Below are 114,172 nucleotides of genomic sequence, written 5' to 3' on the forward strand. Positions count from 1 at the left end.
CGTGCCTGGGTGCCAAAGATGTTCTTGGCCAGCTGTTGCAGCGCGATGGAAATGCCGAAGGTGGCCAGCAGAGTCTCCAGCGGACGGTGATAAAGATGGCGGATCACCAGCCGCTCCATCGCCACGCCGGCCCCGAATGTCAGGGCAAAGGCCAGTGGCAGCGCAATGATGATCGAGAGGGTGTAGTCGGGGACAAACTGCTGCACGACAAAGCCGGTATAGGCCCCCATCATGATGAATTCCCCATGCGCCATGTTGATCACGCCCATGACGCCAAAGGTGATGGCCAGCCCGATGGCGGCCAGAAAGTAGATCGAGGCCAGCGAAAGCGCATCAAGGCCCAGATCGGCGGCCTGACTGAAAGACACCCGCGTTTCGATGCCGTTCAGCACGGAACGCGCGGCATCGGTAACGGCGGGGTCGGCTTCGGCATAGCGTTGGAAGAAGACGTGGCTTTCAATCGCCTCCGCCTCGGCCTCGGCGCTCACACGGGGCGGCACCACGCCATCGGCGGCCAGCGCATCATAGGCGGCGGCGCGATCAGCGTCGTTGTCCAGCGCTGCAACGGGCATTCCGCCCACCATGCCACCGTCAATATGGGCGATCAGGGCGGCGCGGATGTCGCTCTGGGTCACAAGGGCAGGGGCAAGCCCGGCGGCCGAGAGCCGCGCATAGGCTTGCTGCGGGGTCAGATCGGTGCCGGGTTTGAGGATGCGCGCGATATTGGCCCCTTCCGGCAGCTCCTTTGCCACGTCATCCTGCGTGGAAAGGATGGTGTTGAGCACGGCACGCACGTCGACGGACAGATCCCCCGACAACGCGTTGATGGCGGCGACGCGCCCGTCAGGGGTGCTGGCAAAAAGCGCGCCCAGCATCCCGGCCAGCCGCGATTTCACGCGTTTCAGTTCGGGGTCGGTCTCCGTCTCGATGGCGGCGGTCAGCGGGCCAAGCTGACTGGCGTCCATGCTGCGGGCAATCGCGTCGACAGCCGCGCGGCGCTTGCCGATATCGGGGTCGGACAATTGGAATTGCACCAGTGCCTCGCTGATCGCACGGCGCACACCGCCGTTGGGGCGGGCTTCGCTCAGCTTTGTCCCGGCGGCGGGGCCTGCAACCGCAGCGGTATCCAGATCGATAAGATCACCGCCCTTGCGGCGAAAGAACTGCCCGTCTTCATCGCGCTGCACGATCTCGCGGTCGCGCCAGGCCTCCAGAAAGGGAACCACCTGCGGCAGGCCGCTGGCCACCAGATCCACCAGCACCACATCGACACTGCGCCGACCGGGCTTGAGCACTTCATCGGCATGGGTTTGCAGGATGGGTTGCAGGCTTTGTGCCTGTGCGCCAGCGGGAAGGGACAGGCAAAGCGCCAGGGCCAGGAGAAACAGACGAAGCATCAGGGAAAGCCAATCATTCTTCAGGACAGTCGGCGCGGGGGGATCCCCGCGCCGCACCCGGTTCAGTAGTTGGATGTCAGCTGCACGCAGGACTTGGTTTCGGTGTTGTACATGCCGCAGCCAAGGTCCTTCCAATCCGATGTCAGGACAGCCGATTCCGGCAGGAAGTCTGTCCAGGCGTCGCCCGGCACTTCGTCGGTCTGGCTGACGATATCGAACTGGCCATCGGCGGTGATTTCACCGATCAGCACCGGTTTGGCCAGGTGATGGTTCGGCAGCATCACCGCCGTGCCCCCGGTCAGGTTCGGAAATTCCTGCCCGTACATCGCGCTGCGCACCGCATCCACATCGGTGGTGCCTGCCGCTTCAACCGCGTTTACCCACATGTTGAAGCCGATGTAATGCGCCTCCATCGGGTCATTGGTCACGCGGTCGTCGCCCATCTTGGCTTTCCAGGCGGCAACCCAGGCGTCGTTGGCCTCGGATTCTGCCGATTGGAAATAATTCCAGGCCGCCAGATGCCCGACAAGGTTGGAGGTATCGAGGCCGGACAGTTCTTCCTCACCCACCGAGAAAGCCACCACGGGGATGTCATCGGCAGAGATGCCCGCCGCTGCCAGTTCCTTGTAGAACCCGATGTTGGCGTCACCGTTGATGGTGGAAATCACGCCGACCTGCTTGCCGTCCGCGCCCAGTGCCACCACATCGGCCACGATGGTGGCCCAATCGGAATGGCCAAAGGGCGTGTAGTTCACAAAGATGTCTTCCTGCGCGATCCCCTTGGACTTCAGATAGCTTTCAAGGATGTTGTTCGTGGTGCGCGGATAGACGTAGTCGGTTCCCAACAGCGCGAATTTCTCGACGCCCAGTTCCTCAAGGAAATAATCGGTCGCGGGGATCGCCTGCTGGTTCGGCGCGGCACCGGTGTAGAACACGTTCCTGGAGCTTTCCTCGCCTTCGTATTGCACCGGATAGAACAGCAGGCCGTTCAGTTCTTCGATTACTGGCAGCACCGATTTGCGGCTGACGCTGGTCCAGTTGCCAAAGATCACGTCGACATCGTGCACCGTCAGCAGTTCGCGCGCCTTTTCGGCAAAGAGCGGCCAGTCGGAGGCCGGATCGACCACAACCGCCTCGATCTGGCATCCCAGAACACCGCCCTTGGCGTTCTGTTCCTCGATCAGCAGCAGCATGGTGTCTTTCAAGGTGGTTTCGGAAATCGCCATTGTCCCGGAAAGGGAGTGCAGCACGCCGACCTTCACGGGGTCGGCGCATTCGGCGGCAGCCATGACGGCGGAGCCCAGCAAGGCGCCCGTCACAAGAGCAGAGGTTTTAAGTTTCATTTATCAAACATCCCGGTTGTCGCTGCGGACGATCGGAATACCGCGAACGGTCCTTCCCAACCGGTGGCCGACCCGTGTAGTCAGACCCCGCAACTGTTGTTGTAGTCGCGTGGGGGAAGTATCTGCCAAGATGGCCCCCGCGCGGCGCTTTTGCCCGGATTGGGCAGCGTTACTAGGCGGGATGCGCTTGGCGATTCACTAGAATTTGCAGTCGATTTCGGGCGGCAGCAGGGCGATCTGCATAATTGTTGCCCACAAGTCCGGCGCTTTGCACAACTTTTGGCCGGTTGTTGAACCCGGATTGCCGGTCAGGTGCTGCAACAGCGCAGTGGCAGAGCTGAAGGGGCCGGCAGGGCCGCGCCCCGGGGTTCCGCGGATCGGGATAATCAGGGGGTGAAATCTGCCCTGTGCGGCAGGGCGCCGGGGCAGAAACGAAAAAGACCGCCAAATGGCGGTCTGTTTCAAAAGGACCCATTGGAGCGGGCGAGGCGATTCGAACGCCCGACCCTAACCTTGGCAAGGTTATGCTCTACCCCTGAGCTACGCCCGCTTCCTTGGGTGAGGGGGAGATACCCATCCCAGCCGCGCGCCGCAAGAGGGAAAAGGCGGTTTGAGGCGAAATTTTTTCAAACTTCCCCCGCGCCGTTCAGAACAGCGCATGTCCGATCAGGCCCAGAGCGCTGAACAGGATCATGGCCAGTGTCATCGCCATGCCGAGTTGCCGCAGGATCATCTTTTGCGGGGTGGCGGAAAAGCCCACCGCATGCAGGAATCGCCCTGCCAGCAGGGTCATGCCCATCAGGTGAAGCGCGAGGGCGGGGGCGCCGCTCAATTCGCTGACCAGCAGGAGCATCAGACCGATGGGGGCATATTCGCCGCAATTGGCCTGGGCGCGCATGCGCTTGATCAGGGCCTTGTCGCCGACATCCCCCAGCGAGATCCTGTTGGCGCGCCGGTACAGGATGACCCGCGCGCTCAGGATCAGGAACAACAGCGCCACACATGCGGTATAAAGCGCGGTGACAGCGACGCTCATGGATATTTGCGTGCCGCTCGGGCAGTGGCCAGCGCGCCGCCGTTCTTCTTGGTCTGGGCGGTGGCGGTCCATTCATAGGTATGGCGGCCGCTGGGCGGGCAGGGGCTTTTGTATTTGAAGGCACCGGGCGCGATGACCTTCTGCCCGTTATAGGCCACCACCCCGCCGCCGTGGTTGTAATTGGGCACGTCGCGGTCGGTCAGCTTGAAGCGGATGAATTTCGTGCCTGCGGGAACGCCACTGACCTGAAATGCGGGGTTGGCGACAGTGTTGGGCTTTCCGTTGGTGCAGGATTTCAGGCCTGACCAGTCAAAGCCGATGTCGAATGCAAGGGCGGGGCCTGCGGCAAGGATGCAGGTCGCGGCCAGAAGTATCTTTTTCATAATGGAACCTCAAATGTTGTCCGGTCAGGTTCCACGCGCGTGGCGCTGCTGTCAATCACGCCAAATGCAAAAGGCCCCGACGCTTGTCGGGGCCTTTTGACGATTTGAGATGCCTTAACGCGTCCGACCTTTAACCTGAAGCATCCAGCGACATGAATGTCCCGAGAGCGCCGCAGGCGCGGCAGGGTATTCATGTCTCGGGATTAAGGTCAGGCGCTCTAGTGGCCGTGCTTGATGTCCCAGTCTTCCTGCTTCGGAAGCTGCTCGAACGTATGTTCGGGCGGCGGGCTGGGCAGGGTCCATTCCAGCGTATCGGCGAATTCGTTCCAGGGGTTGTTCGCCGTCACCTTCGCACCGCGGGTCAGCGAATAGGCGATGATCCCGAAGAAGAAGAGGAAGGAGGCAAAGCTCAGGAATGCGCCCATCGAGGACCAGTGGTTCCAGTAGGCAAAGGCCTCAGGATAGTCGATGTAGCGGCGCGGCATGCCCTGACGGCCCAGGAAGTGCTGCGGGAAGAACGTCAGGTTGGCCCCGATGAACATCGCCCAGAAGTGCAGCTTGCCGGCCCATTCGGGGTACATGCGGCCCGTCATCTTGGGGAAGTAGAAGTAGATCCCCGCAAAGATCGCGAACACGGCACCAAGGCTCATCACATAGTGGAAGTGCGCGACCACGTAATAGGTGTCGTGGTAGTAGCGGTCCACGGCGGCCTGGGACAGAACGATGCCGGTCACACCGCCAACGGTGAACAGGAACAGGAAGCCGAAGGCCCAGAGCATCGGTGTCTTGAACTCGATGGAGCCGCCCCACATCGTGGCGATCCAGCTGAACACCTTCACCCCTGTCGGCACCGCGATGACCATCGTGGCCAGCATGAAATAGGCCTGCTGGTTCAGCGACATGCCGACGGTGTACATGTGGTGCGCCCAGACGACAAAGCCCAATGCGCCGATCGCGATGATCGCCCAGACCATCGGCAGGTAACCGAAGACCGGCTTGCGCGAGAAGGTCGCGATGACGTGGCTGATGATGCCGAAGCCGGGCAGGATGATGATGTAGACTTCCGGGTGGCCAAAGAACCACAGGATGTGCTGGTACAGGATCGGGTCGCCGCCGCCAGCCGGGTCAAAGAAGGCAAAGCCGAAGTTGCGGTCCATCAGCAGCATGGTGATGGCACCGGCCAGAACCGGCAGCGCCAGCAGGATCAGCCAGGCGGTGACAAAGATCGACCAGGAGAACAGCGGCACCTTGAACAGGGTCATGCCGGGGGCACGCATGTTCAGGAAGGTGGTGATCATGTTGATCGCACCCAGGATCGAGGAGGCGCCGGAGACGTGAACCGCGAAGATCGCAAGGTCCATCGACATGCCGCCTTCTTTGACCGAAAGCGGTGGATACAGCACCCAGCCAACGCCGGAACCGGCCTGGCCGTTGCCACCCGGTGCCAGCACGGAGCAGACCGCAAGGGTTGTACCGGCAACGTAAAGCCAGAAGGAAAGGTTGTTCAGCCGCGGGAACGCCATGTCAGGCGCGCCGATCTGCAAGGGCATGAAATAGTTACCAAATCCGCCGAACAGCGCCGGAATCACCACAAAGAACATCATCAGGATGCCGTGGCCGGTGATCAGCACGTTCCACAAATGCCCGTTTGGCGTACAGGTGGCCGCAGAATCGGCGAACATCCGTGCGCCTTCCATGCACATGTACTGAACCCCGGGGTTCATCAGCTCAAGGCGCATGTAGACGGTGAAGCCCACCGACACGAAACCCGCAAGCGCGGAGACGACGAGGTACAGAATACCGATGTCTTTGTGGTTGGTGGACATGAACCAGCGGGTGAAGAAACCGCGCTCGTCGTGGTGGTCATGGCCTTGAATGGCTGCGTCTGCCATGCGGTGCCTCCTGAAACTTGAACTCATGGGTCACACCACGCCTGTCGGCTGTCATGCGGTGCGGATTGAGAGCCGTTCTAAAGCGGCTTGGCGCAGGGGGCAATGGGCGAGGTGTCGCAGGGCGGGGTTATTTTGCGGCTGCGGCGCGGTTTTTTCGAAGCCGGCGGGGAAGGTCGGAGGGTTCCGGGCTTTCGCTCAGGCGGTCACGGCGGGCAGGGGGCCGAACACCTGATCGAAGGCCGCATGCAGGGCCACGTCGACATCGGCCATGCTGACCGGCAGCCCGAGGTCCACCAGCGAGGTGACCCCGTGGTCGCTGATCCCGCAGGGGACGATACCGGAAAAATGCTCCAGATCCGGTTCCACATTGATGCTGATGCCGTGAAAGCTGATCCATTTCCGCAGGCGGATGCCGATGGCGGCAATCTTGTCCTCTGCCGGGGTGCCGTCGGGCTGTGGCGTCTTTTCCGGGCGCTGCACCCAGACGCCAACGCGGCCTGCGCGGATTTCGCCGGTGACATTGAACTGCTCCAGCGTGGTGATCACCCAATCCTCAAGCTGGCGGACAAAGCAGCGCACGTCGCGGCCGCGCGCGGCAACGTCCAGCATCACATAGGCGACGCGCTGGCCCGGCCCGTGATAGGTATATTGCCCGCCCCGTTTGGAATCATAAACGGGAAAGCGACCCGGATCGGTCAAATCCTCCGCCCGGGCAGAGGTGCCGGCGGTGTAAAGCGGCGGATGTTCGACCAGCCAGATGCATTCCTCGGCCTCACCGGCGCTGATCGCGGCCACGCGCGCTTCCATCCACGCCTCCGCGGCGCGGTAGTCGGTCAACCCGTCCGTGACAATCCATTCCACCATGGCGGATGTTTAGGCGCGATCGGCAGGCGCGACAAGATCACACGTGGCCGGGGCTGCCCGCCTCAGAACTGTTGAAACCCGGCATGGGAAAACATATAATGACTTTTGAATGTTTATCCTGCCTGCGCGTCGATCTTTCCCAGACGGCACCGGGCTATGGGAAAGGACCCCGCGCATGTCGTTGAACAAAGGCCATCTTGATCCAGCTGGCATTGGTCCGGCGCGGAGGGGGTGGTGATGGAAACCGCTTTCACACCTATTCAATCCCTTGCGGGGGGCGCGCTGATCGGTCTGGCTGCCGTATTGCTGATGGGGCTGATGGGCCGGATCATGGGGGCAACCGGCGTTCTGGCCGGTCTGTTGACGCCTGCGGGCTTTGCCGATTGGTCCTGGCGGGCGGCGGTCGTGGCGGGGATGGTCAGCGGTCCCGCTCTCGTGATGCTGGTCACGGGTGAATTTCCGCAGGTGCAGGTGCCGGTCTCCCGCATGATGCTGGTCATCGGCGGGCTGATTGTCGGGGTGGGCGTGACCTTTGGGGCGGGATGCACCTCGGGCCATGGGGTCTGTGGCCTGGCGCGGCTGTCACCCCGCTCCATCCTGGCGACGCTGACCTTCATGCTGGCCACCGGCATCACGGTCTATCTGCTGCGCCATGTGATGGGGGGCTGAGCCATGCGCATTGTCATCTGCTATCTGATCGGCCTGATTTTCGGGGGCGGCATCTCGATCTCCGGCATGGCCAACCCGGCCAAGGTCCTGAACTTTTTCGACGTCGCGGGCAGTTGGGACCCGAGCCTGGCCTTTGTCATGGGCGGCGCGCTGATTGTCACCTTCATCGGCTACCGCGTGGTGCTGAAACGCCCCGGGCCGCTGTTTGACAGCCGCTTTCACCTGCCCGCAAGCCGCGACTTCGATCTGCCGCTGATCGCGGGCTCCGCAACCTTCGGGGTCGGCTGGGGCATTGCCGGTTTCTGCCCCGGCGGCGCACTGCCCGCATTGGGAACAGGGCAGACCGAAGTTGTGATCTTTGTTGCCGCGCTGATTGGCGGTATCGTGATTGCAAAGCTCATGCAGGTGGCCCTGTCGCGCAGGTCCGATGTCACAGCGTAATGGAGGAAATCCAATGACCTATCCCGTGGACATGTCCGTCAAACCCGAGGTCTCGGCGCATTTTGACGAGGCGACAAACACCATCAGCTATATCGTGCGCGATCCGGCAAGCGTGCATTGCGCCATCATCGACAGCGTGATGGACATCGACTATGCCGCAGGCCGCATCACCTATGACCACGCCGATGCCCTGATCGCCGAGATCGAGAGCAAGGGCCTGAAACTGGACTGGATCATCGAAACCCATGTCCACGCCGATCACCTCAGCGCGGCGCCCTATATCCAGCAAAGACTGGGGGGCAGGATCGGTGTCGGTGAAAAGATCATGGTGGTGCAGGAAACCTTCGGCAAGATCTTCAACGAAGGCACCGAATTCCAGCGTGACGGCTCGCAGTTCGATGCGCTGTTCAAGGACGGTGACACCTACAAGGTGGGCGAGATGACCTGCTTTGCCATCTATACGCCGGGCCATACGCCGGCCTGCATGGTGCATGTGATGGGCGATGTGGCCTTTGCAGGGGATACGCTGTTCATGCCCGATGGCGGATCGGCGCGGGCGGATTTCCCCGGTGGCGATGCGGGCCAGCTTTATGACAGCATCCAGAAGGTGCTGTCCCTACCCGACGAGATGCGCCTGTTCATGTGCCACGATTACGGCCCCAATGGCCGCGCGATCCAGTGGGAAACCACGGTTGCCGCGCAAAAGGCGGACAACATCCATGTCGGCGGGGGCAAGACCCGCGAGGAATTCATCAAGTTCAGAACCGAACGGGACGCGCAGCTGGCGGTGCCAAAGCTGATCATCCCGTCGCTTCAGGTGAACATGCGCGCCGGCGAACTGCCCCGGGACAAGGACGGCAACCTGATGCTCAAGGTGCCCGTGAACGGCATCTGAGGCAGCACCGCGTTTCCGGACCGGCCGGGGCCGGTCAGGCCGCGTGCTTTTCGCTCAGCACCTTGGTCAGCATCCGCGCATAGGTTTCGGCACCCTGCGCGCCGGTCAGCAGATAGCGTTCGTCGAATACCATCGAAGGCATGCCCGATATGCCGCGCGATGTCCAGAATTCCTGGCGCTTGCGGGTTTCTGCGGCGTGGCTGCCGCTCTCCAGCACGGCGCGGGCCGCGTCGCGGTCAAGACCGACCGAACCCGCAACCTCTGCCAAGACCTCATGATCCGACACGTCGCGCCCCAGCGTGAAATGCGCATCGAATAGCGCAAGTTTCAGCGGGTGCTGCAGGTGTGCTTCCTGCGCCCAGTCCAGCAGCTGATGCGCGGCAAAGGTATTCACGATGCGGCTGTCCGCGTCGAAATTGAAGGTGAACCCCAGATCATGGCCCAGATCCACCAGCCGCCTGCGGTTTTCGGCAGACTGGGCGGCACTGGCACCGTATTTCTCTGCGATATGTTCGGTCAGGTTCTGCCCTTCGGCGGGCATGGCGGGGTTCAGCTCAAACGGATGCCAGCGGATAAAGGCGCCGGCCCCGGTCATCGCGAGGGCCTGCTCAAGCTGTTTGTAGCCGACGATGCACCAGGGGCACATGACATCAGACACGATATCGACCTGCACGACTTTGTCCTGCGGGGGAGGGGCGGTATCGGTCATTGGCGTATCCTTTCGGCTGGCATCATCTTTGTACTTCGGTGCCCCTGCGCAAATTTTCAATATTCGCAGTGGCAAATCGGGCCAAAAAGGTTCCCGGGCCGGATTATGTTGTGTTAGCCTTTTCGCAATACCCATAAAACGATTCATTTTCGGAGCGGACATATGATTTACAAATTGATGACAGGGGCCGTTCTGGCCCTTTCGGTGGCGGTTATTCCGGCAGAGCGGGTTGAAGCGGATGCAGGCGATTTCATTGCAGGCGCCATCATCGGCGGCATCGTGGGGGCCAATGCGAACAAGCAGCGGCGCACGACAACCAAGCGGCGCACCTATCGCAAGAAATCCACCCGCTCATCGCTGCCCTCCACCCAGGAAGGCAAGAACATCCAGGCCTCGCTGAACTATTTCGGCTTTGATGCGGGGACCGTGGATGGCCAGCTGGGGCGCAAGACCCGCAATGCGGTGTCGCAGTACCAGGCCTACCTCGGATATCCCGTTACCGGACAGCTTTCCGCCTTTGAGCAGAACCTGCTGATTTCCAGCTACAACCGCGCGCAGGCCGGGGGCTATGCGGTTCAGCAGCAGGTCGCGGCGACGCCGGATGGCACCCGTGGTCTGCTCAAGACCTACCGCGCGGAAATGGCGGGCCAGTCACCGGCGGGCAACGGGGCTGCGCCCACGACAACCATCGTCGTTGCACCGCAGCAGGTGCCGCAGGTCGGCGCCACGATGGCGGCCACGGCACCGGCGGCACCGCTCTCCGGGATGAGCTCTCTTGCCGCCGCGGTTGCACCGGCACCTGATGCCGGCACCGGTGGCCTGCCGAACTTCCTCGGGGCGGGAACCCAGGCCTCGCTTGCCTCGCATTGCAACACCGTGTCGCTGATCACCAACACCAACGGCGGCTTTACCACGCTGGCCAGCATGACAGACCCGAATGTGGCGCTGAACGAGCAATTCTGCCTGGCGCGGACCTATGCCATTGCCGAATCGGAAGAGCTGGTCAGCCAGATCCAGGGGTTCACCCCCGATCAGATCGCCCAGCAATGCGCCGGTTTCGGCCCCGCGATGAAGGACAAGGTCGCGGCCCTGTCGCTGAAACCGCGCGAGGCGGTGGTGCAGGACGTTTCGGCATTTGTGCTGACCACTGGCATGTCGCCTGCACAGCTTCAGGGCACGGCCAAGATCTGTCTCGGCGTCGGCTATCGCACCGACAACATGGATGTGGCCGTGGGCTCTGCCCTGCTGCTCTTTACATTGGGTGAAGGGGTCTATGGCGAGCTGATGGGCCACCACCTGAGCCAGGGCTTCGGCCCCGCCAAACGTGTGGACATGGCGCAAAGCTGGTATCAGGCAGGCCTTGCCGCTGCCGATTCCGGTGCCGCGGCGGTCTTTGTCCCCGGCCAGCCCGAGCGGACGGAACTGATCCGCGCCGCGGCAAGCCGTTCGGGCGGGGTTCAGGGCTCTGCCCTGCCGACACCGCAACCGGCTTCCGGCAGTGCTTTGCCCACATTCTCGATCAGCGAATAACCCCGGCACGGCCGGGCGTGACGGCCCCCCGCAGCGGATGCGCTGCGGGGGGCCTTTTTGTTTTCTTTTCCTCTTCACAAGCTGCACGGCTTTGTCTAAACCGCCTTAACCATCCATGGCGTGCGGTCGTGGCGGAATGGTAGACGCGCAGCGTTGAGGTCGCTGTGGGGTAACACCCGTGAGAGTTCGAGTCTCTCCGACCGCACCAATTTCCCAAAATCAAACCATGCAACCGGTTGATCGAGCCTATTTTAATCCTGTTCGAACGGGCGCATTGTCCTTACCCTGTCCCTGCCACAAACTGGCCGCTGGTCAGCGCAGCAAAACCGCGCCGGACCGGGGCCTTGTATCGGAGGTGGGCTGATGGATCTCGACCTGCAGGATAAGCATGTTCTCGTAACCGGCGCGTCAAAAGGCATCGGGCTGGCGATTGCGCGTTCATTCGCGCAGGAGGGCGCGCGGATCACACTTGTCTCTCGCCGGGAGGATGCGTTGCGCAGCGCCGCCGAGGAGCTGAGACAACACAGCGACGGGATCATTGGCCACATCACGGCGGATCTGTCGAAGGAGGAGGCGCGCGCGGCCCTGTTTGACCAGGCGCCGGACATCGACATTCTGGTGAACAACGCCGGTGCCATCAAGTCCGGCCCGCTGTCCGCGCGCAGCATGGAAGACTGGCGCAAAGGGTTCGAGCTGAAGGTCTGGGGGTATATCCACCTTTGCATGCTCTATGCCCCCCGTATGCGCGCAAGGAAATCCGGCACGATCATCAATGTCATCGGGATGGGCGGACGGGCTGTGCGGCCCTCCTATATCATCGGTGCGGCCGGGAATGCGGCCCTGATCGGCTTTACCAATGCGCTGGGGGCGGAAACCCCGCAGGACAACCTGCGTGTCTTTGGCATCAATCCTGCTGCCACGCGGACCGACCGCATGACAGACAGGCTTCGCAGCGAGGCGCGTCAACAGTTCGGCGACGAAAACCGCTGGGCGGAGTTGCTGAACCCGGACCAATACCCCTTTGGCCGGCCTGCCCACCCGCAGGAGGTGGCGGACCTTGCCGTCATGCTGGCCAGCCCCAGGGTGCATTACCTGTCCGGCACGGTGATTGATATGGATGGCGGCAGGCAATGGGCGGGCTGAGAGGCCGGGGCAGTGTCAGGCCAGTATTTCCAGCCACAGCCAGACCGTCAGCAGCGACGCGCCGGTTGCAATCAGCACGGATGACGCGGCGACGCGGCGGCCCTTGCCGTACATATTGGCAAAGATATAGGCGTTGAACCCCGGTGCCATGGCCGCTGTCAGCACGCCGGAGCGGAAGCCATCCTGCGGCAGCGACAGGGCCGTGCCAAAGCTCCAGACCAGCGCGGGATGCACCAGCAGGGCGATCATGCAGACCATGGCGATGGCAATCTTGTCACCTTCGGGCCTGTATTGGATCAGCACACCCCCCAGCGCAAAAAGTGCGGCGGGCAGGGCGGCGCGGGCGATCAGCGACAGGGCGTCATCGACAACGCCGGGGATCGGCTGACCGGTCAGGTTGAAGGCAAAACCGCCCAGGATGGCCAGCACCAGCGCATTGCTGAACATCGCCCGCCCGACAGCGCCTGCCAGTTTCACCGTGGACTGGCCCCGGTTGCGCACAACCTCCATCACGGTGATGCCCAGACCGTAGCAAAACGGCGAATGCAGGGCGATGATCGCATAGTTGCCGGTCAGGGCATCCGGCCCATAGGCGCGTTCCGCGATGGGCAGGCCCAGCAGGACCGAATTGGAGAACAGGCAGCAAAACCCGATTGCCACGCAATCCTCCCAGGGGCGTTGCAACAGGATCCGCGCGCCAAAAATCCCCAGCGCAAAGCAGATCGCGGCCCCGGCATAAAAGCTGATCAGCAGGTCGGGGTCGAAATCACTGCCAAGGTCCAGTTTCGCAATCGCCTGGAACAGCAGGCAAGGGATGGCGAAGTTCTGGGTGAACTTCATGACCCCATCAATGCCGGAGATCGGGAACAGCCCGCGCCAGACGGCAAAATAGCCAAAGCCGATGACCAGGAAGACAGGCAGGATGACGTCGAGAAGGTTCTGCACGATCTGGGCTTTCGCTTTGCCGGGAGCGCCGGGGGTTTCACACCCCCGGACCCCCGTGGGAATATTTGGAGCCAAAAAGAGGTCAGGTCAGGGGAAAACGCAAAACCATGCCGTCATAGGCGGGTTCGATGTGGTCAGGGGTTTCGGCGGCAAGGGTACGGTAATCGAGATCGTTGTGCATGTTGGTCAGCACCGCGTGGTCCGGCGTCAGCGCTGCGATCCAGTCCAGGGTCTGGGCCAGATGGCTGTGGGTCGGATGCGGTGCCCGGCGCAGGGCGTCGACGATCCAGCAGGTCAGCCCCTGCAACTGGGACCAGGCATCTTCGGGAATGCTCACCACATCAGGCAGATAGGCGACATTGTTCATCTTGAATCCCAGCGCGTCCATGCCGCCGTGATTGACCAGAAAGGGCGAAAAGGTTAGCGCGCCGCCGGGCCCGTCGATGGTCACATCGCCGTCGATGTCGTTCATTTCCAGGATCGGGGGATACATCGACCCTTCGGGCCGGATGAAGGCATAGCCGAACCGCTCCAGCAGGGCGGCGCGGGTGGGGGCGTCGGCCCAGACCGGCAGCCGCGCGCGCATGTTGATGACGATCATCCGCAGATCGTCCAGCCCGTGCACGTGATCGGCATGGGCATGAGTATAAAGCACCCCGTCCAGCCGCCCCACACCTGCGTCAAGCAACTGGCTGCGCATGTCGGGGGAGGTGTCGATCAGCACCGTGGTGGTGCCTGCATCGGTGATCCGTTCCACCAGCGCGGAACAGCGACGGCGGTGATTGCGCGGCTCCCCGGGGTCGCAATCGCCCCAGTGCCCGCCAAGGCGGGGCACACCGCCCGAGGATCCACAGCCCAGTATCGTGACCCGCATCTCGGCCATCAGGCGGCCTTTTCGAACTGGGCGGCCTTGCGGAACAGGCGGTCGAAGTTTTCCTGCGTGCGCGCGGCGAAATCGGCGTAATCGAGACCGAAGGTCTCGGCCGCGCGGCGCGCGGTATGGGCGGTAAAGGCGGGCTCGTTGGTCTTGCCCCGGTGCGGCGGCGGGGCGAGATAGGGGGCATCGGTTTCGACCAGGATACGGTCCAGCGGCGCATTGGCAAAGATATCGCGCAGTTCCTGCGATTTGGGAAAGGCGGTGATGCCCGACATGCTGAGGTAGAACCCCAGGTCCAGCGCGGTGCGGGCCAGCCCAGCCGATGAGGAAAAGCAATGCATGACGCAGGGATATGCGCCATTTGCATATTCCTCGGTCAGGATCGCGGCCATGTCGTCATCGGCCTCGCGGGCATGGATGATCAGCGGCAGCCCGGAGTCGCGCGCAGCGGCAATATGGATGCGCAGAGAGGTCTTCTGCACCTCCGCGCTTTCGGCGGTGTAATGGTAATCCAGCCCGGTTTCGCCGATCCCGATCATCTTGGGGTGGCGGGTCAGCGCCATCAGCGTATCGTGGTTGACCAGCGGTTCGGCGGCGGCGGACATCGGGTGGGTGCCTGCGGCGTAAAAGACCGGCGCATGTGCCTCGGCAATGGCGCGCACGGCGGGTTCATTGCGCAGCCTGGTGCAGATGGTGACCATACGTGTCACGCCCGCCTCTGCCGCGCGGGCGATGACCTGCGGCAACTGGCCTTCGAAATCGGGGAAATCGAGGTGGCAGTGGCTGTCGGTGATCTGCGGGGTCATGCCTGTAATCCTAGCGCGGCGCGTTTTCTGCGATCTTGAGCAGGGTATCTAGGACCAGCGCGGCAGGGTCAAGGTTGACCGCCAGCCCATGTTGCGCGCGGTCGGAGACCTGTTGCGCCAGATCGGCCCAGATCCGGCCCTGATGTGGCGTGGGGGCCAGCCGCGCCAGGGTCTGTGCCTCGCCCCTTGCCGCCTCGATTGCGGGCGGCGCACCTGTGGCCCCGGTCCGTGCCAGCCGGGCCAGCATCAGGTCGACCAGGGTGAACAGCAGGTTCAGCTTTTCTTCCGCCCCGCGCTGGGCGGCGGCTTCGGCCAGTTTGATGGCGCGGGCGCGGTCCATGCGCGGCATCGAGGACAGCAGGGCGATCAGTTCCGCATAGATCTGCAACCCGCCCATCAGCGACAGCCGCAGGGCCCCGCCGACCGAGCCGCCGGAAAGTTCGGCCAGGGCCGCCGGATCGCCATCGACCGCGACACCGGAGGCGGCAAGGGCCGCCGCCATCTGATCGGGGTCAAGCCTGCCCAGCCGCAGCGTGCGGCAGCGCGACCGGATCGTGGGCAGCAACCCGGAGGGCTGGTGGCTGATCAGCAGCAAAATGGCCCGCGCGGGCGGTTCTTCCAGCATTTTCAGCAGGGCATTCGCGGCGTTGACGTTCATCACATCCGCATCGTCGATGATCACCACGCGGCGCCCGCCGTCGGCGGCGGACATCTGGAAAAAACCGTTCAGCGCGCGGATGTCATCGACCACGATCTGCTTGCGCATCCGTTTGGTGTCCGGGTTCACGCTGCGGGTGACGGATTTCAGCGCGCCTTCACCGCCCGAGGCCACGCGCCGTGCAACGGGATGACCGGCATCTATGTCCAGGGTCCGGGGCGCAGGCGTGTCAAACATGCCGCCCGCGTCGGGATCGGGCGTGGCCAGCACAAAACGTGCAATGCGCCAGGCCAGGGTTGCCTTGCCCACACCGCGCGGACCGCTCAGCAGCCAGGCGTGATGCAGTTTGCCGCTGTTCCAGGCCTCCAGGAATCCCGCTTCGGCCTCCGCCTGTCCGATCAGGGCGGGGGTATCGCGCGGATGCAGGGCTCCGTCGAGCTGATCGGGATGTGGGACCTCGTCGTTCATGGGTTTCGTTTACCACGGATCGCGGCGGTTGAAAGGGGGCGGTGGCGGGATGGCACCGTCAAGCCGCAGGCAACAACCTGTGGTCGCAACTTGTGCGCCAAAGGTCACATAAAAGCCAGAATTGCCCCTGCATCCCCCGATTGGGGGAGTGACCAAACGCCGTTTCACAAGGCTATTGAACGCATGGTTCTGCCTGTGCCCTGCGAATTCCGTGCCGGGCCGGAGGGCATCCATCTGAATGTGTTTTGAGCCACGAAGGGGAAATTCTTGTGAACGATCAAAGTATTTTACGTACCGGTCTGCTGGGGGCAGCATGCCTCGCGATGGCGGCCTGCACCAGCAATGCGGTTGGCGGCGGACCGGGTGGCGGACCCGGCGGCGGACCGGCTGCAACCCGCGCCGAATATGACGCCAAATTCGACGAATTGTCGAACACCACAAGCCTGGCGCCGACCAGCGTCGAACTGGTGGGGCAGGGCACGTTCCGCGGCTCCACGCTGCTGAACATCACTGCCAACGACAACACCAATACCACCGGTTTTGCGCTTGGCGATCTGGAAGTTCAGGCGGATTTCGACAATGAGACCATTGCCGGGACCGCCACCAATTTCCGTGGCGAACTGGGCGGCGAGGCCTTTACACTCGACGGTACGCTGGACAGTGCGGACGGTATCGCGCCGTCGGTCCTCTCTGAGGAGACCCAGCCGATCATCCTGCCCCCCGGCGTGCCGCCAATCCCCGGCGCACCCACCGAAGTCGTGACCAACGTCTTTACCCTGAACATGGGTGGCGAACTAGTTGATCCGGTCAGCGGCAGCATCGGTCAGGTCAACCTTGGCCTTGGCGGTTCCTTCCTTGGCCCGGTTGGCGGCGGTCAGGCGCAGGCGGCTGTCGGACCGGCCACGGTTGTCGTGACGGACCGGCCCGGCGGCGCGCCGATCCTCATCGGCGGCGGCGGGACATTCGTGCTGGAACGCGAATAACACCTCCCCGACCTCGTACCTCCGGAAAAGGCCCCCTTTGCGGGGCCTTTTGAGGCTGCTGAAAAAGCACGTTCCTGCACCCGCTCCCCCCGAAACAACGAAATCGTTCTTCCACGACGCCAGCCACAACCCTTGGCGCGGGCTGAAAGCCCGGGCCGCGCCCGACCCTCCCCCCGGGAGGGCGCTTTTGGTGACTTCTCGTATCACACTGACAACATTGATATTTGTAAGGGAGGCGCTCCGAATGCGCGTCTCAATGCGCCCTCCCAGGCTCGGGCGCGGCCCTTCGTTCGAAAACGTAACGCTGAGCGCAGAAGAACGATTTACCTCCGGCAGCAGCCGCTTCCGGGTTTGTCAGCAATCTGAAAAGGCCCCCTTGCGGGGCCTTTTGCCGTTTTCGGGGGCAGGTATTGGTCGAAAGCTGAATGATCCTCCATCCACAAGGAACACCGGGGGGAAGTATCAAACACGACCAACATCCGCGTGCAGGCGAACTGACGATGCGGACATTGGTGCAGCGTGCGGCGAATGGCGGGAAGGGAGCCCTTGCCGCATTCCACCCGCGCGGAATCAAGGCCGCAGGCCGCCGCGCATCATGCCAGAGGCATGTCTGCGACATGACGGGCCGTCCGCCGGCACGGCGATTTGGCTTCTGTAGTGTCTGACAGATAGTTAGGAGGTGCTTGGCTGCCATAAACTGCCAATCACTGAGGTCGGATCGCCGCGCCACGGCCCAACGATGCGCGGCTTTGCGAACGGCAGCAATGTCCGCATAATGACCGTCGGCAAGTCGGCGGATGTATGGCGGCATTGCTCAAGACCATCCTTATTCGATGCTTGGGCAGGATCAACGCTGACGATCACGGGGGGCGGTTTTCCGGCCTGTCAGCCGTCAGGCGCGCCGCTTCGGTAAAAAACCGTCCGCAACCGCGCGGACATCTGAGGCCACGTCATCAACAGCCCTTGCGCCGTCGAGAACCCGGAACCGGTCCGCAAATTCATCGGCCAGCGCCAGGAACCCCGCGCGCATGGCCTTTTGCAGATCCTCGCCGAAATCCTCAAACCGTTCCTCGGCCCCCTTGCGGGACAGGGCGCGGCTCAACCCTTCGGTGGGGTCCATGTCGATCAGGATGGTCAGATCCGGCTCGACCCCGATCATGAGGTCATGCAACCGGTCCACGACGCCGCGCAGATCGCCGCGCGACAGGCCTTGATACATCCGGGTCGAATCCGCAAAACGGTCGCAGATCACCACCTTGCCCGCCGCAAGCGCGGGCCGGATGGTGCGTTCCAGATGATCGCGGCGCGCGGCAGTGAAGAGCAGAATCTCGGTTTCCGCCGACCAGCGGTCGGGATCGCCCTGCAGGACCAATGCGCGGATCTCCTCCGCCCCGGGAGAGCCGCCTGGCTCCCGCGTCAGGATCACGTCACGGCCTGCGTCGCGCAGATGATCGGCCAGCAGCCTGGCCTGGGTGGATTTTCCCGAACCGTCGATGCCCTCAAAGCTGATGAACAGCCCCTTGTCGCTCACGAGGCTTCCTGCGGACCTGCATTGATCCGCGTCAGCAGATGCTGCGCCGCTGCGGCCAGTTTGATCATGAAGCCGCCGGGGGCCACATCATCGGAGGCAACCAGCGGTACGCGCACTTCCGGCAGGCCTTCGCGGGTGATCACCAGCTCGCCCATCTCGGCGCCCTTTTCGATCGGAGCCTTGAAAGGCATCTGATAGATCGCCTCTGCCGTGACATCATTGCTGCCGGTAAAGGGGGTCAGCATCGTCAGCTTGTCTTTCAGCTCCAGCCCCACGGTCTGCACGGCACCCAGCGCAACAGGCACTTCGGTAATCTGCGTGCCGGCCTCGCCCAGGGTACGTTCAGAGAACTGGCGGAAGGCCCAGTTCACGATGGCTTCGGATTCCTGCGCGCGTGCTTCGGCGGTATCCAGCCCCGAGATCACGAAAACCACGCGCCGGTTCCCCTGTTTGGCCGATCCGACCAGCCCGTAGCCCGCCTCGGATGTGTGGCCGGTCTTCAGACCGTCCGCGCCAATCCCCAGCTTGAGCAGCGGGTTGCGGTTGTAGCGGTTCGCCGACTCGTTCGCATCAAACAGGAACTCCTCTTCGGCGAACATCGGGTAGAACTGCGGGAATTCCGTGATCAGTTTGGTGGCCACCAACCCGAGGTCGCGCATCGACATGCGGTGGCCCGGCTTGGGCCAGCCGTTGGAGTTCATGAAGGTCGAATTGGTCATGCCCAGCTGCTGTGCGCGGGTGGTCATGTCGCGGGCGAAACGCGCTTCGGTCCCCGACAGCGCCTCTGCCAGGACCACACAGGCGTCATTGCCCGACAGCACGATGATGCCGCGCAACAGATCTTCGACCGACACGCGTTCGCCCTGTTGCAGGAACATGGTGGAACCGCCGTAGGACGCCGCATCGGCAGAGACGAGCAATTCGTCATCCAGTTCCAGCCGCCCGTTCTCCAGTGCCTCGAAGGCCATGTAAAGCGTCATCAGCTTGGACATGGAGGCGGGCGGCAGCGGCTGGTCCGCATTCTTGGCCAGAAGCACCGTGCCGGTGGTCAGGTCATAGACATAGGCGGCACTTGCCTTGGTCTCGAAGGCTTGGGCGGGAAGGCTGAACAGGATCAGCGCCAGGCAGGCAGCGAAGTGGCGGATCATGGTCTGGGAAAGCTCCTGTGATTAGCTCGACACGGCATAGGCGTCCGAGAACCCTTCGCCCTTGATCTTCTTGACCAGGCTGTTGAGTTCGGACTGGCTGGTGACCGGGCCGACAACGACGCGCCAGAAGGGCTTGCCATTGATTTCTGATTTCTTGACCGTCGGGACCAGCCCGGCGCCGCGCATCTGTTTGGCCGCGCGTTCGGCATTGGCTTCGACACTGAAAATGCCGATCTGAACATAGGGTTTGGACAGGCTGGATGCCGGTTTCGGGGCAGGTGCCGCAGGTTTTGCTGCCGCCGGGGCCGCAGGGGCGGCCGCCGCGGGTGCTGGTGCTGCCGCATCAATGGCCTGTTCGGCCGATGCGATGGGGTCCAGCGTTGTTTCCGTCACATCCGATGGGGCCTGCACGCTCGCGGCGGCGGCCTCGGCTTCGGCGGTTTCCTCGGCCTCTTCACGGCGCAGGGCGATCACGTTCAGCGGCGCGGGCGCGCCGGCCAGAACATTCAGCGCCGCAGCGGCGTCCGATGACATCTGCAGGTTCGGGCCGGGCAGTTCACGCTCGCGCCGGAACAGCGCGCCAATCACGAACTTCCCGTTCGCCTCGTTGCGGATGATCACCCGCTCGGGTTCGGTCACATCGGGATGCGCCACCCAGACGCCCCCCAGCGAGGGGCGGCCATCCCACAATCCCTGGTCTGTCACGTTGAAGACCTCGGGTGCCTCCACATCGCGTTCCACCAGCTTGGTGGAGCGGGTGGCACCTGCCGTGCTGGCCTGTGCCTTGGGCTTGAGGAAGCCAAGCTGCCCGGTGTCTTCGCAGCCTGCCAACAGGCCCACCGACAGGACCAGACCTGCCATCACGGTCAAACGGCCTGCGCGGCTGTCGGGGCGGGAAATAAGCCTGCTCATCAATTTGTCGTCCTTGCCTGCTGGCCTGATGGGCCATTTCACACCGCATCTTGCGGCAACGCTCAACACCCCCTTGGACGAGGGTTTTGCCGCACTCTAACCTGCAAGGGACAGCCTGAAAAGGCTGGGCTGCCCTGATCGGCAAATTTCCCCGTGTGACGGCCGGTAAATTCGGCACATCGGAGCATTTGCCGAATCGATTGCGGCACTCTAGGAGGGGGGCGTTGCGGAGGTTTGGCAGAGTGGTCGAATGCACCGGTCTTGAAAACCGGCGGGCGTGAGAGCGTCCCCAGGGTTCGAATCCCTGAGCCTCCGCCATTCACCGCCGATTGCCACCAAAAACAGCCTATTTCCCGCCTATCACCGGAGGGCGGTGGCCATTGCTGTTCGGTTTCGCAGTGCCCGCGGAGAAGCGGACAAAGGTAGCTTCCAGTTTCGATGTCAGTAGAGCGGACGAAGCTGCCGTCCACCAAAGCCCGGAGTCAAGGTGCGCAGCACCGCCGGGCAGCGCCCGACCGCCCCATGGGCGGGCGCTTTCTCACCGTATTGCGGTTCATCATCCCCACGCCAAAGATTAGAAATAAAGTGGCACCCACGGACGTTCCGCTGCCCACCCGCGGCCAGGCGCTGCCCTGTGTGGTTAAGTAACTTTGGACTCGAAGCTGACTTACGCTGCGCGGTGCATGAAGGTCCACTCTGATATTTTTGATGGTCGTCAGTTGCGACGCCATCGAGTTTGTGAATCAGTTTGTAGAGCTATAGCGTAGGTGTAGTTCCCGGTTTCGCCGTCTTCGGCCCGCCTATTCAACCCATTTCACAGCAGCGGCACCGCCCGGTTTGGCCCTTTGGCTGCCGAAGGATGCGCGCGTTTCCGACCTCAGTGCCTTTTCCATAGCTATGACAAAGCGTCGTTCAGCAGGCGTTTCAGGGTGCCGTCCGCCACCGCGGGCAAGGCGACGTGATGGGTGTCGATACCGTCGAGGACAATGGCCTTTGCGTTCTTTATGTCGTCGAGCGCGCGCAGGCGGGTCATGTCGGGCGCGTAGTTGCTGCCGACAACCTGTGTCAGTTGCAGCTTGGGGTGTGAGCGAAGCTGCGGGCGCAGATCGAAGGCGTCCAGATCGGCTCCGAAGATCTCCGCCATGCCGCGCCGGGCATGGTCGGCGTCCCCGGCTTTGGCGGCGCCGGGCGTGACAAAGCCCGCCAGTGAAATGACGGCATCCGCATCAATTGCCAGGCCGGTGCGCAGGGCCGCAAATCCGGCGGCCGATCCTCCGATTGCAACCACCTTGCCCTGGCCAAGCTCCGCAATCATCGCGGCCAGTGCCGCCTGCATTGCCGCTTCATCTGCGCCAAGCTCGGGCACACCCTTGAGGAATATCTGCCCGTGGGGATCGCGCAGATAGATGATATGTGCCGGAATATCCGCCATGACCTTATCCAGATACCGGCTGTTGATGTAACTCAGCCCGCCGATCAGGCCTTCAAACACCACAACAATATTTTCTGCGCCCCGCTTTCTGACAATCCTGACATCGCCGTCGCCAAGCACCGCTTTGCGCGGGCGCGTCTTGCCAAGGACATCAAGCGCGGCCAGCAGGCTGCGCGCGGTCGGGCCCAGAAGCTCCGTTTCGGCAAGCAGCAAGAGGGTTTCGCAACCTTCGCCCTTGTATCCGGCGCGCAGGGCGAAAAGCGCGTATTGCAGCAGCCAGGCGGGCTCCGGCGCCTTGGTTGTCGCGAGCCGTTTGAGGGCCGCGAATATCTTCCTGTCCTCGGCCCGCGTCAGGAAAACACGATTGAGCCTGTAGACCGTCCGCCATTCCAGCGGATGCAGTTCCAGCGCCCGCCGCAGCGCCGAAACCGACAGGTCGAACCGCCCCGCCGCAGCGGCCAGCCTGCACAGCCGGCACAGGCTGACAACATCCTCTGCCCCGGCCTCCACATCGCTTTGCAGACGGTCCAGGGCGTCGGGCAGGGACAGTTCGATTGAACGCAGATGATTGCGCACCTTGGCCGCGTAATCGGGCAGGGGGCCGTCCTGTTCGACTTTCTTGAACAGGTCGAGCGCAAGCTGGTAATCGCCGCTCACATCAGCGCGCATTGCCAGGCGCAGCATCAAATGCGTGCTTTGGGGGCGTTTTTCGAGCGCCGTCTTGAGAAAGGCGACCTGCGCCTGCATGGGCATCGACGACAACACATCGCCGGTTGCGGCCTTCAGCATGGTTTCGTCGATGTCCGGCATATCGAGCCCGGCGAGAAACCAAGCCATGGCGTCATCTGTCTGTCCCGCCTTGGCCAGGCATTTTAGGTGGGTGCTCCAGACCCAGGGGTTGGCCGGCGATTCCTCGGCCAGTTTCGCGGAGAGATCGAGGGCCTTCTGGGGTTCATCGCGGGCCATTGCCAGGCGCACTTCGCCCAGACGTGCGGGCAGATGCGCAGGGGTCTGGGCAAGATGGCTGCCGACATAGCTGTCTGCCGCTGCATAGTCCTGATCGGCAATCAGCCCGTTAAACGCTCTGGCGTCCCATGCCGACTGGGCAGGGGGGGGCGTGTCATCGGCGGGTGGGGGCGCGTCCTTGCCGGATCTGGCGGGTGCCGCCGATCCCTGCCGCATCTCTGCCACGGCGTCGGCAAGTGCTGTTTCAATCGCGGTATCTGGAAAGATGTCGGCATGCGCCGCAGCTTGTTTCCCGGCGGCAAAGATCTGGGTGACCCGGTTCCAATGGGCCTCAAGCTGTGGCGCGATTGCGTCAGGCAGGGATTGTTTGGGCTGTTCGAGAACGCGGGGCAGATCCTTCAGCGCGGTTTCCCAACTGTCCACGACATCCGCGGTCCGGTCCATCTGGATCGCCTGACCTTCAAACTTGTGCAGGTTCGGCACGGCGACCAGCCGCGCCGGGACGCCATAGGCCGCAGCCGTGATCTGGCCGTGCAGGGAGGCCCCAAGATAGGCGTTTGCCCCCGCAATGACGGCGGCGATGTCTTGCAGGGTATCGGCATCGTCGTAAGCAATGGTATGGCGGGGCGCCGCGGCATGAAGCGCCTGGGCCAGTTCGTGGTCGCCATGGCAGCGCCCGATCGCGATCAGAACGGCGGTTGCGCCGGCGGCTTCTAGGGCTGCATCCAGTTGTTGCGCGAAATCGGCGACGGAAGTTCTGCGCAGGCTGCGTGCCTTGACGTGGAGCGCGATCACCGGCCGCGCTTTCGGGATTTTCAGTTTCTTTCTGATCCTGGCAAAGCGCCGCTTCAGCGCCGTTTCAGGCCAGAGGTGCGGCAAATCGGTTGCCGTGTCCGGCATCACCTCCGGGCGACGGCCTGCCCATCTCTCCATCGCATCGGCGCTTTGTGTGTCCCGCACGGCAAAACGGTTGGCGGCTGCCGCGACGCGCTGCAGCCAGTCGGGGCCGGGCGCTGTCCCTTCCGGCGCCAGCACACCGGGCGCGTTCCACACCACCGGCAGCCCATGGCGCAGGGCGTGGGCCGTTGCGCCTGCCCAGAGGGCGGGATAGGCATTTTCATCATAGCCCGGCAGACCGAAATCGCGGATGTGTACGATGTTCCCGCCACCGATGAGGATGCCGTCAAAGCTGTCCGCCGTTTTGGCAAATTCCGCCAGCGAAATGACCGGAACCGTATCGCGGTAGCGGGTCGCCCCGGCGGTCGGTGAGACGGCGACAACATCCATGCCTGCAGGCGCAAGCCGTTGTTGTGCCAGCAGTGGAAACAGCAGATCGCCGTAGTTTTCAACGTCGAAAGTGCCGAAAATCGCGATACGGCGCTCATTGGAATCAGGCATGGGATTCTCCGGACCGCTACGGGCGGGTGGGGCGTGAAAAGTGAACCAAAACAGACAAGATACAAACCACTGATGGCATGATACTTTGCATCTTATCGCTATGGTTGCAATGATCCGAAATTCAAAGGTTTACCCCATCAGATTGCGGCAAAACGCAGCCGGCAGCTCTCGTAGCCCCGTATCATCGACCATCGGGCGAACCTCCGGTCATCCGGCTTTGCGGTGAACGGTACTGCAAGGCGCACGGTTTCCAGAGCGGCATCCAAAAGGGTGCTGAGGAACAGGCGGCTCAACTGGCTGCCGGTGCAGGCGAGAGAACCAAAGGAAAACGTGGCTGTCTGCAGGCGCGGCCGGTCGAAACGGAAAGCCTCGGGGTCTTGCCAAAGCTCCGGATCGCGATTGGCCGCCGCCAGATCGCAGGACACAAGAGAATGGGGCGGCAAATGCATGTCACCCAGATCCAGACCGGCGGGCCCGATCTGGCGGGCGACATAGCGCACCGCCCCCAGCAGGCGCTCCACCTCCTGCAGGTAGGCCGCGCGAAGTTCCGCGCGGTTGCGCAGCGTCTCCTGAAGGTCCGGATTGTCGGCCAGATGCGCCAGCATCAGACCGCTGGTCTTGGACAGGGGCTCAATTGCCAGAAAGGCGGGGGAAATCAAATGTATCAGCGGTATTTTCTGCCCGGCGGACCAACCGACGTTCATCGCCGAGAGATTGCCCATGATGCGCGCGGCCTTTGGCTCCAGCTTGATGAAATCGGGGATCGCGGTGCGGTCGAGGCTTGCCAATATGTCAATGCTGTCGGTCTCGATTTCCTGACCCAGGGCCGCATTGATCCCAAGTGCCGCGGCGCGCCATTCCATGATCGGCTTTTGCACTGCCATTGCCATGGCGTCAGCCTCGGTTTCGCCCGAAGAAACCAGCGCGGCGAGGGGAGACCGGAAATCCTGCGCGGGCAGGCATTCCATTAACCGTTTGGTGACGGTGATGGCGTCCATGCGCTCGGCGTCGTTGGGGGTGCGGTGTGCGCGGCTGATCTGGCGGGACAGACGAAAAATGCTGTCAACACCACCGTGCCTTTCACGGAACCGGGAAAACACCCTGAAAGCAAGATCGTCGGTTGTGGTGCCCGGGTGCGCCAGCACGGCGCGCACATCCCGCATGCGCGACACCTGCCAATGACCATAGCCGCGCCGCCAGGGCGTGCCGACCAGGATGGGATCGCGATTGGCCTCCGCCGCCTCGCGGATCGTGGACGGGCCGAAGGCTTGAGAATTGATTTCCGATGTGCGCATATGCGGGCCTGTCTTCAAAAGAATGGTGCCGTTGTGCAGGTTAAGCCCAGTGTCTCGCAAACGGAAGGCGCTGAGATGGCGGCACCCGATATTTCGATCGCGATCACATGCTGGCGGATGGACCGCGAGTTGCCGCGCACGCTGTGGTCGCTGTCGCGCGCTTTTCAGCAGGGTGCCGAAGGGCTGAGCTGGGAAATCATCGTGGTCGACAACGGCTCCGGACATCTGCCTGTCGCGCCAGAGATGACACCGGTCCCGCAGATCATCGCGGCAAGCAACCCCGCCCCGTCGCCGGTCCAGGCGATGAACCAGGCGCTGTCACTGGCGCGGGGCAGGATCGTCGGCGCATGGATTGACGGCGCGCGCATGGCGTCATCCGGGCTCCTGGCTGCTGTGGCGCGCGCAGCCGAGGCGCATCCGGCCCCGGTGATTGCCGTGCCCAATCGCCAGTTCGGCTTCGACCGGCAGGCCAGCGCGACGCAGCATGGATATGACCGGGCGACCGAGGATGCATTGCTGGCGCAGGCCGGCTGGCCCGATCCGGCAGCGGACCTATTTGCCGTGTCATGGCCCGAAGAGGCCCAGGTCACCGGGCCGATACTGGAATCGAATGCCCTGTTCCTGCATCGCGACACCTGGTCGGCCCTTGGCGGCTTTGATCCCATCTTTACGGAGCCGGGCGGCGGCATGTGCAATCCTGACATGCTGGACCGGGCGCTGAACCACGCTGGTACACAGTTTATCCGCATGGCCGGGGTCGCGACATTTCATCAGATCCACGGCGGCACATCGACTTCCGATCCGGCTCAGGCGGTAAAAATCGTAAAGGAAGCCACGCGAAACTATCTTCGTCTGCGCGGCAAACCACCGCGCAAGCAGCGCGCGCCCGGCTGGCTTTATGATGCGACAACAGGCGCGCTGACCCGCAGCTAGCGCGGCTGCTGGTCAAGCCCCGCCGCCTGGCGCTGCACCAGACTGGCCGAGTGCCGCAGGATGTCGCGGTAGCGCCGCAGGGCCGCCGGTTCGAGATCGGCTTGCGGTTGTTCCTCCAGAAGATAGGTTCCGTGATCGCGCCCCCGCACATGGGTGGCATAGCCTTTCTGATCGCCCAACTGCCTGACATCGCCCGCGATATAGCGGATCGCGAAACCGATGCGCCTGCCGGAGGTTGCCTGATTGGGGGCAGACCCATGCACCAGCGTGACATGGTGAAGCGACATTTCACCCGGTTCAAGCGGGCAGTTCACGGCGTTTGCCTCATCAACCTCTCCCGCCACTTCCTCGCCAAGTGGCAGCATGGAGGAGGGGGCGTTCCTGACCGCATGAGGCACGGCGCTCAGGTGGCTGCCCGGCACCACCCGCAGGCAGCCGCTTTGCGGTGTGCTCGGGGTCAGGGCAAGCCATGCGGTCACCCCCTTGGGCGCATCCAGCCCCCAGCAGGTGCCGTCCTGATGCCATGGCACCACGCTGGAGGATCCGGCATCCTTGGAAAAGAAACTCGATCCCCAGCACAGGATGTCCGGCCCCAGAATCTGCGCGACGTGATCAAGGATATGGTCATCATGAACAAGGTCCCAGAGGAACGGATAAAGCAGATGGCTTTTTGCATTGAGCCGCGCAAACCCTTCCCGGCCAAGCCGGCGTTCGGCCTCTTCAAGACGGCCCACAAGCTCTGTCGCCGCCGCCTGCGACATCACCCTGATCGGGCTGGCAAAGCCTTCGCGCCCGAAATCCTGTGCAAATGTGCCCGTCATTGCAGTTGGTCCTTGCCGGCCGCCGCTTCGGCAAGATGGCGCGCCTTGGCGGTGCGGATGACGTTGGCGGCCTGGCGGATGATATCGGCGTGCCGTTTCAGTGCCGCCGGGTCCATTTCCGCCTCTGGCCGGACTTCAAGGGGGACCTGCGCCAGGTTCCTGCCGCGCACCAGCGTCGCGGAGCCCCCCTCCTGCCGGACCTGCGCGGATGTATAGCGGATCACAAAGCCCAGGCGGCGGTCGTCAGAGGCATTTGGCCCCGACCCATGCAGCACCAGCGGGTGGTGCAGCGACATCTGCCCCGGTTTCAACATCATCCAGACCGCCCGGCCGAGGTCAGGCTGGCTGTCGACCGCCTCTCTGGCGCCCAGCATGTTCTTGTCGTCAGCGGTGTCCAGATGGCGAAGCTGGCGCGCATGGGTGCCGGGGATCGCCCGCATGGCGCCGGAGCCGCTTGTGACGTCACTCAGGGCAAGCCAGGCCGTGGCACCCTGGTTTTCGGTCAGCCCCCAGAATGTCGCATCCTGATGCCAGGCGACATATCCGTCCGAGCGGGCGGGTTTGTCGATCACGCTGGAGCCGATGCAGATGATGTCCGGCCCCAGCAGGCTGCTGACCTTGTCAAGGATACGGGCATCATGGACCACGTCCCAAAGGTAGGGCAGCAACAGATGCGGCTTGGCACGCGTCAGGCCGGACAAACGCCCGTGCTTGCGCGCCTCCAGCGCCTCGATCTGCGCTCTCAGGGCTTTGGCCTCGGTCTCGGGCATCACGTCAACCGGGTGCAGAAACCCGTCGCGGCGAAAGGTCTCGCATTGGGTCTCGTCCAATCCGGCAAGGCGGGCAGGGGATTGCTGTGTCATGATCTAGAAAGGCTCCATTTCGAGCAGGTCGGTGCCATCCAGCGCGGCTGCGCGGTCCTTTGCGGTTGTGAAAGGCGTCATCGCCCAGTCCGGTCCCGCCTGTTCCAGCCCGGCGCGCATGGCAAGCGCTGCGAAACGCAGCCTTGCCTGCCGCTTTGGGGCCGGTCCGGCCGCAAAGGCGGCGGCAATGCTGTCCCAATGCTGGCAAAGCTGTTCCGGCACGGCGTGGGGCAATCTGGTCTGCGGGGCCGCACATGTTCCGGGCAGTGCCGCCAGCGCCGCGTCCCAGGTGTTCACAAGGTCCCCGGGACGCTCCAGATGGGCCACCAGACCGTCGAATTTCCGGTAGGCTGGCCGTGCCACCAAGATCCCCGGCACGCCATAGGCCGCCGCCGCGATATAGCCGTGCAGGGAAGAGCCTGCATAGGCCCTGGCATGGGCAAGCAGGGCCGCGACATCGCGCAACCCCTCTGGCCGGTCCAGCGCTGCCGCCGCGATGCCCCGGTCGCGCAATGCCGCAGTGATCTCGCGTGCGATCCGGTCGTCGGAATGGGCCGTGCCGAGGCCGATCAGCACAGGCGTCAGATCCAGCGACACGCAGGCTGCCGCCAAACCATCCGCAAAAGACGGGATCGGCTCACCCCCAAGCGATCTTTGCCGGACGTGAACGGCCAGAATGCGATCCTGTCGTTCCAGCCCCATCTGCGCGCAGAGACGCAGGAAATCCTCTGCCAGCCCCTCCCGCGGCCAGACCCGGGCAAGGCCCAGAATCGGGTCCGGCACAATCTTTGCCTCGGGGGCCTTGGCCATCCGGGCCGAGCCCGCATCCCGCAGCGAAAGGTAATCCGCCGCGTCAAAGGCCGCAGCCGCGAGCGCGTCGACACCCGGACGCAGCGGATGCGGCACACCCGGCGCGTTCCAGGCAAGGGGCAGGTCACGCAATGCCGCCGCCAGCGTCGATCCCAGCCAGACGGCGGGTGCAACCGCCGCGCCGATACCCTGGCCGCGATATTCCCTGAGGCTGTCCATCCGGTGCGTATGAACGATGTAGCCGCCGCCGATCAGCATGCCGGCAAACTGCCTGTCGGGATCAAGGGCGGACCAGATGGGCCGCGTCGGCAAGGCCTGCTTCAGGGCGACCTTGGCCCCGGTTGGCGATAGCGCCTGCACCCGGTATCCGCGCTGGCCCAGCTCATGTGCCGCCACCACGGGGAACATCAGATCGCCGAAGTTGAGCATGTCGAACATGCCGGAAATCAGAACCTCCCCCGAGCCTTCCGTTCCGGGCGCGTCCGCTGTCATACTGTGGCGGAACGCTCACTGATCCGCTGCGCGATATGCGCGGACAATGCGGCAACCGAAGGATTGTTGAAGACTTCGCCGGGGCTGACCTCGATCTCGTATTGCTCCTCCATCATGCCGCACATGATGGTGATTTCGACAGAATCCAGACCGTAATTGTCAAAACGCTCGTTGACCGGGAAAGAGTCCTGCGGCATGTCGATCACGGACGAAATGTAATTTACCATCCAGTCGCTGACCGCAGTCGCGTCCATGGTCTGCTGTGATGTTCCGGTGCTGGCCATGGAGGTCCTTTCAACGGTGAAATGAAAGATAGCAATTCACCTGGAATGCTATATTCGTTTTCTTCCAAGGACAACCAAAAGGGTATCCATGTCAAGTGACCGCGACCTGAGATTGAGGGAAAGCGATTATGATTTCGCTATTCTCCATCCTGCACTGCGTCGCCTTTTCGGTGCAAGTGATCTGTACAATTATGGATATTGGCGCAGCGCCGATGGCGGACGGATCACCACGCTGGCCGAGGCCGCGGCAAGGCTGGTTCAACTGCATGTGGAGACCGATCAGGGGCGCGGCAACACCCGCACCCTGCTGGATGTCGGCTGCGGGCTGGGCGCCTGTACCGGGCTGTTCGCGGCAGCCTACCCGGAGGCCGAAATCACCGGAATCAACTATTCCGCGCGCCAGATCGCCCATGCGGAACGCCATCACGCCGGTCCGCGCATAACTTTCCGGCAGATGGACGCGACGGCGCTGGATTTTCCGGATCAGAGCATTGATTGCATCCATGCTGTCGAAGCCGCCATGCATTTCCACCCCCGCCGCCGCTTTTTCGAAGAGGCCCGCAGGGTGCTTGTGCCCGGCGGACGCCTGATCCTGACCGATGTTCTGGCACGCAGGCCGACAACCTTCATTCCCGCCGCCAACAGTGAAGCCTCGATCAGCGAATATGCCCGGACCCTGGTTGAAACCGGTCTGCAACCCCTTGAGATCACAGACATCCTTGACGATACCGCCGCCCCCTTTGCCAAGGTAATGCATGCCAATGCAATGCACGCCTATGGGCGCGCGATCGAGCAAGATGTCTCCGGCTATCTGCTGGTGCTTGCGGTGAACGGCAGCGCGACATCCAATGTGAGCTGAGGCGCAGGGCGGGAGCATCAATGCGCAGGCGTAACGGCAACTGTGTCCCGCTGCCGAACCTGACCTGTATCCCTGTTTTCAACGTGACCGATCATGGGGCGTCACCATACCAGCAGCGCTGCCGGTCGAATGGGTATCCCGGCAGGTCCGGTGCGGTGGGGTCTGCTTCTGCGAGGGCCCGGGGATCAAGCGTCGCACCGGCAAGATGCAGCGCAAGCAGGGCTATCGCGATCTCCCCGCCTGGGGCGGGGACAGCGGTGGCACCCGAACCATCGGCCTGCGATGCGACAAGGTCCGGGCAGGCCCGGCGCAGGCTGGCATAATCGGCCCCGGCCAAGGGCTCCGGCGTCTCAAGCATCACCGGGCCCAACAGCCGCTTGGGGTCCTGTGGCGGTGCGGACGCGATCCTGCCCGCGGCCTCTCTCGCCTCAGCGATGCTGCGCGCCTGGAACCCGGCGCGCCGGTTCAGACCGGTCCAGCGCCGCGTCACCGTGGCTGCCAGCCGGTGCAGGCAGACCTGCGGGTCCTCCAGCGCGGCAAGAAGCTGTTTTGCCCGCTCCCGAAGCGCCGCCGGGCTTGCGGCTGAAAGCAGGAACAGGTGGCTGGAGGCTGTCGCCCGCACCGTGGCAGCGGGAGCTGCCGCCGCGCGATCATCGGCAGAACAGACAATGGCATGGCAATTCAGCCCGCTCATCCCGAAAGAGCTGACACCTGCGATCCGGCGCGGGCTCTGCCATGGGCCTGTGGTTTGCGGCACCTGAAACGGAAGCGATTTCCAATCGATCCGGGGGGAGGGGTCGTCGAAATGGGGCTGGCCGGGCAGGATGTTGTCGCGCACCATCACGATGGCCTTGATCAGGCCTGCGATACCCGCCGCGGCCTCCAGATGACCGACAGCGGCCTTGATGGACCCCAGCGCAGCGGGAGGCTGCTTTCTGCCGGAAAATACATCCGCGAGTGCCAGGGTTTCGATGGCGTCGCCCAGTGCCGTGGCCGATCCATGCGCCTCGATTGCGCCGATGTCCTCCACCGTGACCCCGGCAGAGCGCATTGCGCCTGAGATGACCCGCGCCTGACCTGCGCGCGACGGGGCGCTCAACCCGTTGCTGCGCCCATCCTGTCCCGTCGCCCAGCCCGGCAGAATGGCGTGGATACGGTCGTTGCCCGCCAGCGCATCCGGCAGCCGTTTGAGCACCAGCATGCCGCAGCCTTCGGAGCGCACGAAACCATCCGCAGCCGCATCGAAAGGCCGGGTCTGGCCCGAGGGTGACAGGACATTCATTTTCCCCAGTGCCATGAAACCCGCCGCGTCCAGCAGCACATTCACACCGCCGGCCAGGGCAATATCGCAGTGTTGCAGGCGCAAGGCGTCCCCGGCCAGGGTCACGGCGGTCAGCCCCGAAGAACAGGCCGTATCCACCGTCAGCGACGGCCCGGTCAGGCCAAGGCAATAGCTGACCCTGCCGGAGACCGCGGCGTTCTGAACCGCATTGGGCAGATGGGCATTGCTGGCGAAATCCGGTGACCGCGCCATCCGCAATGCATGATCTTTGGATGCCACGCCGACATAGACACCCGCCGGCGTGCCGTCGAGACGGGCCGGGGAGAGGCCTGCGTCTTCCAGGGCATGCCAGGCCATTTCCAGAACCAGACGCTGCTGGGGATCCAGCAGCGGCGCTTCATTGGCAGAGATGCGGAAAGGGTGGCGATCAAAGCTGTCGATGCCCGCCAGCAGGCCCATCGCCGGGGCGGGCGGCTCCTTTACCCCCATCAGCGCCAGACGCGCAGCCGGGACCGGGCCCGTCCCGATCCGGCCAGTCCGCAGCATATCAGCCAGGTCCGCCGCAGACTCTGCGCCCGGAAACCGGCAGGCCATGCCAACCACCGCAATGGGAACCTGCGCCGTCATGGCTGCGCTGCCACCATCCGGCGTGCCAATGTCAGGGCCAGCATGCGCGGGTCGGGCTGATCAAACAGGTCCTCGGTCCGGATCTGCGCGCCGAGCACGCTTTCCAGATCCAGCGAGAGGTCGGTCATCATCAGGGAATCAAGCCCCTGATCGCTCCAGGGCAGGTCTGGATCGACCTCATCCAGCGGCGCATCCGTGGCGGCAACGACCCATGCCAGGAAGAACGCCAGCAGCGCCGCCGCATCGGGCGGGCCGTTGCGGGCGCTGTCCGCCAGCACGCGCAGCGCGGCAAGCTGCGCCTGCCGGGATTTCCCATGGTCCGGCCTCCAGTCGCAAATCACCCGATCCGGCTCATCCTGCAGGCGGGCATGGCTGGCGGCGCGCCTGATCTTGCCGCTGGATGTCCAGCGCAGCGTACCGGGGCGCACCAGCATGACCTGATCGACCTCGACCCCGGTTTTTGCCATCAGCCGCCGCCAAAGACGCGATGCAAGCGCCTGGTCGTCTTGGCCTGCTTTGGCCATCGGCGCGGCATCCCGGTTTGGCGGAACTTCTGCGATCAACACGATTTCTCCCGCGCCGGTTTGCCGAAGCACAAGGCGCCGTTGCCGGACGCGGGGTTCGACACCATCCAGCGTCCGCTCCAGATCGGCGGCGTGCAGGGTACGTCCATGCCACAGGACGATGTCCTTGATGCGTCCGGTCACAAAAAGCTCGCCGTCAAGCAGGAAGCCGGTATCGCCACTGCGCAGATAGGGGCCGTCCCCCGTTGCGGTATAGGCACCAAAGGTATCCCGACTGGCCTCCGTCAGGCCGAGATAGCCGCTGCCCATGCTGTCGCCTGCGATCCAGATCTCGCCGATCCGCTCCGGCGGGCAGGGGTGACCGGTATCGGCTGAAACGATTCGTATGCCACCGGTGGTCCGGACCGGCCCGGAAGAAACGAGCTGCCGGCCCTGTCCGGCCCCGGCCCGCGCGACGATGCCTTGTGCCATCGCCTCGGGGTCGAACCAGCCGGTTGTGGCACCATTGCCCCCGCTTGCCCCCGCGACCAGTAGCGTCGCTTCCGCCAGTCCATAGCAGGGCAGGAAGGCCCGGCGGTCGAAACCGGAGTCCGCAAAGGCCTGCGCGAAACCGTCCAATGTTGTCGCCTGCACCGGTTCGGCGCCGTTCAATGCCACCCGCCAGGACCGCAGGTCCAGCCCGGCGCGGCGGTGTTGCGGGATGGTCCGCACACACAGGTCATATGCAAAATTCGGTGCCACCGACAGGGTCGCCTTGAAACGGCTGATCGCCTCCAGCCACCGGATCGGCCGATTGATGAAGGCCGCAGGGGAGAGCACGCAGGTGGTATGCCCCCGCCAGAGGTTGAACAGCAATCCGCCCATCAGCCCCATATCATGCTCCGGGGGCAGCCAGGTCACTGACCGCTCCTGCGTGCGCGGTTGGACCGCCGCTGCAATTGCCCGTTGCTGCGCGGTAAGGGCGGCATGGGTCACCAGCACCCCGCGCGGTGCGCTGGTCGAGCCCGAGGTATATTGCACGATTGCCACGTCCTCGGGCCGCACAAGGGGCAATGCCGGGTTGCTTTGTGTCCCGCCCCGGCTTGCAAGCTCGTCGATCAGCAGCAGGGGATGCCCGGCGAACAGATCATCCGCGCCTGCGGCTTCAATCTCCGCTCGGCTTGCGCCTGTCAGAATCGCCGCGCAACCGGCCTCCCGCAGGATTGCCGCAGCGCGCGACCGCATGATGGCCCCCGCAGGGAAGACGACAGGCACAGCCGCGCATCCGGCCATGAGAATGGCGACAAGCCCGGTGATGAATGCCGGGCCGTGGCCGCAGATGAGGGCCACCCGCGCGCCGTTTTCGCAGCCTGCTGCCAAAAGCCCGTCTGCCAGGGCGCGTGCATTCTGCGCCAGCGCGCCATAGGTCAGCTCCTGCGATGGCGCTGCCGGGTTGATGTAGTGAAACGCAATCTGCCCGGGTCTGGTGTCCGCATGCGACAGGACGACCGCGGGCAGCAAGCCGCAAGTGGCCGGGGCAGGGCGGTGCAGGGCATCCGGCACTTGCGTCATCGGTGGTTCCTTCTGACGCATCCAGCAACTTGGAATTGCATATCTGGCAAGCGTATCATCTTATGCGATAAAACGGCAAAGAGAAGACGGCACAAATGACCAGAACTGAACCAAGGCTCTTGATCATCGGGTTTTCGAATGTGGCCACGACAAATGGCTTTTCCGTCCCGACAATCGAACGTCTCCAGGAGGCCTGGCCGGGGCTGGAAGCCTTTCGCGTCGGTTTGGGCGCCTTGCAGCCACAGGTCATTCCCCCGTTTATCCGGACGGCGGCAGAGTTGCTGGGGCCGTTTACCCATGTGCTGCTGGAAATCAATTCTTCGGCCTATGCCATGCATCCGCTTTCGACCGAGGAGAACGGTCGGGAGCTGTTGACGGATATCCTCCTCACGGTTCAGGATTGCGGGGCAGAGGCGGCCTTCATGTTGCACCTGCGGCATTGGACGGGGCAGGTCTATCTCGATTTCGATGCCCTTGTCCGCCGGTTCTGCGCGGAACTGGATTTGCCGCTGATCGACCTGTCCGCAGGTTGGATCGAACGGCACGGGGCCGATCAGATCGCGGCATGGATGCGTGATGAAACGCACACCACGAAAGAGGGGGGCGAAGCCATGGCAGAAACGCTGACGCCCTTTCTGACCGATTTCCTGCGCCGCGAGCCCTCGTTGACGGGGCGCAGCCTGCCCCGTCCGCGTTTGCGTCGCGGGGTCTTGTCGACTGCAAAGGCGCTGTCGGCCTGGCCGAGAGAGCGCCACGACTGCCTTGGCCTGTCCCTTGATTTCGCGCGGATCGAGGGGGGCGAGGCGATACTTGAGCTGGACCGGACGATACGGGCGCAGGGCCTTGTGCACCTCTATCACCTCAGCGGCGGGCGCAACACCGTGACACTGGACCCTTCGGGTGAAGCGATGCCTCTGGCCACGATTGATCCCCACAGCAACACGACCAGGATTGGCGTCCTGGCCTTTGACAGGATGCGCGGCAGGGAACTGCGGGGCCTGAGGATCTCTCCCACGGCCCCTGCCGACGACGTCCGGCTGCGCAAGGGCGTCCGGGAAACGCCATTGCGGATATATGTCGGGCCGATCCTGACCCTTGAACCTGTGCAGGATTGACGGGCTCATTGCGCTCATCGGCGATGCAGCACCCAGGATTGACGCTTGGCCTCGACTTCGAATCCCTGATCATGGGCAAAGTTCTTGACCACATCCTGCATGACGAACTTGCCGGTCTCGTCCGGCCAAAGCCAATCGTCACCGCACAGGATGGCATCCGGGAAAAGATGATGCGCAATCTGAAGGTCGACCTGGTGCTTGAAGGCATCAATATAGATCAGGTCCGGGATGATGTCGCGGCGGCGCAGATAATACAATGCTTCGGGTGACGAAAGACGCAGCGGATAAAAGCGGTCCTTGTAGGCGCGCAGATTGTTCAGTGCCACGGGGTAGTTGCCGTATTCCAGCAACAGGCCGACAATCCGTTCCACTTCGCCGTCGGAAAGGTGCTCGACGTGACGGGACATCGTCGGATGCGTCAACATGCTCTCGACATACTCTGCCCAGTTGCCATTCCAGGGGTCCACGCCGATCAGTTCGAGATCCGGCTTGGTGTTCAGCCAGTGCAGGGCGGATCCGCCCAGAAAGCAGCCGATTTCGACCATCAGGCGGATATCTTTTTCGATCAGCAGGCTTTGAATGATCTCGCGGCCGCCGTCGCCGTTGCAATCCAGCGCCAGCAGAAAGGGCGCGTGTTCGTCCCAGGGAAAATCCGGCCAGGGTTGGTCGCGCCGGAGCGCACCCAGCCCCAGGATGGCATCAGACCCGGGCGGGACATCTTCGGCAGGAAAGACAGTCCCCATCGCGTCGCGTTCCGCACGGACCATCGAGAGGATCGGTGCGGCATTGGCAGCCGGGGCTGCCCAAGATTGCGCGGCGGGTTCGGGCGCTGGAGGCTGCTCTTTCCGCTTTGGAGGCGAAAACGCCTCCGCCGGCGGGCGCGCGCCTTTCTTGTAATGAAAGATGCTGTGACCCGATATGCCCTGCCAGGCGACAGTCGGAATGACGGCGCGGCGCAGATCATCGCGTTTGAACAACTGGATCGGTTCGACAAGGTGCTCGCCCGGTCCCCAGACCCTGGTCAGCAGCGCCTGCAGATCGGCAGAGCCGAAGATCCGCATATGGTCCTCCTGCCCGAACCGCGCGAGCCGCTCGGCATCGGTGAGATCCGGCGACAGATCCTCGACGGTCTTTTCGCCCCGGATCGGGACCGACAGGAAATGAACGCCGCCCGGTGCCAGAATCCGGTCCATCTCGCGCAGGACGGTTTCCACGTCGCAGGGCACGTGTTCCAGAACATGGCTGTGCAGGATCATGTCGTAGCTGGCATCGGGGATTTCGCCCAGATCGGTGCACAGGTCCAGCTTGCGCATCTTGATGAACTTGCTCTTGTAGCGCTCCACATCCAGATCAGCGCCCTGATAGGCCTCGCCGGACAATTCCGTCAGCTTGCGCGCAAGCCCCAGCTCCGGCGCAAGATGCAGCACCCGTTTGCCGGGCTGGAAACCGCCAAGCCGGTCAAGCGTCATCCACATCAGCCGGTTGCGTTCCACACTTCTGCACTTTGTACACCGGGCATTGTTGCGCCCGTTGAAGGCCTCGAATTCCGTTCCCTGACAAATCGGACATTCCAGTTCGGGGGTCTGAGCCGCGACCGCGCCGCCCCCGGATTTCGCGAGGGCGGGGGCGGGATTTTGCGGCGGCTGTCCTAATTCCGGGCTTTGACCGAGGTGGCTGACCGGGCGCCGCGCGCCGGCGGACACGATCTTGCGCAGCACGAAGGTTGCGTTGGAATAGCTTGGATTATGGGCAATGCTGCGGCGCACCACCGCCAGCCGACCGCCAAGCGAACGCAGCATGTCGGAAATATCGGCCCCGTAATCCGTGTAGACCAGACATTTCGTCCCGTCTCCGGAATTGTGATAACGCGCGGGCTTGGTGAAGATCTCCTGGCCGTTCACGATCTTCACCCGCGGCTCCGTGCGGTCGGGGAAGGGAAAATCATTGGGGATCGTAAAGACATGCACCCCGCCTGGCCGCAGCACGCGCAATGTCTCGGCAAAGGCAAGTTCGATGTTGGGCAGATGCTCCATCACATCGGAAGAGATGATCAGGTCAAAGCTGTCCTCGTCGAAGGTCAGCTGGGTCAGGTCTTCGTTGCGGACGCCATCCGACGATTCGGTGCCAAGCGGTTCATCTGGCCGGAAATAGGACCTGGTGTAATTCTTCAGCCCCCGCAGCCGCTGGACAAAGGGCCCCCGCAATGCGGGTTCGTAGATGGCGACGTCCTGCAGCAGCTTCTTCGAGACGAGATCGTCGATCGACAGGGCCTGTCCGCGACCGAATTCGTCGATGATGACGCTGGCCTGATCACGCCAGCGCAGGGTGAATCTGCAGTTGGGGCAGGCATAGGACTCGCGCAGGGACCGCTCGTTCCCGAGCGGAAAATTTCCCTGGTATCCGCAGATCGTACAAAGCCCGTTTTGTTGGATTTCCTGCAAATTCAATTCTCCTTGCACGAAGTAAGTTCAGTCAGCCGTCAGTGCAGAACTTTGGTCACCGCATTCCGGCGACGGCTGGATAATGGGGGCCGGGATGGCCTGTATTGGTGGTCTTAGCAATCGAGGGGCGGGAGCAATTCCGGCAGATTCTTTTTAGGTTCCTGAATATTAAGCACCTTTTTTACGTCCTTCCTGCCCGCAAATGACTGGATAATGATTTTCATGTAAGCGCGCGCCGAGGGGTTCGTTTCGGCTTTCGGCAGGTCGATCCGGGAGGGTTTGCCTGACAGGTGATGTCGTTCCCAGGCCAACTTTACCGCGTCCAGAAAACCGACATGATCGGGGAAGACGGACAGACCGTCATCCGCCGCCAGGCCAAGCACTTCGGTTGAAATGACAGGAACGCCCATTGCCCGGTACATATGTACCTTCAGCGGGTTCATGTAGCGTGATATCTCGTCCGACACATGGGGCAGAATGCCCAGATCGCATCTGCGCAACAGGTTCAGAACCTGTGATTCCTGCATCGGCCCCCAGTAGACGACGTTTTTTCTGGCGGTAAGCCTGCTCAGCGCGGGAATCTGCCGCCTTGCCGCGCCGACAAGGTGCAGGGTGATGTCATCGGAGATCATGGTCAAGCTTTCCAGCAGACCCCAGTCGATCCGGTCGTTCATGTTGCCGGAATAGATGACGTTGAACCCGGTCTCGTCACCGTTTTGCGCCTCGGGCGGCTCTTCGTCTGCGCCGGTATACCAGTTCGGGATGACCGAAACCCTGCCGCTCTCGATGTCGCGGTCCGAGATCATTCCGTAGTCCTTGAAGAAGTCCACGTTGAACTGCGAGTTGAAGACAAGCGTCTCCGCCATCGAGATCAGGCTGAAATATTGCGCGCCCACATATCTCTTGGTCTGATCGTTCGACCATGGAAACTGGTTGTCCACGATGTCGATGATGCAGCGGAATTGCGAAATGATATCATAGATTTCTTCAAGAAAACGAATGACCGGAAACAGGATCAGCGTGCTGTGCGTCGGGGATATGCGCTGCTCGATCAGGTAGGCCATGAAGTCTTCGTTCAGCGACCCGACAGAGGTATGAAGGATGGTGTGGTAATCGACATCGAAACCGTCCCGGAAGGACCTTGCAATCTTCCGTTCGATTGCGGGGCCGACGATCTTGGCATCACCCGAGAATTCAAAGGTCTGCTTGAGAATGGAATCATAGGTCGTCCGGTGGCAGAACTCCAACACGATCACCCGGAAGGAGGGAAACAGCGATTTGTAGGACCGCGCGATCTGATCGATGCGCCGACCATAGATGCCGGCATCATTTTGTTTCCAAAGAAGAACCAATGTGTCCTGGGGCGCAATCGCCTGCCTGGCTTTGTCTTCGGCCAGAAGGCTGAAGCTCATCGGCGGTGTCCCGGCCTTTGCCTCGGCTGCGTGAAAGGCCTCGTAAGCGCCGTCAAACGAGAATTGATGCGGTAGCCCGATCTCCGTTTGCAGGGACAGGGCATTCTTGACGGCGGCAGAAAACGTCGACCCGTGGAAAATGAAGACCCCTTTGATGTTCTCCAGATCCGCGACGCTTTGACTGTAGGGGACAAGCGCCGGGCGGCCCACCGCCAGCGCATCGCCGATCTTGGAAGAGATCTGATAGCGGGTAATGTTCTCGTCATTGACGCCCTGTGTCGGAAACCCGGTAAGAACAAGGTCGAAGGTGGAGATCAGGTCGAACAGGTCGGCATTCCTGACATTGTCTTGCACGATGACGCCCAGTTCGGTCAGGTCATCTTTCAAAGAGGCCGGGCTGAAATCACCATATACGTGAAATTCCAGGGGAATCTGCAGGTTCCAGCTTGAGACCCGTATGGCCCGCGCCGCTTCGATCAGCCCCTTGTGGGGGCGCACGGTGCCGATAAAGCCGATCTTGATGGCCGCGGGGTTTGCCGCCGGTGGCGTTATGGTGTGATGCGTGGCCCTCGCGTGGCGCACGATTTCGGCGTCGCATTCCTCGGCCAGCGTGGCGCTTGCAGCGGTATGCGCGGTGATACCCTGTTGCAGGTAAGAGGCCAGCGGCACGGAATTCGGGCCATAGTACCGATCCGCCTTGGTCTGTTTGGAAAAATGATGATCGTTGTCGTCGTGATCCAGAATCAGCTTTGTGGTCTTGCCGGAAATCCGCGCCGCCAGTTCGAACGTGGGCAGCCTGGGTTTGCTCAGCCAAATCGTCGGAAAATGCAGGTCGACCATCTGGAAGAGCGCGAAATACTGATGTCTTTCTTCCCAGGGAATGACGATCCTGTCGAAGCTGTCATTCTCCAATGGTGCCCAAAGCCTGGTTCCGAATTCCGGGAAGTTGAAGGAAAACAGAAAGGCCGGGCGATGTTTGGCGATCACGTTGTAAAGCACATGGGCGCGGCCAATCGGATTATGGCTCGATTCCCAGCAGGCAATTGCAACGCTGTCGGGGTGCGTCGCAACCTCTCTGGCCTTCATGACCTGCTGCAGGATGGCCCCGGCAGGGACGCGCTGTTCGGCAACCTTGACGTGTACAAGCCAGGAATGCTCTCCGTTGCAGGCATGCAGCTCAAGCCGGTCTCCGATTTCAATGCCCTCGGCAGAGAATTCAAACCCGAGATCACCGGGCAGGCCAACTTTCTTATTGACATCCCGACGCGGAATGTCCTTTCGTAACAGCTTGACCGGAAAACCGTTTTTCAGGACCAGCGGTTCTGTGCCATCCTCTGCGCCCACCAGCCAGCCGCTGTATTTGCCGTCCAGCTGATTTTCGATCCGACCCAATGCCTCTCCTTGTCGATACGACAATTTGGTCATTGTTTCGGTATTCGGCATAGTTGAACTTTCTGGGGTAGGGGTAACCATAGGTGGTATATCACTACTTTGGCGAACGGGAAGAACTTTCCCTCTGGTTGCGTGACATTAATCTGTGCGGCAACTCTGCCACCGGCAGATGCCCTTTGACCCTGACGGCATCGCAAAGTCGGTTTTCGTCCTGGTCTGGCTGGAAATGACCAGGCCCGGACATCTGCCCGGTTCGGCACCCCATGGCGTGCCGTGGGCGGGGCTGGCTATGGGTCGTTTGTGCCGCAATGCCCTTTGCGGTAATGATGGAACAGCAACGGGCAGGGGGCGCGGCACCGGCGATCAATCCATTTATCCGGTTGCAAAGTCGTGCGGGAGCGTTTTCCTGTAGCTACAGAAAAACAATATCGGGAGATCACCTATGAAAAACCTACTTGCCACCACGGCGCTTACCCTGACGGTCGGCACCGCCGTTGCCGCCGCAGGCTGTGACAAGGTCACCTTCTCCGACGTTGGCTGGACCGACATTACCGCCACCACCGCCGCTGCCACCGTCGTGCTGGATGCGCTGGGCTACGAGACGGAGATCAAGATCCTCTCCGTGCCGGTCACCTATACCTCGATGGCCGCGGGCGACATTGATGTCTTTCTGGGCAATTGGATGCCCACGATGGAAGCCGATATCGCCAAATACCGCGATGAAGGCACCGTGGACACCGTGCGTGCCAACCTTGAAGGCGCGAAATACACATTGGCGGTGAACAAGGCCGCCGCCGACATGGGCATCACCTCCTTCGATGCAATCGCCGCCAAGGCAGATGCGCTGGACGGCAAGATCTACGGCATCGAGCCGGGCAATGACGGCAACCGCCTGATCCAGTCGATGATTGATGATGACGCCTTTGGCCTGAAGGATTTCGAAGTGGTCGAAAGCTCCGAGCAGGGGATGCTGGCGCAGGTCCAGCGGCTGTCCCGCAAGGGCGAGCCGATTGTCTTCCTCGGCTGGGAACCGCATCCGATGAACGCCAATTTCGAACTGACCTACCTGTCGGGCGGTGATGATTTCTTTGGCCCCGACCTGGGCGGTGCCACCGTCTATACCAACACCCGCGCGGGCTATGTCGGCGAATGCCCGAACGTCGGCAAATTGCTGGAGAACATGTCGTTCTCGCTGGCGATGGAAAACGAGATCATGGGCGCGATCCTGGATGACGGCAAAGACCCGGACGATGCGGCCGAAGCATGGCTCAAGGCAAATTCCGGCGTGCTGGATGGCTGGCTGGACGGCGTGACCACCAAGGACGGCGGCGACGCGATGGCAGCGGTCAAGGACGAACTGGATTGATCGCCATCAATGAATGAAAGATGCCCACCCCCGGCGGGGTGGGCATTTTTATGATCTTGCCTGACGTAACGGGGACGCGCGGATGAATTGGCTGACCGACAACAAGATACCCATCGACGACGTGGCCGAAGGCGCGTTCGAATGGTTGCAGATCAACGGCGGCTGGTTCTTTGACGGCCTTTCCGTGGCGATGGAGGCGCTGATCGAGGCGATCCTCTGGGTGCTGCAAACGCCGAACCCGCTGATCATCGTCGCGGTATTTGCGGCCCTCACCTGGGTCATTCAGCGCAACTGGAAGGTGCCTGCGCTGGTCATCGTGGGCTTTCTCTTCATCCTGAACCAGGGCTATTGGGAGGAAACGACCGAAAGCCTCACGCTGGTGCTGTCGGCCTGTGTGGTCTGCATGGGCGTGGGCGTGCCCATCGGTATTGCGGCGGCGCACCGTCCCGGGCTATATCGTTTCATGGCGCCGGTGCTGGACCTGATGCAGACATTGCCCACCTTCGTCTATCTGATCCCGGCCATCGTCTTTTTTGGCATCGGTATGGTGCCGGGGCTGATTGCCACGGTGATCTTTGTGCTTCCCGCGCCGATCCGGCTGACGCAGCTGGGCATTTCAAGCACGCCCAGGGCGCTGCTTGAGGCGGCCCAGGCCTTTGGCGCGAAGCCCAGCCAGACGCTTTGGAAAATCGAACTGCCCTATGCCCTGCCGCAGATCATGGCGGGCCTGAACCAGACCATCATGCTGTCGCTGTCGATGGTGGTGATCGCGGCGCTTGTGGGGGCAGATGGCCTCGGGGTGCCGGTGGTGCGGGCGCTCAACCAGGTGAACACGGGGCTTGGTTTTGAATCCGGGCTGATCATCGTTGTCGTGGCCATCATGCTCGACCGGATGCTGCGGGTGACACGCAAATGAGCAACGCGGTAGAATTCGACAATGTGAGCATCGTCTTTGGCGACAAGCCGGAAAAGGCGCTGCCGCTGATGGACCAGGGCCAAAGCCGGTCCGAGATCGAGGCGGCGACGGGGCAGGTGCTGGGTGTACATAACTGTACGCTCAACGTGGCCACCGGAGAGATCCTGGTGCTGATGGGCCTCTCCGGCTCGGGTAAATCTACGCTGCTGCGCGCGGTCAACGGGCTGAACCCGGTGGTGCGCGGCTCTGTCACCGTCAATGACGGCGCATGGTCGGCCAATGTGCAGGGCTGTTCGGCACCCGACCTGCGCAAGGTCCGCCGCGAATGCGTGTCGATGGTGTTTCAGCAATTCGGCCTGCTGCCCTGGCGCAGCGTGCGCGAGAATGTGGCGCTGGCGCTGGAACTGGCAAAGGTGCCCCGCGACGAACGATTGGAGCGCGCGGACAGGCAATTGGCACTGGTGGGCCTGTCCGATTGGGCGGATCGCAAGGTGGGGGAATTATCGGGCGGGATGCAGCAGCGCGTGGGCCTTGCCCGCGCCTTTGTGACCGAAGCGCCGATCCTGCTGATGGATGAACCCTTTTCGGCGCTGGATCCGTTGATCCGCACCCGCCTGCAGGATGAACTGCTGGAACTGCAACGCGATTTGAAACGCACGATCATTTTTGTCAGCCACGATCTGGACGAAGCTTTCAAGCTGGGCGGGCGCATCGCGATCATGGAAGGCGGGCGGATCGTGCAGGTCGGCACCCCGCGCGAGATTTTCTCGAACCCGGCATCCGACTATGTGGCCGAGTTCGTGGCCAACATGAACCCGCTTGGCGTGCTGACCGCGCGCGACGTGATGGGGGCGGCCAGGACCGGCGAACACGCATCGGTCGATGCGGAAATGCCGGTGGCCGATCTGATCAGCCGGTTGGGCGGCGCGGAAAGCTGTTTCGACGTAACTGATGGCGGCGCGGTCATCGGGGCGGTCACGGCGCAGACAATTGTCGAACGATTGAAAGGCTGAGGCGCGCGCAGGAGTGCTGTCAAATCAGGTGATTGACAGGGCAGAATTGCTCTGACCAGATAATTTTTTCTCGGGGGGAGATGTCTTATGCTGTACTTTTTCTTGATCAGCGCGGTCGTTTTGGCAATACTGAGGTGCCTGTCGGTCTATTTTCCCGATGGAACCGCGATGCAGTTTTTTGCAGATAAGCTGGTTCTTTTCGCGTATTTGGCCTCGGGACTTTTGCTTGTCGTTGCGGCGATGAGCGAAAAGGGTTTGTCGAATGCCCAGACCTCGGTGTTGCTGAAGATTGCGGGGTTCTGGGTAATAGGGTTGGTTATTGTCTGGGGAGTTCCCGCGATTTTTCGCAGGATGTGATCTTCCCGGAATTGCATTTGTGCAAGAAGTTTCGGGGGGAGTTTTTCATCCTGTTGTTGCGGCAGCGCCGCGCCATGCGCCTTTCCAAAGCTGGCCAATTTCACGCGCGCCCGGAATTACCCGCCAATCCATTTCGTCATTCGCACTGACACAGATATTTTAACGACCTAAGGAAGAACCATGCCCCAGACTCAGCTTGCAGAGGATCCGACCACGGAAGTGCCCGAGGTCCTGACCACCATCACCTTTTCAGAGCAACCGCGCTTCACGACCAACCCGACATTTGAATTTGACAACAACACTGTTACGACAGTGGGTCAGATCGTCAGCGACGGGGCCCAGCCTCAATCGCCGGTCATTGCGGCCAATACCAGTTACCGTGGCCCGGTGTTCCTGTATTTCGAAAACCCGGTAAACTACGTCAGCCTGGATGTCGGCTATTTCGACAATGTCGGCAGCACCCGTATCGAATTCCGCGATGCGGCGGGCAATGTCATCCATGTCGCGCATAACAGCGGCCTTGGGGTTCTGACCTTCGAATTTGCCTCTGATCTCGGCATTGCCTCGGTGGCCGCCATCGACGAAAGCTTTGATGACGCGGGCTTCTCCGTCGATACCGTGGTGTTTGGCGATCCGATTGCGGATCTGGATCCGCCGACCATCGAGCTGCTGGATACCGTGCCTGCAGGGGTCGACCGCGACCTTGGCGTGATCGAGGCGGATACCGAATATTTCTTTTCCGATTCCGTCAGCGAAGTGGACACGCAGGATTACATCCGCCTGACCGCGAACGAACAGCTGACCGCGACGATCCGGGTCTATCTGAACAGCAACCCGAACGATGTGCGCGAACTGGCCGTGACCTTCGAGCAGGGGGTGAACGTCATCCAGCTCAGCGCGCTGCCGGGCTATACCGATGCCGAACCCTATTCGGTGATCGTGGATGTGAACCCGCCGACGCGCCTGCCCGAGGATGATCTGATCGACGATCTCTTTGCCAGCGTGGCCGGGGCGCTTGTCTTTGACTTCAACGCCAAGAAATACGAGATTTTCCAGCTTGTCATCGACAACATGGACAATGCCGACGACGCGGCACGTATCCTGGGCAAGATCGGCAAGGCCTTTGGCGTTCTGGGTCTGGTGCTGGACATCGGCAACCGGATCGACAACGTCTACAATTCCAATGACGCGCCCCGACAGGCCTTTATCGAGATTGTGGACATGTTCACCGGCATGGCCGCGACCGGTGCCGTCACCGCCGGCGTTTCATTTGTCGGCACACCGATTGCGGGCGTCCTGGGCGGCTTCGTCACCGGGTTGATCTATACCTTCGGGCTCAGCAACTCTGTGCGCAATGCGGCGAACGGCTGGTACGATGACCTGCTGAACGAGGCGAACCTCGAAAACAGCGGCGCATTGCCGGGTGATCTGATCGGGGTTGATGAGGTTGCGGGCGATGTCGACATTTCGGCCAACATCTTTGACGCCGACTTCTATCTCGACACCTATGCCGATGCCGCCGAGGCGGTGAACTCCGGTGCCGCGGTCAGCGCACTGGCCTATTACCTGTCGATCGGGATCAACCAGGGCCATCAGATCAACGATCAGGGCACCGTGGTTGCACCTGCCGACCTGGCGCTGAATGTCACCATCGACAATCCCGCGAACCTCTTTGATATCGGTGTCTTTGCCGCGGAACTGGGCACGCGGCCCGGTGACGGTGTGACGACGCCAGAGGCCAATCTGGCCGATTACATCAACGAGCAACGGACCGATGGCACCGAATACGCGTTCAACGCGGCGCTCTCGGCCCTTGCCAACCGGATCGCGGTGGACTGGATCGGCAACCGTGCCGAAGCGCCGTTCGGCGTGGCTTCTGCCGCTGCTGCGGCTACCTGGGCCGAGATGCTGACCAACGGGCAAAGCTATCAGGACGCGCTGGACAGCATCGCCGATGCGGCGGGGATCGACCTGTCGCAGACCCAGATCCTCGCGGCCTGGAACCCCGGTGCCACGGCGGCAGAGGTGTTTGCCTATCTCAGCAACTCGACCGCCGGGTCACAGGCGCTGATCGGGCTGGACTACAACGCCATGGGCATTGCCAACTTTGGCGGCATGTGGGTGATCCTTCTGTCCGACGGTTTCCTGGCCGATGACGTGACAACACCCGACGACAGCGGCGTGTTGTACCTGTTTGGCGAGGAAACCTCCGATTTCATCGTGGGTAGCGAAAGCGCGGATGACATCAGCGCCTTTGCCGGAAACGACGAAGTTTCGGCTGCGGGCGGGAATGACATCATCAATGGCGGCAACGGCAACGACACCCTGCGCGGTGGTGCCGGTAACGACGTGATCGAAGGCGGCAATCAGGAAGACCTGCTTTTCGGTGACACCGGCAATGACACCATGGATGGCGGTGCCGGCTTCGACCTGATGTATGGCGGTTCCGGCAATGACTTCATGAACGGGGGCAATCAGGCCGACAACCTCTTTGGCCAACAGGGCGAAGATACCCTGCTGGGCGGCAACGGGTTTGACCGTCTGTTTGGCGGCGACGACGACGATGTGGCCTATGGCTGGTTCGGGACCGATGCGCTCTTTGGCCAGCTCGGCAATGACCGGCTTTATGGTCAGGGCGACAATGACCGGCTGTTCGGCGGTCAGGGCAATGACCTTGTCGATGGCGGGGCGGATGACGACGAGATCACTGGCGGGGCCGGCTTCGACACCATCGTCGGCGGCACCGGTAACGACCTGCTGGTCGGTGCCTTCAACGCCGACACCTTTGTCTTTGCCGATTTCGGTGGCGGCTTCGGCCAGGATACGATCCGGGATTTTGACGCCAACAACGTCTTTGAACGGATCGACCTGCGGCTTGTCTCCTCGATCCGCGACCTGAACGACCTGCTGACCAACCATGCGACCCAGGTCGGGCAGGACGTGCTGATCGATGCGGGCGGTGGCAATACCATCCTGCTGGAAGGGGTTGACCGCAACGATCTGGATGCATCCGACTTCATCTTCTGATCCCGATCCCGCAACATCGACAGGGGGCCGTCACCGGCCCCCTTTTCATGCGCGGGGGGCGGTCCGTCGCGACGTGCTCAGCGGGTGGAGGCCTTGCGCAGCAGTTCCGCGGCGTCGGGGCGTTTCAACAGCTTTTCATTCACGTCCAGCCCGGCATGGGGCAGGTCGTAATGGCCGGGGATGACCTCTCCCATGGCCTGTGACAGATCATCGGGCAGGATGGCCCGGGTCCGCGTGTCGATCAGCATCGTCTCGGCCGCGATCCCTTCGGCATAGATGATCTGGTGGCTGTCGAACAAAAGCTGGAAATAATCCACGAAACCGCCGTCCAGCAGGGTGACGGTATAGCCGTTCACCAGATGCCGCGCCTTGACCAGCAGCTCTGAGCGGCCCGCGCCCACCTCATCGGTGCGCTGGTAGATGAACAGGCGGTGGTCCGGGCTGACAATCAGGTCGTTCTCGTTGTTCAGGGTTCCGGCGGCAATGCGGATCGGGGCGAAATCGCCCACCGCGCGCACCGTGCTCTCTCCGATCCAGCGCACCGCCTGCACGCCATCGTCGCGGGTCAGCACCCGGTCGCCGACCACCAGATCCTCGATCAGGCGCTGTTCGCCGCTGGCCAGGGTGATATGGGTTCCGCGGGTGAAGGACACGCATCCCACCTGCGCGAACTTGCGGCGCGGGGTCTTGGTGTCGATGCCCACCAGACGGTATTCCACCTGCGGCAGCAATTGTGCCATCGGCAAGAGATAGATTTCCACCGCCGATCCGTCCTGATCCACCTCCACCAGCAACAGCGCCTCCTGGGTCTGGCCGTCAGGCGACATGAACATCAGCGCGCTGTCCAGATGAAGCGCCGAACCGGGCGTGCCGGTTTCGCTGTCCTCGGCCACCGTGAACCGGTTGCTCATGGAAGGCAGCAGGGCCAACCGCAGGGGCGCCACGCCATAGGGCAGCTCATAGATATCATCCAGCACCAGTTCGGCGGCAAAGGACAGGGTATCGCCCATATTTGCCCCATCTGTCGCCCGGATGTCGCTGGCCCTGAAAACCGTGGCGGACTGGGCAGGAGCAGGGCGTGAACGGGCCATCGGAACCTCGGGTCAATTGGAAATCTGGTCAGCGGATTACGCTAGAATTGTGTCGCACTTGGGTCAAGCGCGCGGTGTTTTGCTGGCATCCCCGGCGGGGCATGTTAGGTCTTTGACAACCAATCAGGAGGAATCGCAAATGGATCTGGGGATCAGGGGAAAAACCGCACTTGTCTGCGCGTCGTCAAAGGGGCTGGGGCTGGGCTGTGCCGAGGCACTGGCAGAGGCCGGTGTGAACCTGGTGATGAACGCACGCGGCGCCGAGGCGCTGGAGGCGGCGGCAGAGCGGCTGCGCAGCACCTACGGCGTGTCGGTCACCACCGTCGCGGCCGATGTCTCGACCGAGGAAGGGCAGAAAACCCTGATCGACGCCGCCGGAGAGATCGACATTCTGGTCAATAACGCTGGCGGCCCGCCCCCCGGCATGTGGAAGGACTGGGACCGCTCCGATTTCATCGCGGCGCTGGACGCCAACATGCTGGCCCCCATCGCCCTGATCAAGGCGCTGGTGCCGGGCATGATGGACCGGGGCTGGGGCAGGGTGGTCAACATCACCTCGCAATCCGTGCGCGCGCCCATCGGTGTGCTCGGCCTGTCGAACTCGGCCCGCACCGGGCTGACCGGCTATGTCGCGGGCACCTCGCGGCAGGTCGCGGGCTCGGGTGTGACGATCAACAACCTGTTGCCGGGCATCCACGCCACCGACCGGGCGGATTCGCTCGACGCAGGTGTGGTCAAGGCCAAGGGCATCACGCTGGAGGAAGCCCGCAAGGAGCGTGCCTCGGGCATTCCGGCGGGGCGTTATGGCACCCGGCAGGAATTTGGCGCGGCCTGTGCCTTCCTGTGTTCGCAGCACGCGGGCTTTATCGTGGGCCAGAACCTGCTGCTGGACGGCGGGGCCACCAATCTCACAATGTGAGCGGAGCCTGGCGGATGTTCAGACCTGTCCTTTGTGCCGCCGCGCTCTGCGTGGCGGCGCTGCCCCTTGGGGCGGATGAACTTCTGCCACGGCTTGAAGCCGCGCAGGGGGCGATCGACGCGCGGATGCTCACGGTGATGGGTGCTGATCCCGCCGGTGCGCGGTGGAACCCGGCGCGCCGCGCCGCCTCGGCCTGTGCCCTGCGCGAACTTGAGCACAGGCGGGGCCGTAAGACCGCTGAGACCTACGTCCGCGCCGTCGAAAAGACGGTAAGTGAGGCTGCCCGGCTCGGTTCTGCGGGTGAATTCGGCGGTCTGGCCGCCCGGATCCATCGCGATGCGGGCATTCGCCTGAACCGTGATCTGGTCCCGATCACCCGCACCTGCGGCATGGGGTTGTAACCATGGCAGAACCTTTTTCGCTGAAAGATCACCTGTTCAACGCGGAAAGCATCGGGGAGATGGCGGAGGAATATGCCGCCGGCCTGCCGGGATTCGACGCGGCGCGTTTTCAGCAGGAAACCCTGGCCGGTTTCCCCGAGCGCGCCTTGATGGAGCGGCTCGACTGGATCGCCGATTGCCTTGAACCGCATCTGGCCGCCGATTTTTCGACCATGGCGGAGCAGCTGGAGGCGATGATGCCGCCGCCGCTGGACCCGACGCTGCGCGACGACGACTTTGGCCGCTTCATCCATGCGGTGCCGGGGATACTGGCGGTGCGCCACGGGCTGGAGAATCACCGCGAGCGCGCGCTGGACCTGATCCATGCCGCCACCCGGCGGTTTTCGATGGAATACTACATCCGCCCCTTCCTGAACCGCTGGCCCGAGCAAACGCTGGCCCGGCTTTCGCACTGGGTGGAGGATGACAATTATCACGTGCGCCGTCTGGTCAGCGAGGGCACAAGGCCGCGCCTGCCCTGGGCGCGGGCCGTGACCCTGACCAGCGATCAGACCCTGCCGCTGCTGGACAGGCTGCATGCCGACCCGACGCGTTATGTCTCAAGATCGGTGGCCAACCACCTGAATGATATCGCGAAAAAGGAACCGGACCGGGTGGTGAACCTGTTGCGCGGCTGGGGAAAATCGGCCCGGCAGGATGGCAAGGAACTGGCCTGGATGACCCGCCACGCCCTGCGCACCCTGATCAAACAGGGCGATGCGGCTGCCCTTGACCTGTTGGGCTACCGCCGCGATGTGCCGGTGACCGCACAGCTGACGCTTGAGGCGCAAAGCGTCGCCATTGGCGGCGCGCTGGCCTTCTCGCTGCAACTGGAGGCCCCGCAGGACCTGCCGGTGATGGTGGACTACCGCCTGCGCTTTGCCCGGCCCGGCGGCAAGGAGGCGGAAAAGGTCTTCAAGCTGAAAGCGACGCAGATCGCGGCGGGACAAAAGCTGAGCCTGCGCAAATCCCATAAGCTCAAGGGCGATGCCACAACCTTTACCCTTCATCCCGGCAAGCATGGGATCATCGTGCAGGTCAACGGGGTGGACGTGGCGGAGGCGCAGTTCGATCTGACTGCTGCCTGACCGCAGCTCATCACATTTCGGATAGCTGGGTCGTGCTGTCTCGCCCTGCCGCTGTGGCTGATTTACGACTTGACCCGGAACAGAACAGATCGGGACGCCTCTCATGCAATCCAGCCTCCTCATTGCCCTTTTTGCGGCGCTTCTTCTGGCCAGTCTTCTGGCCGCTCCCCGGCGCGCCAGTGTCGAAGGATTCTTTGGCGGCAAGACCGCCAGCGGTGGCGCACCGGGCCTCTGGGTGCTGGTATTGAGCCAGGTCACCACCTGGATTTTCGCCCGCTCACTGATGAACGCCGCGATCCTGGGATATTACTATGGCATCGCGGGCACGCTGGCCTATGCCGCCTATTACGGATCCTTCCTGACCGGCGGTTTCATCGTCGCGCGCCTGCGCCGCGACGGGGCGCGGTCGATGCAGGACTGGCTGGGCGACAGGTTCGGCAGCAGCGGCACCGCCTGTTACAATCTGGTCGTGGCGCTGCGGCTCTTGTCCGAAGTCTTTGCCAACCTGCTTGTGGTTGGCCTGATCTTTGATGCGGTACTCGCAGGCAGCGGCACCACGGCGATCCTGGTCGTCGCGGTGCTGGGGCTGGCCTATTCCGCATGGGGCGGGCTGTCGGCGGCCCTGCGCACCGATGTGGTACAGATGTGTGTCTTTCTCGCGGTCTTTGGCGCGGCCTTTCTGGCGCTTGTGACCGGGCCGGAGTTCTCCTTCGCTGCGGTGCTGACGGCGCCCGGCACCTCCGTCCCCTGGAACGGCTGGGTGCTGCTGGCGGTCGCGCTGCTGCAGGTCTTTTCCTACCCGGCGCATGACCCGGTGATGATGGACCGTGGCTTTATCGCGGATGAGGCCACAACCAGGGCCTCCTTTCTGCATGCCTTCTGGATATCGACCCTTTGCATCATCGGCTTCGGCTTTTTCGGCATTCAGGCGGGGCTGACCGGCGCGGCCTATGAGGGCGAGCTGATCGGCACCTGGGGGGTGATGTTTCCCCCTTGGGTCTTTGTGGCACTGATGATCTCGCTTCTGGTCTCCGCGCTCAGCACGCTGGATTCCGCCCTTGCCTCGGCCGCGCGGCTGATGGTCGAGGAATGGCGCATCGCCCCGCGCAGCCTGTCGGGCGGGCGCATTGTGATGGTGGGCTTCATGGTGGCAGGCACGCTGCTGACGCTTTGGGGCAATGCCACCCTGTTCGATGCCGTCGCTGTATCCGGCACCGCGTCGATGTTCCTGACCCCGGTGCTGGCGGTGGCGCTGGTCGGGGGCCGCAGGGTCGCGCGCTGGTCGTACCTTCTGGCATTTGGCGCCGCGATGCTGGGCGCGCTGGCCTATCTTGGCCGGGGCTGGCCTGTCTTTGCCGCGCTGCTGCCGGAGGGTCACAAATACGAGCAGCTTTTGATCATTTGCCTGTGCGTTCTGGCGATGGGCTTTGCTGCGGTGCTTGCGGGGACCCGGCGGGGCTGATAGCTGATCTCCGAGTGATTTAATCGGATACCCATGACTGCCGAAGTTCCCCGCCTCGAAATCAAAGACCTCAAACGGTCCTATGATGGCCGTCCGGTGGTTGATGGCGTCTCCCTGAAGATCATGCCGGGGCAGGTGACCTGCCTGCTGGGTCCGTCGGGCTGCGGCAAGTCCACGACGCTGCGGATGATTGCAGGGGTGGAAATGCAGGACAGCGGCACGATCCATGTGGATGGCAAGCTGATCTGCGACACCACCTTCCGCGTGCCGCCCGAGCGGCGGGAAATCGGGCTGATGTTTCAGGACTTTGCCCTGTTTCCCCACCTCAGCGTGGCCGACAACGTGGGCTTTGGCCTGAAAAAGGGCACCCGCGCCGAGAAACGTGCCCGGATCGAGGAACTGCTGGAGCGCGTGGACCTCAAACGCTACATCGACGGTTTTCCGCATCAATTGTCGGGTGGCGAACAGCAGCGCGTGGCGCTGGCCCGCGCCCTGGCACCGCGGCCGCGCATCATGCTGATGGACGAACCCTTTTCCGGTCTCGACAACCGGCTGCGCGACGGCATCCGCGATGAAACGCTGGGCATCCTCAAGGAAGAGGACACCGCCGTTCTGCTGGTCACCCATGAGCCGGACGAGGCGATGCGCATGGCCGATGAAATCGCGCTGATGCGCAGCGGTCGGATCGTGATGCAGGGCGCGCCCTACAACGTCTATACCCGCCCCGTGGACCGCGCGGCGGTCGCGGTCTTCTCTGACGCCAACATGCTGCACGCACGGGTCGAAGGGGCGCTGGCCGATACGCCCTTTGGCCAGTTCCTGGCCCCCGGTGTGCCGGATGGCACCGATGTGGACATCGTCTTTCGCCCCCAGCACCTGCGCATCGACTTTGACCGCGCGGGCCAGGGGCCGCGCCCCACCGCGACGGATGGCACCGCCGCGCGCGCCGTGGTCGAACGCGCCCGTTTCATGGGCAATGAATCACTGGTGGAATTTGTGCTGGACGACAGCGGGCTGCGGCTGAAGGCGACGGTGCCCAATGTCTTCCTGCCGCAGCCGGGGGCGGTGATGTGGCTGACGGTGCGCCGCGACAGATGTTTTGTTTTCCCGGTGACAGGAGGGCGCAATGCCTGAAACATTGATGGTGGAATTCGGCATGGGGTCCTCCCTGCGCCGGGGCGATTACACCCAGGCCGCGACCCGCGCGGTCCGCGATGCCCTGTGGCACAATTCGATCAACCTCGCCGAGCTTTTCGGCTTTGACAAGAAGGACATGCGCATCAACCTTGATGTGGGCGTCCAGCAGCCCGACAAGGTGGACGCCGGGGCGCTGCGCGCGGTCTTTCCCTATGGCCATGTCACGGTGAACCTGCACCGCGGAGGGCTGGACGTGCCGCGCCCCGAGGGGGATGGCCATCCGACGATCATGGCGAATGTCGCCCTCTCCGTCGCCTTTGACATGGAGCGGGCCGATGGCTGAGCAACGCGTGATCATCGAAATGGGCATGGGCAACGACCTGCACGGCATGGATTACACCAAGGCCTGCGCCAGAGCGATCGAGGACGCGCTGCGCCATTCCTCGCTGCCCCTGTTTGCGGTGACGGGGCTCTCGCATGAAGAGATGCGCGTGCAGGTCACGGTTGCCGTGCAGGAGCCGGACAAGGTGGATGTCGACGCGCTGACCGCCAAACTGCCACGCGGCCGGGCAGAGGTGCGCGCAGTCTTTGGCGGGCTGAACGTGCCTGCGGGCGGTGAAACCATCGTCATGGCCCAGGCCAGCGTGGAGGCGTTTCTGCCGGATCAGATCGGGGTCTGGCGGCTGAAGGGATGATCCGGCGGCCGGCTACAACCGCGCGATGCCGTTTTCTTCAAAGAAAACGGACCGGAGTTTTCGAAAACTCCGGCGGCGCGCGCGGTGCGGATCAAGGCTCGTAATCTTTCAACCGCTTGCCCGGCTCGTCCACGAACAACTCCGGCAGGGCCTCCGCGCTTTCGATCAGGTCGAGCCGGAAGACCCGGAACCCCTCGCGCAACTCGCACCAGGCGGTCAGGGTCCAGACGCGGCCCCAGTATTCCATATGCAGCGGACGCACGGTTCGGGTGGTGACCATCGCCTCCTTGGAGGTATAGACCAGCCGCAGCTTTTGCCGCGCCTTGATCGCCGCGCGCACCACGGGCATATGGGTGAAATTATGGGTCGCATCGGCAAAGGGGTAGACGGCGAATTTCCAGGCGTCCGCCTCGGCGATGGTCTGGGTCGGCAGCACCGCGTCGATCTTGTCTGCTAGGGTCAGGGCCGCCGCCTGCAATTCGGCATCGGCAATCTGCGTGGCCACGGCAATGCCAAGGTTCAGCGCCTCCAGCTCGGCCGGGGTCAGGGTGAGCGGCGGCAGGGTGATGGCCTCGGTGATCATGTAGCCGACGCCGCGTTCGCCTGCCACCGGCACGCCGGAGGCCACCAGCGTATCCATATCGCGATAGATCGTGCGGGTTGACACCTCAAGCCTGCGGGCGATGTCCTGCGCGCGGTGCAACCGCCCGTCGCGCAGGATCTGGATGATATCAAAAAGGCGGTCCGTGCGGCGCATCGGGCCTAAACTGACACCGCGTCAGGGCTGCTGCAAGGTGATCCTTGCATGCCGCATCTGAACCTCGCCGGGGGCAATCATCGCCATCAGCGCCGCTGCCTCCGGGGCCTTGGAAATCCCCTGCGCCGCACGCTGGGCGGCGGCCATGTCCTCCCAGATGACATGATCGGTCCAGAGCCCGGTTTCATCCACCGACAGGGTGCGGCGTATCATTCCGCCGCTGCGTTCGATAAACGGGGCCAGATCCGCCGCCGCCCTGGTAAAGGCCGCCGCATCGCTGCCGGGGATCAGCCGGAATGTAACGATTTCGCTCACGTGTTCTTGTGTCATCTTGCTCTCCTTGGTGATTGACAGCTTGCCTATGACAGGGTCCAACTGACATAAACCTGTCAGTTGAGGTGCCGCGCCTGTGAAAAAGAGCAATTCTGCAGGCCCGGCGGCATCCGTGTACCGCTTTCACCCTTCATGGCGCCTGCGCCGGGCGGTAGACAGGAACAAATGGCCCCTTTCCGGGGCACCACGGTTTAGATGGGAGAATCGAGATGTTGAACAATATTGGCCTGCCGGGCCTTTTGCTGATTGCGGTGGTTGTGCTGGTGCTTTTCGGGCGCGGCAAGATCTCCAGCCTGATGGGTGAAGTCGGCAAGGGCATCACCAGCTTCAAGAAAGGCGTCAGCGAAGGCGAGACCGAGATGACGCAGGTCGAAGACCTGGATGGCGCGGACCTGCCCAGCCACAGCGACACCGGCACGCATCCCAAGACGGACAAGGTTGCCGACAAGGGCGCGAAAAAGAACAAGGTGTAATCACCCATGTTCGATATGAGCTGGACCGAGCTGTTGGTCGTGGGCATCGTGGCGCTGATCGTCGTGGGCCCCAAGGACCTGCCGGTGTTGTTCCGCAAGGTGGGGCAGTTCGTGGGCAAGGCCAAGGGCATGGCGCGCGAATTCACCACAGCGATGAACGACGCGGCCGACAGCAGCGGCATGCGCGAAATCTCGTCGAACCTGAACACCTCTCTCAAGGCGGCGACAAACCCGCTGGGAGCGGCGATGGATGGCGTCAAATCGGCGACCAAATCGCTCGCTGACATCGACCCCGACAGCGAAACCGGCAAGCTGGCCGCGCAACGGGCCGAGGATGTGAAGAAAATTCAGGCCAAGACCGCCCGCGCCGCCGCCGAACGCAAGCAGCGCGAGGCGACAGAGGCCCTGGCCCGCGCCGATGCGCTGGAAGCCGAGACCGCCCCGGCCGCCCCCAGGGCGGAAGCCGCCAAGCCGGCCGCACAGAAGGCACCTGCGAAAAAGGCCCCGGCCCGGAAAACACCCGCCAAAAAGCCGGCCGCGACAAAAACGGCAGCCAAACCTGCCGCGAAACCCGCCGCCAGGAAGCCCGCCGCGAAGAAACCGGCGGCCAAGCCCGCCGCTACAGCGGCCAAAAAAGAGTAAGCCATGAGCGCCACCGACGATATCGACGACAGCGCAGCGCCGCTGATCGAACATCTGGCAGAGCTGCGGACCCGGCTGATCCGGTCCGTGCTGGCCTTTATCGTGGGCATGATCATCTGCTTTTCCTTCGGCAGCACGATCCTCGATTTCCTGCTGGTGCCGATCGAGCACACGATGCGCAACCTGGGCAATCCGAACCCGGTGATGCAATACACCGCCCCGCAGGAGTATTTCTTTACCCTGATCCGCATCTCGATGGTGGGCGGGCTTGCAATCAGCTTTCCGGTGATCGCCACCCAATTGTGGCGTTTCGTGGCGCCGGGCCTCTACAAGAACGAAAAGAACGCCTTCCTGCCGTTCCTCATTGCCTCGCCCGCGCTGTTCCTGCTGGGGGCGGCCTTTGCGCATTACGTGGTGGTGCCGCTGGCGATGCAGTTCTTCCTGGGCTTCTCTGATGCTGCTTCCTATCTGACCGCCATGGTGGTCGACGGCGATGCGCGCAAGTCGGGCATCGACATCGTCTTTAACGGCAAGGTCAACGAAAGCCTTGATATCACGCTGAAAATGATCGTGGCCTTTGGCTTGTGCTTTCAGCTTCCCGTCCTGCTGACCCTGATGGGCAAGGCCGGGCTGGTCAGCACCGAGGGGCTGCGCAACGTGCGCAAATACGCGGTTGTGGGCATCCTGCTGCTGGCGGCTCTGGTGACGCCACCGGATGTGGTGACGCAGCTGATCCTCTTTGTCGTGGTCTATGGGCTTTATGAAGTGTCGATCTTCCTTGTCAGCCGGGTAGAGGCCAAGCGCGAGGCACAATTGCGCGCGGATGGCTATTACGACGACGACGTCGAAGAAGATCCGCTGGTCAGGGAATTTGACCAGGATCCCGAAGACGATGAGGGCGATCTGAAGTGATAGACGACCCGCTTGACCGTATCGCGGCGGCGCTGGAACGCATGGCACCGGCGCCCCTGCCGACACCCGATTTCGACGCGGCTGCGGCCTTTGTCTGGCACACCGGGCCTGACCGGCTGGAACCGGTGGAGCATGTCTCCCGCGTGCCCTTGAACCTGCTGATCGGCGTGGACCGGTCGCGCGATACCCTGCTGGCGAACACCCGCCAGTTCGCGGCCGGCCTGCCTGCGAACAACGCCCTGCTCTGGGGTGCGCGGGGCATGGGAAAATCCAGTCTTGTAAAGGCGATACACGCCGATGTTCATGCATCACATGAGGCGCTGCGCATGGTTGAGTTGCAACGCGAGGATCTGCCCTCGGTGGGGCGTCTGCTGAACCTGCTGCGCGGCGCGTCGCAACGGTTCATCCTGTTCTGCGACGACCTCAGCTTTGGCCATGACGATGCCCATTACAAGTCGCTCAAGGCGGTGCTGGATGGCGGAATCGAAGGGCGGCCCGACAATGTGGTGCTTTACGCCACCTCCAACCGCCGCCACCTGATGCCGCGGGACATGATCGAAAACGAACGCGGCAGCGCCATCAACCCGGCGGAGGCGGTCGAGGAAAAGGTTTCCCTGTCGGACCGTTTTGGCCTCTGGCTTGGTTTCCACGCCTGCGACCAGGATCAATACCTGGCGATGATCCGGGGCTATTGCGATGCCTACGGGGTCAGGATCGATGCGGAAACCCTGCGCGCCGAGGCGGTCGAATGGCAGGCCACGCGCGGGTCCCGTTCGGGCCGGGTGGCCTGGCAGTACTTTATCGACCTCGCGGGCCGCAAGGGCGTGCGGGTCGCCTGAGTTCAGGTTGCCAGCAGACCGGCTTCATAGGTGCGCAGGCAGGGGGCGGCCTTGGGGCCATATGCTGCAAGGTCGGGAAACAGCTTTCTGATCTCCGCACCCGCAGTGTCGTTGACCGCCTGCAGGGTCATGTCGCCGGGATAGAGGCTTTCGGTCCACAACCCTTCGGACCGCAGCAGGTGATGCGCTTTGAGCAGGATGTGGTGATAGGTCACGATGCCGCCGGGACGCCGGTAGACACCGTCATGGCCGATCAGATCCCTGGCCCGCACGAGCACTTCCTCCTGCCCGAACAGAAGCTCGGCCCGCCAGTCCTGCAACAGGATGGCATGCTGGGGCGACAGAACCAGATCGCGGGTGTTGCCCAATATGCCTTTGCTGATCACGATCGGGGCCAGGTCCCCCAGCGCCGCCACCGTGGTCGAGCCGATCCAGGCGATGGGTTGCAGCCCGCCGTCACGGGTCAGGGCAAGCTGGCCGGGGCAGAGCGCTTCGACCGCGACGGGGCCTTTTGCCGTTTCGATCAGGGTGCCGCTGGCAAAGCATACCACGCTGGCGCCAAGGCTGCTGTGCGGGATCAGGTCGCTGTTGTCGGTGATCCCGCTGGCGGTGAGGTTGGTATCGGCTGGCGGCATGCCGTCGGGAAAGACCAGGTAAAAGCCGTCCTCGTTCGCATCGTCCAGATCGTTGTCGTTGTTCAGGTCGACATCAATGACCGCCACGCGCCAGGTTGTCGTGCCATCGGTCACGGTAAAGGTATAATCGTAGATCACCTGCCGGGGGGTGCCGCCGACATCTGTGGTCTGCTGGCCAAATCCGCCGATCCGCTCCTGGGGGGAAACAACCTCGTTCGTGGGGTCGCCGTTGAACTGGGTTGCGCCGGTGTTCTCGTCGACCACAAAATAGGTGTCCGGCCCGGTGTAGCGCCAGGTAGAGCCTGCAGGCGGCGCAAAGGCATAGTTATGCGCGGAGCCGTTGATCGTGCTCTGGGTGCCGTAGATCGTGTTCGTGTAGCCGTAGTGGACGGGCATCGGAATATCCAATCGCAACAATTTGCGTTGGATTGTTTCTAATACCGCAACGCGGCAGCCTTGCGGCAGAAGCCGGGCATTTAAGGCAAATACGGGACATTTCAGAGGTGTTTTTCCGCGCGCCGAAAGGCGCGCGGCAGGCCGGTCAGTTCAGGTAGGGGGCCGGGTCAACACTCTCAAAACCCTTGCGAACTTCGAAATGAACATAGGCATCATCACCGCCGCGCAGCTTGGCGATCTGCTGGCCACGCGCCACATTGTCGCCCTTTGCGACGCTGACGCCGGCCACATTGGCATAGACCGTCAGCAGGTTGCCCTCGTGGCGGACCACGACAATCGGCACGCCTTCGGCGCTTTTGGTGATGGCGGCCACGGTGCCTGAATCGGCGGCCATGACCGGCGCACCCGCCGCGGCCTTGATGTTGATGCCTTCATTCTTGCCCTTGGCATAGCCGCGGATGATGCTGCCCTGAACCGGGGTCGCCATCTTGGCCTTGGAGGTGCTGGCGGTTGTCTTGCCAACATCCGCGACTGGCTTTTGCGGTGTGGCGGCAGGCGGCAGCGGCTTGGCGGTGTCATCTTCGGGCAGGGCCGTCTTGGCGGATGGCGGCGTCGGTGTCGGGCTGCCCTGGCCGGGCAATGTGGTGGTCTCGGGCGCCGGAACGGCTGCCGGGGTTGCAGTACCGGCGGTGCTGCGTTTTGGCGGATTCTGTTGCGGGACGGGGATCAGCAGGAACTGACCTTCGCGCACCGCGAAATCCGGACCCAGCCCGTTCCATTCTGCCAGCGCCTTGACCGGAACGGAATAGAGCCGTGCCACGGTATAGGCCGTCTCGCCCCGTTCAACGCGGTGGCGGATCGGTTCCCGGGCGGATTGCGCGGTGGCCGCCGGAGCGGGGGAGGCCGGTGCAAGCGTCGCGGTCTGGACGCCGGGTGCCGAAGGCGCGCGGTCAATCGCGCCGCCTGCCAGCGAAGAGATATCGACCGGCCGCCCCGACGCGGCACCGGTTGCTGCGGATGGTTCTGCAACGCGGTTGGGCAGGGCGATGATCTCGTCCTTGCGCAGGCGCACCGTGGGGTCGATGCCATTGTAGCTGGCCAGTTGCGAGGTGCTGGCCCCCACGCGCGCGGCCACATCGGCCAGCGTGTCGCCGCGCCGGGCCACCGCGACCTGATAATTCGGATATGAAATCACACCGCGGCTGTCCGGGCTGGGCCGGTCCGCAAGGGGGGCTGTCGCGGCCTGTGCCGTGGTGAAACTGCCCAGATTCCCGCGCAGGTCAAAGTCCAGTGGCTGGTCCGCACAGGCGCTCAGCAACAGGGCGCTGGACCCGGCCAGAAAGCTCAGCCGCACGGGGCGGCGCATGAATGAATGACGCATCTGCATGTCCTCATGTATCCTCCCCCGTGTAATCCCGGGGATTTGCCGCACTTATAGCGCAATTATGTGTCCTTGCCCAACCCTTCGAGCAACGGAACGAAGCGAACAGCCCTCATTTCGTCATATTCAAGGCCCTGAGCGGTTTTCCGCACACGGATCAGGTGCTGCACGGTGTCCGACTGGCCCACCGGCAGCACCATGATGCCCCCGACCTTGAGCTGCGCCAGCAGCGGGCTGGGCGGGTCTTCGGCGGCGGCGGTCACGATGATGCGGTCAAAGGGGGCCTGTTCGGTCAGCCCGAAGCTGCCGTCCGCCGTGATCGCGGTGATGTTGTTGAGGTCCATCTGCTCAAAGATCACCCGCGCCTCGTGGACCAGTCGGCGGTGCCGGTCGATGGTGTAGACCCGGCGCGCCAGCTTGCTCAGGATTGCCGCCTGGTAGCCCGATCCGGTGCCGATCTCCAGCACCTTGTCGCGGGGCGAGACCTCAAGCGCCTGGGTCATCAGCCCCACCACGGAGGGCTGGCTGATGGTCTGGCCGCAAGCGATAGGCAGCGGCATGTCCTCATAGGCGCGTTGCGCAAACAGCCCCTTGATGAAGGGTCCGCGATCGACGGTTTCCATCGCGTTCAGCACGCGGGTATCCGTCACCCCCTTGGAGCGGAGGGCATAAAGGAACTGCATCTTGCGTTCGGCTTCTGTCAGTTCCTCATCGGTCACGTGTTGATGCCCGCGAATCTGTCCATCATGTCATGCGCCGTCAGGTCGGCCCGCATCGGCGTGACCGATACATATCCCTCAAGGTTCACCGCCGCATCGGAACCGGGGGCGGTCATGACCTGCTGGTTGCCCCCCTTGATCCAGGAAAACCGGCGGCCCGAGGGGGCCAGATGCGGTTCGGTCGCAAAGACCACGCCGGGGCGGCGGCCCTGCGGGGCCAGACGCGTCCCCTTGACAGCACTGGCCGGAACCGGCGGGAAATTCACATTGTGGAACAGCCGGTAATCGCCCTGATCCTCCGGGCTGACCGCAAGAATGCGCCGGATCACCTCTGCGCCATGGGCCGCTGCCGCCTCGAAAGGGTCGTCCAGATCACGGTTCGCAGGGCCAAAGTACTGCGACAGCGCAATGGCGGGAAAGCCCTGCAATGCCGCTTCCATCGCACCGCCGATGGTGCCGGAATAGAGCGTGTTCTCGGCCGAGTTGTTGCCCCGGTTCACACCTGACAGCACCAGGTCGGGCAGGGCGGTCTTCATCACGTCATGAACGCCGATCAACACGCAATCGGCGGGCGAGCCTTCGGCGGCATAGCGGCGCGGGCCCAGTTCGCTGATCATCGTGGGTTTGACGTAGTTGATGCAATGGCCGACGCCTGATTGCTCGAATGCCGGTGCCACGGTCCAGACTTCGCCGTCTGCTCCGGCCAGTTCTGCGGCGATACGGGCCAGCACCTTGAGGCCGGGTGCGGCGATGCCGTCGTCGTTTGTAATGAGAATGCGCATGGAAAGCCCTTTTGCCCTTGATAGGCGAGGGCCGCGCGGGCGGCAAGGACGGGTCAGGCCGATTGAAAAAGGATGGGTGCCTAGAGTTGCGCGATTACCGCAGCAGCCTGGGCCTGCGGATCGGCCAGCTTGTGGCGGTCCTCGCCCGGAAAGAACCTTGCGCGGGTGGCGGTGGGCATCGGTTCCGGGGTCAGGATATGCACCTTTGGCCCGTTCTTTTCCGTTTCCGCCGCCCAGGACCGGGCCAGCGCGATCTGCGCCGCCTTGGAGGCGCCATAGGCACCAAAGAACTTTTCGCCCGCGCGCGGATCGTCGAAAAACACCGCCTGACCGGATGTTCCCAGCAGGGGGGCTACAAAGGTGATCAGCCGGGCGGTGGCGGTGACATTGCAGACAAGGGATTTCTCCATGTCCTTTGCATCGACGTGATCGGCGGGGGCAAGGGGGGCGGCGTGGATGGCGCAGTGCAGCCACAGGTCCAGCTTGCCCCAGCGGTCGTGAATGCCCCGGCAGAGCACCGCCATGGCCTCGGCCGTGGTGACGTCCATCGGGGCCAGGGTCGCAGCGCCGCCCCGGGCCTGAATGCGGTCATCCAGTTCTTCCAGCGCGCCGGTGGTGCGGCCCACGGCGATGATGTGATGGGTGGGGCAAAGCGCCTCTGCCAGCGCGGCACCCAGGCCGCGCGATGCGCCGGTGATCAATGCGGTTTTTGTCATGTTTGCCATGTGCCTTGCCACGGTCGCGCCGTCAATAGTTGCCAGGGCCTAGCCTCTGGGCAGTTTGAGGGCCTTCGCCCGGCCGCCCACGTTCAGCACCAGCTGGTCCCCTCCGATCGCGGCAACAGTGCCGCCTGCGACCTTGTCGCCGATGCCCACACGGGCGATCCGGCCATTGCGTGTGCGGACCAGCGCACCGGGCGCGGCCTCGCTGCCGAAAATGCCGATCAGGGCTGTACGGTCCAGACGGGCCGCCGAGGTGGCCAGGTCGGCCACATTGCGGGGGGTGGGTTGTTGCGGTTCCGTGTCGCTCATTTAACGCCTCTTCGCGCCTTGCGCGTGTTGCCGATTCTTAGGTGAACGGTCAGCTAACAAGGCTGCAGGACAAGGAGAAGGGGGCGCGGTCCGATCAGCCAAGCCCTGCCGAGCGCTGCGCGGGCTTCAGCCGACGGTGCGGGTGAGACGGCGCGACAGATGGTAGCAGAAGGTCATTTGCGCCAGATGGGCGATGGCCTGTTCGGGCAGCGGGCCCTCCAGATCCAGGGCAATCCGCCGCCGCCCGTCGTTTTCCCCGACATCGGGGTAGATGTCGCGCATCCTGGCGGCCAGATCGGTCTTGCAATCGACAAAGAGCATCAGCTGCTGCGGCTGGCCTGCCGACCAGCCCATGCGCAGGGTGCTGCCGGTGCGGGGCGCGCGGGGCCGCCATGCGGGCTGGCCCCATTTCAGGCTTTCGTCCAGCGGCCCGATTTCCGCCTGCTCTGCCGTGTCATGAAACAGGCTCCGGCAGGCCCAAAGCGCATCGCGCGCGGGTTCCGACCAGGAGGTCATCAGATGCAAAAGCGGGGCAGGGGCGTGGTCCATCCCGCCATCATGGCAGGACCTCATGACAGAAAACGGCAGCAGGTTACTCTGCCGCCGTCTTCATCTTGAACCCTTCCTTGACCTTGTCCGCGGGGGTCACCGGGTATTCCCCCGAAAAACAGGCATCGCAATACTGCGGGCATTTGGCATTGCGCCCCTCCGCCTCGCCCACGGCCCGGTACAGACCGTCAAGCGAGATGAAGCGCAGGGAATCCACCGCCAGATGTTCGCACATCTCGTCTTCGGACATGGTCGCGGCCAGCAGTTTTTCACGCTGCGGCGTGTCGACGCCATAGAAACAGGGCCAGGCCGTGGGCGGGCTGGCGATGCGGAAATGCACCTCGGCAGCGCCGGCATCCAGGATCATTTCCTTGATCTTGCGGCTGGTGGTGCCGCGCACCACGCTGTCATCCACCAGGATCACGCGCTTGCCCTTGATCAGGGCGCGGTTCACGTTCAGCTTCAGACGCACACCCATGTTGCGGATCTGCTCTGTCGGTTCGATGAAGGTGCGGCCCATGTACTGGTTGCGGATGATCCCCATGGCATAGGGAATGCCGGATTCGAGGCTGTAGCCGATGGCGGCGGGTGTGCCACTGTCGGGCACCGGGCAGACCAGATCGGCCTCCACCGGGCTTTCCTTGGCCAGTTCGCGGCCGATCGCCTCGCGGGTTTCATAGACGCTGCGGCCGCCCAGGATGCTGTCGGGGCGGCTGAAATAGACATGTTCGAAGATGCAGAAGCGGGAGGGCTGGCGGCGGAAGGGGAAATGGCTTTCCACGCCGTTGGCGGTGATCACGACCATCTCGCCGGGCTCGATCTCGCGGACGAAATCCGCGCCGATGATGTCCAGCGCACAGGTTTCCGAGCTGAGCGCCCAGCCGTCGCCGACGCGGCCCAGCACCAGCGGGCGCACCCCCAGCGGGTCGCGCACGCCGATCAGCTTGGTCCGGGTCATGGCCACGATGGAAAACGCACCTTCGACCCGGCGCAGGGCGTCTTCCATCCGTTCGGGGATGTTGCGCTGCAGGGACCGCGCCATCAGATGGATGATGCATTCGCTGTCAGAGGAGGACTGAAAGATCGAGCCGCGCTCGATCAGCTCGCGGCGCAGGGCATTGGCATTTGTGATGTTGCCGTTGTGGGCAATCGCCGCCCCGCCCATGGCAAATTCGCCAAAGAAGGGCTGCACGTCGCGAATCGCGGTCTGCCCTTTCGATCCGGTGGTGGAATAGCGCACATGGCCGATGGCCAGTTCGCCCGGCAGGGTTTCCATCACGGCCTGGCTGGTGAAATTGTCGCGCACATAGCCAAACCGCCGCGCCGATTGAAACCCGGCTTCCGGCTGGTAGGAGACGATACCGCCTGCTTCCTGGCCGCGGTGTTGCAGGGCATGCAGCCCCAGAGCGACGAAATTGGAGGCGTCAGCCACGCCGACCACGCCGAAGATGCCGCATTCCTCCTTCAGTTTGTCTTCGTCATCGCCATCGCGCAGGTACGACGTATCGAAAGGATGGGCAGGTGGCATGATTTTGGTGGTGGGATTGGTCACGGGGAGCAGCTCCGAATCCGGGTGGATGTGCCGCCTATGTAGGGCTCTTGGGGCGCAGTGTCACCCCGCAGCCCGCAGTAGCATGCGGTTTGTTTCGATCATGTGACGTGGATCGGATATATTTGGCGGCAAAGCGGTTCAGGCTCAGGCCCCATTGGGCCTTGATGATGAACATCACACGAAAACGACCTGATCGTCAGGTTTGTGACCCAGGTGCATCATTTTGGCGATATGGCTGTCCGGGTGATGAACGTTAGAAGGCTTTGGCCTTCACGTCATAAGCTGACCGAAAATTGGAAACCGGATCTATGCGTAGGTCGAAACGAAGGACCGGAAAGAGTCCGGAGAGACTTAACCACACAGGGCAGCGCCTGACCGCGGGTGGGCAGCGGAACGTCCGTGGGTGCCACTTTATTTCTAATCTTTGGCGTGGGGATGATGAACCGCAATACGGTGAGAAAGCGCCCGCCCATGGGGCGGTCGGGCGCTGCCCGGCGGTGCTGCGCACCTTGACTCCGGGCTTTGGTTGCCAGTGATCAACGGCAGCAAAGTCCGGATAGCGGACCTTGCCCCACACCGCGCCCAATGCACCCTTTGGGGCAGAAATGCTAGGTTCAGGCCCCATTGTGCCAAAGCTGCGCGACGTTCCACACTAGACCGGCTGCTGTTGCGGCGATGGATGCGGGGGCAGTTGCGGGGGGATCGCCTGCGCCCCCATGGCCGCGATCCGCCCCGGCAGGGTGAACCGGATTGTCGCACCGCCTGTTGTGGGGGAATTGCCAGCGGTGATCATGCCGCCACGGACCCGGATCATGCGCCTGACCCCGAACAGCCCATACCCGCTGTCGACCCGGAAACCGCCACCGTTCATCAGTTCCAGCGCAGCCGCGCTGAACCCCTTGCCATTGTCCTCCAGCGTCACGGCGATCTTGTCGTCGGGCAATTGCTCGATCGTGAGATCCATCAGCATCTGCAATCTGCCCGCATGTTTCACCGCATTCTCGATCAGATTGCGCAGGGCGATCTGCATCACCGTCTTGTCGGTCAGCAGCATTGCGGGGGTGACATTGACGCGGTGCCGCTCTTCGGGATCCAGAATATCGCAGATCAGCCGGGTCAGTTCGGTGAGGTCGAAAAGCGTTTCGGCCTCCTGCGCCTCGATCAGATGGGTGTGCATCAGGATGTCGTCGATTAGCTTCATGGTCTTGTCGGCAATGCCGTCCATCATGTTGATCATGTCCAGCTTGCCATCGCCATGGTCGACGAAACCGTCCTTGAGCACCTCGGCCAGCATGGTCACATTGCGCATCGGCGCGCGCAGATCATGGGCTGCCATCGCCACGAATTGTTCCATCTCGGATGCGGCGGTATGAAAGGATAGCCTTGCCTCCCGCGCACGGCATTCCTCCGTGATGTCAAGTGATGTGCCGTAAAGCCTGAATACCCGGCCTTCCGCATCCGTTTCCGGCGAGAGCGTGGTGCGCACCTGGCGGACCGCCCCGGCCAGCGGCAATTGCAATTCGTAGGTCAGGGGTTTGCCGCTGCGGGCAACCTGGCAATGGCGCGACAATGCGCTGCGCCCGTATGCGGTGTCATAGACTTCTGCGGCCGTGCGCCCCAGGTAATCCGAAAGCGGCCGCCCGCTGATCGCACGGGCGCAGGCGTTGAAGGCGCAATAGACAGGCAGGCCGCCTGCAACCACCTCCAGCACAAAGACGGGGGTGGCGATATGATCCAGATAGGTGAATTGCTCCGCATCGGACATGTGGCTGCTCCCTTACGGAGGCAACCTACAGTTACTTGGATAACAGAATGTTAAGTCCCGGCAGGGATCAGGCGCCGCAGCTGCCGACCAGTTCCTCGTAGCGCGTGGTGATCCAGCCCAGCGCATCCTCGGGGTTCTGTTGTTCGATCTGCCCTGTGAACCGCGCGAAAACGGTGGCCGACCGGCTTTCATCGACCATGGTGAACTGCTGGTCCGGGATGACCGTCTGATAGACGAAAAAGGCAATTGCCACCAGGATGATGCCCCGCGCGACCCCAAAGACAAAGCCAAGACCCTGGTCCAGGCCGCCCAGGACCGAGCGCTGCACCAGCGAGGAAAACAGCGGCGTGAACAGCGAAACCACGATCAGCGCCACGGCAAAGACGATGGCAAAGGCCCCGATGATGGACAATTCGCAGCTGTCGGCCAGGAATTCGCCCACCACAGGCAGTTCGCGCACCAGCGGTTCGACCTGCGGGGCAAAGAGATAGGCCAGCACGGCGGCGGCAATCCAGCCGACGATCGCCATCAGCTCGCGCACCAGCCCGCGGCCATAGGCCAGAAGCGCGGAAAGCACGATGACCAGCGCGACCACGCCATCAATAATGGTAAACCCGTCCATCTGCTGCCTGCCTTCGTTCCAGGGCGCTAGCCAGCGCCGAAAATTTCACCGACAAAACCGGTCAGATCGCTCAGTTGATTGATCGTGATGCCCGTTGTCCCCACCGCCTTGCCCCCTGCGGGCGCGATTGCGGAGGTAAAACCAAGTTTTTGCGCTTCTTTCAACCTGTTTTCAGTCTGGCTGGCGGGCCGCAGCGCACCAGAGAGGCTTATTTCGCCGAAAACCACGGTTTCTGCAGGCAGGGCGACGTCTTCGCGCGCACTCAGCAGGGCGGCGGCAACCGCGAGATCGGCGGCAGGCTCGGTCACTTTCATGCCGCCCGCGACGTTCAAATAGACGTCAAGCCCGGCAAAGGGGATGCCGCAGCGCGCCTCAAGCACGGCGAGAATCATCGCCAGCCGCCCCGAATCCCAGCCCACCACCGTGCGGCGGGCCTGGCTGTGGGGCGAGGGGGCGACCAGCGCCTGGAACTCGACCAGCACGGGCCGCGTGCCTTCGATGCCCGCAAAGACGACCGATCCGGCAGAAGGTTCGCCGCGTTCGGACAGGAACAGGGCAGAGGGGTTGGTGACCTCGGCCAGCCCCTGGCCGGTCATTTCGAACACACCGATCTCATCCGCGGGCCCAAAGCGGTTCTTTACGCTACGCAGGATGCGGAACTGATGGCCGCGCTCGCCCTCGAAATAAAGCACTGTGTCGACCATATGTTCGACCACGCGCGGCCCCGCGATCTGGCCATCCTTGGTGACATGGCCCACCAGGATGACGGAGGTGCCGGTCCGCTTGGCAAAAGCCGTCAGCTCATGAGATGCGGCGCGCACCTGGCTGACCGAGCCGGGGGCGCTTTCGACGTTGTCGGCCCACATGGTCTGAATGGAATCAATGATCGCCAGCTGCGGGCGTTCCTGATCCAGCGTGGTCAGGATGTCGCGCAGGTTGGTCTCGGCCGCCAGTTTCACCGGGGCATCCGACAGGCCCAGCCGCTGGGCGCGCATGCGGACCTGTGCGCTGGCCTCTTCGCCGCTGACGTAGATGGTTTTCAGCCCGTTGCGTGCGAATTGCGCCGCCGCCTGTAACAGCAGCGTCGATTTGCCGATGCCCGGATCGCCGCCCACCAGAATGGCCGAGGCCGCGACCAGGCCGCCCCCCAGCACCCGGTCAAGCTCGGCGATCATGCTTTCACTGCGCGGCGGCGGGGCCTCTTCGGTGCTCAGATCGGTCAACGTCATCGCGGACCCGCGCCGCGCACCCAGCGATTTGCTGGGCGGGCCTGCGGAAATGCCGCGGTCCTCCTGAATGGTATTCCAGTCGCCGCAGCTATCGCAGCGCCCCGACCATTTGTTGTAGGTCGCGCCGCAGGCCGTGCAGGAGAAGGTCTTGCTTGGTTTTGCCATGCAGCCTTGTGCCCGCGGCCGGAAGAGAGGTCAAAGGAAAACCGGCAGACCTGCCCTCCGGCTTCCGGTGCCATGCGGCGCAGAAGCGCAGAGGGCGCTGGTTCGGATGTCGTGCCAGCCGTAGATGAAGAGCGCGTTCCGTTCACCGCACGGTCTTTGGCCTCTGGGTGGCGATTTTTTTGAAAAAATCGGTCCGGAGTTTTTGAAAACTCCGGCGGGTGACCACAGCCGGAAGCGGGGGAGTGTTCGTTTTCTTTGAAGAAAACGGTCCGGAGTTTTTGAAAACTCCGGTTGCGTGTCGCCACGTGACCAAAGGCACCCGACCTAGGCGTTGAAGTTCAGCCGCAGGCCCGGTTCGGGCCAGCGCGCGTGGTAAAGGCAGCCGGTGCCTGACGCCGTGATCCATGCATCGCACATGTCGGGCCCGCCAAAGCAGATGTTGGTGACATAGGGATCACCCGGTCCGGCAACATAGCGCACCGGCCCGCCGTCCACCGGCACGATGCTGATGCCCCCGCGCATCAGGGTGGCGACACATATCGCCCCGTTTGCCTGCACCGCAAGACTGTCCAGCAACTGGTAATCGGGCAGGGTGGTGAGCAACCTGCCCGGCATGGTGTAGGGATGCGGCGCGATCTTGCCGGGTGCCAGCAGATCATAGCTCCAGACCCGTCCGGTGCGGGTTTCGGCCACATGCACGGTCTTGTCATCCGGCGAGAGCCCAATGCCGTTGGGCGTGATCATCGGTGCATGGACCCGCGTGATCCGGCTGCCATCCGGCAGGGCGTAGTAAAAGGCCCCGTGATGCACATACTCGGGAGTGGTTTTGCCCAGATCGGTGAAATAGAAGCCGCCCTCCCTGTCAAAGACGATGTCATTGGGGCCGCGCAGGGGCTGGCCGTCGCAGGCGTCATACAGCGTCTCGAACGCGCCGGTTGCCGGGTCGACCCGCTGGATCGAGCCGCTGACATAAGTATCCGGCGTGCCGATGGGGCGGGTGATCTCATCGCCCTCGGTCCATATGAAACCGCCATTGTTGCAGACATAGATCATCCCGTCCGGCCCCACCGCCGCACCATTGTGGCCACCGCCCAGCTCGGCAATGACCACCTTGCGCCCATCCGGCAGAACACGGGTCAGGCGCTGACCGCGTATCTCCACCAGGATAATTGATCCGTCATCCATGGCGATCGGCCCTTCGGGAAAGTCGAGCCCCTCGCAAACCCTGGTCAGCTTCACATCCATCTCATCCTCCCGTTGGCTCGGCCCAGAACAGCATGCGGGTCCTGCCAGCGCAATGGACATGGGCGGACTTCTGTGGCTGTCTTGGCCCGAACATCGCATGAGGGAGGAAACCATGGGGACACTGACAGGAAAGACCGCCTGGGTCACAGGTGCCGGTGGCGGCATCGGGGAGGCGGCGGCCAGGGCTTTGGCGGCCAGCGGTGCCCATGTCGTGCTCTCCGGGCGGCGGCAGGCAGAGCTTGACCGCGTCGCGGCGGCGATCACCCAGGCGGGCGGCGCAGCGGAGGCGCAGAGCCTGGATGTGGTTGACGCCGATGCAACGCAAAAGATCTGCGATGATGTGATGGCCCGGCGCGGGCGGATCGACATCTTCATGGCCAATGCAGGCATCAACGTGCCCAACCGCGCGGTGAACGCCATCACCGCCGCCGATTTCGCCAGGGTGGTGGACATCAACCTGAACGGCGTCATGAACGGTGTCCTCGCCGTCCTGCCGCAGATGCGCGCCCGGGGGGCGGGCACGCTGATCCTGACCTCCTCCTGGGCGGGGCGGCATCCGTCGCGCCTGACGGGGCCTGCCTATACCGCGTCAAAACACGCGGTTGTGGCGCTGAGCCATTCGATCAACCAGGACGAGGGCGTGAACGGCATCCGCTGCACCGCCCTGATGCCCGGAGAAGTGGCAACACCGATCATGCAGCAACGCCCCAAACCGCCGTCAGAGGAAGACATGGCCCGGATGCTTCAGGCCGAGGACATTGGCGCGATGGTCCGCTACATCGCCGAAGCCCCGCCCCATGTCTGCATCAACGAGGTGCTGATCAGCCCCACATGGAACCGCAGCTTTACCGGTGTTGCGGAAATGGGCGGGATGAAGCTGTAACGGCGCGTTGCTGCGGAGCCGAGTCCACGTGCTCCCGCCCGGCCTGCGCCTCATGTCGCGCCGCGCCCTTTCGGGCCTGTTCCGCACCCTGCGCAAAAGCCCAATCTTCAAAGTCAGCTCAATGAACCGTCGCGCAGCCCTTCCACGACGAAGGGCTGCGCGACGCGTTTCAGCCCGCGGTGAGCGCGGCGATGATCTGATCCGCCGCCGCTGCCGCCTTGGCGCGCATTTCTTCGTCATTCGCATCCTGGATCGGATGCGGCACCAGCACGTAACGCGCGTCATTCATGCCCAATGCGCGGCGCTGCGATTCTGCGGCCTGTCCGAATTCGCTCGATGCGACGGCGACTGCCGGGATTCCCTGGATTTCAAACCAGACGTTGTCGTGCATACTGCACGTCGTACAGGAACCTCAGTCGGCCAGAGCCTCGATCAGAAAGTCGCATGCGTCGCGGATCTCATGGCGCAGCGCATCGGGGCAGGGTTTGGCAAAGGTGGGCTTGGTATAGCGCCGCGTGGCGATGCCAGGGGCCTTTTCCGCCAGCAGACCTTCGAGCGCATCCAGAAACACGTTGCCGCGCGGCTTGCTGATGTCCAGCAGGCCGATCACCCCCGACAGGCTGTCCGGACGTTCCGCCACCTGCCGCTCTACCGGGGTGCGTTCGTCCGTGGGGTCGAGAATTGTCGTCATAGGCGTTCTCCTCTGTCCGTAGCCTAACCCAGATCAATCTTTCTGGAAACCGAGATGGAGCCGACCTCCCCCGTGGCCCAGCCGTGGAACGCGGAAGAGAATTTGCCCGCATCCGATCCGGCCACCACGATATGAATGTACTCTTTACCGGCAAATTTCGGGGCCGGACGGTCAAGCATCTCCGGCGTCATCCCGGCGGCGGCAGCGGGCAGGATCCCGGCACCGGAGCGGTCATCGGCCAGCATGTCCCGCAGGGGCCGCGACGTGACCTGTTGTATCCGGTCGCGCAGGCGGCCCTTGTCCCATGGGCCGTCCCGCATCAGCGTGTCGATATGTTCCGGGCAGATCACCAGCAGCGCATCGATGGGCAGATTGTGCATCTTGGGCAGGAATACCCCTTCCAGCCCCATGCCCAGTGACCCGGCGATCTGCTCCGGGCTGCGCGAGGTCTGGTCCACGATATGAACCGGCCCGCCGGTCATGGCAAAGACGGTCACCACCGAATCCTCCCGGTCGAACCCGCGTTCCACATGCAGCGGCTCCCAGGGCGCGCGTTCTTCCCATTCCGCGAAACACATGGTGAATTTCATCGGATTGCCCAGGGTGGAGCGTTCGACGCCGCCGGTCGAGGCACCCCCGACATTGCGCACCACCAGCCGCAGCGCGCGCCCGATGGTGGCATTGGCGCGGTTGCCCGCCCCCAGCGCGCCGAGCTTCATGTTCATGCCGATCTTTTCCCGGATCGGGCCGTTGACGACCATCACCGGGGCCGCACCCATGGTGGTCGCGGTGACACCGTGGATGTTGAAGGCATCGGTGCAGACCGCCTCGACCCCCGCGATGACCACGGGCAGATACTCCGGTTTGCACCCGGCCATCACCGCGTTGATCGCGATCTTCTCCACCGTGGCCTCGCCCATGTTGGGCGGCACGATGGCCACCACCTCCTGCGCGTCGCGGTGGGTGCCTGCCAGCATCCGCATCACCCTTTCGGGCGTGGGCGGCACCAGCGGCAACCCGTCAGAGAACCCCTGGTCGAACATGAACTCCGCCACATCATCGCCGCTGGCGATCTCGATGCGCCGCGCACGGATCGGGCTGCCCTCCGCCTCGGCGCGCAGCTTGTCGAACATCTCGGGGTCCAGGTGTTTGGAACCGCATCCGGGCCGCCAGGCGGGCAGGCCCTGCCAGTCGACCTCAGCGACCGGCGTGCCGGTCCGTGCCGCCAGTTCGGCGGCCAGCGCCTCCCAGTCGCTGCGCACGAAACCTTCGAAACGGGTCGTGCTGCTGCCCCCGGCATCGCAAAGGAACACCGAAGGGACGCTTTCGATGTCCCAGTCAAAGGCCGTCTTGCAGGCGCGGTCATCCAGGACCGGCATGCTCAGCCCATGGCGCCGGGCGAAAACCGTGCTGTCATCGCCCGACTGGGACACCAGCAGGACATCCAGAGCCGACCGATGGGCGCGGTAAAAGGCCTCCAGCACCGGGCCTGCCGTATTGCAGGTTTCGCAGTCTTCCTTGACGAAACAGACAAGGGCGCGGCGCCCGGTCGGAAAGCTGTGGCTTTCCCCTGCCAGGTCCGCCAGCGAAAAGCCGGGTGGTGAAAACTCTGCTGTCTCGTTCGGCATCCCGGCCCCTCCCTCTGGTCGGGGCTCAATGTGGCCTATCCTGCGGCGATGTCCAGTGGCGGAGGTGGATGGGAATCGAACCCACCACACGCCATTGCGACGCGTCCATGGTTTTGAAGACCAGGGAAGCCACCAGACTCCTGTCACCTCCGTATGGCCCTGACCCTGAGCGTCAGTTTCATTGTTCCCCAAATATACCACGGGGGTCCGGGGGTGTGAAACCCCCGGTGCGCCATCCCCTCAATCCGCGCCGGGGCCGAGGTCGCGCAACCGGGCAAGGTCTTCCGCCATCCGGCGCCGGTCATCCGCGCGGATGGTGACGCCGAGGGTATCGAAATGCTCCAGCAGGGGCACGATGATACGCCGGGTTGTCGCAAGTGCCGCGCGGGCTTCGCCGGTGGTGAAGGGGGCAGGCGGCGGGAAGGCCGTGCGCAGGGCCATTGCCGCCGCGCGCAGGGTCTCGCCGTGCAACACCACGGTCTGTTTCAGTGCCACATTGGGCAGGGCGGCCAGCTCATCGCGCGCAACCAGCAAATCCAGCAGATCCTGATCCTCCGATCCGTTCAGAACCTGCGACAAGGCGGGCGGCGTCAGCCCGCCATTGCGGAAGGCCTGCCCGATCCGGGCCAGCCGGTCCAGCTGCGCAGGCGTCAGCGCTGCCATCGGATCGTGCTGCGCCAGGGCCAGGCCGCGATCCGACTGGCGGCAGGTGCCATCACCGATCAGCCCCTGCCGGACATGGCGCAGCAGGTCAGGCGCGCGGGTGCGGGGGCTGAGCGCTGACAGCGGCACAGCCGGTCTTGCCGGATAGCGGGCGTGATGCGCGGCAATGGCGTCCAGCATCGCCCTGCGGCAATCGGCGATGGCATCGGCTGAGGTGATCCTGCCCGGGGCAAACTCAACCACCCCGGGGCCAAGCGCCGCGCGCAGATTCGTGGCATCTTTCCGCGCGAGCCTTGCCACCTCCTGCAGGTCCGCGGCGCCGCCATGGGCGGCAATCAGGGCAAGGGCGAGCGCCGTCACATCACCCGCCAGGGCGGCGCGGAGCACCTGCTGACGCACCCCGTCTCCGGCCCGCGCCGGGGCCGCCTGCGGGTCCAGCACAACCGCGCCCCCCAGGGTCAGGGGCGGGGACAGGCGGCGCAGGATGGCATGTTGCCCGGCACGGGCCATGACCGGATGCCGGAACCGCAACTGGGCAAAGCCCTGCGCGCCCGCCGCCAGCCGGCCCGCACCAAAAAGCCGGATCTGCGCCACCGCATGCGCGGTGCCGACATGCACCCGCACCTCCTGCATATGTTTCAGCCCCGCCGCTTCCAGCAGTGTCAGCTGCACATCCATGCAGGTCGATGCAGGACCCGCCGCCGCATCACAGAGGACCGCACCGCGCGGCACATCCTCAACCGCAACCCCGCGCAGGTTTGCCGCCGTGCGCCCGCCCGCCGTGATTTCCTCCTGCGCCTGGTCCCGGCTGTGCAGCCCCCGGATGGTCACCGGCAGGGCACCCGGTTGCAGCAGCAATGCCGCCCCGGGCGTCAATGCGCCGCCCAGCAGCGTTCCCGTGACGACGGTGCCGCGGCCGGGCAGCGAAAAGGCCCGGTCAACCGGCAGATAGGGATCGGCCGGCAGGGGCCCGGTGGGCACCCGCCGCGCCAGGGCTTCGATCGCCCCCTGCAGCGCCTCCACCCCGATGCCGGTCACCGCGGAACAGGGGAGCATCGGCGCCTCGGCAAAGGCGGTCCCGGCAAGCCCGTTGCGGATGGCGTCCAGCCTCGCGTCCAATGTGCCGGGGGGCAGCAGATCGCATTTGGTCACCGCGATGACGGCATCGGCAAGGCCAAGCAGGCCCGCAATCTCAAGGTGTTCGCGGGTCTGGGCCGCAATGCCATCGACGGCGGAAATCACCACCAGGGCGGCCCGCGCGCCCGCTGCCGCCGAAATCATCGCCTGCACGAAATCGCTGTGGCCCGGCGCATCGACAAAATCGACCGTGCCGCAGGCATAGGTGCGATGGGCATAGCCTGCCACGATGGACAGGCCGCGGGCTTTCTCCTCGGCCAGCCGGTCGGTGTCGATCCCGGTCAGCCGCTGCACCAGAGCGGTCTTGCCATGGTCCACATGGCCGATCACCACAAGGCACAGGGCCGCCATCAGCGCAGGATCGCGGCAAAGGCATCCGCGATCAGGGGCAGTTCATCGTCCTCAACGCTGCGCAGGTCCAGCAAAAGCCGGTCCTGCGCAATCCGTCCGATCACCGGCGGCCTGCCCCGGCGCAGCGCCGCACTCAGCGCCTCTGCGGTGAAACCCTCCAGACGCAGGGACAGGGCCACGCTGGGCAGGTCCTGCTCGGGCAGCGTGCCGCCGCCGACGCGGGCCGAGGTGGCCTCTGTCCCGATATCGGTGATGCCGACGGCGGCCAGCCTTTCCGCCAGGGCGGCGGCACGGGCGGCGACCGTCTCCTGCGGCGCCGACAGCATCCGCAGCACCGGCACCTCCTGCAACGGATCATGGGGCGCACGGTACAGACGCAATGTCGCCTCAAGTGCGGCAAGCGACAGTTTGTCGATGCGCAGCGCGCGCATCAGCGGATGCGCCTTCAGCTCTGCCACGATGTCCTGCCGCCCGGCAATGATACCGGCCTGGGGCCCCCCCAGCAGCTTGTCGCCCGAGAACATGACCAGATCGACACCGGCCTTCAGCACATCGGCCACCACCGGCTCGTCGCTCAGCCCGAAGGGGGTGAGGTCAACCAGCACGCCGCTGCCAAGGTCTTCCATCAGGATCACCCGGCGCTCCCTGGCCAGTCGGGCAAGCGCCTGCCTTTCGGGTTCTGCGGTAAAGCCCACGATCCTGAAATTGCTGGTATGGCTCTTGAGCAGCACGGCGGTGTTGTCGTCGATGGCATTGGCGTAATCCGCCACCCGCGTCTTGTTGGTCGTGCCGACCTCGCGCAGCTGCGCACCGCTTTGCGCGATCACGTCGGGCAGGCGGAAGGACCCGCCGATCTCGATCAACTCCCCGCGCGAGGCCACCACATTGCGCCCGCCTGCGGTGGCCATCAGGCTCAGCAGGACGGCGGCGGCGCAATTGTTGACCACCACGGCAGCCTCTGCGCCGGTCAGCTCCCGGATCAGCCGCTCCACATGGGCATGGCGCGAGCCGCGCTTGCCGGTTTCGAGGTCGAGTTCAAGGTTGCTCGCATCCGCTCCGGCCGCCGCCAGCGCCGCAATGGCCCGGGGCGCCAGCCGGGCGCGGCCCAGGTTGGTGTGGATGATGATTCCGGTCGCATTGATCACCGGGCGCAGCGATGGCGCGCGCGTTGCCGCGATCCGCTGCGCCACCGAGGCAGCAAAACCGGCCCCGGCAAAATCGGGCAGGGCGGCGGGCGGATCCGTGCTCAGCAGGGCAGCCCGCAGATCGGCAATGACGTTACGTAACGCGGCGCGCGTTTCGGCACGGCTGAAGCCCTGCGACAGCGCAGCAATGCTCGGCTGCGACAGCAGTGCCTCGATCTGGGGCAGGTCTTTCAGGTTTGCGGTCATATCGGGCCCTTCAAAACTGGTGACATGCCCTGCATAGGCCAGGGGCGGCGGCGGGTCGAGGTGCGACAGAAACAGGCGTCCGCCGGGCCCCGTGATGTGCTCCGGACGCTGCGATGTGGTGTTGACTCCCGAAAGCCATGCTTCATATCTTGTTCCGTATGGCGGAATTGAATTTCGCACGAGGGAGAGACAAGACCAAATCAAGTTCAGAACGCTTTCTGCTGTGGGGGCGTTACGACATTCCGGGGAGGAATCTATGTACTACATCAAGACGACGATCGCGGCGCTGGGCCTGACGGCCACCATGGCGACCGCGCAGGATTTTGATCTGCCCAAGCAAATGAGCTGGACGGCCTATGACACCGGTTCGGCCGGTTACAACCAGGCCGTTGCCATCGGGGCAGCGCTTCAGGATGCGGCGGGGGTGAACCTGCGCGTGTTGCCGGGCAAGAACGACGTGTCGCGGACAGAGCCGCTGCGGCAGGGCCGGGTGGAATTCTCTGCCACCGGCGTTGGCGGCAGCTTCATGGCGCAGGAGGGCGTGTTTGACTTCGGTGCGGAGAACTGGGGCCCGCAGCCCATTCGCGTGCTGATGGCCAACAACGGCGGCGCGATCAACCTCGCTGTCGGCGTGGCAAACGACCTTGGCATCAAGGAATTTTCCGACCTCAAGGGCAAGCGCGTGGCCTATATCGTCGGCGCGCCCGCGCTGAACGTGAACACCGAAGCCTATCTCGCCTATGGCGGTCTGACGTGGGATGACGTGGAGCGGGTCGATTTCGGCGGTTTCGGCGCCAGCTGGACCGGGCTGATCGAAAACCAGGTCGATGCGGCCTTCGCCTCCACCAACTCCGGCAAGGCCTATGAGGCCGAAGCGGGGCCGCGCGGGCTGTTCTGGCCGCCGATTGACCCCGACAATGCCGAAGGTCTGGCCCGGATGACGGCCATCGCGCCCTTCTTTACGCCGAACAAGGCCATGGTCGGGGCCACCATCGACGGCACCGACGGCTATCAGGGGGCGGGCTATGCCTATCCGGTTCTGACGGCGATCGAGGCCACCGATGCGGATCTCGTCTACAACATGACCAAGGCGATGGTCGAACTCTTTCCGCAGTATGACGGCAAGGCACCGGGCATCGGCGGCTGGGCCATGGACAAGCAGGACATGGAGTGGGTGGTACCCTACCACGAGGGTGCAATCCGCTATTACACCGAAGCGGGTGTCTGGACCGATGCGGCACAGGCGCATAACGACAAGCTGATTGCCCGTCAGGCTGCCCTGGCAAAAGCCTGGGAAGAAACCAAGGCCGCCAACCCCTCTGACTGGGAAGCAGCCTGGGCCGAAGCCCGCCGCAAGGCGCTGGCAGATGGCGGTTTCGAAGTCGTCTTCTGATCCTCGCGACATGTAACTGAACCCGCCGGCGTTTTCGCCGGCCGGTTTGCCCTGCGCACTCCCCCAATTCGTGAGCCAGCCGATGACCGAGCAGAACAAGAACACCGCCACAAAAGCGGTCGAAGAAGTCGCAATCGACGGGGAGACCCCGGCAGAGCGCATCACCGGGCTCGCCCGCTGGGTCGTCATCACCGGCACGCTTTTGTCGCTGGTGCTGGTGGTCAACCAGCTGTTCAACACGCAGCTTTTCGGGCTGGTGCTGATCGAGGGGCGCTATCTGTATCTTTTGGGCGGGATTTTCCTGGCCCTGACATTCCTGATTTTCCAGATGCGCGGTGGCAAGGGCGGCAGGCCCTCCCTGCTGGACTGGGCGTTTTTCGCGGCTTCGCTTGCCTCTACCTGGTATCTGACCCAGACCGCACAGGCGAACCTGTCGCAGGGCTGGGAATATGCCGCCCCCGAGACGGCGCAATATGTCTCGGTTGTCTTCTTCTTTCTGATCCTTGAGGCGACGCGCCGCGCGGGCGGGTTGATCCTGTTCCTGATCGTGACGCTCTTTGCCTTTTACCCCACCTTTGCCGGGCATGTGCCGGACCCGTTCTCGGGCTTCCAGAGCACCTTCATGCAGACCGTGCCCTATCACATCTATTCCGCCGAAAGCTCTTTCGGCATTCCGATGAAGGCCTTCGGCGGCGTGGTCATCGGCTTCATCCTGTTCGGGGCGGTGCTGCAACGCACCGGCGGCGGGCAGTTCTTCAACGATCTGGCGCTTGGGCTAGTCGGCGGCTACCGGGGCGGTGCCGCCAAGGTCTCCATCTTTGCCAGCGGTTTCATGGGGTCCATGTCGGGCTCTGTCATCTCGAACGTGCTGACCACGGGTGCCGTGTCGATCCCGGCGATGCGCAAGACCGGCTTTTCCGCCAAGACCGCCGCCGCGACAGAGGCCTGCGCCTCCACCGGCGGGGTGCTGATGCCGCCGATCATGGGGGCCACGGCCTTTGTCATGGCGTCCTTCCTGTCGCGCCCCTATGTGGAGATTGCGCTGGCCGCCGCCATTCCCAGCATCCTGTATTACTGGAGCCTTTTTGCCCAGATCGACGCCTATTCGGCCCGGCGCGGTCTGCGTGGCCTGCCCAAGCCGGATCTGCCGCGGCTCAAGGAAGTGATGATCGAGGGCTGGCCCTATATCTTTGTCTTCGCGCTGCTGCTCTACATGATGATCGGGCTGCGCAAGGAATCCTCCGCGCCCTTTTATGCCACTGTCCTGTTGCTGATCGTGAACCAGTTCCGCGCCCGCTTCCGCCTGAACGGGCAGCGGCTGGGCAACATGATCGTGGGCGTCGGCATGGGGCTGACAGAGCTGACCGCCATCCTGCTGGGTGTCGGCCTGATTGTCGGCTCCTTCTCGGCCACCGGGCTGGCGGGCACGCTGGTCAATGAACTGGTCTTCCTGGCCGGGGACAACACGCTTGTCCTGCTGCTGATGGGGGCGCTGACCGCCTTTATCTTCGGCATGGGGATGACGGTGACCGCCTGCTACATCTTTCTGGCGGTGGTGCTGGCCCCCGCGCTTGAGGCGGGCGGGCTGAACCAGCTCGCGGTGCACCTCTTCATCCTCTACTGGGGCATGGTCAGCTATATCACGCCGCCCGTGGCGCTGGGCGCCTTCGCGGCCTCCACCATGGCCGGGTCCAACCCCATCGCCACCGGGTTCGAGGCGATGCGCCTCGGTGGGGTGATCTATATCGCGCCCTTCTTCTTTGTGCTGAACCCTGCGCTGATCGGCCAGGCCCCGGCATGGGAGGTCACGGTCGCACTGAGCTGTGCGCTGATCGGCGTCGCGATGATCGCCTCGGCACTCCAGGGCTACATCAGCCTGATCGGCCCGATGCGCGGCAAGTTCGAACTGCCGCTGCGGGTCCTGCTGTTCTTTGGCGGTGTCCTGATTGCTGCACCGCACACCGAACTGCTGGACTGGGGCTACAGCCTGTCGTTCATCGTCGGCGCCGCCCTTTGTGCCCTGCCGATCCTGCTGGCATGGCGCGCAAGACAGACCGAACCAACAACAGCCTGACCGTCATGATACCCATCAACCCACCTGTTGGCGACACGCCCCCCACCGAAACCATCGTCGCGCGTCTCCGCGCCAATGCCGCCGTCCATCCCGACCGGATGGCGCTGGTCTGTGGCGATGAGAAACTGACCTGGGGCGCCTTTGATACCGGGATCAACCGGGTGGCCAATCTGCTGCTGGGGCGGGGGCTGCAAAAGGGGGACAACGTGGCGATCCTGTCGCCCAATTCGATCCCCTATGCCACGCTTTTCATGGGTATCCTGCGGGCGGGGGGATGCGTCACGCCGCTCTCCTCCATGGCCTCGCCCGAAGCGCTGCAGAAAATGATCGCGGATTGCGGGGCAAAGGCGATCTTTGTCGCCGAGGCCTATCGCGACCTGCTGGACGGGTTTCTGGGCGGCATGGAACTTCACCGCTTCGCGCTGGATTTCGCGGCGGCGGGCTATGACGGCTATGAGGCCGCATTGGCGGGGGCCGGGACCTCTGATCCGATGGTGCCCATCCACATGAAGGACCCCTTCAACCTGATCTATTCCTCGGGCACCACCGGCACCCCCAAGGGCATCGTACACGACCACCTGATGCGCGCCGCCCAGATGGACCGGGTCACGCCAAACGGCTATGACGCGGAGGCCCGCACGCTGCTGTCCACGCCGCTATATTCCAACACCACCATCGTGGCCTTTGTCCCGACCCTGTTCGGCGGATCGACCGCGTACCTGATGCCGAAATTCGATGCGCGCCGCTATCTGGAAATCGTGCAGCGCGAACAGATCACCCATACCATGCTGGTGCCTGTGCAATACAAACGCATCATGGATGTGCCCGATTTCGACAGTTTCGATCTGTCCTCCATGCGGATGAAATTCTCGACCTCCGCACCGCTGCGCGCGGATGTCAAACGCGATGTGCTGGCGCGCTTTCCCGGCAAGCTGATCGAATACTACGGGCTGACCGAAGGCGGCGGCGTCACCGTTCTGGTCGCGGATGAGCACCCCGACAAGCTGCATACCGTGGGCAAAGCCGCGCCAGGCAATGAAATCCGCCTGATCGACGGGCAGGGGAACGAGGTGCCGCCGGGGCAGGTCGGCGAAATCTGCGGACGTGGCCCCACCATGATGGCAGGCTATTTTGGCCGCGATGACCTGACGGCGGATTACATCTGGCGTGACGCCCAGGGCCAAGTGTACTTTCGCTCCGGCGATATGGGCCATCTGGACGAAGACGGCTTTCTCACCCTGTCGGACCGCAAGAAGGACATGATCATCTCGGGCGGGCTGAACATCTATGCCAATGATCTGGAGCTGGTGCTGCTGGATGACCCGGATGTGACCGATGCCGCCGTGATCGGCGTGCCGTCCGAGGCCTGGGGAGAAACCCCGCTGGGCCTTGTGGTGCGGCGCGAGGGGGCATCGCGCGGGGCCGAAGAGATCTTGGCGCGGGCCAATGCCAAACTGGGCAAAAGCCAGCGCCTGTCGGCGGTCGAGCTGCGAGATGCCTTGCCGCGCAGCACCATCGGGAAAATACTGAAGAAGGACTTGCGGGCCCCCTATTGGGCTGCAGAAAAGGAAAACACGTGAAAGACGATCACATGAACGGCGCCGAGAGCCTGGTGCACAGCCTGCTGGCCAACGGGGTGGAGGTCTGTTTCACCAATCCCGGCACCTCCGAGATGCATTTTGTCGCGGCATTGGACCATATTCCGGGCATGCGTTCCATTCTGGCCCTGCAGGAGGCCGTCGCCACCGGGGCCGCTGACGGCTATTACCGCATGGCGCGCAAACCCGCCTCGACGCTGCTGCACCTGGGGCCGGGGCTGGCCAACGGGGTCTCCAACCTGCACAACGCGAAAAAGGCCGGTTCCGGCGTGGTGAACATCGTTGGCGAACATGCCTCCGGCCATATTGCGCTGGATGCACCGCTGACCGCCGATATCGAAGGCATCGCGCGCCCGGTCTCGCATTGGGTGCGCACATCGGGTTCTGCCGCGTCCGTGGGCCGGGATGCCGCAGAAGCGGTGCAGGCCGCCATGACAGCACCGGGGCAGATCGCGACCCTGATCCTGCCCAGCGACACCGCCTGGGATGCGGGCGGCAGCCCGGCGGCGGCGCTGGAGGCCCCCGCACCGGCGCCCTTTGACGAAAGCAAGCTGGCGCAGGCCTCTGCCGCATTGGACGGGCCGGAAACCCTGCTGCTGCTGGGCGGCACGGCGCTGACCGAAGAGAACCTTGAAACCGCCGGACGGATTGCTGCGAAAACCGGCTGCAAGCTGTTGTCGGAATGGTCCAACGCGCGGCTGGAACGCGGGGCAGGGCGGGTGGCCGTTGGCCGCGTGCCATATCCCATCGACATGGCGCTGAAGGTGCTGGAGCCCTTCAAGCGGATCGTCCTGATCGGGGCGCGCGCACCCATCGGCTTTTTCGCCTATCCCGGCAAGCCCGCGATCCTGACCCGCGAGGGGGCCGAGATCGTGACTTTGGCCGACGCAGGCGCGGATCTGGGCGCGGCGCTGACTGGCCTCTGCACGGTACTGGCGGCGTCCGACACGCCCCCCGCCCATGTGGCCCGGCATGATCTGCCCGATGCGCCCAGCGGCACCATTGATCTGGAGAAGCTGGCGGCCTGCATCGCCCGGGCAATCCCGCAGGATGGCATCGTGGTGGACGAATCCGTGACAACGGGCCGGGCGTTTTCCCCCGCGACCATGGGGACGGCGCGCCATACCTGGCTGAACAACTGTGGCGGCTCCATCGGCTATTGCCTGCCCGCCGCCATCGGCGCGGCGATTGCCTGTCCGGACCGCCGGGTGATGGCGCTGACCGGGGACGGCTCGGCGATGTACACGGTGCAGGCGCTCTGGACCATGGCGCGGGAAAACCTGGACATCACGACGCTGGTCTTTGCCAACCGCAGCTACAAGATCCTGCGGGGCGAGCTGACCAATGTGGGCGTCGGCAACCCCGGACCCCGCGCAATCGACATGCTCAGCCTCGACCGCCCGGCGCTGGATTGGGTGCAGATGTCGCACTCCATGGGGGTGGATGCGGTCCGGGTGACCACATGTGAAGACCTGGAAGCCGCCTTGCAAGACGGGCTGACCCGCAAGGGCCCCAGCCTGATCGAAGTGGTGCTCTGACCGGGATTTCCGCCCTCAACGGGCCGCGTTTGACCTGAGGTGCAGGCCGGGGAGCGCCCGACCTGGGGGGCGTTCTGGACCAATGTGCGGTCCAGAGCCTAAACACTCAATCCGGTCGTGATTTCCGGTCGTGATTTGGCAGAGGGCACAAAATCGCCCTCCCGTCACGCCATAGGCGTGCCGATTCCAGACGGCGCAGCATGCGCGAGTATGGCGGAAACGAAATGCGCACCATTTTCCACTGCCCCCGGATCGCTTGCGATCCGGTTCGCACCCGACCCGGCCCCCGTCAAACCGCAGCTTTGCCTCCGGCAAAACGGCGGGTGCGAAACTCCGACCTAGCAAAATGCTGCGAAGTATCAAAAAGTGAAAATGCCTCGCCAAATGGAGGGCCGCCCTCGGGCTCGGGCGCGAACCTGCCGTTGAGCGCTGTATTCAAAGAACCGAACTTTGAGTCCGGGTGACTACAGCGTTTCGGGATGAACTTGAAACATCCAACATCACTTTTCGCGTTCGAGTGCAGGGAGAGGCAGCGAACAAGTGATTCAGGTATATCCCGAAACGCTTTAGGGGTCAGGCGGCCAGACCAGCGCAATGCCATGGGCCGCCGCCAGATCGGCCTCGCCCTGCGACACCGGCCGGTAAGAGACAAATTCGCTGCCCGAACAGGCGGGCAGCCCCAGGGCGGCAATCAGCGGCGCGTCATACTGGCCGGAAAGCAGCAGAATGCCCTCGCGCGCCAGATGATCCCGGGTGCCCCTGCCATTGTCCGAACGGATGCGCCGCATGAAATCCTGTTGCTGGGCCACCGCCTCGACCACGTCGCGGGTGATCGGCGCGCGCTGCACCGCGCGAAACAGATTGGCCATGCGCTGATTGCCCGACGTGCCTGCAAAGATGCCTTCGATCACATCGGCGGGAACCCTGCGCCAGAAGTTCGGCGGATAGGGATGATCCAGCAGCAACCAGAAGATATTGGCAAACCCCGGCGCCGATACGCTTTTCTTGGAATCCTTGTTCTGGCCCAGGGTCAGATATTCCGGACGTGCCACGATCAGACCGAGGTAGCAGCGCGCGCGAAGCTCATCGGCGGCCACAAGGATGCAGGGATGGCCGATGGCTTCGGTCGGGATCATCCAGTTGCTGCCCATCGTGTTCTTGATGTCCACCTCATGCCCGAGAATGACAGTGTCCAGCCTGCCTTTGGGCAGCGACAGCATCGCGCGCAGCTCAATCTCGACCCGCGTGCCGATATAGGTCTTTTCGGTCTTTTCCAGCTCATCATAAGAGCGCCGCCCCGTCTTGGGCGTCATGATCACATCATCAACGCATTGGCGCAGCATGGCCGAGAACCCGGCGGCCAGCGCCCCGGCCCCGCCCGCGCGTTTCGTGATCTCATCCGCGATTGCGCTCAGCAGGTCGTAATCGCGGTGACCCGCAAGAACGATGCTTTCTGGGATGGTCTTTTTCAAAGGCCCGCCGCTCTGACTTTCGGTTGTGTCTCAGCACGCTGTCACAGGCGGGCAGCTGTGGGAAGCCTAGCCGTTGACCACGCGCAGCACGCGCTTGCGCAGCACTTTTGCGATCTGGCCCGATACCGCCTGGGCAACCGGCGGCGGAAAGGCATTGCCGACCTGGCGATAGGCATTGGTCTTGGCCCCGGTAAAGTGCCAGTCGTCCGGGAAACCCTGAATCCGCGCCACCATCGGGACCGTCAGGCGCGGCATCCCCGTGAAAAAGCGATCGGGTGCCTCGGGCGCAATGGTCCGCCCCTCGACGCCCAGAGTGGCCCAGGCCGCACGCGCGCGCGTCGGGCCAAGGTCCGGGCCGCCATGTTTCTTGGAACCGCCCACGATGGTCGGCGCAATTTCATCGGCCTTTGCAGCCCATTCCGCCGCACCCGGCCAGCCCCGCGCCGCCATCAGGTCTTGCAATGTTTCCCCGACCGACGGCGGGTTGTGCACATTCGCTTCCGGCCAATCGAAGTATTCCGCACGGTCCTTTGCAATTGCCACAATCACCACACGCGGCCGCAGTTGCGGAACGCCATAGTCCGAGGCGTTCAGCAGCCGCCAGTCCGTCTGATACCCCAGCTTGTCCAGCTGTGTTTTCAGCCGCTCCCGGTAGTCATGAAAAACCGCACCCAGGAAACCGCGCACGTTTTCGATCATCACCGCGCGGGGGCGGGCGGCGTCAATAATGTCGATGGCATCGTTGAACAGGTTGCGCTCGTCCTTTTCGCCAAGCTGTTTCCCGGCGATGGAGAATGGCGGGCAGGGCAGGCCGCCTGCCAGCAGGTCCACCCCCTTGTAGGCCTCGGCACCCTCCTTGAAGAGACGCATGTCTTCTTCAAGGACGTTCCAGCCGGGCCGGTTGTGGCGCAGCGTGTTGCAGCAATGACTGTCGATCTCGACCAATGCGGTATGGGCAAATCCGGCCTTCTCAAGCCCGAGGGCCTGACCGCCGGCACCAGCGCAAAGTTCTACGGATGTCAGCACTGCTGTCGGCCCTCTTCATCGTGATGGAAACGATCCGTCATCCCCGCGTCCACGTCAATGGTTCTGTATTCGTTCCTATTCGATAGCCGCGGTCCGGGCAACCTTCAAAAGCCATCGCATGCAGGACTTTTACCGGGGGGCGAGGGTAAGTCCAAACCGCCGGACTCTCGTTATGAACGAAGGACGAGCGGGGGGCAGGTCAAAGGGTTTGGGCCATCTTCATGGACGGCCCGGAACGGACCTTCGGCAGTACATTCTGAGTTGGGCCTGGCTTTCCGAAAGCGGACTTTGAACATTTAACGGAGTAGTTTCAAAGGCAGGAAGCAGAAAGGCTCAGACCTTCGCTTACTCCACTCCCCAACGCCTTAGCATCCAATACCATTGTTCCGGGTTTGCCATGATCCGCGCAGATAGACTGTCGTTGAACGCGCGGGTCATGGTTACGCTGTCGGAGTGGGGGATTGGAGCTTCGAAGTCCACCTGAAATGCGTTGCCGTCGTCAACGCGCGTACCATAGGCGGGGATCATGGGCAGATCATATTTCAGCGCAAGCTGAGCGGCGGCCAAGGATGTCAGCGCATCAATCCCAAGAAACGGTATTCGTACACCTTCGGCATATTTTTCATCCAACAAGATGGAGATAATGCCTCCATCTCTCAGGTGTCGAACAAGCCCCCCGGTTCCCATACGCCCGGTTGCCAGGATCGGTCTTCCCCCCGCTTCGATACCGGCAAGAATCCGTCGCGCATAATGACGGTTCTTGTGCGGCCGATACACAGCTCCGCTTTCGAGCCCATGCATCCTGATCACAGCGCGAACAGCTTCCCACTGCCCGAAATGGCCGGAAACAATGATTGCTCCCTTGCCTGCCGCGTTCGCCTCTTTCAGAGCATCCAGACCGGGGCCTGAGCCCCTGAATTTGTGGTGTTGGGTCTGAAATTCGGCATCGTGATAGATCTCAAAGAGTGTCCGCCCCATCTGGCGGCCCATACGCTGGCCTAGCTTGGCGCGCTCACTGCGCTTCATATCGGAAAAAACCCGTCTGGCTTCGCGGTCAAACCGGTGTCTTGCGGGCGGAAACCAACGCATTACCGTTCCACATGCTGTCCCCAATGCGCGAGACTGCAAATCAAAGGCGCGCCATCGATTGATGGTCAGCGCCGACCACAAAGGGAAGTATCTGGCGTGATGCAAAACTGATTTCAGGGATGTTGACAGCATGGCTCAGTATCAACGGGTTCAGCGTCAATGCCAATCGAAAACGCTGGCACAGGTTGTCCCGGTCGCTATCTCGGCAGCGATGGCGGCGTCGCGCCGCACCCTGCCGGAGTTGAGTGCTGATCGGGTAAGGGCATGCACCAAATCACTTTTGACCGCCTTACAGCCGAGATTGAACATTTCGAGGCCGCGTCGGATGCGGCCTTCGTCGGATACTTCCAGACGCGCTTTGACCTTCTGAGCAATTGATCGACAGCGCCATGAAACCGTCAAAGGTGGTTCTGGGGTGGATTGAACTGTAGCTCGCTCCAGAAAGCCGTTTAATTACAAGATGTTATTGGATTTAGATGGTGCCCCCACACGGACTCGAACCGCGGACCTACTGATTACAAATCAGTTGCTCTACCAGCTGAGCTATAGGGGCCGTCGCCTGAGGCGATGACGCGTTGAAGGGGATGTCCGTTCAAGCGTGGGCGTTCTTTAGTGGATCGCGATTGCGGATGCAAGCGGGTCAGTGAGGCTCGGTGAAAAATCTTTTGCCCCGCGGTGCCGCCGTGATCGGCCGGTCGGGCAGGCAGGCCGGGCGGCAGGTGATCCGGCCGGTTTTCACCGGGCCGGACGGGGCGCGCATTTGCAGTTTTACACAGATGCCGCAACGGGATAAGGAAGGGCGAAATCAGGAAAGTGCGAAGCAATTACCATGCAGTTGATCTTGCATACTGGCGCCCATTACACCGAACAGGACCGGCTGATCAAATCCATGCTGCGCAATGCCGCCCAGTTCCGGGAACGTGGAATCATGATCCCCGGTCCGGGGACCTACCGCAAGCTGGTGCGCGATACGCTGAACGCGATGCACCGGGCGCCGGCCGGGCCCGATGCGCGCGCGGTGCTCCTGGATGTCATCCTTGATGATGACCCCGCCGACCGGGTGATCCTCTCCGATCCCAATTTCTTTCGCACCGCTGGCACGGCGGTGCGGCAGGGAAGGCTCTATCCCGACGCCGCAGCGCGGATGCGCAACATGTCCGAGATTTTCCCCGACGATGAGGTGGAGATCTTTCTGGCGATCCGCAATCCGGCGGCGCTGTTGCCGGTGCTGCATTCCGTTGCCCTGGAGAAATCCGATACCGCCTTCTGGGGCGGGCGCGGGCCGCTGGATGTCAAATGGTCCGAAACCCTGTTGGCGATCCGTCAGGCCGCGCCCGATATCCCGATCACCGTCTGGTGCAACGAGGACATGCCGCTGATCTGGTCCCAGATCATCCGCGAGATGGCGGGTGTCGAACATCACGAGAAGATTGCAGGCGGTTTCGACCTGTTGGCGGCGATCATGAGCAAGGAAGGCATGCAGCGCTTCCGGGCCTATATCGACAGCCACCCCGGCATGTCCGAGATGCAGAAACGCCGGGTGATTTCGGCCTTCCTCGACAAGTTCGCGCTGGAGGAGGAGATCGAGGAAGAGCTCGACATGCCCGGCTGGACCGATGAGCTGGTCGAACAGATGACGGATATCTATGACGAGGATCTGCTGACCATCCAGCGCATTCCCGGTGTGACTGTCGTCGCGCCCTGATGTCGTTCCGGCTCAGGCGGGGCGCATATCCGCCGCCAGTTCCGTGATCACGTCAAACGCCATCTCCACATCTTCGGCTGTTGCGGTAAAGGCGCCGGCCTGGAAGCGGATCACCAGCGCGCCGTCGATCCGCGTCTGTGTCAGATAGATCCGCCCGTCGTCGTTGATCCTGTTCACCAGGTCCTGGGTCAGCGCGTCCAGGTCCCCGGCACCGGGGGGCGCATAGCGGAAGGTAAAGAGCGACAGCATCGGCCGGGTCACGATCTCGAAACCCGGCACCCCGGCCAGCCGCTGCGCCAGCGCCACGGTCCAGTCCACGTGGTTGCGGATCATCTGGCGCAGCCCGTCCAGCCCATGCGCCCGGATCAGGAACCACAGCTTCAGCGCGCGGAACCGGCGGCCCAGCGGCACGGACCATTCGGAATAGTTGATGATCCCGTCCGCGCCATGGGTTTTCAGATACTCCGGCTGGATCGCCAGCGTTTTCACCAGCGTCGCAGGGTCCCGCAGGAAATGGGTGGTGCAGTCGAATTGCGCGCCAAGCCATTTGTGCGGGTTCAGCACCACCGAATCCGCGCGTTCCACCCCGGCCCAGAGGTTCTGGAATTCGGGGCAGATCATGGCGGAGCCCGCCCAGGCCGCGTCCACATGGGTGTAAAGCCCCTCGGCCTCGGCCACATCCATCACACGGGCGATGTCATCTGTCGCCCCCGCACTGGTGCCGCCGACACAGGCGATGATCCCGGCAGGCAGCATCCCCGCCGCCCGGTCCGCCGCGATAGCGGCGCGCAGGGCAGCCACATCCATCGCGCGGGTGGGGCCGCCCGTGGGGATGCGCACAAGATTTGCCTCGCCGATGCCGCTGATCCAGATCGCCCGGTCGATGGAAGTATGCACCTCGGCCGAGCAATAGATGCGCAGGGTGGGCTGACCGCTCAACCCTTCGGCATTTCCCGCCCAGTCCAGCGCGCGTTCCCGCATGCTGAGCACCGCGCAAAGCGTCGCGGTGCTGGCGCTGTCCTGGATCACGCCCGAGAATCCTTCGGGCAGGCCGATGGCCTGGCGCATCCAGTCGCAGACGCGGGTCTCCAGTTCCGTCGCCGCCGGCGAGGTCTGCCAGAGCATGCATTGCGCCGCGATGGCGCTGACATAATATTCCGCCAGGACCGATATGGGGGCCGCATTGGCCGGGAAATAGGCAAAGAAGCGGGGGTGCTGCCAATGGGTCATCCCCGGCAGGATGGTCTGTTCCAGATCGGCAAGGATGTCATCGACAGGCTGTGCCGCATCCGGCGGGCAGAGCGGCAGTTGCGCCAGCACATCGCCCGGCTTGCTGCGCGCCCTGACAGGCCGCGCGCGCAGGTCGCGGTGATAATCCGATGCCCAGTGCGCGGCATCCGCGCCGCGCTTTCGAAACTCTTCCCAGTTCACAGCCGCTCTCCCCGTTTAACTTATCATGTTAAGTAAACGCGGCGTCGGCACAGGTCAACAGGCTTGATGTCAGCCCTCAGCCAGGCGGTAGGCGGCGGTCAGCCCGGCCAGCGCCATGCGGGCCGCTTCCGCGACGGTTGCGGGAGCGCCCTGCGCCTCCAGCGCCGCCGCATAAAGGCGGGTCTGTTCCGGCGCGCCGATCAGGGCCAGATTCTGACCCAGCCAATAGGGGCGCGCCGCCGCCAGTTCCGCCCCGATCAGCAGACCGTTCAACTGTGCAAGCGCCGCGCCCTCTGCCGCTGATCCCGACAGATGCCCGGAGCGGATCGCCAGCAGGCGGGCGGCCAGACGTTCGGGCCGGCTCAGGCTGTCCGACACCGCCGCGCCAAAATCGGCCATGTCGATGGTGGCTTGGGCCAGGGCAGGGCGCAGGGTCGAATGTTGTCGAAGCAGCGTGACCAGCTCGCCGCTCATGAAACTTTGAAAGCTGACCACTTCGCCCGCGCTGACCTCGGCCCAGATGCTGTGTGGCCCGGTCAGGCAGATCACCCCGTCCCAGCCGGGGTTGAGCGCCAGGAACCCGGCGATGCGGGTTTCCCCGCCCTGCATGACATCGGCGGGGGACTTCTGCCGCAATCCAGGCACCGGGTAGAGCGGCGATGCCGCGTCACTGGCGCGTGGCAGGCTTTCGCCCAGTGGCGTACAGGGCACCGCCCGCAGCGCGGCCGCACTGCCTTCAAGCGGGCCGCAGATCACCACCGGCGTCTTGCTGCCGAACTGCCAACCGGCGGTCAGGTCCTGCAGGGCAGGGCGCAGCCCGTCAGCTGTCAGGTCACGCGCGTTTGATCCGGCCTGCTGCACCTGCGCCACCGCGCGGCCGCCCTGCATCGCCCAGGCCCACAGCCCATGCGCGCCTGCATCCACTGCAACCCAATCGGGATTTATCTGTTTGTCAGTCATGGCGCGACATTGGCCCAATCGGGCGGCAAGAGCCATCCTCAATCCGACGGAAAGGCGGGTCCGGGGGCAGGGAATGCATTTTACTTCAACCTTAAAATATTTTTGCTTGAAGTAAAAAATAAAACCGCATAGCCTTGCGGTAACTGCTTTGAAGAGGGGATGTGACCATGCGTGCAATTTGTCTGGGCGGCGGTCCCGCCGGGCTGTATTTCGCCATTTCGACCAAGTTGCGGAACCCGGATGCGGAAGTGACCGTGCTGGAGCGCAACAAGCCCGACGATACATTCGGCTGGGGCGTGGTGCTGTCGGATGAGACATTGGCCAACCTCGAAGCCAATGATCCCGTCTCGGCCCGCGAAATCCGCAGCCACTTTGCCTATTGGGATGACATGGCGCTGGTCTACAAGGGTCAGAAGACGGTCAGCTCCGGCCATGGGTTCTGCGGCATCGGGCGCAAGCAATTGCTGATCATCCTGCAGGCGCGGGCCCGCGAACTGGGTGTGAACCTGCAATTCGAAACCGAAGTCGAAAGCGCATCGGCCTATATGGACGATTATGACCTTGTGGTCGCCTGCGACGGGCTGAATTCCAAGACCCGGCTGGAATTCCAGGACACTTTCCAGCCCGACATTGATGTGCGCAAATGCCAGTTCCTCTGGCTTGGCACCCATCAGAAGTTCGACGATGCCTTCACCTTCATCTTCGAGAAGACCGACAAGGGCTGGCTTTGGGTGCATGCCTATCAGTTCGACAAGGACACGGCGACCTTCATCGTCGAATGTTCGCAGCAGACATTCGACAACTACGGCTTTGGCGACAAGACGCAAGCCGAGACCATCGCGATCTGCGAAGAGGTGTTCAAGGACCATCTGGCTGGCCACAGCCTGATGACCAATGCCAAACACATCCGGGGGTCCGCCTGGATCAGGTTCCCCCGCGTGTTGTGTGAAACCTGGCACCACAAGAACGTCGTGCTGCTGGGGGATGCCGCCGCGACGGCGCATTTCTCCATCGGGTCGGGGACCAAGCTGGCGCTGGAATCCGCGATCTCGCTGGCGGAGCATGTACACGAGGAACGCGACATCGCGAAAGCATTCGAGAAATATGAAGACGCGCGCAGACTTGAGGTGCTGCGCCTGCAATCGGCGGCGCGCAACTCGCTCGAATGGTTCGAAGATGTCGAACGCTACCTCGATCTGGACCCGGTACAGCTGAACTATTCGATGCTGACCCGCAGCCAGCGGATCAGCCACGAGAACCTGCGCGCGCGTGATTCCAAGTGGCTGGAAGGCGCGGAAAAGTGGTTCATGGAACAGGCGGGCGCGGGCAGCAATGGCCCGGTGCGCGCGCCGATGTTCGCACCCTTCCGCCTGCGCAAGATGGATCTTGCCAACCGCATCGTCGTCTCGCCCATGGCGCAATACAAGGCGGTCGATGGCTGCCCCACCGACTGGCACCTGATCCATTACGGCGAGCGGGCCAAGGGCGGCGCCGGGCTGGTCTATACCGAGATGACCTGCGTCTCGCCCGAGGGGCGGATCACGCCCGGCTGTCCCGGCCTCTATGCCCCCGAACACGAAGCGGCATGGAAACGCCTCACCGATTTCGTCCACGCAGAGACGGGTGCAAAGATCTGCAGCCAGATCGGCCATTCCGGGCGCAAGGGCTCCACCCGGATCGGCTGGGAAGGCATGGACATGCCGTTGAAAGAGGGCAACTGGCCGCTGATTTCGGCCTCCGCCATCCCATGGTCGGATGGCAACGCCACGCCGCAGGCGGCGACCCGCGAAGACATGGACAGGGTGCGCGATGAATTTGTCGCTGCCACCGAAATGGCGGAGCGCGCAGGCTTTGACATGATCGAACTGCATGCCGCGCATGGCTATTTCATCTCCTCCTTCATCTCGCCGCTCAGCAATGCGCGCACGGACGCATACGGCGGCAGCCTGGAGAACCGCATGCGCTACCCGCTGGAGGTTTTTGCCGCCATGCGCGCGGTCTGGCCCGAAGACAAGCCGATGTCGGTGCGCATCTCTGCCAATGACTGGGCCGGCGATGACGGGGTGACCCCGAAAGAAGCGGTTGAAATCGCAAAGATGTTCGAGGCGGCAGGCGCAGACATCATCGACGTTTCCGCCGGTCAGACCTCGGTCAACCACCCGGCAAGCTATGGCCGCATGTTCCAGACGCCCTTCTCTGACCGCATCCGCAATGAGGCGGGGATCAGGACGATGGCCGTCGGCAATATCTATGAGGCGGACCATGTCAATTCGATCCTGATGGCGGGGCGCGCCGATCTTGTCTGCCTGGCGCGGCCGCATCTGTCGGACCCCTATTGGACGCTGCATGCCGGGGCCGAGATTGGCGACCGCCACGCGAAATGGCCGCTGCCCTATGAAGCGGGCCGCGATCAGACCTGGCGTCTGGCCGACCGCGCGGCGGAAGTGGAACAGGTATGACAGGCCATGTGATCGTCACAGGTGGCGGCACCGGCGTGGGGGCGGCGATTGCCCATGCGGTGGCGCAGACCGGTGTGGCTGTCACCATCATGGGCCGCCGCGAAGCGCCGCTGAAAGCGCAGGGGCTGCCCTATCAGCTTTGCGATGTGACCGATCCGGAAGCGGTGGCCGCAGCCTTTGCTGCCGCGCGTGACGCACAGGGGCCGGTCACCGGGGTGATCGCAAATGCGGGTGCCGCCCATTCGGCACCCTTTCACAAGATTACAGCGCAGGACATGGCCGAGATGATGGCGGTCAATGTAACGGGCGTCTTCAACGTCTGGCAGGCGGCGCTGGCCGGGATGAAGGAGGCGGGCAAGGGGCGGCTGATCGTCGTCGCCTCCACCGCCGGGCTCAAGGGCTATCCCTATGTCGCGGGCTATGTCGCGGCGAAACACGGCGTCGTCGGCCTGACCCGCGCGCTGGCGCTGGAACTGGCCCGCACCGGCATCACCGTAAACGCCATCTGCCCGGGCTTCATCGACACGCCGCTGCTGGCCCGCAGCGTCGACAACATCGTGCAGGCCACCGGCAAGAGCGAAGCCGAGGCGCGTGCCATCCTGGCAAAGGCCAGCCCGCAGAACCGCTTTGTCGAAACCTCCGAGGTCGCTGCCGCAGCGCTTTACCTGCTGTCTGACGGTGCCGCTGCCGTGAACGGCCACACGCTGTCCCTCTCGGGGGGCGAGATATGAGCGCCGCCAAGGACCGCTTGCGCCTCTGGCTGCGCCTGCTCAAGGTGGTGCGGGGCATGGAACAGGAAGTGCGCGAGAAACTGCGCCGCGAACACAATACGACGCTGCCACGTTTTGACGTGATGTCAGCCCTGTCGCGCCACCCCGAAGGGCTGAAGATGAGCCAGCTGAGCGGGGTGCTGCGGGTGTCCAACGGCAATGTGACCGGCATCGCGGACCGGTTGAGCGACGAAGGTCTGGTCGAGCGGACCCCGGTGCCGGGCGACCGCCGCGCCATCATCCTGCGCCTGACAACGGCCGGTCAAAAGGAATTTGCCCGGCAGGCGCGGGCGCATGAGGAATGGATCGACAAGATGCTGGCCGGCGTCAGCCCCGCCGATGCCCGCGAGATGGCCGAACGGCTGCAAGCCTTTGCGACCGCTGCCGAATCTGAAGAAAAGGAGACTGCAAATGCGCAGTGACGTGAAGCATTTCATCTGTGACATCAAGGACGGGATCGCAACAGTGCGGCTGGACCGGCCGGACCGCAAGAACCCGCTGACCTTCGACAGCTATGCCGAGCTGCGCGACTGGTTCCGCGATCTGGTCTATGCCGATGACGTGGACGTGGTGATCTTTGGCTCCAACGGCGGCAACTTCAGCTCCGGCGGGGATGTGCATGATATCATTGGTCCTTTGACCAGGATGAACATGAAGGATCTGCTGCGGTTTACCCGGATGACCGGCGATCTGGTCAAGGCCATCGTGAACTGCGGCAAACCGGTGATCGCTGCCGTCGACGGCATCTGCGTCGGTGCCGGCGCGATCATCGCCATGGCCTCCGACCTGCGGCTGGCGACGCCCGAGGCAAAGACCGCGTTTCTTTTCACCCGCGTCGGGCTGGCGGGCTGCGACATGGGGGCCTGCGCAATCCTGCCGCGCATCATCGGTCAGACCCGGGCGGCTGAGCTGCTTTATACCGGGCGGTCGATGTCGGCGGAGGAAGGCGAGCGCTGGGGCTTTTTCAACCGTTTGACCGAAGCGGAGGTGCTGGAGGCCGATGCGCTGAAGCTGGCCCAACAGATCCAGGCGGGGCCGAACTTTGCCCATATGATGACCAAGACCATGCTGGCGCAGGAATGGTCCATGTCCATCGAACAGGCGATCGAGGCCGAGGCACAGGCTCAGGCGATCTGCATGCAGACCGGCGACTTCGAGCGCGCCTACAAGGCCTTTGTGGCCAAGGAACGCCCGGTCTTCGAAGGGAACTGAGTGGTGTGATCTGGCACCCTTCGGGGCGCTGCCCCGGACCCCGGGATATTTTTGACCAAAAAGAGAAACAGGTGATGTGCAATGTCTGACCGCAGTTTTCTGACCTGGCCGTTCTTCGAAGACCGGCATCGCGAATTGGCGGAGGCGCTGGACCAATGGGCCGGCAAGACGCTGGGCGAGGTGGATCACAGCGACACCGATGCGGCCTGCCGCGATCTGGTGGCGCGGCTGGGGGCGGGCGGCTGGCTGCGCCATTCCGGTGCCGAGGGTGCGGAGGTGCTGGACGTGCGCAGCCTTTGCCTGATCCGCGAGACGCTGGCGCGCCACGATGGTCTGGCCGATTTCGCCTTTGCCATGCAGGGGCTGGGCACCGGGGCAATCTCGCTGTTCGGCACGCCCGAGCAGCAGGCGACCTGGTTGCCAAAGACACGGGCCGGAGAGGCGATTTCCGCCTTTGCGCTGACCGAGCCGCAGTCGGGCTCTGACGTGGCCAGCTCGACCATGACCGCCGAAACCGAAGGCAACGGTTTTGTGCTGAACGGGCGCAAGACCTGGATCTCCAACGGCGGCATCGCCGATGTCTATACGGTTTTTGCCCGCACCGGCGAGGCGCCGGGGGCGCGGGGGCTGTCGGCCTTTGTCGTGCCCGCCGACACGCCCGGCCTGAAGGTGGAGGAACGGCTGGAAACCATCGCGCCGCACCCGCTGGCGACCCTGCATTTCGACAATGTGAAAATCCCCGGCTCCGCCCTGATCGGGGAACGCGGCAAGGGGTTCGGCATTGCCATGTCGGTGCTGGATGTCTTCCGTTCCACCGTGGCGGCCGCGGCCCTTGGCTTTGCCCGCCGGGCGCTGGACGAGGCGATTGCCCGGGTGACAACCCGCAAGGTGCAGGGGGCGCCGCTGGCCGATCTGCAGATGGTGCAGGGCCATATTGCCGACATGGCGGTGGACGTGGACGCAAGTGCGTTGTTGATCTACCGCGCGGCATGGACCAAGGATTCCGGTGCGCCGCGCGTGACCCGCGAGGCCGCGATGGCCAAGCTCTTTGCCACCGACCACGCGCAACAGGTGATCGACAAGGCCGTGCAACTGCATGGGGGCGACGGTGTGCGGCACGGCCAGATGGTCGAAAGCCTCTACCGCGAGATCCGCGCGTTGCGCATCTATGAAGGGGCGTCCGATGTGCAACGCGTCGTGATTGCCCGCCAGACATTGGGAGGATACTGACATGCTTGGCGTTTCGGCTCATACCGATACATTCACCCGTGACAACCTGCCGGCCCAGGGCGACTGGCCCGATTTTCTGCTCGACGGGTTTCCCTATCCTGAGAAGTTGAACGCCGGATCGGAACTCACTGATCTTATGGTGGAAAAGGGCTTTGGAGACCACACCGCCCTGATCGGGAACGGGCGGCGGCGCACCTATAAGGAACTGACCGACTGGACCAACAAGCTGGCCCGCGCACTGGTTGAAGATCTTGGCGTAAAGCCCGGAAATCGCGTGCTTATCCGTTCTGCCAACAATCCGGCAATGGTGGCCTGCTGGCTGGCGGCGACCAAGGCGGGCGCGGTGGTGGTCAACACCATGCCGATGCTGCGCGCCCGCGAGCTGGCGGCCATCGTGGACAAGGCAGAGATCAGCCATGCGCTCTGCGATACCCGGCTGATGGACGAGATGACGACCTGTGCCAAGACCTCGGATTTCCTGACCACCGTCGTGGGCTTCGACGGCACCTCCAATCATGATGCGGAACTGGACCGGCTGGCGCTGGAAAAGCCGGTGAAATTCGATGCGGTGCAGACCTCGGCGGATGACGTGGCGCTGCTGGGCTTCACCTCCGGCACCACCGGCAGCCCCAAGGCCACGATGCATTTTCACCGCGACCTGATGATCATCGCGGATGGCTATGCCCGCGAGGTGCTGGGGGTCACGCCGGAGGATGTCTTTGTCGGCTCGCCGCCGCTGGCCTTCACCTTCGGCCTGGGCGGCCTGGCGGTATTCCCGCTGCGCTTTGGCGCGGCCGCGACACTGCTGGAGACGGCAAGCCCGCCGAATATGATTGAAATCATTGAGAAATTCAAGGCAACTGTCTGTTTCACCGCGCCCACGGCCTATCGCGCCATGTTGCAGGCGATGGAAGAGGGCGCCGACCTCAGCTCGCTCCGCGCGGCGGTCAGCGCAGGTGAAACCCTGCCAGCGCCCGTCTATCACGACTGGAAGGAAAAGACCGGCAAGCCGATGCTCGACGGGATCGGCGCGACGGAGATGCTGCATATCTTCATTTCCAACCGCTTCGACGATCACCGGGCCGCCTGTACCGGCAAACCGGTGACAGGCTATGAGGCCAAAGTGATCGACGAGGCAGGCGCAGAAGTGCCGCGCGGCGAAGTGGGGCGGCTGGCCGTGCGGGGGCCGACCGGCTGCCGCTACCTGTCCGACGACCGGCAGCGGGTCTATGTGAAAGACGGCTGGAACATCACCGGCGACAGTTTCACCATGGATGAGGACGGCTATCTGCATTTCGCGGCACGCAACGATGACATGATCATCTCTGCCGGGTACAACATCGCCGGGCCGGAGGTGGAGGCGGCCCTGCTGAGCCACCCGATGGTCAGCGAATGTGCGGTCGTCGCCGCCCCGGATGAGGCGCGCGGCTCCATCGTGCAGGCGCATGTGGTCCTGGTGGATGGTGCGCCAAAAGATAGCAGCACAATCAAACTGTTGCAGGATCATGTTAAGGCAGAGATTGCGCCCTATAAATACCCCCGTGACGTCCGTTTCGTGGATGCGCTGCCCAAGACGGCAACCGGGAAGATCCAGCGTTTTGCACTGCGGGAGAAAACATGAGCGATTTCGACAGCGCCTCCGAAGGGGCAAAGATGGATTTCGCCAGGGACATGTCCTATGGCGATTACCTGGGCCTGGATGCCATCCTGACGGCCCAGCATCCGCAAAGCACGGCCCATGACGAAATGTTGTTCATCGTGCAGCACCAGACTTCGGAGCTGTGGATGCGGCTGGCGATCCACGAATTGCAGGCGGCGCGGGCGTCGATGCAGCAAGGCAGGCTGCAACCGGCCTTCAAGATGCTGACCCGCGTGGCACGGATATTCGAGCAGTTGAATTCGGCCTGGGACGTGCTGCGCACCATGACCCCCAGCGAATACACGGCATTCCGGCCAAGCCTCGGAAATTCCAGCGGATTCCAGTCACATCAATACCGGTTGATCGAATATCTGCTGGGCAACCGCATCGGCGCGCTGATGAAGCTGCACCAGCACAAGGCGGATGCCTATGAGGCGCTGAAATCGGAACTGGCGCAGCCCAGCCTCTATCAGGTTGCGATTGAGACGCTCTGCGCGCGGCTGGAGGTGCCGTCATTGGCAGGTGCGCCGGGCGAGGGTGACTGGCAGGCCGACCAGGCGGTGCAGGACCTGTGGCAAAAGATCTATGAAAATCCAGAAACCCATTGGGAACTCTATGAACTGGCCGAAAAGCTGGTCGATCTTGAGGATTACTTCCGCCGCTGGCGGTTCAACCATGTCACCACGGTGGAACGCATCATCGGCTTCAAGCGCGGCACCGGCGGCACCAGCGGCGTGGCCTATCTGCGCAAGATGCTGGAAGTGGAGCTGTTTCCCGAGTTGTGGCACGTGAGAGGAGCGCTGTAAGTGGCTGATGTATTGAGAAAAGAAAGGTTCATCCTGCCCGAGGGCGTGATCTATCTGGATGGCAATTCGCTTGGGCCGATGCCTGTGGATGTTCCGGCACGGGTCTCCGGGGTGATGAACGAAGAATGGGCGCAGATGCTGATCCGCGGCTGGAACAAGGCCGGGTGGATGGCGATGCCCTCCGACGTGGGCAATGCGGTGGGCCGGTTGATCGGCGCGCCGGAAGGTTCCGTGGTGATGGGCGACACCCTGTCGATCAAGGTCTATCAGGCGCTGGCCTCGGCGGTGAAGATGCGCCCGGATCGCCGCGTGATCCTCAGCGATACCGGCAACTTCCCCAGTGACCTCTATATTGCCGAAGGGCTGGTGGGCCTGCTGGAACAGGGCTACGCGCTGAAAACAGTCGAGCCGGAGGCGGTGGCAGAGGCGATCGACGATACCATTGCCGTGGTGATGCTGACGGAGGTCGATTACCGCACCGGCCGCAAGCACGAGATGAAGCCGATGACCGAGCTTGCCCATGCGGCGGGGGCGGTCATGGTCTGGGATCTGGCGCATTCGGCAGGGGCCTTGCCGGTGGATCTGGCGGGTTCAAACTGCGAATTCGCGGTGGGCTGCACCTACAAGTACCTCAATGGCGGGCCGGGCGCGCCCGGGTTCATCTATGTGCGCCCCGATCTTGCGGATGCGGCGGAGCCGGCCCTCAGCGGCTGGCTGGGTCACCGCGCACCCTTTGACTTCGATCTCAACTACACGCCTGGCCGGGGCATTGAACGGATGCGCGTCGGCACGCCGCCGATCCTGCAGATGGCCGCGCTGCAAGAGGCGATGAAAGTCTGGGAAGGCGTGGACATGCGAGACGTGCGCGCAGCCTCCATCGCCTTGCAGGAGCAGTTCATCGAAGAGGTGGAGCGTGATGTGCCGCAGCTGACACTGGCCAGCCCGCGCGATTCCGCGCAGCGCGGCAGCCAGGTGTCCTTCCGCTTCGAACGGGGCTATGCCGCGATGCAGGCGCTGATCGACCGGGGCGTGATCGGCGATTTCCGCGCGCCGGACATCATGCGTTTCGGCTTTACGCCGCTTTATCTGGATGCAGGCGATGTGAGTGCTGCGGTTGCGGTGATCCGGGACGTCATGGCGAACAAGTTGTGGGACGATGATGCCTACAAGGTGCGCAACCGCGTCACCTGATCCGCAGCCATGCGGAGAAAGTTGCAGTCGAACACTGACACCCGGGCCCGGAACAAGCCGCAGGCGCCGGGCCGTCTTGCGCTTCGCGTCACACTGGGCTCAGAGCAACCCTTCAATGCGCGCGGAACGATGGGTTGCTGGTCTGGCCGGCCCCCGATCTGACACAAAGCCGGTTGCGCAAGGCATCCAACAGAAAGGGGCCCCGCAAGCAGGGCCCCTTCGTCAATGCCAGCGATTTCAGACCGCGATCTTGCCGCCGCCCTTTTTGGTGACCACCACCACAGAGGGGCGCGGTGGCATGGCCGGGTCGAAGTCCGGCCAGCGGGTTGCCGGGTCTTCAAAGGTCGAGTCGCGCTCAAAACCCGCGAGGTCCTTGGTCCCGTCGGTACCGGGGTGCTGCACGGCCAGGAACAGCGTCTCACCGTTGTCGGTGAAGTAGGGGCCGCACATCTCGCCGCCCACGGGGCAGCGGAAGAACAGCTTTGACGTGCCGCGCGCCTCGCCTTCGGTCTCCAGTGCATAAAGCCCGTCCGACTTGCCCGTCTTGCCCCAGTTCGACCCCTGATCGGTAGAGATCCACAGCCGCCCGTCCGCGTCGATGACGCAGTTGTCGGGAGATCCGAACCAGCCGTTTTCCGAGGTTTCGGGGTTCCACTGTGCGCCCACCTCGGCAATTGCCGGATCGCCGCATTTCACCAGGATCGACCATGTGCCGCGGGTGGCCGAATGGTTGCCGCCGTCTTCCTTGATCTCGATGATATGGCCAAAGTTGTTCTCGGGGCGCGGGTTGGCGGCATTGGCCTCTTCGCGGCGCGAGTTGTTGGTCAGCATGATATAGGCGGTGCCGTCGCCGCGCGGCTGCGCGTCTTCGGGGCGGTCCATCGGGGTGGCACCGACCAGATCGGCAGCGATGCGCGTGTCGATCATCACATCGCCCTGGTCGTTGAAGCCGTTTTCAGCCGTCAGCGGCCCTTCGCCATGCACCAGCGGCAGCCATGTGACCGTACCGTCCTCGTCGAAACGCGCAACATAAAGCGTGCCTTCTTCCAGCAGCTTGGTATTGGCGGCGCGGTCGTCCGACACGGTGCCGTCAGAGACATATTTGTACTGATAATCAAAGCGGTTGTCGTCGCCCATGTAGATCACCAGCTTGCCATCCGAAGCGACAGTGGTTTCCGCGCCCTCGTGGCGGAACCGGCCCAATGCGGTGTGTTTGACGGGGGTGGAGGTCGGGTCCATCGGGTCCACTTCGACCACCCAGCCGAACTTGTTCGGCATGTTGGGCTCACGGTCGACGTTCCAGCGGTCGTGGGTCTTGCCCCAGGCATACCAGGCCCCCGGCACGCCGTAGCGCTTGTAAGAGACCGCCTCGGGGTTGGCGCTGTCGATCACCGGTTTGCCCTCGGCATCGACATTGTCGGTCCAGAAATAGCCGTGGAAGTTCTCTTCGGCCATCAGCCAGGTGCCCCAGGGGGTCAGGCCGCCCGCGCAGTTGTTGATCGTGCCGATCACCCTGGTGCCGGTGGGATCGTCATTGGTCATCAGCCGCGCATGGCCCGCGGCGGGGCCGCTCAGGGTCATTTCGGTGTCCAGCGGGGTGATGCGGCGGTTCATCTTGCCGTCGCGCACCACAGACCATTGGCCGTCTTCGCCTTGCGCGATCTCGACAACGGAGCCGCCGTGGGCGGCCATCTCGATGTCGATCAGCTCGGGCGTCATGCCAGAGAAACCGTCCCGGTCCTGGCGGCCCAGACCGGGGAACATGACTTCTTCATTGGTGTATTCGTGGTTGACGCAAAGCAGCCCGCGCGTGCCTTCGTCGTTCAGCGGGACAAAGCCCACATAGTCGTTGTTGTAGCCGAACTGCTTGAGCTGAGCCGCCGCCGTCTGGTTCATCACGTCGAATTCCGGCGCGTCGGCCATGATCGGATCGCCCCAGCGCAGCAGGATCTGCGCGTCATAGCCTTCGGCCACATGGTGGGTCTCGTCATTGCCCGCCGTCACCTCGTCAAAGACATAGCGGCTGCCGGCATCTGCCGCCTGCGCCTGTTTCGGCGCGATCAGCGCGGAGGTGCCGAACAGCGCCGTCGTGGCCGAGACACCCAGCATCCCGCGCAGCATGTCGCGGCGCCCGTAGCGGGCATTGATCACATCGCCGATGGTCCGGCCCAGGTTGGGGTTGGTCGGGATGTCATCGAAGGCTTCAAAGGCTTCGGCCTTGTTGCCGATGCTGGGGTCGTTGACGATGTCGCTGCGCTTCATTGCGGGAATCCTCTGGCTGTGTTTCGCTGCGCCGTCTTTGACGTCGAAGTGTTGTCGTTTCATGACAAAACTGACCTAAAATCCCGGCGATGTCCCGTGTCTTTGGTCATTCTCCGCAGGCAGCGGTGCCGGGCCTTGCGACAAGGGGGGCAAGCGGGCAAGCTGGCACCGGTCGCCCATCAGGGGCGACAATACAGGGAACGGTCGAAAATGATAACGCGTCGCGAGGTCTTGGGGCAGATGATTGCCGCCGGTGCCGGGCTTGGGCTGTCGGCGCGGCAGGGGATGGCGCAGGACCGCTATGATCAGGCGGCGCTGCTGGATTTCTACCCCCTTGGCGACATCACCCTGCTGCATTTCAGCGATCTGCGCGGCATGGTCCTCCCGCATCATCTGCGCCCTGCGGCGGTGCGTTATGGCCCTGACCGGGTGCCGAACCTGACGGGCGAGGCGCTGCGCATCCGCCACGGGATCGGCGGGCGCACCCCGATGGATGCCGCGATGACCGCCGAAGGCTTTGACGCGCTGGGTGCCATCTATGGGCCGATGGGCGGGCTGGCGCAATTGGCCACTGTCATCGGCGCGGTCCGCAGCGCGCGGCCCGGCGCCATCCTGCTGGACGGGGGCGGCAGCGGTACGGATCTGGCGGGGGCTCTGCTGAAACCGGATGCACAAAGTTTTGACCGCGCGGTGCCGCAGCCACCTCCCGGCGCGCTGGCCGCCAATGCGGAGGGCCAGCCGGATCACGCGGTTTTCACGCGGGGCGGGGCGCAGGTTGCCGTGATCGGCCTGGCCGATCCGCACCGTCCGGATACCGGGTTTTCGCTGGAGGGGCTGCAACTGGCCGTCGCCGCGCGCCGTGCCGCCGGGGCGGCTGTTGTCATCCTGCTGTCGCAGATGGGGTTTGAAGCGGACCGCGCCCTTGCCTCGGGGCTGGAAGGGGTCGATCTGATCTTTTCGGGGCGCTCGGGCCATGCCCTGCCAGAGCCGGAGGTGCTGGGCGGCACGCATATCGTCGCTTCCGGGGCGCAGGGCCGGTTCGTGACCCGCGTCGATATCGCGGTGAAGGACGGGCAGATGGCTGAACTCAGCCATGGGCTGATCCCGGTTTTCAGCGAGTTGATCAGGCCGGATGCCACGGCCCTGCAGGCCCTGGGCACGGAGGCGGATGCAGCGGTCGGCAGCGCCGCCGACATGCTGCATCATCGCGACAGTTTCAGCGGCACCTGGGAGGCGCTGATCGGGGATGCGATGCTGGCAGAGACGGGGGCCGACCTGGCGCTGGTGCCGCCCCTGCGCGCGGCAGAGACGATATTGCCGGGCCAGCCGATCCTGACGCGGCATCTGGCGCAGGTGGCGCAGGGGCGGCATCTGGTCAAGCGCCGCCTGACCGGAGCGGCCGTTGCGGTGCTGCTGGAAGCGGCGGCCCATGCGGCCTTTGCCGAAGACCCCTTTGCCCGGCAGGACAGCCGGATGATGCGGGCGGCGGGCCTGTCCTTTGCCATCGCGCCGGGGGCCCCCGAGGGCGCGCGCATTTCGGATCTGACCCTGCTTGCGGGCGGGCGCGCGCTGGATCCGGCGGAGGAGATCACGGTCGCCTTGCTGCAAGCGGGGGGCGGCACCGCGCTGGAACCGGCGCTGGCGCGCTACATCACCCGGCGCGGGCAGGTCACGGCCACCCCGGCACCGGTTGTCGTAAAGGGGTGAACCCTGCATCTGACGCCACCATGCCGGCATTCTGCCGACCCTTCGGGGCGTGCCGCCGGAACAGGCATTTCGAGGCTTTTAATCAATTGCGTCAGTCAGATCGCCCAAGCGGCGGAGCAAGGCGGACCGGCCCCCCTTGAACCCCCTCTGCGCCGCGACTAATCTCTGGGTAAGAGTTTGCGGGTATGGTCCAGCGAACGATAACGACAGGCAGAGACGATGAACGATCCATATGATACCTACATGAACACGCTGGTCCCCATGGTGGTCGAGCAGACCAGCCGGGGCGAACGCGCCTATGACATCTTCTCGCGCCTGCTGAAGGAGCGGATCATCTTTGTGAACGGTCCGATTCACAGCGGCATGAGCCACCTTGTCGTGGCACAGCTGCTGCACCTGGAGGCGGAAAATCCGTCCAAGGAAATCAGCATGTACATCAACTCCCCCGGGGGTGAGGTGACGGCGGGTCTGTCGATCTACGATACAATGCAATACATCAAGCCCAAGGTCTCGACCCTGATCTGCGGCATGGCGGCCTCCATGGGGTCGGTGATTGCGATCGGCGGCGAAAAGGGGCTGCGGTTCTCGCTGCCCAATGGCGAAGTGATGATCCACCAGCCCTCCGGCGGTTCGCAGGGCAAGGCAGAAGACATCCTGATTTCCGCGCGCCACATCGAACGCACCCGTGAACGGATGTACGAACTTTATGTCAAACACTCCGGCCAGACGTTGAAGGCCGTCCAGAAGGCGCTGGACCGCGACCTGTGGATGACCCCGGAAGAGGCCAAGGAATGGGGCCATATCGACGAGATCGTGGAAAGCCGCGGCAAGGCGGATGATCCCGACGCGCAGAAGAAAAAATAACACAGGTCCACACGCCCTCGCGACTGTGACGATTTTGCGATTGTGGCTGGGGGGGGCGTGGCCTAGGGTTGACCATACGAGTGGCGCGCATGCGCGTCGATTGAGCGAAAAAGCAGACCTGAAAGGGCTGACATGGCGAATAATTCCGGCGGTGACAGCAAGAACACCCTCTATTGCAGCTTTTGCGGTAAAAGCCAGCACGAGGTGCGCAAGCTGATTGCAGGCCCCACTGTGTTCATTTGTGATGAATGCGTCGAGCTTTGCATGGACATCATCCGTGAAGAGACCAAGGCGAGCGGGCTGAAGGCGACGGACGGTGTGCCGACGCCCAAGGACATCTGCGACGTGCTGGACGATTACGTGATTGGCCAGCAGAACGCGAAAAAGGTGCTCTCGGTTGCGGTTCACAACCACTACAAACGTCTGAATCACGCCCAGAAGGGCGGCGACATCGAACTGGCGAAATCCAACATCCTGCTGATCGGCCCCACCGGCTGCGGCAAGACGCTGCTGGCGCAGACGCTGGCGCGGATTCTGGATGTGCCTTTCACCATGGCGGATGCAACCACCCTGACCGAAGCCGGTTACGTGGGCGAGGATGTGGAGAACATCATCCTCAAGCTGCTCCAGTCCTCTGAATACAACGTGGAACGGGCGCAGCGCGGCATCGTCTATATCGACGAGGTCGACAAGATCACCCGCAAGTCGGAAAACCCCTCGATCACCCGCGACGTCTCGGGCGAGGGTGTGCAGCAGGCGCTGCTGAAGCTGATGGAAGGCACCGTGGCCTCGGTGCCGCCGCAGGGTGGACGCAAGCATCCGCAGCAGGAATTCCTGCAGGTGGACACGACCAACATCCTGTTCATCTGCGGCGGCGCCTTCGCCGGTCTTGACCGGATCATCGCGGCACGGGGCAAGGGCTCTGCCATGGGCTTTGGCGCCGACGTGCGCGACAAGGATGCGCGCGGCATTGGCGAGATCTTTACCGATCTGGAGCCTGAGGACCTGCTGAAATTCGGTCTGATCCCGGAATTTGTCGGCCGTCTGCCGGTTCTGGCAACGCTTGAGGACCTGGATGAGGACGCGCTTGTCACCATCCTGACCCAGCCCAAGAACGCGCTGGTCAAGCAATACCAGCGCCTGTTCGAGCTGGAAGACACTGCGCTGACCTTTACCGACGATGCGCTGAAAGCGATTGCCAAACGCGCCATCGAACGCAAGACCGGCGCGCGGGGCCTGCGCTCCATCCTGGAGGACATCCTGCTGGACACGATGTTCGAACTGCCGGGGCTGGATTCAGTGAATGAGGTCGTGGTCAACGAAGAGGCGGTGATGTCTGACGCCGCGCCGCTCATGATCCACAGCGACGCCGAGAAGGAATCGGCCACCGCCGGGTGATCCGTGAGGCGGAGCGCCAGAATGCGATTTGACTTGAAAAAGGGCGTGCCGGGTGGCGCGCCCTTTTTCATGCCATGAAACGAAGGCAACCCCGATGACAGCGCGGCTGACGCCATCCGGCTGATCGACAACAGGAGCAATGACAGAATGCAGCGTATTTTCTCAGGCGGCGCTTTTGAGCCGAAGATCGGCTATTGCCGCGCCGTGGTCGCGGGCGGCTTTGTGCATGTGGCCGGCACCGTGGGGCAGGGTGATGATGTGGTGGAACAATGCCGGTCCGCGCTTGACATCATCGGGCAGGCGCTAACCGAGGCGGGCGTGGGTTTTGCCGATGTGGTGCGGGTCACTTACATGTTGCCGGACCGGGCAGAGTTCGAACCCTGCTGGCCGCTGTTGCAGGCCACCTTCGGGGCGCATCCGCCCGCGGCAACGATGATCGAATGCGGGTTGATCGACCCGAAGTACCGGATCGAGATCGAGGTGACGGCGCTGGCCAGAGCCTGAGTTGTGTCTCAAGATAGACGCGATTGGCCCGGGTCCTTTTTCGCCGCTCACCTCCTTCCCGCCCAACAGTTCCTGTTGGGCCGCGCCGTTCCGCCCCCACGGGGCGGCGCGAAGCGCGGCAGGGTATCGGCGTTTCAAGTTTAAGGCGGGGCGCTTTAGAGGTTCAGGCAACTTCCTCGAACTGGCCGCCTAGGCGTTCCTGCACCTCTTTCGGGTCCAGGGGCGCCCATGTGCCTGATTTGGAAGAGATAAACCCGCCCTCGGCCAGTGCCGACTGCAGGGCGGGCATGTCCAGCTCGCCCATCCAGAGCCGCGGTTTGGCGGCACCCAGGGGTTTCCACGACCGGGCCAACTGGACGATTGTCAGCGGGGTGATCCCGGCGAAGGACATCAGATGTTGCTCAAGGTTGCGCGTGGCACCGGAGGGGCGGCGCACGACAATCGCTACCTGTGCCGCCGGATCAGCCACCATTGCCAGCAGATGCAGCGCCGATCCTTCGGCGGCAATGATCTGGCGGGCCGCCTTGTAGGTGGCGATCTGGCTGCGCAGATCGTGCTTTTCGGGGTGATAGATCACATAGCCCTCGGCGGAGAGCTCCGCCTCCAGCTCGGTTTCGCCCACCAGATTGCCCCGGCCCGAGGGCAGGCCGCTGCGGCTGATATAGAGCTTTTCCGGCCCTTCGGCGGGCACATCGCGGCCAAACCGCGCGGCAATCGCATCGCGGAACGGCTGGGTGCCGGTGATCATGGTGCCAAGGCCAAAGCCCTGACCCGGCACGATCAGCCGCTCGACCCGCGTGGGCGCGGTCAGGCTGACCACCGGGAGGTCACTGCCCATCAGTTCGACGAAATCCTTCTGGAACGGCTGCACTTCCTCGCCGGTCTTGGGCCGCTTGGGGACAAAGAGGATGCCGTCGATATCGGAGCCCAGGGTTTCCAGCGCCCAAAGCCGCGCGGTGCTTTCCACCAGGAAATGACCGAAATGCGCCCAAAGCACACCACCCCAAAGCCAGGTGCCCTCGCGCAGGGGCAAATCGCCTTGCGGCATCGGCGGTGCCACCGTCAACGCGCGCCCGTTGCGCCACAGCGCCCCGGCGCCGTGATAGCTGCCGTTGCTTTCCAGCACCCCAACAGGCTGGACAAAGCCGCTGTCGGCGGGTGGCACGACAATGGCCCCTTCAAGGGTTTGCTGATCGCAGGACCATCCCATGTCCGGCACCGGCGGGCGCAGGCTGGCGTCGAATGTGCAGGTCCAGACCTGGCGCGTGCAATGTTCCGGCACCTTGGCAAAGCCTGCGCGTTCCAGGATGGATTTGCATTCGCGCATCCCTTCCTTGCCATAGGCGGCGGGGTGGAATTCAAGAACGATGGCGCGGATGCCCTCAAGCGAGGCATGGCGCAGGAAATCCAGCTCTCCGCCTTCGATGTCCATCAACAGGACCGTCGGGGCAAAGTCGCGGCGCACCTCGTCATAGCGCGCGGTCGGCACCTCGACCCGCGTTGTGGCGCGTTTGTCCGTGTCGATGAGCGAGGAGCCAAGGTAGGAATTGCGGATGTGAAAGGCCACGGTTTCCGGCGGATTGGGCGCGCTGATCAGCACCTCGTTGCGGACCTCGATCCGGTCCTGCAGGTCGTTCAGCCGGTAGAGCGTGTTGATATGCTGGATCAGCCCGGGATTTGCCTCAAAGGACAGAACCTTTTCCGGCTTGCCGTTCCTTGCGGCAATCGCGCCGACCAGCCCGATGCCCGCACCCATTTCCAGAACCCGATCGCCGGGTCGGATGACCTCAAGCGCGCCGGCAATCTCCTGGCCCTCATAGCGCGCCGCATTGATCCGCTCGGCCCGTTCCGGGGTCATCATCGGGCTGTCGGGCACCTTGACGCCGTGACATTCAGCGACATGCTTGCGGGTCTTGCTCTTGGTGGCCATGGGTGTCTCCGTTTTCGAAACAATAAGGAGCATCGCCTGACAGGCCAATACGCGATGCAGGGGGGGCCACATGTCGCGCAGGAGGGAGTCTTTGCTGCAACACCCGCTGGACCCTGCGGCAGCGATGGTGCATAACAGCCCCAACAAGAGCGGAGAGTTTCATGGGCATTCTCAACACGATATTCCGGGCGCTGACTTGGTGGGACGGGCAGACGCTGAACACCCAGCTCTTCACCTGGCGCAAGGGCACCCGCGTGGGTGAGGATGACCAGGGCAACATCTATTACCGCAATGCCGACGATTCCAAGCGCTGGGTGATCTACAACGGCGACATGGAAGCCTCCCGCGTCAGCCCCGACTGGCACGGCTGGCTGCACCGCACCTGGGACGAGCCGCCCAGTGACAAGCCGCTGGTGCACAAGGCCTGGGAAAAACCCCATGTGGAGAACCTGACCGGCACCGCGCTGGCCTATGCGCCTGCGGGCTCGATCCGGCAGGCCCATCCAAAGGACCGGTCCGATTACGAGGCCTGGAGCCCGGAGTGATCCCGGCACCTCCGAAAGCGGTCAACATGATCAGATGTCTTGTTCTTGGTGCATGTCTTGCCCTGCCTGCCGCCGCGCAGGACGTGACCAGCGCCTCCGGCGCGGTGCTGCGTGCATTGGACAAGACCTCTGGCCACACCAGCGACATAGAGCTGCGTGCGGGCCAGTCGGCACGGCTGGGAAATCTTGATATCGTGTTGAACGAATGCCGCTATCCGGCGGGCAACCCATCCGGCGACGCCTTTGCAGAGCTTGAAATCTCGGAAACCGGCAAGACCGGCACGGTGTTTTCCGGCTGGATGATCGCATCCTCCCCGGCGCTGTCGGCGCTGGAGCATCGGCGCTATGACGTCTGGGTCATGCGCTGCACCACCTCCTGAAGCGGCAGAACCGGCGGTGCTGCAAAATCCGCATGGGCTGCCAGCGCCTTCTCCAGTCTCAGGTGATATTGCGCCCGCGTGATCTCTACCGCGCCGAGCGAGGCGAGATGATCGGTCAGGAACTGCGCGTCAAACAGTGAAAACCCCGCATCGCGCAGCCGTAGCACCGTTGCCGCAAGGGCCATTTTCGATGCATTGGTGCGGCGTGAGAACATGCTTTCGCCAAAGAACGCGGCCCCCAGGGTCACGCCGTAGACCCCGCCGACCAGCGTGCCCGCTTCGCGGATTTCAAGCGAATGCGCATTGCCCCTGGCGTGTAGCGCACTGTAAAGGCTTGATATTTCGGCGTTGATCCAGGTGTCGGTGCGGTCGGCACATGCGGCAACCACACCGGCAAAATCCTGATTGACGGTCACGTCAAAACCCGTCCGCCGCATCGCCTTGGCAAGGGACCGCGAAAGGTGGAACCCGTCCAGCGGGAGGATGCCCCGCCGCCGCGGATCGACCCAGAAAATCTCCGGGTCGTCGCGGTGTTCGGCCATCGGGAAAATGCCGATCCCGTAGCCGCGCAGCACCAGTTCCGGCGTCAGTTCCGTCATCGGCGTCAGCCGTCGCCGAGATTGGTTTCCAGCCAGTGTTCGAGCCAGTGAATGTTGTAGTTGCCGGTCTGAATGTCCTCTTCACCCAGCAGCGCGTGGAACAGCGGCACGGTTGTATCCACGCCATCCACGATCAGCTCGCCCAGGGCGCGGCCCAGCCGTGCCAGCGCTTCGGGCCGGTCGCGGCCATGTACGATCAGCTTGCCGATCAGGCTGTCGTAATAAGGCGGGATCGAATAGCCGTCATAAAGTGCGGAATCCATCCGCACCCCCAGGCCACCCGGCGCATGATACTGGGTGATCCGGCCCGGGCAGGGACGGAAATTGGGCAATTTCTCCGCATTGATGCGGACTTCGATCGCGTGGCCGTTGATCTTCAGGTCTTCCTGCTGGAACGACATGGGCAGGCCGCTGGCCACCCGGATCTGCTCGCGTACCAGATCAACCCCGAAGATGCCTTCGGTCACCGGATGTTCGACCTGAAGGCGGGTGTTCATCTCGATGAAGTAGAATTCCCCGTTCTCGTAAAGGAATTCGATGGTGCCCGCGCCGATATAGTTGATATCGGCCATGGCATCGGCGCAGGTCTTGCCGATGCGCGCGCGTTCCTCCGCGCTGATGGCGGGGCCGGGGGCTTCTTCGAACACTTTCTGGTGGCGTCGCTGCAGCGAACAATCGCGTTCGCCCAGATGCACCGCGCGCCCCTTGCCGTCGCCAAAGACCTGGATCTCGATATGGCGCGGAGTGGTGAGGTATTTCTCGATATAGACTTCGTCGTTGCCAAAGTTGGATTTGCCTTCCGCACGGGCGGTCTGAAAGGCACGTTCCATCTCGGCGGCAGAACCTGCCACCTTCATGCCCTTGCCGCCGCCGCCTGCGGTGGCCTTGATGATGACGGGGTATCCGATCTCTTCGCCCAGGCGCCTGGCCTCGTCCAGTGTCGCCACGCCGCCTTCAGAGCCCGGCACGCAGGGAACGCCCAGCTTGCGCATGGTTTCCTTGGCGGTGATCTTGTCGCCCATGATGCGGATATGTTCGGCAGTGGGGCCGATGAAGGTCAGCCCGTGATCCTCGATCACCTGCACGAATCCCGCGTTTTCCGACAGGAAGCCATAGCCGGGGTGGATCGCCTCTGCCCCGGTGATCTCGCAGGCGGCGATGATCGAGGGGATCGACAGATAGGATTGCGCAGAGGAGGGCGGGCCGATGCAGACGGATTCGTCGGCCATCCGCACATGCATGGCGTCGCTGTCGGCGGTCGAATGCACCGCGACGGACTGGATGCCCATTTCGCGCGCGGCACGGATCACGCGCAGCGCGATTTCACCCCGGTTTGCGACAAGAATTTTATTAAACATTGTCAGTGCCTTATTCGATAATCACCAGGGGCGCACCGAATTCGACGGCATCGCCGTCACCCACCAGGATGCGCTTGACGGTTCCGGAGCGCGGGGCGGGGATGTGGTTCATGGTTTTCATCGCCTCGACGATCAGCAGGGTTTCACCCTCTGACACGGATTTGCCGACCGTGACAAAGGCGGGCGCACCCGGTTCTGCCTGCATATAGACGGTGCCGACCATGGGCGACACGACTGCGCCGGGGTGGCTTGCCGGATCGTCCTCTGCCCCGGAGGCGGATGCTGCTGCGGGGGCATTCATCGGTGCGGGCGCGGGCGATGCCATCGGGGGCGGGGCTGCCTGAATTTGCTGGGGCGCCATGATCTGCTGCGGCGGTTTGCGGCTGACGCGCACATTCAGGCTGTCGTCCTCGGCATAGTCTCGCTTGACCTGAAGTTCTGTCAGGTCATTTTCGTTCAGCAGTTCCGCCAATGCCCGGATAAAGGCGACATCTGCGTCATGGGTGTTTTTGGTCATATATTCCTCGACGTTTCCCTCTTGTCCGGCGCTGCGCGGGCCGTGACGTTTTGCCCGGTTATAAGACATGGGTCCCCGCATTGAAAGCCGCCAGTTGTGGCGGGTGGCGACTGTCGGCATGTCGCGGGCAGCAGGTGATGACGAACCTGGCACATTGGCTGAGGCGGGCGGCAGCTTGCGTACCGGATGCCTCTGACCGCGCGCCCCGGACCGCCGGGCGATCCGGGGACGAAGTCAAAGGCGTGTCAGGAAGCGGGTTCCAGGACCCCGCAGGCCAGCCTTGCCCCGGTATTGCCGCCGGGCTGGGTGAAATGGTCATCCCCTTCGGCATGGATCATCACGCTGGCGCCATCTGAATCGAGCAAGCCGCTAGGTGTCTCTTCCAGCGAAACCGCGCTGGTGATCGCCTGCATCTCGCCGGTGCCATCCGCGCCGACATAGAGGTTCGGCAGATCGCCGGCATGTGGCCCGTCGGGGTGCAGCAGGCCATGCGCGTTGTCGGCGTCTCCGATATGCGGCCCGGCAGATTTGAACTCGGTTGCGGGGTCGCAGTCACCAATCTGGTGCAGATGTACACCTTTCGGCCCCGGCGCTGCGCCTTCGACCTTCAGGTGGATCAGGATGCCATTGGTGCCGGGGGTCACCGTGGCGGTGCCCAGAACGGTGCCGTCCAATGTCTTGATTTCCGCCGTGGCCACGGGCTCGGGGGCGCTGGCATGGCTGTCGGCCAGGGCGACACCGGCGATGAGCGACAAAGTGGAGGCGAGGGCGGGGAGGGTGTGTTTCATGGATTTGCTCCTTGCGATTGCTCGGGCCTGTTGGACCGTCGTAGGTCCAACGCATCGAGGCTCCATAGGGTTCATCGCTGGGGCAATTTCCCACCGGCGCTGGCGTGGCAGCTGTCGCAGAAATACCGAGCCAAACCGGTCCTTAACGGCAGTGCTGCGGCCTGCGGCCTTGATTCCGCGAGGGGGATTGGTCTGAAACCGAACTTTCGCCACAAGGCGCAAGCCGCATCACAGGCAATCCGCCCGGCCTGCGCCTCATGTCACAATGGGCGTGAAAGCCGGTGTGGCCGGACGCCTGACAACGGCATCCGGCGGGCG

99 protein-coding genes and 5 tRNA genes (1 of these 104 running past the window's edge) are annotated in these 114,172 nt (G+C 63.4%); 47 read left to right on the forward strand and 57 right to left on the reverse strand.

Translation table 11 applies throughout. The features are described 5' to 3' along the window. The 7 genes from urtB to lipB form a co-directional block, all read right to left on the reverse strand. Window positions 1–1,397 carry the 5' portion of an urea ABC transporter permease subunit UrtB gene (gene urtB / locus ACWNZ3_RS07265; protein ID WP_496901684.1) on the reverse strand. It extends 535 nt beyond the left edge of the window, so the window shows 1,397 of its 1,932 coding nt (coding positions 1–1,397); it begins with the start codon at window positions 1,395–1,397; the stop codon falls past the left edge of the window. 62 nt (window positions 1,398–1,459) lie between these two features. Next, entirely contained in the window at window positions 1,460–2,740 is a 1,281-nt protein-coding gene (urtA, locus tag ACWNZ3_RS07270; protein WP_269367100.1) for an urea ABC transporter substrate-binding protein, read from the reverse strand. Window positions 2,741–3,215: 475 nt separating this feature from the next. Continuing rightward, window positions 3,216–3,290: transfer RNA gene (locus ACWNZ3_RS07275), tRNA-Gly, on the reverse strand. A 96-nt stretch (window positions 3,291–3,386) separates the two neighbouring features. Next, window positions 3,387–3,776, reverse strand: a complete 390-nt coding sequence (locus tag ACWNZ3_RS07280) for an MAPEG family protein (protein WP_496901685.1) — start codon at window positions 3,774–3,776, stop codon at window positions 3,387–3,389. Then, window positions 3,773–4,159: a YbhB/YbcL family Raf kinase inhibitor-like protein gene (locus tag ACWNZ3_RS07285; protein ID WP_269367095.1), complete on the reverse strand. Its 387-nt coding sequence runs from the start codon at window positions 4,157–4,159 to the stop codon at window positions 3,773–3,775. Before ACWNZ3_RS07285 ends, ACWNZ3_RS07280 begins: the two co-directional genes overlap by 4 nt. A 218-nt stretch (window positions 4,160–4,377) precedes the next feature. Beyond that, window positions 4,378–6,051 (reverse strand): cytochrome c oxidase subunit I, encoded by a 1,674-nt coding sequence (ctaD, locus tag ACWNZ3_RS07290; RefSeq protein WP_269367094.1) that lies wholly within the window; start codon window positions 6,049–6,051, stop codon window positions 4,378–4,380. A 195-nt stretch (window positions 6,052–6,246) separates the two neighbouring features. Then, complete coding sequence (gene lipB / locus ACWNZ3_RS07295; RefSeq protein WP_496901686.1) at window positions 6,247–6,915, reverse strand: lipoyl(octanoyl) transferase LipB; 669 nt, start codon at window positions 6,913–6,915, stop codon at window positions 6,247–6,249. A gap of 237 nt (window positions 6,916–7,152) precedes the next feature. Between lipB and ACWNZ3_RS07300 the strand changes: the two genes are divergently transcribed. Genes ACWNZ3_RS07300 through ACWNZ3_RS07310 form a run of 3 tightly spaced genes read left to right on the forward strand, consistent with a single transcriptional unit; the run spans window position 7,153 to window position 8,920 of the window. Continuing rightward, entirely contained in the window at window positions 7,153–7,584 is a 432-nt protein-coding gene (locus ACWNZ3_RS07300; protein WP_496901687.1) for a YeeE/YedE family protein, read from the forward strand. Window positions 7,585–7,587: 3 nt separating this feature from the next. Then, window positions 7,588–8,025: a DUF6691 family protein gene (locus tag ACWNZ3_RS07305; protein WP_496901688.1), complete on the forward strand. Its 438-nt coding sequence runs from the start codon at window positions 7,588–7,590 to the stop codon at window positions 8,023–8,025. 13 nt (window positions 8,026–8,038) lie between these two features. Beyond that, window positions 8,039–8,920, forward strand: coding sequence for an MBL fold metallo-hydrolase (locus ACWNZ3_RS07310; protein WP_269367086.1), 882 nt, complete (start codon window positions 8,039–8,041; stop codon window positions 8,918–8,920). A 34-nt stretch (window positions 8,921–8,954) separates the two neighbouring features. Here the strand turns inward: ACWNZ3_RS07310 and ACWNZ3_RS07315 are convergent, their stop codons facing one another. Then, on the reverse strand, window positions 8,955–9,629 hold the full coding sequence (locus tag ACWNZ3_RS07315; RefSeq protein WP_496901689.1) for a DsbA family oxidoreductase: 675 nt from the start codon (window positions 9,627–9,629) through the stop codon (window positions 8,955–8,957). Window positions 9,630–9,791: 162 nt separating this feature from the next. Between ACWNZ3_RS07315 and ACWNZ3_RS07320 the strand changes: the two genes are divergently transcribed. The 3 genes from ACWNZ3_RS07320 (at window position 9,792) to ACWNZ3_RS07330 (ending at window position 12,302) form a co-directional block, all read left to right on the forward strand. Beyond that, window positions 9,792–11,159: a peptidoglycan-binding domain-containing protein gene (locus tag ACWNZ3_RS07320; protein ID WP_274575416.1), complete on the forward strand. Its 1,368-nt coding sequence runs from the start codon at window positions 9,792–9,794 to the stop codon at window positions 11,157–11,159. A 122-nt stretch (window positions 11,160–11,281) separates the two neighbouring features. After that, a tRNA-Leu gene (locus tag ACWNZ3_RS07325) sits at window positions 11,282–11,367 on the forward strand. A gap of 155 nt (window positions 11,368–11,522) precedes the next feature. Beyond that, window positions 11,523–12,302 (forward strand): short-chain dehydrogenase/reductase, encoded by a 780-nt coding sequence (locus tag ACWNZ3_RS07330; protein WP_496901690.1) that lies wholly within the window; start codon window positions 11,523–11,525, stop codon window positions 12,300–12,302. A gap of 15 nt (window positions 12,303–12,317) precedes the next feature. On the opposite strand, the gene ACWNZ3_RS07335 is transcribed toward ACWNZ3_RS07330, so the two are convergent. The 4 genes from ACWNZ3_RS07335 to ACWNZ3_RS07350 all read right to left on the reverse strand — a co-directional run bounded on the left by ACWNZ3_RS07335 (window position 12,318) and on the right by ACWNZ3_RS07350 (window position 16,056). Then, window positions 12,318–13,250 carry an AEC family transporter gene (locus ACWNZ3_RS07335; RefSeq protein ID WP_274575457.1) on the reverse strand — a complete coding sequence of 311 codons (933 nt, stop codon included), beginning with the start codon at window positions 13,248–13,250 and terminating at the stop codon, window positions 12,318–12,320. 79 nt (window positions 13,251–13,329) lie between these two features. Then, complete coding sequence (locus ACWNZ3_RS07340; RefSeq protein WP_269367078.1) at window positions 13,330–14,130, reverse strand: MBL fold metallo-hydrolase; 801 nt, start codon at window positions 14,128–14,130, stop codon at window positions 13,330–13,332. Further along, window positions 14,130–14,930: a TatD family hydrolase gene (locus ACWNZ3_RS07345; protein ID WP_496901691.1), complete on the reverse strand. Its 801-nt coding sequence runs from the start codon at window positions 14,928–14,930 to the stop codon at window positions 14,130–14,132. The genes ACWNZ3_RS07340 and ACWNZ3_RS07345 overlap by 1 nt, the downstream gene beginning before the upstream one ends. A 10-nt stretch (window positions 14,931–14,940) precedes the next feature. Then, window positions 14,941–16,056, reverse strand: coding sequence for a DNA polymerase III subunit delta' (locus tag ACWNZ3_RS07350; RefSeq protein WP_496901692.1), 1,116 nt, complete (start codon window positions 16,054–16,056; stop codon window positions 14,941–14,943). Window positions 16,057–16,325: 269 nt separating this feature from the next. Here ACWNZ3_RS07350 and ACWNZ3_RS07355 point away from each other — a divergent pair, with 269 nt between their 5' ends. Next, window positions 16,326–17,039 (forward strand): hypothetical protein, encoded by a 714-nt coding sequence (locus ACWNZ3_RS07355; RefSeq protein ID WP_496901693.1) that lies wholly within the window; start codon window positions 16,326–16,328, stop codon window positions 17,037–17,039. Between the two features lie 892 nt (window positions 17,040–17,931). Here ACWNZ3_RS07355 and tmk read toward each other — a convergent pair. Genes tmk through ACWNZ3_RS07370 form a run of 3 tightly spaced genes read right to left on the reverse strand, consistent with a single transcriptional unit; the run spans window position 17,932 to window position 20,630 of the window. Further along, window positions 17,932–18,570, reverse strand: coding sequence for a dTMP kinase (gene tmk, locus ACWNZ3_RS07360; RefSeq protein WP_496901694.1), 639 nt, complete (start codon window positions 18,568–18,570; stop codon window positions 17,932–17,934). Beyond that, complete coding sequence (locus ACWNZ3_RS07365) at window positions 18,567–19,718, reverse strand: D-alanyl-D-alanine carboxypeptidase family protein (protein ID WP_496901695.1); 1,152 nt, start codon at window positions 19,716–19,718, stop codon at window positions 18,567–18,569. The genes tmk and ACWNZ3_RS07365 overlap by 4 nt, the downstream gene beginning before the upstream one ends. A 21-nt stretch (window positions 19,719–19,739) precedes the next feature. Further along, window positions 19,740–20,630, reverse strand: coding sequence for an SPOR domain-containing protein (locus tag ACWNZ3_RS07370; protein WP_269367066.1), 891 nt, complete (start codon window positions 20,628–20,630; stop codon window positions 19,740–19,742). 228 nt (window positions 20,631–20,858) lie between these two features. On the opposite strand from ACWNZ3_RS07370, the gene ACWNZ3_RS07375 reads away from it, so the two are divergent. After that, window positions 20,859–20,948, forward strand: a tRNA-Ser gene (locus ACWNZ3_RS07375). Between the two features lie 577 nt (window positions 20,949–21,525). Here ACWNZ3_RS07375 and ACWNZ3_RS07380 read toward each other — a convergent pair. After that, a complete protein-coding gene (locus tag ACWNZ3_RS07380) occupies window positions 21,526–24,426 on the reverse strand; it encodes a polysaccharide pyruvyl transferase family protein (protein WP_496901696.1) in 2,901 nt (966 codons plus the stop codon). A 137-nt stretch (window positions 24,427–24,563) separates the two neighbouring features. After that, window positions 24,564–25,721 (reverse strand): cytochrome P450, encoded by a 1,158-nt coding sequence (locus ACWNZ3_RS07385; RefSeq protein WP_496901697.1) that lies wholly within the window; start codon window positions 25,719–25,721, stop codon window positions 24,564–24,566. Between the two features lie 75 nt (window positions 25,722–25,796). Here ACWNZ3_RS07385 and ACWNZ3_RS07390 point away from each other — a divergent pair, with 75 nt between their 5' ends. Next, window positions 25,797–26,654: a glycosyltransferase gene (locus ACWNZ3_RS07390; RefSeq protein WP_496901698.1), complete on the forward strand. Its 858-nt coding sequence runs from the start codon at window positions 25,797–25,799 to the stop codon at window positions 26,652–26,654. On the opposite strand, the gene ACWNZ3_RS07395 is transcribed toward ACWNZ3_RS07390, so the two are convergent. From ACWNZ3_RS07395 to ACWNZ3_RS07410, 4 genes are read right to left on the reverse strand one after another with little or no spacing between them, the layout of a single operon-like run. Next, window positions 26,651–27,475, reverse strand: coding sequence for a phytanoyl-CoA dioxygenase family protein (locus tag ACWNZ3_RS07395; protein WP_496901699.1), 825 nt, complete (start codon window positions 27,473–27,475; stop codon window positions 26,651–26,653). The two genes, ACWNZ3_RS07390 and ACWNZ3_RS07395, sit on opposite strands and share 4 nt — an antisense overlap. Continuing rightward, on the reverse strand, window positions 27,472–28,338 hold the full coding sequence (locus ACWNZ3_RS07400) for a phytanoyl-CoA dioxygenase family protein (RefSeq protein WP_496901700.1): 867 nt from the start codon (window positions 28,336–28,338) through the stop codon (window positions 27,472–27,474). The genes ACWNZ3_RS07395 and ACWNZ3_RS07400 overlap by 4 nt, the downstream gene beginning before the upstream one ends. Window positions 28,339–28,341: 3 nt before the next feature. Further along, on the reverse strand, window positions 28,342–29,640 hold the full coding sequence (locus ACWNZ3_RS07405; protein WP_496901701.1) for a polysaccharide pyruvyl transferase family protein: 1,299 nt from the start codon (window positions 29,638–29,640) through the stop codon (window positions 28,342–28,344). Then, window positions 29,637–29,924 carry an acyl carrier protein gene (locus ACWNZ3_RS07410; protein ID WP_496901702.1) on the reverse strand — a complete coding sequence of 96 codons (288 nt, stop codon included), beginning with the start codon at window positions 29,922–29,924 and terminating at the stop codon, window positions 29,637–29,639. The genes ACWNZ3_RS07405 and ACWNZ3_RS07410 overlap by 4 nt, the downstream gene beginning before the upstream one ends. Before the next feature lie 88 nt (window positions 29,925–30,012). Here ACWNZ3_RS07410 and ACWNZ3_RS07415 point away from each other — a divergent pair, with 88 nt between their 5' ends. Then, window positions 30,013–30,783 carry a class I SAM-dependent methyltransferase gene (locus ACWNZ3_RS07415; protein WP_496901703.1) on the forward strand — a complete coding sequence of 257 codons (771 nt, stop codon included), beginning with the start codon at window positions 30,013–30,015 and terminating at the stop codon, window positions 30,781–30,783. 91 nt (window positions 30,784–30,874) lie between these two features. On the opposite strand, the gene ACWNZ3_RS07420 is transcribed toward ACWNZ3_RS07415, so the two are convergent. Both ACWNZ3_RS07420 and ACWNZ3_RS07425 read right to left on the reverse strand, forming a co-directional pair. Next, entirely contained in the window at window positions 30,875–32,692 is a 1,818-nt protein-coding gene (locus tag ACWNZ3_RS07420; protein ID WP_496901704.1) for a polyketide synthase, read from the reverse strand. Then, window positions 32,689–34,767 (reverse strand): AMP-binding protein, encoded by a 2,079-nt coding sequence (locus ACWNZ3_RS07425; protein WP_496901705.1) that lies wholly within the window; start codon window positions 34,765–34,767, stop codon window positions 32,689–32,691. The genes ACWNZ3_RS07420 and ACWNZ3_RS07425 overlap by 4 nt, the downstream gene beginning before the upstream one ends. A gap of 95 nt (window positions 34,768–34,862) precedes the next feature. On the opposite strand from ACWNZ3_RS07425, the gene ACWNZ3_RS07430 reads away from it, so the two are divergent. Beyond that, window positions 34,863–35,882 carry a hypothetical protein gene (locus ACWNZ3_RS07430; RefSeq protein WP_496901706.1) on the forward strand — a complete coding sequence of 340 codons (1,020 nt, stop codon included), beginning with the start codon at window positions 34,863–34,865 and terminating at the stop codon, window positions 35,880–35,882. Window positions 35,883–35,896: 14 nt separating this feature from the next. Here the strand turns inward: ACWNZ3_RS07430 and ACWNZ3_RS07435 are convergent, their stop codons facing one another. Both ACWNZ3_RS07435 and ACWNZ3_RS07440 read right to left on the reverse strand, forming a co-directional pair. Then, window positions 35,897–38,323: a class I SAM-dependent methyltransferase gene (locus ACWNZ3_RS07435; protein WP_496901707.1), complete on the reverse strand. Its 2,427-nt coding sequence runs from the start codon at window positions 38,321–38,323 to the stop codon at window positions 35,897–35,899. A gap of 113 nt (window positions 38,324–38,436) precedes the next feature. After that, complete coding sequence (locus ACWNZ3_RS07440) at window positions 38,437–41,127, reverse strand: glycosyltransferase (protein ID WP_496901708.1); 2,691 nt, start codon at window positions 41,125–41,127, stop codon at window positions 38,437–38,439. Between the two features lie 442 nt (window positions 41,128–41,569). On the opposite strand from ACWNZ3_RS07440, the gene ACWNZ3_RS07445 reads away from it, so the two are divergent. The 5 genes from ACWNZ3_RS07445 to ACWNZ3_RS07465 all read left to right on the forward strand — a co-directional run bounded on the left by ACWNZ3_RS07445 (window position 41,570) and on the right by ACWNZ3_RS07465 (window position 47,806). Beyond that, window positions 41,570–42,493: a choline ABC transporter substrate-binding protein gene (locus ACWNZ3_RS07445; RefSeq protein WP_269367024.1), complete on the forward strand. Its 924-nt coding sequence runs from the start codon at window positions 41,570–41,572 to the stop codon at window positions 42,491–42,493. Between the two features lie 82 nt (window positions 42,494–42,575). Beyond that, on the forward strand, window positions 42,576–43,409 hold the full coding sequence (gene choW, locus ACWNZ3_RS07450; protein WP_496901709.1) for a choline ABC transporter permease subunit: 834 nt from the start codon (window positions 42,576–42,578) through the stop codon (window positions 43,407–43,409). Further along, entirely contained in the window at window positions 43,406–44,422 is a 1,017-nt protein-coding gene (gene choV / locus ACWNZ3_RS07455; RefSeq protein ID WP_274575389.1) for a choline ABC transporter ATP-binding protein, read from the forward strand. The genes choW and choV overlap by 4 nt, the downstream gene beginning before the upstream one ends. Window positions 44,423–44,509: 87 nt before the next feature. Beyond that, window positions 44,510–44,779, forward strand: a complete 270-nt coding sequence (locus tag ACWNZ3_RS07460; RefSeq protein WP_114273363.1) for a hypothetical protein — start codon at window positions 44,510–44,512, stop codon at window positions 44,777–44,779. 180 nt (window positions 44,780–44,959) lie between these two features. Next, window positions 44,960–47,806: a calcium-binding protein gene (locus ACWNZ3_RS07465; RefSeq protein ID WP_496901710.1), complete on the forward strand. Its 2,847-nt coding sequence runs from the start codon at window positions 44,960–44,962 to the stop codon at window positions 47,804–47,806. A gap of 77 nt (window positions 47,807–47,883) precedes the next feature. On the opposite strand, the gene ACWNZ3_RS07470 is transcribed toward ACWNZ3_RS07465, so the two are convergent. Next, window positions 47,884–48,897 (reverse strand): Hint domain-containing protein, encoded by a 1,014-nt coding sequence (locus ACWNZ3_RS07470; RefSeq protein ID WP_496901711.1) that lies wholly within the window; start codon window positions 48,895–48,897, stop codon window positions 47,884–47,886. 139 nt (window positions 48,898–49,036) lie between these two features. Here ACWNZ3_RS07470 and ACWNZ3_RS07475 point away from each other — a divergent pair, with 139 nt between their 5' ends. The 7 genes from ACWNZ3_RS07475 (at window position 49,037) to ACWNZ3_RS07505 (ending at window position 54,638) form a co-directional block, all read left to right on the forward strand. Further along, window positions 49,037–49,816: an SDR family oxidoreductase gene (locus tag ACWNZ3_RS07475; RefSeq protein WP_274575385.1), complete on the forward strand. Its 780-nt coding sequence runs from the start codon at window positions 49,037–49,039 to the stop codon at window positions 49,814–49,816. 14 nt (window positions 49,817–49,830) lie between these two features. Beyond that, window positions 49,831–50,217 carry a hypothetical protein gene (locus ACWNZ3_RS07480; RefSeq protein ID WP_496901712.1) on the forward strand — a complete coding sequence of 129 codons (387 nt, stop codon included), beginning with the start codon at window positions 49,831–49,833 and terminating at the stop codon, window positions 50,215–50,217. A 2-nt stretch (window positions 50,218–50,219) separates the two neighbouring features. Continuing rightward, window positions 50,220–51,344 (forward strand): YhaZ family DNA alkylation repair protein, encoded by a 1,125-nt coding sequence (locus ACWNZ3_RS07485; RefSeq protein WP_496901713.1) that lies wholly within the window; start codon window positions 50,220–50,222, stop codon window positions 51,342–51,344. A 103-nt stretch (window positions 51,345–51,447) separates the two neighbouring features. Continuing rightward, window positions 51,448–52,806 (forward strand): SLC5/6 family protein, encoded by a 1,359-nt coding sequence (locus tag ACWNZ3_RS07490; protein WP_496901714.1) that lies wholly within the window; start codon window positions 51,448–51,450, stop codon window positions 52,804–52,806. Between the two features lie 33 nt (window positions 52,807–52,839). Beyond that, window positions 52,840–53,940: an ABC transporter ATP-binding protein gene (locus tag ACWNZ3_RS07495; RefSeq protein ID WP_496901715.1), complete on the forward strand. Its 1,101-nt coding sequence runs from the start codon at window positions 52,840–52,842 to the stop codon at window positions 53,938–53,940. Continuing rightward, on the forward strand, window positions 53,933–54,286 hold the full coding sequence (locus ACWNZ3_RS07500) for a Lin0512 family protein (RefSeq protein WP_496901716.1): 354 nt from the start codon (window positions 53,933–53,935) through the stop codon (window positions 54,284–54,286). The genes ACWNZ3_RS07495 and ACWNZ3_RS07500 overlap by 8 nt, the downstream gene beginning before the upstream one ends. Next, window positions 54,279–54,638 carry a Lin0512 family protein gene (locus tag ACWNZ3_RS07505; RefSeq protein ID WP_496901717.1) on the forward strand — a complete coding sequence of 120 codons (360 nt, stop codon included), beginning with the start codon at window positions 54,279–54,281 and terminating at the stop codon, window positions 54,636–54,638. Before ACWNZ3_RS07500 ends, ACWNZ3_RS07505 begins: the two co-directional genes overlap by 8 nt. Before the next feature lie 91 nt (window positions 54,639–54,729). On the opposite strand, the gene ACWNZ3_RS07510 is transcribed toward ACWNZ3_RS07505, so the two are convergent. After that, window positions 54,730–55,395 carry a helix-turn-helix transcriptional regulator gene (locus ACWNZ3_RS07510; protein WP_114273354.1) on the reverse strand — a complete coding sequence of 222 codons (666 nt, stop codon included), beginning with the start codon at window positions 55,393–55,395 and terminating at the stop codon, window positions 54,730–54,732. A 21-nt stretch (window positions 55,396–55,416) separates the two neighbouring features. Further along, window positions 55,417–55,725 (reverse strand): hypothetical protein, encoded by a 309-nt coding sequence (locus tag ACWNZ3_RS07515; RefSeq protein WP_274575376.1) that lies wholly within the window; start codon window positions 55,723–55,725, stop codon window positions 55,417–55,419. A gap of 212 nt (window positions 55,726–55,937) precedes the next feature. Here ACWNZ3_RS07515 and tatA point away from each other — a divergent pair, with 212 nt between their 5' ends. Genes tatA through ACWNZ3_RS07535 form a run of 4 tightly spaced genes read left to right on the forward strand, consistent with a single transcriptional unit; the run spans window position 55,938 to window position 58,594 of the window. After that, complete coding sequence (tatA, locus tag ACWNZ3_RS07520; RefSeq protein WP_269366993.1) at window positions 55,938–56,201, forward strand: twin-arginine translocase TatA/TatE family subunit; 264 nt, start codon at window positions 55,938–55,940, stop codon at window positions 56,199–56,201. Between the two features lie 6 nt (window positions 56,202–56,207). Next, window positions 56,208–56,843, forward strand: a complete 636-nt coding sequence (gene tatB / locus ACWNZ3_RS07525; protein ID WP_496901718.1) for a Sec-independent protein translocase protein TatB — start codon at window positions 56,208–56,210, stop codon at window positions 56,841–56,843. Window positions 56,844–56,846: 3 nt separating this feature from the next. Beyond that, the gene (tatC, locus tag ACWNZ3_RS07530; protein ID WP_269366989.1) at window positions 56,847–57,755 is read left to right on the forward strand and encodes a twin-arginine translocase subunit TatC; all 909 of its coding nucleotides are present in this window, start codon (window positions 56,847–56,849) and stop codon (window positions 57,753–57,755) included. Beyond that, window positions 57,752–58,594: an ATP-binding protein gene (locus tag ACWNZ3_RS07535; protein WP_114273350.1), complete on the forward strand. Its 843-nt coding sequence runs from the start codon at window positions 57,752–57,754 to the stop codon at window positions 58,592–58,594. The genes tatC and ACWNZ3_RS07535 overlap by 4 nt, the downstream gene beginning before the upstream one ends. Before the next feature lie 2 nt (window positions 58,595–58,596). On the opposite strand, the gene ACWNZ3_RS07540 is transcribed toward ACWNZ3_RS07535, so the two are convergent. The 12 genes from ACWNZ3_RS07540 to ACWNZ3_RS07595 all read right to left on the reverse strand — a co-directional run bounded on the left by ACWNZ3_RS07540 (window position 58,597) and on the right by ACWNZ3_RS07595 (window position 70,665). After that, window positions 58,597–59,625, reverse strand: coding sequence for a Hint domain-containing protein (locus ACWNZ3_RS07540; RefSeq protein WP_496901719.1), 1,029 nt, complete (start codon window positions 59,623–59,625; stop codon window positions 58,597–58,599). Window positions 59,626–59,770: 145 nt separating this feature from the next. Next, entirely contained in the window at window positions 59,771–61,006 is a 1,236-nt protein-coding gene (locus tag ACWNZ3_RS07545) for a peptidoglycan DD-metalloendopeptidase family protein (RefSeq protein WP_496901720.1), read from the reverse strand. A 62-nt stretch (window positions 61,007–61,068) separates the two neighbouring features. Continuing rightward, window positions 61,069–61,689, reverse strand: coding sequence for a protein-L-isoaspartate(D-aspartate) O-methyltransferase (locus ACWNZ3_RS07550; RefSeq protein ID WP_240312946.1), 621 nt, complete (start codon window positions 61,687–61,689; stop codon window positions 61,069–61,071). 32 nt (window positions 61,690–61,721) lie between these two features. Beyond that, window positions 61,722–62,507 carry a 5'/3'-nucleotidase SurE gene (gene surE / locus ACWNZ3_RS07555; RefSeq protein ID WP_269366979.1) on the reverse strand — a complete coding sequence of 262 codons (786 nt, stop codon included), beginning with the start codon at window positions 62,505–62,507 and terminating at the stop codon, window positions 61,722–61,724. An 80-nt stretch (window positions 62,508–62,587) separates the two neighbouring features. After that, window positions 62,588–63,223, reverse strand: a complete 636-nt coding sequence (locus tag ACWNZ3_RS07560) for an SDR family NAD(P)-dependent oxidoreductase (RefSeq protein ID WP_269367137.1) — start codon at window positions 63,221–63,223, stop codon at window positions 62,588–62,590. Between the two features lie 48 nt (window positions 63,224–63,271). Then, window positions 63,272–63,538 carry a pilus assembly protein PilZ gene (locus ACWNZ3_RS07565; protein ID WP_269364477.1) on the reverse strand — a complete coding sequence of 89 codons (267 nt, stop codon included), beginning with the start codon at window positions 63,536–63,538 and terminating at the stop codon, window positions 63,272–63,274. A 126-nt stretch (window positions 63,539–63,664) separates the two neighbouring features. Next, on the reverse strand, window positions 63,665–64,087 hold the full coding sequence (locus ACWNZ3_RS07570) for a hypothetical protein (protein WP_274575366.1): 423 nt from the start codon (window positions 64,085–64,087) through the stop codon (window positions 63,665–63,667). Between the two features lie 43 nt (window positions 64,088–64,130). Further along, window positions 64,131–65,615 carry an amidophosphoribosyltransferase gene (gene purF, locus ACWNZ3_RS07575; protein WP_269364481.1) on the reverse strand — a complete coding sequence of 495 codons (1,485 nt, stop codon included), beginning with the start codon at window positions 65,613–65,615 and terminating at the stop codon, window positions 64,131–64,133. Between the two features lie 676 nt (window positions 65,616–66,291). After that, a complete protein-coding gene (locus tag ACWNZ3_RS07580; protein WP_496901721.1) occupies window positions 66,292–67,404 on the reverse strand; it encodes a sensor histidine kinase in 1,113 nt (370 codons plus the stop codon). 67 nt (window positions 67,405–67,471) lie between these two features. Then, window positions 67,472–68,026, reverse strand: coding sequence for a CvpA family protein (locus ACWNZ3_RS07585; RefSeq protein ID WP_274575362.1), 555 nt, complete (start codon window positions 68,024–68,026; stop codon window positions 67,472–67,474). Between the two features lie 26 nt (window positions 68,027–68,052). Continuing rightward, a complete protein-coding gene (gene radA, locus ACWNZ3_RS07590) occupies window positions 68,053–69,420 on the reverse strand; it encodes a DNA repair protein RadA (protein WP_496901722.1) in 1,368 nt (455 codons plus the stop codon). A 324-nt stretch (window positions 69,421–69,744) separates the two neighbouring features. Beyond that, complete coding sequence (locus ACWNZ3_RS07595; RefSeq protein WP_496901723.1) at window positions 69,745–70,665, reverse strand: SMP-30/gluconolactonase/LRE family protein; 921 nt, start codon at window positions 70,663–70,665, stop codon at window positions 69,745–69,747. A 112-nt stretch (window positions 70,666–70,777) separates the two neighbouring features. On the opposite strand from ACWNZ3_RS07595, the gene ACWNZ3_RS07600 reads away from it, so the two are divergent. After that, entirely contained in the window at window positions 70,778–71,548 is a 771-nt protein-coding gene (locus ACWNZ3_RS07600) for an SDR family oxidoreductase (RefSeq protein WP_496901724.1), read from the forward strand. A gap of 169 nt (window positions 71,549–71,717) precedes the next feature. Here the strand turns inward: ACWNZ3_RS07600 and ACWNZ3_RS07605 are convergent, their stop codons facing one another. From ACWNZ3_RS07605 to selA, 5 genes are all read right to left on the reverse strand, one after another. Continuing rightward, entirely contained in the window at window positions 71,718–72,239 is a 522-nt protein-coding gene (locus tag ACWNZ3_RS07605; protein ID WP_496901725.1) for a UGSC family (seleno)protein, read from the reverse strand. A gap of 23 nt (window positions 72,240–72,262) precedes the next feature. After that, on the reverse strand, window positions 72,263–73,867 hold the full coding sequence (locus ACWNZ3_RS07610) for a peroxiredoxin family protein (protein WP_496901726.1): 1,605 nt from the start codon (window positions 73,865–73,867) through the stop codon (window positions 72,263–72,265). A 56-nt stretch (window positions 73,868–73,923) separates the two neighbouring features. Beyond that, window positions 73,924–74,018: transfer RNA gene (locus ACWNZ3_RS07615), tRNA-Sec, on the reverse strand. Between the two features lie 89 nt (window positions 74,019–74,107). Beyond that, the gene (selB, locus tag ACWNZ3_RS07620; protein ID WP_496901727.1) at window positions 74,108–76,018 is read right to left on the reverse strand and encodes a selenocysteine-specific translation elongation factor; all 1,911 of its coding nucleotides are present in this window, start codon (window positions 76,016–76,018) and stop codon (window positions 74,108–74,110) included. Further along, window positions 76,018–77,409: an L-seryl-tRNA(Sec) selenium transferase gene (selA, locus tag ACWNZ3_RS07625; RefSeq protein WP_496901728.1), complete on the reverse strand. Its 1,392-nt coding sequence runs from the start codon at window positions 77,407–77,409 to the stop codon at window positions 76,018–76,020. The genes selB and selA overlap by 1 nt, the downstream gene beginning before the upstream one ends. A gap of 256 nt (window positions 77,410–77,665) precedes the next feature. Between selA and ACWNZ3_RS07630 the strand changes: the two genes are divergently transcribed. The 4 genes from ACWNZ3_RS07630 to ACWNZ3_RS07645 all read left to right on the forward strand — a co-directional run bounded on the left by ACWNZ3_RS07630 (window position 77,666) and on the right by ACWNZ3_RS07645 (window position 84,012). Next, window positions 77,666–78,802, forward strand: coding sequence for a TAXI family TRAP transporter solute-binding subunit (locus tag ACWNZ3_RS07630; RefSeq protein WP_269364460.1), 1,137 nt, complete (start codon window positions 77,666–77,668; stop codon window positions 78,800–78,802). 82 nt (window positions 78,803–78,884) lie between these two features. After that, window positions 78,885–80,876, forward strand: coding sequence for a TRAP transporter permease (locus ACWNZ3_RS07635; protein WP_496901729.1), 1,992 nt, complete (start codon window positions 78,885–78,887; stop codon window positions 80,874–80,876). A gap of 5 nt (window positions 80,877–80,881) precedes the next feature. Then, window positions 80,882–82,456, forward strand: a complete 1,575-nt coding sequence (locus tag ACWNZ3_RS07640) for a class I adenylate-forming enzyme family protein (RefSeq protein ID WP_496901730.1) — start codon at window positions 80,882–80,884, stop codon at window positions 82,454–82,456. Between the two features lie 11 nt (window positions 82,457–82,467). Next, window positions 82,468–84,012 (forward strand): acetolactate synthase large subunit, encoded by a 1,545-nt coding sequence (locus ACWNZ3_RS07645; RefSeq protein WP_496901888.1) that lies wholly within the window; start codon window positions 82,468–82,470, stop codon window positions 84,010–84,012. 566 nt (window positions 84,013–84,578) lie between these two features. Here the strand turns inward: ACWNZ3_RS07645 and ACWNZ3_RS07650 are convergent. From ACWNZ3_RS07650 to ACWNZ3_RS07665, 4 genes are all read right to left on the reverse strand, one after another. After that, a complete protein-coding gene (locus tag ACWNZ3_RS07650; protein ID WP_496901731.1) occupies window positions 84,579–85,484 on the reverse strand; it encodes a NaeI family type II restriction endonuclease in 906 nt (301 codons plus the stop codon). 66 nt (window positions 85,485–85,550) lie between these two features. Beyond that, window positions 85,551–86,510: a DNA cytosine methyltransferase gene (locus ACWNZ3_RS07655; RefSeq protein ID WP_114273333.1), complete on the reverse strand. Its 960-nt coding sequence runs from the start codon at window positions 86,508–86,510 to the stop codon at window positions 85,551–85,553. Window positions 86,511–86,855: 345 nt separating this feature from the next. Continuing rightward, the gene (locus ACWNZ3_RS07660; protein ID WP_496901732.1) at window positions 86,856–87,731 is read right to left on the reverse strand and encodes a lysophospholipid acyltransferase family protein; all 876 of its coding nucleotides are present in this window, start codon (window positions 87,729–87,731) and stop codon (window positions 86,856–86,858) included. Between the two features lie 345 nt (window positions 87,732–88,076). Beyond that, a tRNA-Thr gene (locus tag ACWNZ3_RS07665) sits at window positions 88,077–88,152 on the reverse strand. Window positions 88,153–88,428: 276 nt separating this feature from the next. Here ACWNZ3_RS07665 and ACWNZ3_RS07670 point away from each other — a divergent pair. Next, window positions 88,429–89,304 (forward strand): hypothetical protein, encoded by an 876-nt coding sequence (locus ACWNZ3_RS07670; RefSeq protein WP_269364448.1) that lies wholly within the window; start codon window positions 88,429–88,431, stop codon window positions 89,302–89,304. Between the two features lie 12 nt (window positions 89,305–89,316). Here the strand turns inward: ACWNZ3_RS07670 and ACWNZ3_RS07675 are convergent, their stop codons facing one another. Together ACWNZ3_RS07675 and ACWNZ3_RS07680 are read right to left on the reverse strand one after the other, a co-directional pair. Continuing rightward, window positions 89,317–90,735, reverse strand: a complete 1,419-nt coding sequence (locus ACWNZ3_RS07675; RefSeq protein ID WP_496901733.1) for a pyridoxal phosphate-dependent decarboxylase family protein — start codon at window positions 90,733–90,735, stop codon at window positions 89,317–89,319. Window positions 90,736–90,804: 69 nt separating this feature from the next. Further along, window positions 90,805–91,695: a 2-dehydro-3-deoxygalactonokinase gene (locus ACWNZ3_RS07680; RefSeq protein ID WP_496901734.1), complete on the reverse strand. Its 891-nt coding sequence runs from the start codon at window positions 91,693–91,695 to the stop codon at window positions 90,805–90,807. 167 nt (window positions 91,696–91,862) lie between these two features. Between ACWNZ3_RS07680 and ACWNZ3_RS07685 the strand changes: the two genes are divergently transcribed. The 8 genes from ACWNZ3_RS07685 to kynU all read left to right on the forward strand — a co-directional run bounded on the left by ACWNZ3_RS07685 (window position 91,863) and on the right by kynU (window position 101,002). Then, window positions 91,863–94,154 (forward strand): bifunctional salicylyl-CoA 5-hydroxylase/oxidoreductase, encoded by a 2,292-nt coding sequence (locus ACWNZ3_RS07685; protein WP_496901735.1) that lies wholly within the window; start codon window positions 91,863–91,865, stop codon window positions 94,152–94,154. Beyond that, window positions 94,151–94,885, forward strand: a complete 735-nt coding sequence (locus tag ACWNZ3_RS07690; protein ID WP_496901736.1) for an SDR family NAD(P)-dependent oxidoreductase — start codon at window positions 94,151–94,153, stop codon at window positions 94,883–94,885. Before ACWNZ3_RS07685 ends, ACWNZ3_RS07690 begins: the two co-directional genes overlap by 4 nt. Then, complete coding sequence (locus ACWNZ3_RS07695; protein ID WP_269364439.1) at window positions 94,882–95,346, forward strand: MarR family winged helix-turn-helix transcriptional regulator; 465 nt, start codon at window positions 94,882–94,884, stop codon at window positions 95,344–95,346. Before ACWNZ3_RS07690 ends, ACWNZ3_RS07695 begins: the two co-directional genes overlap by 4 nt. Continuing rightward, the gene (locus ACWNZ3_RS07700) at window positions 95,336–96,136 is read left to right on the forward strand and encodes an enoyl-CoA hydratase family protein (protein ID WP_269364437.1); all 801 of its coding nucleotides are present in this window, start codon (window positions 95,336–95,338) and stop codon (window positions 96,134–96,136) included. The genes ACWNZ3_RS07695 and ACWNZ3_RS07700 overlap by 11 nt, the downstream gene beginning before the upstream one ends. 81 nt (window positions 96,137–96,217) lie before the next feature. Then, window positions 96,218–97,366 carry an acyl-CoA dehydrogenase family protein gene (locus ACWNZ3_RS07705; RefSeq protein ID WP_496901737.1) on the forward strand — a complete coding sequence of 383 codons (1,149 nt, stop codon included), beginning with the start codon at window positions 96,218–96,220 and terminating at the stop codon, window positions 97,364–97,366. A 1-nt stretch (window position 97,367) separates the two neighbouring features. Further along, window positions 97,368–98,987, forward strand: a complete 1,620-nt coding sequence (locus ACWNZ3_RS07710) for an AMP-binding protein (protein ID WP_269364435.1) — start codon at window positions 97,368–97,370, stop codon at window positions 98,985–98,987. Further along, window positions 98,984–99,811, forward strand: coding sequence for a tryptophan 2,3-dioxygenase (locus ACWNZ3_RS07715; RefSeq protein ID WP_496901738.1), 828 nt, complete (start codon window positions 98,984–98,986; stop codon window positions 99,809–99,811). Before ACWNZ3_RS07710 ends, ACWNZ3_RS07715 begins: the two co-directional genes overlap by 4 nt. Next, window positions 99,812–101,002 (forward strand): kynureninase, encoded by a 1,191-nt coding sequence (kynU, locus tag ACWNZ3_RS07720; protein WP_496901739.1) that lies wholly within the window; start codon window positions 99,812–99,814, stop codon window positions 101,000–101,002. Window positions 101,003–101,239: 237 nt separating this feature from the next. Here kynU and ACWNZ3_RS07725 read toward each other — a convergent pair whose 3' ends face one another. Further along, on the reverse strand, window positions 101,240–103,264 hold the full coding sequence (locus ACWNZ3_RS07725) for a PhoX family protein (RefSeq protein ID WP_496901740.1): 2,025 nt from the start codon (window positions 103,262–103,264) through the stop codon (window positions 101,240–101,242). A gap of 210 nt (window positions 103,265–103,474) precedes the next feature. Here ACWNZ3_RS07725 and ACWNZ3_RS07730 point away from each other — a divergent pair, with 210 nt between their 5' ends. From ACWNZ3_RS07730 to ACWNZ3_RS07745, 4 genes are all read left to right on the forward strand, one after another. Beyond that, on the forward strand, window positions 103,475–104,971 hold the full coding sequence (locus ACWNZ3_RS07730; RefSeq protein WP_496901741.1) for a 5'-nucleotidase C-terminal domain-containing protein: 1,497 nt from the start codon (window positions 103,475–103,477) through the stop codon (window positions 104,969–104,971). A gap of 219 nt (window positions 104,972–105,190) precedes the next feature. Beyond that, complete coding sequence (locus ACWNZ3_RS07735; RefSeq protein WP_269364423.1) at window positions 105,191–105,835, forward strand: ATP-dependent Clp protease proteolytic subunit; 645 nt, start codon at window positions 105,191–105,193, stop codon at window positions 105,833–105,835. A gap of 132 nt (window positions 105,836–105,967) precedes the next feature. Next, window positions 105,968–107,233, forward strand: a complete 1,266-nt coding sequence (gene clpX / locus ACWNZ3_RS07740) for an ATP-dependent Clp protease ATP-binding subunit ClpX (protein WP_269364422.1) — start codon at window positions 105,968–105,970, stop codon at window positions 107,231–107,233. A 147-nt stretch (window positions 107,234–107,380) separates the two neighbouring features. Further along, window positions 107,381–107,737 (forward strand): RidA family protein, encoded by a 357-nt coding sequence (locus tag ACWNZ3_RS07745; RefSeq protein ID WP_114273319.1) that lies wholly within the window; start codon window positions 107,381–107,383, stop codon window positions 107,735–107,737. A gap of 163 nt (window positions 107,738–107,900) precedes the next feature. Here the strand turns inward: ACWNZ3_RS07745 and ACWNZ3_RS07750 are convergent, their stop codons facing one another. After that, complete coding sequence (locus ACWNZ3_RS07750) at window positions 107,901–109,667, reverse strand: FkbM family methyltransferase (RefSeq protein ID WP_496901742.1); 1,767 nt, start codon at window positions 109,665–109,667, stop codon at window positions 107,901–107,903. A gap of 161 nt (window positions 109,668–109,828) precedes the next feature. Here ACWNZ3_RS07750 and ACWNZ3_RS07755 point away from each other — a divergent pair, with 161 nt between their 5' ends. After that, window positions 109,829–110,212, forward strand: a complete 384-nt coding sequence (locus ACWNZ3_RS07755; RefSeq protein WP_114273317.1) for an NADH:ubiquinone oxidoreductase subunit NDUFA12 — start codon at window positions 109,829–109,831, stop codon at window positions 110,210–110,212. Window positions 110,213–110,238: 26 nt separating this feature from the next. Further along, a complete protein-coding gene (locus tag ACWNZ3_RS07760) occupies window positions 110,239–110,592 on the forward strand; it encodes a DUF2155 domain-containing protein (RefSeq protein WP_269364417.1) in 354 nt (117 codons plus the stop codon). On the opposite strand, the gene aat is transcribed toward ACWNZ3_RS07760, so the two are convergent. From aat to ACWNZ3_RS07780, 4 genes are all read right to left on the reverse strand, one after another. Further along, window positions 110,556–111,191 carry a leucyl/phenylalanyl-tRNA--protein transferase gene (gene aat, locus ACWNZ3_RS07765; RefSeq protein ID WP_274575320.1) on the reverse strand — a complete coding sequence of 212 codons (636 nt, stop codon included), beginning with the start codon at window positions 111,189–111,191 and terminating at the stop codon, window positions 110,556–110,558. The genes ACWNZ3_RS07760 and aat overlap by 37 nt on opposite strands. A gap of 5 nt (window positions 111,192–111,196) precedes the next feature. Further along, window positions 111,197–112,549, reverse strand: a complete 1,353-nt coding sequence (gene accC / locus ACWNZ3_RS07770) for an acetyl-CoA carboxylase biotin carboxylase subunit (RefSeq protein ID WP_496901743.1) — start codon at window positions 112,547–112,549, stop codon at window positions 111,197–111,199. Between the two features lie 10 nt (window positions 112,550–112,559). Then, complete coding sequence (accB, locus tag ACWNZ3_RS07775) at window positions 112,560–113,066, reverse strand: acetyl-CoA carboxylase biotin carboxyl carrier protein (protein ID WP_269364411.1); 507 nt, start codon at window positions 113,064–113,066, stop codon at window positions 112,560–112,562. Between the two features lie 245 nt (window positions 113,067–113,311). Next, window positions 113,312–113,854 carry a superoxide dismutase family protein gene (locus tag ACWNZ3_RS07780; RefSeq protein ID WP_496901744.1) on the reverse strand — a complete coding sequence of 181 codons (543 nt, stop codon included), beginning with the start codon at window positions 113,852–113,854 and terminating at the stop codon, window positions 113,312–113,314. Window positions 113,855–114,172: the final 318 nt, after the last annotated feature.

It is taken from the genome of Sulfitobacter sp. IGS-18, assembly GCF_059628195.1.

Coding starts and splice junctions, on each gene's coding strand:
- urtA (WP_269367100.1), bottom strand. CDS start 2,740: ATGAAACTTAAAACCTCTGCTCTTGTGACGGGCGCCTTGCTGGGCTCC.
- ACWNZ3_RS07280 (WP_496901685.1), bottom strand. CDS start 3,776: ATGAGCGTCGCTGTCACCGCGCTTTATACCGCATGTGTGGCGCTGTTG.
- ACWNZ3_RS07285 (WP_269367095.1), bottom strand. CDS start 4,159: ATGAAAAAGATACTTCTGGCCGCGACCTGCATCCTTGCCGCAGGCCCC.
- ctaD (WP_269367094.1), bottom strand. CDS start 6,051: ATGGCAGACGCAGCCATTCAAGGCCATGACCACCACGACGAGCGCGGT.
- lipB (WP_496901686.1), bottom strand. CDS start 6,915: ATGGTGGAATGGATTGTCACGGACGGGTTGACCGACTACCGCGCCGCG.
- ACWNZ3_RS07300 (WP_496901687.1), top strand. CDS start 7,153: ATGGAAACCGCTTTCACACCTATTCAATCCCTTGCGGGGGGCGCGCTG.
- ACWNZ3_RS07305 (WP_496901688.1), top strand. CDS start 7,588: ATGCGCATTGTCATCTGCTATCTGATCGGCCTGATTTTCGGGGGCGGC.
- ACWNZ3_RS07310 (WP_269367086.1), top strand. CDS start 8,039: ATGACCTATCCCGTGGACATGTCCGTCAAACCCGAGGTCTCGGCGCAT.
- ACWNZ3_RS07315 (WP_496901689.1), bottom strand. CDS start 9,629: ATGACCGATACCGCCCCTCCCCCGCAGGACAAAGTCGTGCAGGTCGAT.
- ACWNZ3_RS07320 (WP_274575416.1), top strand. CDS start 9,792: ATGATTTACAAATTGATGACAGGGGCCGTTCTGGCCCTTTCGGTGGCG.
- ACWNZ3_RS07330 (WP_496901690.1), top strand. CDS start 11,523: ATGGATCTCGACCTGCAGGATAAGCATGTTCTCGTAACCGGCGCGTCA.
- ACWNZ3_RS07340 (WP_269367078.1), bottom strand. CDS start 14,130: ATGGCCGAGATGCGGGTCACGATACTGGGCTGTGGATCCTCGGGCGGT.
- ACWNZ3_RS07345 (WP_496901691.1), bottom strand. CDS start 14,930: ATGACCCCGCAGATCACCGACAGCCACTGCCACCTCGATTTCCCCGAT.
- ACWNZ3_RS07350 (WP_496901692.1), bottom strand. CDS start 16,056: ATGAACGACGAGGTCCCACATCCCGATCAGCTCGACGGAGCCCTGCAT.
- ACWNZ3_RS07365 (WP_496901695.1), bottom strand. CDS start 19,718: ATGATCCGCCACTTCGCTGCCTGCCTGGCGCTGATCCTGTTCAGCCTT.
- ACWNZ3_RS07370 (WP_269367066.1), bottom strand. CDS start 20,630: ATGAGCAGGCTTATTTCCCGCCCCGACAGCCGCGCAGGCCGTTTGACC.
- ACWNZ3_RS07380 (WP_496901696.1), bottom strand. CDS start 24,426: ATGCCTGATTCCAATGAGCGCCGTATCGCGATTTTCGGCACTTTCGAC.
- ACWNZ3_RS07385 (WP_496901697.1), bottom strand. CDS start 25,721: ATGCGCACATCGGAAATCAATTCTCAAGCCTTCGGCCCGTCCACGATC.
- ACWNZ3_RS07390 (WP_496901698.1), top strand. CDS start 25,797: ATGGCGGCACCCGATATTTCGATCGCGATCACATGCTGGCGGATGGAC.
- ACWNZ3_RS07395 (WP_496901699.1), bottom strand. CDS start 27,475: ATGACGGGCACATTTGCACAGGATTTCGGGCGCGAAGGCTTTGCCAGC.
- ACWNZ3_RS07400 (WP_496901700.1), bottom strand. CDS start 28,338: ATGACACAGCAATCCCCTGCCCGCCTTGCCGGATTGGACGAGACCCAA.
- ACWNZ3_RS07405 (WP_496901701.1), bottom strand. CDS start 29,640: ATGACAGCGGACGCGCCCGGAACGGAAGGCTCGGGGGAGGTTCTGATT.
- ACWNZ3_RS07410 (WP_496901702.1), bottom strand. CDS start 29,924: ATGGCCAGCACCGGAACATCACAGCAGACCATGGACGCGACTGCGGTC.
- ACWNZ3_RS07415 (WP_496901703.1), top strand. CDS start 30,013: ATGTCAAGTGACCGCGACCTGAGATTGAGGGAAAGCGATTATGATTTC.
- ACWNZ3_RS07420 (WP_496901704.1), bottom strand. CDS start 32,692: ATGACGGCGCAGGTTCCCATTGCGGTGGTTGGCATGGCCTGCCGGTTT.
- ACWNZ3_RS07425 (WP_496901705.1), bottom strand. CDS start 34,767: ATGACGCAAGTGCCGGATGCCCTGCACCGCCCTGCCCCGGCCACTTGC.
- ACWNZ3_RS07430 (WP_496901706.1), top strand. CDS start 34,863: ATGACCAGAACTGAACCAAGGCTCTTGATCATCGGGTTTTCGAATGTG.
- ACWNZ3_RS07445 (WP_269367024.1), top strand. CDS start 41,570: ATGAAAAACCTACTTGCCACCACGGCGCTTACCCTGACGGTCGGCACC.
- choW (WP_496901709.1), top strand. CDS start 42,576: ATGAATTGGCTGACCGACAACAAGATACCCATCGACGACGTGGCCGAA.
- choV (WP_274575389.1), top strand. CDS start 43,406: ATGAGCAACGCGGTAGAATTCGACAATGTGAGCATCGTCTTTGGCGAC.
- ACWNZ3_RS07460 (WP_114273363.1), top strand. CDS start 44,510: ATGCTGTACTTTTTCTTGATCAGCGCGGTCGTTTTGGCAATACTGAGG.
- ACWNZ3_RS07465 (WP_496901710.1), top strand. CDS start 44,960: ATGCCCCAGACTCAGCTTGCAGAGGATCCGACCACGGAAGTGCCCGAG.
- ACWNZ3_RS07470 (WP_496901711.1), bottom strand. CDS start 48,897: ATGGCCCGTTCACGCCCTGCTCCTGCCCAGTCCGCCACGGTTTTCAGG.
- ACWNZ3_RS07475 (WP_274575385.1), top strand. CDS start 49,037: ATGGATCTGGGGATCAGGGGAAAAACCGCACTTGTCTGCGCGTCGTCA.
- ACWNZ3_RS07480 (WP_496901712.1), top strand. CDS start 49,831: ATGTTCAGACCTGTCCTTTGTGCCGCCGCGCTCTGCGTGGCGGCGCTG.
- ACWNZ3_RS07485 (WP_496901713.1), top strand. CDS start 50,220: ATGGCAGAACCTTTTTCGCTGAAAGATCACCTGTTCAACGCGGAAAGC.
- ACWNZ3_RS07490 (WP_496901714.1), top strand. CDS start 51,448: ATGCAATCCAGCCTCCTCATTGCCCTTTTTGCGGCGCTTCTTCTGGCC.
- ACWNZ3_RS07495 (WP_496901715.1), top strand. CDS start 52,840: ATGACTGCCGAAGTTCCCCGCCTCGAAATCAAAGACCTCAAACGGTCC.
- ACWNZ3_RS07500 (WP_496901716.1), top strand. CDS start 53,933: ATGCCTGAAACATTGATGGTGGAATTCGGCATGGGGTCCTCCCTGCGC.
- ACWNZ3_RS07505 (WP_496901717.1), top strand. CDS start 54,279: ATGGCTGAGCAACGCGTGATCATCGAAATGGGCATGGGCAACGACCTG.
- ACWNZ3_RS07510 (WP_114273354.1), bottom strand. CDS start 55,395: ATGCGCCGCACGGACCGCCTTTTTGATATCATCCAGATCCTGCGCGAC.
- ACWNZ3_RS07515 (WP_274575376.1), bottom strand. CDS start 55,725: ATGACACAAGAACACGTGAGCGAAATCGTTACATTCCGGCTGATCCCC.
- tatA (WP_269366993.1), top strand. CDS start 55,938: ATGTTGAACAATATTGGCCTGCCGGGCCTTTTGCTGATTGCGGTGGTT.
- tatB (WP_496901718.1), top strand. CDS start 56,208: ATGTTCGATATGAGCTGGACCGAGCTGTTGGTCGTGGGCATCGTGGCG.
- tatC (WP_269366989.1), top strand. CDS start 56,847: ATGAGCGCCACCGACGATATCGACGACAGCGCAGCGCCGCTGATCGAA.
- ACWNZ3_RS07540 (WP_496901719.1), bottom strand. CDS start 59,625: ATGCCCGTCCACTACGGCTACACGAACACGATCTACGGCACCCAGAGC.
- ACWNZ3_RS07545 (WP_496901720.1), bottom strand. CDS start 61,006: ATGCGTCATTCATTCATGCGCCGCCCCGTGCGGCTGAGCTTTCTGGCC.
- ACWNZ3_RS07550 (WP_240312946.1), bottom strand. CDS start 61,689: ATGCAGTTCCTTTATGCCCTCCGCTCCAAGGGGGTGACGGATACCCGC.
- surE (WP_269366979.1), bottom strand. CDS start 62,507: ATGCGCATTCTCATTACAAACGACGACGGCATCGCCGCACCCGGCCTC.
- ACWNZ3_RS07560 (WP_269367137.1), bottom strand. CDS start 63,223: ATGACAAAAACCGCATTGATCACCGGCGCATCGCGCGGCCTGGGTGCC.
- ACWNZ3_RS07565 (WP_269364477.1), bottom strand. CDS start 63,538: ATGAGCGACACGGAACCGCAACAACCCACCCCCCGCAATGTGGCCGAC.
- ACWNZ3_RS07570 (WP_274575366.1), bottom strand. CDS start 64,087: ATGGACCACGCCCCTGCCCCGCTTTTGCATCTGATGACCTCCTGGTCG.
- purF (WP_269364481.1), bottom strand. CDS start 65,615: ATGCCACCTGCCCATCCTTTCGATACGTCGTACCTGCGCGATGGCGAT.
- ACWNZ3_RS07580 (WP_496901721.1), bottom strand. CDS start 67,404: ATGTCCGATGCGGAGCAATTCACCTATCTGGATCATATCGCCACCCCC.
- ACWNZ3_RS07585 (WP_274575362.1), bottom strand. CDS start 68,026: ATGGACGGGTTTACCATTATTGATGGCGTGGTCGCGCTGGTCATCGTG.
- radA (WP_496901722.1), bottom strand. CDS start 69,420: ATGGCAAAACCAAGCAAGACCTTCTCCTGCACGGCCTGCGGCGCGACC.
- ACWNZ3_RS07595 (WP_496901723.1), bottom strand. CDS start 70,665: ATGGATGTGAAGCTGACCAGGGTTTGCGAGGGGCTCGACTTTCCCGAA.
- ACWNZ3_RS07600 (WP_496901724.1), top strand. CDS start 70,778: ATGGGGACACTGACAGGAAAGACCGCCTGGGTCACAGGTGCCGGTGGC.
- ACWNZ3_RS07610 (WP_496901726.1), bottom strand. CDS start 73,867: ATGCCGAACGAGACAGCAGAGTTTTCACCACCCGGCTTTTCGCTGGCG.
- selB (WP_496901727.1), bottom strand. CDS start 76,018: ATGGCGGCCCTGTGCCTTGTGGTGATCGGCCATGTGGACCATGGCAAG.
- selA (WP_496901728.1), bottom strand. CDS start 77,409: ATGACCGCAAACCTGAAAGACCTGCCCCAGATCGAGGCACTGCTGTCG.
- ACWNZ3_RS07630 (WP_269364460.1), top strand. CDS start 77,666: ATGTACTACATCAAGACGACGATCGCGGCGCTGGGCCTGACGGCCACC.
- ACWNZ3_RS07635 (WP_496901729.1), top strand. CDS start 78,885: ATGACCGAGCAGAACAAGAACACCGCCACAAAAGCGGTCGAAGAAGTC.
- ACWNZ3_RS07640 (WP_496901730.1), top strand. CDS start 80,882: ATGATACCCATCAACCCACCTGTTGGCGACACGCCCCCCACCGAAACC.
- ACWNZ3_RS07645 (WP_496901888.1), top strand. CDS start 82,468: ATGAACGGCGCCGAGAGCCTGGTGCACAGCCTGCTGGCCAACGGGGTG.
- ACWNZ3_RS07660 (WP_496901732.1), bottom strand. CDS start 87,731: ATGCTGTCAACATCCCTGAAATCAGTTTTGCATCACGCCAGATACTTC.
- ACWNZ3_RS07670 (WP_269364448.1), top strand. CDS start 88,429: ATGCAGTTGATCTTGCATACTGGCGCCCATTACACCGAACAGGACCGG.
- ACWNZ3_RS07680 (WP_496901734.1), bottom strand. CDS start 91,695: ATGACTGACAAACAGATAAATCCCGATTGGGTTGCAGTGGATGCAGGC.
- ACWNZ3_RS07685 (WP_496901735.1), top strand. CDS start 91,863: ATGCGTGCAATTTGTCTGGGCGGCGGTCCCGCCGGGCTGTATTTCGCC.
- ACWNZ3_RS07690 (WP_496901736.1), top strand. CDS start 94,151: ATGACAGGCCATGTGATCGTCACAGGTGGCGGCACCGGCGTGGGGGCG.
- ACWNZ3_RS07695 (WP_269364439.1), top strand. CDS start 94,882: ATGAGCGCCGCCAAGGACCGCTTGCGCCTCTGGCTGCGCCTGCTCAAG.
- ACWNZ3_RS07700 (WP_269364437.1), top strand. CDS start 95,336: ATGCGCAGTGACGTGAAGCATTTCATCTGTGACATCAAGGACGGGATC.
- ACWNZ3_RS07705 (WP_496901737.1), top strand. CDS start 96,218: ATGTCTGACCGCAGTTTTCTGACCTGGCCGTTCTTCGAAGACCGGCAT.
- ACWNZ3_RS07710 (WP_269364435.1), top strand. CDS start 97,368: ATGCTTGGCGTTTCGGCTCATACCGATACATTCACCCGTGACAACCTG.
- ACWNZ3_RS07715 (WP_496901738.1), top strand. CDS start 98,984: ATGAGCGATTTCGACAGCGCCTCCGAAGGGGCAAAGATGGATTTCGCC.
- ACWNZ3_RS07725 (WP_496901740.1), bottom strand. CDS start 103,264: ATGAAGCGCAGCGACATCGTCAACGACCCCAGCATCGGCAACAAGGCC.
- ACWNZ3_RS07730 (WP_496901741.1), top strand. CDS start 103,475: ATGATAACGCGTCGCGAGGTCTTGGGGCAGATGATTGCCGCCGGTGCC.
- ACWNZ3_RS07735 (WP_269364423.1), top strand. CDS start 105,191: ATGAACGATCCATATGATACCTACATGAACACGCTGGTCCCCATGGTG.
- clpX (WP_269364422.1), top strand. CDS start 105,968: ATGGCGAATAATTCCGGCGGTGACAGCAAGAACACCCTCTATTGCAGC.
- ACWNZ3_RS07745 (WP_114273319.1), top strand. CDS start 107,381: ATGCAGCGTATTTTCTCAGGCGGCGCTTTTGAGCCGAAGATCGGCTAT.
- ACWNZ3_RS07750 (WP_496901742.1), bottom strand. CDS start 109,667: ATGGCCACCAAGAGCAAGACCCGCAAGCATGTCGCTGAATGTCACGGC.
- ACWNZ3_RS07755 (WP_114273317.1), top strand. CDS start 109,829: ATGGGCATTCTCAACACGATATTCCGGGCGCTGACTTGGTGGGACGGG.
- ACWNZ3_RS07760 (WP_269364417.1), top strand. CDS start 110,239: ATGATCAGATGTCTTGTTCTTGGTGCATGTCTTGCCCTGCCTGCCGCC.
- aat (WP_274575320.1), bottom strand. CDS start 111,191: ATGACGGAACTGACGCCGGAACTGGTGCTGCGCGGCTACGGGATCGGC.
- accC (WP_496901743.1), bottom strand. CDS start 112,549: ATGTTTAATAAAATTCTTGTCGCAAACCGGGGTGAAATCGCGCTGCGC.
- accB (WP_269364411.1), bottom strand. CDS start 113,066: ATGACCAAAAACACCCATGACGCAGATGTCGCCTTTATCCGGGCATTG.
- ACWNZ3_RS07780 (WP_496901744.1), bottom strand. CDS start 113,854: ATGAAACACACCCTCCCCGCCCTCGCCTCCACTTTGTCGCTCATCGCC.